96 protein-coding genes, 2 tRNA genes and 2 pseudogenes (2 of these 100 only partly in view) are annotated in these 115,343 nt (G+C 47.1%); 57 read left to right on the top strand and 43 right to left on the bottom strand.

Annotated elements, in window-relative coordinates; genetic code table 11:
- From FRY98_RS03615 to FRY98_RS03505, 23 genes are all read right to left on the bottom strand, one after another.
- On the bottom strand, nucleotides 1-1,057 hold the 5' portion of the coding sequence (locus FRY98_RS03615; protein WP_148450370.1) for a DUF8193 domain-containing protein. 674 nt of this gene lie to the left of the window's left edge; only the first 1,057 of its 1,731 coding nucleotides appear in the window; the start codon lies at nucleotides 1,055-1,057; its stop codon lies beyond the left edge, outside the window.
- A gap of 66 nt (nucleotides 1,058-1,123) precedes the next feature.
- On the bottom strand, nucleotides 1,124-1,708 hold the full coding sequence (locus FRY98_RS03610) for a DUF6550 family protein (protein WP_148450369.1): 585 nt from the start codon (nucleotides 1,706-1,708) through the stop codon (nucleotides 1,124-1,126).
- 123 nt (nucleotides 1,709-1,831) lie between these two features.
- Complete coding sequence (locus tag FRY98_RS03605) at nucleotides 1,832-2,368, bottom strand: hypothetical protein (RefSeq protein ID WP_148450368.1); 537 nt, start codon at nucleotides 2,366-2,368, stop codon at nucleotides 1,832-1,834.
- Nucleotides 2,365-2,763: a DUF4320 family protein gene (locus FRY98_RS03600; protein WP_148450367.1), complete on the bottom strand. Its 399-nt coding sequence runs from the start codon at nucleotides 2,761-2,763 to the stop codon at nucleotides 2,365-2,367. The genes FRY98_RS03605 and FRY98_RS03600 overlap by 4 nt, the downstream gene beginning before the upstream one ends.
- Before the next feature lie 23 nt (nucleotides 2,764-2,786).
- The gene (locus FRY98_RS03595; RefSeq protein WP_148450366.1) at nucleotides 2,787-3,659 is read right to left on the bottom strand and encodes a secretion protein F; all 873 of its coding nucleotides are present in this window, start codon (nucleotides 3,657-3,659) and stop codon (nucleotides 2,787-2,789) included.
- Between the two features lie 17 nt (nucleotides 3,660-3,676).
- The gene (locus FRY98_RS03590) at nucleotides 3,677-4,420 is read right to left on the bottom strand and encodes a JAB domain-containing protein (protein ID WP_148450365.1); all 744 of its coding nucleotides are present in this window, start codon (nucleotides 4,418-4,420) and stop codon (nucleotides 3,677-3,679) included.
- Nucleotides 4,413-4,634, bottom strand: coding sequence for a hypothetical protein (locus FRY98_RS03585; RefSeq protein ID WP_148450364.1), 222 nt, complete (start codon nucleotides 4,632-4,634; stop codon nucleotides 4,413-4,415). Before FRY98_RS03585 ends, FRY98_RS03590 begins: the two co-directional genes overlap by 8 nt.
- 10 nt (nucleotides 4,635-4,644) lie before the next feature.
- Complete coding sequence (locus FRY98_RS03580) at nucleotides 4,645-5,583, bottom strand: hypothetical protein (protein ID WP_148450363.1); 939 nt, start codon at nucleotides 5,581-5,583, stop codon at nucleotides 4,645-4,647.
- Nucleotides 5,580-6,923, bottom strand: a complete 1,344-nt coding sequence (locus FRY98_RS03575; RefSeq protein WP_148450362.1) for a CpaF/VirB11 family protein — start codon at nucleotides 6,921-6,923, stop codon at nucleotides 5,580-5,582. Before FRY98_RS03575 ends, FRY98_RS03580 begins: the two co-directional genes overlap by 4 nt.
- Nucleotides 6,920-7,765 (bottom strand): CpaE/TadZ family protein, encoded by an 846-nt coding sequence (locus FRY98_RS03570; RefSeq protein WP_170287019.1) that lies wholly within the window; start codon nucleotides 7,763-7,765, stop codon nucleotides 6,920-6,922. The genes FRY98_RS03575 and FRY98_RS03570 overlap by 4 nt, the downstream gene beginning before the upstream one ends.
- Nucleotides 7,755-8,504 (bottom strand): Flp pilus assembly protein CpaB, encoded by a 750-nt coding sequence (gene cpaB, locus FRY98_RS03565; RefSeq protein WP_148450360.1) that lies wholly within the window; start codon nucleotides 8,502-8,504, stop codon nucleotides 7,755-7,757. The genes FRY98_RS03570 and cpaB overlap by 11 nt, the downstream gene beginning before the upstream one ends.
- An 18-nt stretch (nucleotides 8,505-8,522) precedes the next feature.
- Entirely contained in the window at nucleotides 8,523-8,960 is a 438-nt protein-coding gene (locus tag FRY98_RS03560; protein ID WP_211373253.1) for a prepilin peptidase, read from the bottom strand.
- Nucleotides 8,957-9,289 carry a hypothetical protein gene (locus tag FRY98_RS03555; protein ID WP_148450359.1) on the bottom strand — a complete coding sequence of 111 codons (333 nt, stop codon included), beginning with the start codon at nucleotides 9,287-9,289 and terminating at the stop codon, nucleotides 8,957-8,959. The genes FRY98_RS03560 and FRY98_RS03555 overlap by 4 nt, the downstream gene beginning before the upstream one ends.
- Nucleotides 9,290-9,308: 19 nt before the next feature.
- Complete coding sequence (locus FRY98_RS03550; RefSeq protein WP_148450358.1) at nucleotides 9,309-9,518, bottom strand: mercury transporter; 210 nt, start codon at nucleotides 9,516-9,518, stop codon at nucleotides 9,309-9,311.
- 4 nt (nucleotides 9,519-9,522) lie between these two features.
- On the bottom strand, nucleotides 9,523-10,359 hold the full coding sequence (locus FRY98_RS03545) for a conjugal transfer protein TrbL family protein (RefSeq protein WP_148450357.1): 837 nt from the start codon (nucleotides 10,357-10,359) through the stop codon (nucleotides 9,523-9,525).
- 38 nt (nucleotides 10,360-10,397) lie between these two features.
- A complete protein-coding gene (locus tag FRY98_RS03540) occupies nucleotides 10,398-10,628 on the bottom strand; it encodes a DUF6133 family protein (protein ID WP_148450356.1) in 231 nt (76 codons plus the stop codon).
- A gap of 63 nt (nucleotides 10,629-10,691) precedes the next feature.
- Nucleotides 10,692-10,997 (bottom strand): Mbov_0395 family pilin-like conjugal transfer protein, encoded by a 306-nt coding sequence (locus FRY98_RS03535; protein WP_211373252.1) that lies wholly within the window; start codon nucleotides 10,995-10,997, stop codon nucleotides 10,692-10,694.
- A 32-nt stretch (nucleotides 10,998-11,029) separates the two neighbouring features.
- The gene (locus tag FRY98_RS03530; protein ID WP_211373251.1) at nucleotides 11,030-12,601 is read right to left on the bottom strand and encodes a VirD4-like conjugal transfer protein, CD1115 family; all 1,572 of its coding nucleotides are present in this window, start codon (nucleotides 12,599-12,601) and stop codon (nucleotides 11,030-11,032) included.
- Nucleotides 12,567-13,067 carry a TRAG family protein gene (locus tag FRY98_RS03525; protein WP_148450354.1) on the bottom strand — a complete coding sequence of 167 codons (501 nt, stop codon included), beginning with the start codon at nucleotides 13,065-13,067 and terminating at the stop codon, nucleotides 12,567-12,569. Before FRY98_RS03525 ends, FRY98_RS03530 begins: the two co-directional genes overlap by 35 nt.
- The gene (locus FRY98_RS03520) at nucleotides 13,064-13,915 is read right to left on the bottom strand and encodes a hypothetical protein (protein WP_148450353.1); all 852 of its coding nucleotides are present in this window, start codon (nucleotides 13,913-13,915) and stop codon (nucleotides 13,064-13,066) included. The genes FRY98_RS03525 and FRY98_RS03520 overlap by 4 nt, the downstream gene beginning before the upstream one ends.
- Before the next feature lie 12 nt (nucleotides 13,916-13,927).
- Complete coding sequence (locus tag FRY98_RS03515) at nucleotides 13,928-14,632, bottom strand: hypothetical protein (RefSeq protein ID WP_148450352.1); 705 nt, start codon at nucleotides 14,630-14,632, stop codon at nucleotides 13,928-13,930.
- A gap of 307 nt (nucleotides 14,633-14,939) precedes the next feature.
- Nucleotides 14,940-16,175 (bottom strand): MobP3 family relaxase, encoded by a 1,236-nt coding sequence (mobP3, locus tag FRY98_RS03510; protein WP_148450351.1) that lies wholly within the window; start codon nucleotides 16,173-16,175, stop codon nucleotides 14,940-14,942.
- Nucleotides 16,156-16,638, bottom strand: a complete 483-nt coding sequence (locus tag FRY98_RS03505) for a hypothetical protein (RefSeq protein ID WP_148450350.1) — start codon at nucleotides 16,636-16,638, stop codon at nucleotides 16,156-16,158. Before FRY98_RS03505 ends, mobP3 begins: the two co-directional genes overlap by 20 nt.
- Before the next feature lie 414 nt (nucleotides 16,639-17,052).
- Between FRY98_RS03505 and FRY98_RS03500 the strand changes: the two genes are divergently transcribed.
- Together FRY98_RS03500 and FRY98_RS03495 are read left to right on the top strand one after the other, a co-directional pair.
- Nucleotides 17,053-18,966, top strand: a complete 1,914-nt coding sequence (locus FRY98_RS03500) for an ATP-dependent nuclease (RefSeq protein ID WP_170287018.1) — start codon at nucleotides 17,053-17,055, stop codon at nucleotides 18,964-18,966.
- Nucleotides 18,966-19,943 (top strand): UvrD-helicase domain-containing protein, encoded by a 978-nt coding sequence (locus tag FRY98_RS03495; RefSeq protein ID WP_148450348.1) that lies wholly within the window; start codon nucleotides 18,966-18,968, stop codon nucleotides 19,941-19,943. Before FRY98_RS03500 ends, FRY98_RS03495 begins: the two co-directional genes overlap by 1 nt.
- Before the next feature lie 48 nt (nucleotides 19,944-19,991).
- Here FRY98_RS03495 and FRY98_RS03490 read toward each other — a convergent pair whose 3' ends face one another.
- The gene (locus tag FRY98_RS03490) at nucleotides 19,992-21,344 is read right to left on the bottom strand and encodes a transposase (protein WP_148450347.1); all 1,353 of its coding nucleotides are present in this window, start codon (nucleotides 21,342-21,344) and stop codon (nucleotides 19,992-19,994) included.
- Nucleotides 21,345-21,456: 112 nt separating this feature from the next.
- Between FRY98_RS03490 and FRY98_RS03485 the strand changes: the two genes are divergently transcribed.
- Entirely contained in the window at nucleotides 21,457-22,392 is a 936-nt protein-coding gene (locus FRY98_RS03485; RefSeq protein WP_148450346.1) for a hypothetical protein, read from the top strand.
- A gap of 202 nt (nucleotides 22,393-22,594) precedes the next feature.
- Here the strand turns inward: FRY98_RS03485 and FRY98_RS03480 are convergent, their stop codons facing one another.
- Nucleotides 22,595-23,581 (bottom strand): DUF3991 and TOPRIM domain-containing protein, encoded by a 987-nt coding sequence (locus FRY98_RS03480; RefSeq protein WP_170287017.1) that lies wholly within the window; start codon nucleotides 23,579-23,581, stop codon nucleotides 22,595-22,597.
- 185 nt (nucleotides 23,582-23,766) lie between these two features.
- On the opposite strand from FRY98_RS03480, the gene FRY98_RS03475 reads away from it, so the two are divergent.
- The 3 genes from FRY98_RS03475 to FRY98_RS03465 are packed head-to-tail and all read left to right on the top strand — an operon-like array spanning nucleotide 23,767 to nucleotide 28,177.
- Nucleotides 23,767-24,423, top strand: coding sequence for a hypothetical protein (locus FRY98_RS03475; RefSeq protein ID WP_148450344.1), 657 nt, complete (start codon nucleotides 23,767-23,769; stop codon nucleotides 24,421-24,423).
- Nucleotides 24,420-26,498 carry a coiled-coil domain-containing protein gene (locus FRY98_RS03470; RefSeq protein ID WP_148450343.1) on the top strand — a complete coding sequence of 693 codons (2,079 nt, stop codon included), beginning with the start codon at nucleotides 24,420-24,422 and terminating at the stop codon, nucleotides 26,496-26,498. The genes FRY98_RS03475 and FRY98_RS03470 overlap by 4 nt, the downstream gene beginning before the upstream one ends.
- On the top strand, nucleotides 26,498-28,177 hold the full coding sequence (locus tag FRY98_RS03465; protein ID WP_148450342.1) for a hypothetical protein: 1,680 nt from the start codon (nucleotides 26,498-26,500) through the stop codon (nucleotides 28,175-28,177). Before FRY98_RS03470 ends, FRY98_RS03465 begins: the two co-directional genes overlap by 1 nt.
- Nucleotides 28,178-28,218: 41 nt before the next feature.
- Here FRY98_RS03465 and FRY98_RS03460 read toward each other — a convergent pair whose 3' ends face one another.
- Both FRY98_RS03460 and FRY98_RS03455 read right to left on the bottom strand, forming a co-directional pair.
- On the bottom strand, nucleotides 28,219-29,598 hold the full coding sequence (locus tag FRY98_RS03460; RefSeq protein WP_148450341.1) for a hypothetical protein: 1,380 nt from the start codon (nucleotides 29,596-29,598) through the stop codon (nucleotides 28,219-28,221).
- A 60-nt stretch (nucleotides 29,599-29,658) separates the two neighbouring features.
- Nucleotides 29,659-30,972 carry a hypothetical protein gene (locus FRY98_RS03455; protein WP_148450340.1) on the bottom strand — a complete coding sequence of 438 codons (1,314 nt, stop codon included), beginning with the start codon at nucleotides 30,970-30,972 and terminating at the stop codon, nucleotides 29,659-29,661.
- Between the two features lie 117 nt (nucleotides 30,973-31,089).
- Here FRY98_RS03455 and FRY98_RS03450 point away from each other — a divergent pair, with 117 nt between their 5' ends.
- The gene (locus tag FRY98_RS03450) at nucleotides 31,090-32,043 is read left to right on the top strand and encodes a restriction endonuclease (protein ID WP_211373250.1); all 954 of its coding nucleotides are present in this window, start codon (nucleotides 31,090-31,092) and stop codon (nucleotides 32,041-32,043) included.
- A 160-nt stretch (nucleotides 32,044-32,203) separates the two neighbouring features.
- On the opposite strand, the gene FRY98_RS29585 is transcribed toward FRY98_RS03450, so the two are convergent.
- The 4 genes from FRY98_RS29585 to FRY98_RS03425 are packed head-to-tail and all read right to left on the bottom strand — an operon-like array spanning nucleotide 32,204 to nucleotide 41,083.
- A complete protein-coding gene (locus FRY98_RS29585) occupies nucleotides 32,204-38,764 on the bottom strand; it encodes an SNF2-related protein (protein WP_476703882.1) in 6,561 nt (2,186 codons plus the stop codon).
- A gap of 46 nt (nucleotides 38,765-38,810) precedes the next feature.
- Nucleotides 38,811-39,257, bottom strand: coding sequence for a DUF6075 family protein (locus FRY98_RS03435; RefSeq protein WP_148450338.1), 447 nt, complete (start codon nucleotides 39,255-39,257; stop codon nucleotides 38,811-38,813).
- Nucleotides 39,241-40,293, bottom strand: a complete 1,053-nt coding sequence (locus FRY98_RS03430; RefSeq protein ID WP_148450337.1) for a ParB N-terminal domain-containing protein — start codon at nucleotides 40,291-40,293, stop codon at nucleotides 39,241-39,243. Before FRY98_RS03430 ends, FRY98_RS03435 begins: the two co-directional genes overlap by 17 nt.
- A complete protein-coding gene (locus tag FRY98_RS03425) occupies nucleotides 40,280-41,083 on the bottom strand; it encodes a ParA family protein (protein WP_148450336.1) in 804 nt (267 codons plus the stop codon). Before FRY98_RS03425 ends, FRY98_RS03430 begins: the two co-directional genes overlap by 14 nt.
- 650 nt (nucleotides 41,084-41,733) lie before the next feature.
- On the opposite strand from FRY98_RS03425, the gene FRY98_RS03420 reads away from it, so the two are divergent.
- The 11 genes from FRY98_RS03420 to FRY98_RS03370 all read left to right on the top strand — a co-directional run bounded on the left by FRY98_RS03420 (nucleotide 41,734) and on the right by FRY98_RS03370 (nucleotide 56,661).
- Nucleotides 41,734-42,924, top strand: coding sequence for an IS4 family transposase (locus FRY98_RS03420; RefSeq protein WP_170287016.1), 1,191 nt, complete (start codon nucleotides 41,734-41,736; stop codon nucleotides 42,922-42,924).
- 457 nt (nucleotides 42,925-43,381) lie between these two features.
- Nucleotides 43,382-43,699, top strand: coding sequence for a transposase (locus tag FRY98_RS03415; RefSeq protein ID WP_148450334.1), 318 nt, complete (start codon nucleotides 43,382-43,384; stop codon nucleotides 43,697-43,699).
- A complete protein-coding gene (locus FRY98_RS03410) occupies nucleotides 43,627-44,574 on the top strand; it encodes an IS3 family transposase (protein ID WP_148450333.1) in 948 nt (315 codons plus the stop codon). Before FRY98_RS03415 ends, FRY98_RS03410 begins: the two co-directional genes overlap by 73 nt.
- Before the next feature lie 329 nt (nucleotides 44,575-44,903).
- On the top strand, nucleotides 44,904-46,910 hold the full coding sequence (locus FRY98_RS03405) for a beta-galactosidase (RefSeq protein ID WP_148450332.1): 2,007 nt from the start codon (nucleotides 44,904-44,906) through the stop codon (nucleotides 46,908-46,910).
- 86 nt (nucleotides 46,911-46,996) lie between these two features.
- Entirely contained in the window at nucleotides 46,997-48,763 is a 1,767-nt protein-coding gene (locus tag FRY98_RS03400; protein WP_148450331.1) for a sensor histidine kinase, read from the top strand.
- Nucleotides 48,764-48,766: 3 nt separating this feature from the next.
- The gene (locus tag FRY98_RS03395) at nucleotides 48,767-49,846 is read left to right on the top strand and encodes a response regulator transcription factor (RefSeq protein ID WP_148450330.1); all 1,080 of its coding nucleotides are present in this window, start codon (nucleotides 48,767-48,769) and stop codon (nucleotides 49,844-49,846) included.
- A gap of 81 nt (nucleotides 49,847-49,927) precedes the next feature.
- The gene (locus FRY98_RS03390; RefSeq protein ID WP_148450329.1) at nucleotides 49,928-51,223 is read left to right on the top strand and encodes an ABC transporter substrate-binding protein; all 1,296 of its coding nucleotides are present in this window, start codon (nucleotides 49,928-49,930) and stop codon (nucleotides 51,221-51,223) included.
- A 75-nt stretch (nucleotides 51,224-51,298) separates the two neighbouring features.
- A complete protein-coding gene (locus FRY98_RS03385) occupies nucleotides 51,299-52,186 on the top strand; it encodes a carbohydrate ABC transporter permease (RefSeq protein ID WP_148450328.1) in 888 nt (295 codons plus the stop codon).
- Entirely contained in the window at nucleotides 52,183-53,010 is an 828-nt protein-coding gene (locus tag FRY98_RS03380; protein WP_148450327.1) for a carbohydrate ABC transporter permease, read from the top strand. Before FRY98_RS03385 ends, FRY98_RS03380 begins: the two co-directional genes overlap by 4 nt.
- Nucleotides 53,011-53,046: 36 nt before the next feature.
- Nucleotides 53,047-54,402 carry a glycoside hydrolase family 30 protein gene (locus FRY98_RS03375; RefSeq protein WP_148450326.1) on the top strand — a complete coding sequence of 452 codons (1,356 nt, stop codon included), beginning with the start codon at nucleotides 53,047-53,049 and terminating at the stop codon, nucleotides 54,400-54,402.
- 435 nt (nucleotides 54,403-54,837) lie between these two features.
- Nucleotides 54,838-56,661 carry a right-handed parallel beta-helix repeat-containing protein gene (locus tag FRY98_RS03370; protein ID WP_170287015.1) on the top strand — a complete coding sequence of 608 codons (1,824 nt, stop codon included), beginning with the start codon at nucleotides 54,838-54,840 and terminating at the stop codon, nucleotides 56,659-56,661.
- 97 nt (nucleotides 56,662-56,758) lie between these two features.
- Here FRY98_RS03370 and FRY98_RS03365 read toward each other — a convergent pair whose 3' ends face one another.
- Nucleotides 56,759-57,670 (bottom strand): AraC family transcriptional regulator, encoded by a 912-nt coding sequence (locus FRY98_RS03365; RefSeq protein WP_148450324.1) that lies wholly within the window; start codon nucleotides 57,668-57,670, stop codon nucleotides 56,759-56,761.
- Nucleotides 57,671-57,837: 167 nt separating this feature from the next.
- Here FRY98_RS03365 and FRY98_RS03360 point away from each other — a divergent pair, with 167 nt between their 5' ends.
- The gene (locus tag FRY98_RS03360) at nucleotides 57,838-58,695 is read left to right on the top strand and encodes a sugar phosphate isomerase/epimerase family protein (protein ID WP_148450323.1); all 858 of its coding nucleotides are present in this window, start codon (nucleotides 57,838-57,840) and stop codon (nucleotides 58,693-58,695) included.
- Nucleotides 58,689-59,705, top strand: coding sequence for a Gfo/Idh/MocA family protein (locus FRY98_RS03355; protein ID WP_148450322.1), 1,017 nt, complete (start codon nucleotides 58,689-58,691; stop codon nucleotides 59,703-59,705). The genes FRY98_RS03360 and FRY98_RS03355 overlap by 7 nt, the downstream gene beginning before the upstream one ends.
- A gap of 101 nt (nucleotides 59,706-59,806) precedes the next feature.
- On the opposite strand, the gene FRY98_RS03350 is transcribed toward FRY98_RS03355, so the two are convergent.
- A complete protein-coding gene (locus FRY98_RS03350; RefSeq protein WP_170287014.1) occupies nucleotides 59,807-60,673 on the bottom strand; it encodes a helix-turn-helix transcriptional regulator in 867 nt (288 codons plus the stop codon).
- A 176-nt stretch (nucleotides 60,674-60,849) separates the two neighbouring features.
- Between FRY98_RS03350 and FRY98_RS03345 the strand changes: the two genes are divergently transcribed.
- The 7 genes from FRY98_RS03345 to FRY98_RS03315 all read left to right on the top strand — a co-directional run bounded on the left by FRY98_RS03345 (nucleotide 60,850) and on the right by FRY98_RS03315 (nucleotide 71,285).
- Nucleotides 60,850-61,977, top strand: a complete 1,128-nt coding sequence (locus FRY98_RS03345; RefSeq protein WP_148450320.1) for a glycoside hydrolase family 88 protein — start codon at nucleotides 60,850-60,852, stop codon at nucleotides 61,975-61,977.
- 176 nt (nucleotides 61,978-62,153) lie between these two features.
- Entirely contained in the window at nucleotides 62,154-64,460 is a 2,307-nt protein-coding gene (locus tag FRY98_RS03340) for an AraC family transcriptional regulator (RefSeq protein ID WP_148450319.1), read from the top strand.
- A gap of 271 nt (nucleotides 64,461-64,731) precedes the next feature.
- Nucleotides 64,732-66,342, top strand: coding sequence for an extracellular solute-binding protein (locus tag FRY98_RS03335; RefSeq protein WP_148450318.1), 1,611 nt, complete (start codon nucleotides 64,732-64,734; stop codon nucleotides 66,340-66,342).
- A 59-nt stretch (nucleotides 66,343-66,401) separates the two neighbouring features.
- Nucleotides 66,402-67,304, top strand: a complete 903-nt coding sequence (locus FRY98_RS03330) for an ABC transporter permease (protein WP_148450317.1) — start codon at nucleotides 66,402-66,404, stop codon at nucleotides 67,302-67,304.
- Between the two features lie 15 nt (nucleotides 67,305-67,319).
- On the top strand, nucleotides 67,320-68,192 hold the full coding sequence (locus FRY98_RS03325) for a carbohydrate ABC transporter permease (protein WP_148450316.1): 873 nt from the start codon (nucleotides 67,320-67,322) through the stop codon (nucleotides 68,190-68,192).
- A gap of 13 nt (nucleotides 68,193-68,205) precedes the next feature.
- Entirely contained in the window at nucleotides 68,206-69,954 is a 1,749-nt protein-coding gene (locus FRY98_RS03320; RefSeq protein ID WP_148450315.1) for a DUF4091 domain-containing protein, read from the top strand.
- A gap of 2 nt (nucleotides 69,955-69,956) precedes the next feature.
- Nucleotides 69,957-71,285, top strand: coding sequence for a Gfo/Idh/MocA family protein (locus tag FRY98_RS03315; RefSeq protein WP_170287013.1), 1,329 nt, complete (start codon nucleotides 69,957-69,959; stop codon nucleotides 71,283-71,285).
- Nucleotides 71,286-71,414: 129 nt separating this feature from the next.
- Here FRY98_RS03315 and FRY98_RS03310 read toward each other — a convergent pair whose 3' ends face one another.
- The gene (locus tag FRY98_RS03310) at nucleotides 71,415-76,157 is read right to left on the bottom strand and encodes an Ig-like domain-containing protein (protein WP_148450314.1); all 4,743 of its coding nucleotides are present in this window, start codon (nucleotides 76,155-76,157) and stop codon (nucleotides 71,415-71,417) included.
- Between the two features lie 736 nt (nucleotides 76,158-76,893).
- Here FRY98_RS03310 and FRY98_RS03305 point away from each other — a divergent pair.
- The 7 genes from FRY98_RS03305 (at nucleotide 76,894) to FRY98_RS03275 (ending at nucleotide 82,654) form a co-directional block, all read left to right on the top strand.
- Nucleotides 76,894-77,451, top strand: coding sequence for a dihydrofolate reductase family protein (locus FRY98_RS03305; protein ID WP_148450313.1), 558 nt, complete (start codon nucleotides 76,894-76,896; stop codon nucleotides 77,449-77,451).
- A gap of 480 nt (nucleotides 77,452-77,931) precedes the next feature.
- Entirely contained in the window at nucleotides 77,932-78,999 is a 1,068-nt protein-coding gene (locus tag FRY98_RS03300) for a methionine ABC transporter ATP-binding protein (protein ID WP_148450312.1), read from the top strand.
- Nucleotides 78,996-79,676 (top strand): methionine ABC transporter permease, encoded by a 681-nt coding sequence (locus FRY98_RS03295; protein WP_148450311.1) that lies wholly within the window; start codon nucleotides 78,996-78,998, stop codon nucleotides 79,674-79,676. Before FRY98_RS03300 ends, FRY98_RS03295 begins: the two co-directional genes overlap by 4 nt.
- A gap of 99 nt (nucleotides 79,677-79,775) precedes the next feature.
- Nucleotides 79,776-80,237 carry an S-ribosylhomocysteine lyase gene (locus FRY98_RS03290; protein ID WP_148450310.1) on the top strand — a complete coding sequence of 154 codons (462 nt, stop codon included), beginning with the start codon at nucleotides 79,776-79,778 and terminating at the stop codon, nucleotides 80,235-80,237.
- A gap of 5 nt (nucleotides 80,238-80,242) precedes the next feature.
- On the top strand, nucleotides 80,243-81,013 hold the full coding sequence (locus FRY98_RS03285) for an SDR family NAD(P)-dependent oxidoreductase (protein ID WP_148450309.1): 771 nt from the start codon (nucleotides 80,243-80,245) through the stop codon (nucleotides 81,011-81,013).
- A gap of 39 nt (nucleotides 81,014-81,052) precedes the next feature.
- Nucleotides 81,053-81,904, top strand: coding sequence for a MetQ/NlpA family ABC transporter substrate-binding protein (locus FRY98_RS03280; RefSeq protein WP_148450308.1), 852 nt, complete (start codon nucleotides 81,053-81,055; stop codon nucleotides 81,902-81,904).
- 9 nt (nucleotides 81,905-81,913) lie between these two features.
- Nucleotides 81,914-82,654, top strand: coding sequence for a 5'-methylthioadenosine/adenosylhomocysteine nucleosidase (locus FRY98_RS03275; RefSeq protein ID WP_148450307.1), 741 nt, complete (start codon nucleotides 81,914-81,916; stop codon nucleotides 82,652-82,654).
- A gap of 60 nt (nucleotides 82,655-82,714) precedes the next feature.
- Here the strand turns inward: FRY98_RS03275 and FRY98_RS03270 are convergent, their stop codons facing one another.
- Entirely contained in the window at nucleotides 82,715-83,482 is a 768-nt protein-coding gene (locus FRY98_RS03270; protein ID WP_148450306.1) for a hypothetical protein, read from the bottom strand.
- 369 nt (nucleotides 83,483-83,851) lie between these two features.
- Between FRY98_RS03270 and FRY98_RS03265 the strand changes: the two genes are divergently transcribed.
- Nucleotides 83,852-85,054 (top strand): macrolide family glycosyltransferase, encoded by a 1,203-nt coding sequence (locus FRY98_RS03265; protein WP_148450305.1) that lies wholly within the window; start codon nucleotides 83,852-83,854, stop codon nucleotides 85,052-85,054.
- Between the two features lie 95 nt (nucleotides 85,055-85,149).
- Here FRY98_RS03265 and FRY98_RS03260 read toward each other — a convergent pair whose 3' ends face one another.
- Nucleotides 85,150-86,370, bottom strand: coding sequence for a cytochrome P450 (locus tag FRY98_RS03260; protein ID WP_148450304.1), 1,221 nt, complete (start codon nucleotides 86,368-86,370; stop codon nucleotides 85,150-85,152).
- A gap of 220 nt (nucleotides 86,371-86,590) precedes the next feature.
- Between FRY98_RS03260 and FRY98_RS03255 the strand changes: the two genes are divergently transcribed.
- Both FRY98_RS03255 and FRY98_RS03250 read left to right on the top strand, forming a co-directional pair.
- Nucleotides 86,591-87,142 (top strand): PadR family transcriptional regulator, encoded by a 552-nt coding sequence (locus FRY98_RS03255; RefSeq protein WP_148450303.1) that lies wholly within the window; start codon nucleotides 86,591-86,593, stop codon nucleotides 87,140-87,142.
- 205 nt (nucleotides 87,143-87,347) lie between these two features.
- Nucleotides 87,348-89,180, top strand: coding sequence for a polysaccharide deacetylase family protein (locus FRY98_RS03250; RefSeq protein WP_148450302.1), 1,833 nt, complete (start codon nucleotides 87,348-87,350; stop codon nucleotides 89,178-89,180).
- A 77-nt stretch (nucleotides 89,181-89,257) separates the two neighbouring features.
- On the opposite strand, the gene FRY98_RS03245 is transcribed toward FRY98_RS03250, so the two are convergent.
- Complete coding sequence (locus FRY98_RS03245; RefSeq protein WP_249043359.1) at nucleotides 89,258-90,283, bottom strand: YeiH family protein; 1,026 nt, start codon at nucleotides 90,281-90,283, stop codon at nucleotides 89,258-89,260.
- Nucleotides 90,284-90,470: 187 nt separating this feature from the next.
- On the opposite strand from FRY98_RS03245, the gene FRY98_RS03240 reads away from it, so the two are divergent.
- The 4 genes from FRY98_RS03240 to FRY98_RS03225 all read left to right on the top strand — a co-directional run bounded on the left by FRY98_RS03240 (nucleotide 90,471) and on the right by FRY98_RS03225 (nucleotide 96,237).
- Nucleotides 90,471-91,382, top strand: a complete 912-nt coding sequence (locus FRY98_RS03240) for a LysR family transcriptional regulator (RefSeq protein WP_148450301.1) — start codon at nucleotides 90,471-90,473, stop codon at nucleotides 91,380-91,382.
- A 319-nt stretch (nucleotides 91,383-91,701) separates the two neighbouring features.
- A complete protein-coding gene (locus FRY98_RS03235) occupies nucleotides 91,702-92,523 on the top strand; it encodes a TlyA family rRNA (cytidine-2'-O)-methyltransferase (protein WP_170287011.1) in 822 nt (273 codons plus the stop codon).
- A gap of 110 nt (nucleotides 92,524-92,633) precedes the next feature.
- A complete protein-coding gene (locus FRY98_RS03230) occupies nucleotides 92,634-94,457 on the top strand; it encodes an ABC transporter ATP-binding protein (protein WP_148450299.1) in 1,824 nt (607 codons plus the stop codon).
- A gap of 4 nt (nucleotides 94,458-94,461) precedes the next feature.
- Nucleotides 94,462-96,237: an ABC transporter ATP-binding protein gene (locus tag FRY98_RS03225; RefSeq protein ID WP_170287010.1), complete on the top strand. Its 1,776-nt coding sequence runs from the start codon at nucleotides 94,462-94,464 to the stop codon at nucleotides 96,235-96,237.
- A gap of 119 nt (nucleotides 96,238-96,356) precedes the next feature.
- Here FRY98_RS03225 and hcp read toward each other — a convergent pair whose 3' ends face one another.
- Nucleotides 96,357-98,042, bottom strand: coding sequence for a hydroxylamine reductase (hcp, locus tag FRY98_RS03220; protein ID WP_249043321.1), 1,686 nt, complete (start codon nucleotides 98,040-98,042; stop codon nucleotides 96,357-96,359).
- A 229-nt stretch (nucleotides 98,043-98,271) separates the two neighbouring features.
- Between hcp and FRY98_RS03215 the strand changes: the two genes are divergently transcribed.
- From FRY98_RS03215 to FRY98_RS03160, 13 genes and pseudogenes are all read left to right on the top strand, one after another.
- Nucleotides 98,272-98,829 (top strand): sigma-70 family RNA polymerase sigma factor, encoded by a 558-nt coding sequence (locus tag FRY98_RS03215; RefSeq protein WP_225038208.1) that lies wholly within the window; start codon nucleotides 98,272-98,274, stop codon nucleotides 98,827-98,829.
- Entirely contained in the window at nucleotides 98,816-100,015 is a 1,200-nt protein-coding gene (locus FRY98_RS03210; RefSeq protein ID WP_148450296.1) for a DUF4179 domain-containing protein, read from the top strand. The genes FRY98_RS03215 and FRY98_RS03210 overlap by 14 nt, the downstream gene beginning before the upstream one ends.
- A gap of 21 nt (nucleotides 100,016-100,036) precedes the next feature.
- Nucleotides 100,037-101,014: a DUF5643 domain-containing protein gene (locus FRY98_RS03205; protein ID WP_148450295.1), complete on the top strand. Its 978-nt coding sequence runs from the start codon at nucleotides 100,037-100,039 to the stop codon at nucleotides 101,012-101,014.
- Nucleotides 101,015-101,049: 35 nt separating this feature from the next.
- A complete protein-coding gene (locus tag FRY98_RS03200; RefSeq protein ID WP_148450294.1) occupies nucleotides 101,050-102,030 on the top strand; it encodes a DUF5643 domain-containing protein in 981 nt (326 codons plus the stop codon).
- A gap of 180 nt (nucleotides 102,031-102,210) precedes the next feature.
- Complete coding sequence (locus FRY98_RS03195; RefSeq protein ID WP_148451161.1) at nucleotides 102,211-103,020, top strand: hypothetical protein; 810 nt, start codon at nucleotides 102,211-102,213, stop codon at nucleotides 103,018-103,020.
- Between the two features lie 62 nt (nucleotides 103,021-103,082).
- Nucleotides 103,083-103,167 (top strand) — tRNA-Leu (locus tag FRY98_RS03190).
- Nucleotides 103,168-103,242: 75 nt separating this feature from the next.
- Nucleotides 103,243-104,169, top strand: coding sequence for a GNAT family N-acetyltransferase (locus tag FRY98_RS03185; RefSeq protein WP_170287009.1), 927 nt, complete (start codon nucleotides 103,243-103,245; stop codon nucleotides 104,167-104,169).
- A 72-nt stretch (nucleotides 104,170-104,241) separates the two neighbouring features.
- A tRNA-Leu gene (locus FRY98_RS03180) sits at nucleotides 104,242-104,327 on the top strand.
- Nucleotides 104,328-105,072: 745 nt separating this feature from the next.
- Complete coding sequence (locus tag FRY98_RS29175; protein ID WP_148450292.1) at nucleotides 105,073-105,414, top strand: IS5 family transposase; 342 nt, start codon at nucleotides 105,073-105,075, stop codon at nucleotides 105,412-105,414.
- A gap of 16 nt (nucleotides 105,415-105,430) precedes the next feature.
- A pseudogene (locus tag FRY98_RS29170) lies at nucleotides 105,431-105,835 on the top strand (IS5 family transposase); the annotation flags it as partial.
- 119 nt (nucleotides 105,836-105,954) lie between these two features.
- A complete protein-coding gene (locus tag FRY98_RS03165; protein ID WP_148450290.1) occupies nucleotides 105,955-107,145 on the top strand; it encodes a M48 family metalloprotease in 1,191 nt (396 codons plus the stop codon).
- A 201-nt stretch (nucleotides 107,146-107,346) separates the two neighbouring features.
- Entirely contained in the window at nucleotides 107,347-107,565 is a 219-nt protein-coding gene (locus tag FRY98_RS29410; RefSeq protein WP_420819691.1) for a transposase, read from the top strand.
- Nucleotides 107,562-108,134 (top strand): annotated as a pseudogene (locus FRY98_RS03160) (IS256 family transposase). Before FRY98_RS29410 ends, FRY98_RS03160 begins: the two are co-directional and overlap by 4 nt.
- 34 nt (nucleotides 108,135-108,168) lie before the next feature.
- Here FRY98_RS03160 and FRY98_RS03155 read toward each other — a convergent pair.
- The 5 genes from FRY98_RS03155 to FRY98_RS03135 form a co-directional block, all read right to left on the bottom strand.
- Nucleotides 108,169-108,696: a GNAT family N-acetyltransferase gene (locus FRY98_RS03155; protein ID WP_148450289.1), complete on the bottom strand. Its 528-nt coding sequence runs from the start codon at nucleotides 108,694-108,696 to the stop codon at nucleotides 108,169-108,171.
- A 9-nt stretch (nucleotides 108,697-108,705) separates the two neighbouring features.
- Nucleotides 108,706-109,632 carry a hypothetical protein gene (locus FRY98_RS03150; protein ID WP_148450288.1) on the bottom strand — a complete coding sequence of 309 codons (927 nt, stop codon included), beginning with the start codon at nucleotides 109,630-109,632 and terminating at the stop codon, nucleotides 108,706-108,708.
- A gap of 242 nt (nucleotides 109,633-109,874) precedes the next feature.
- Complete coding sequence (locus FRY98_RS03145) at nucleotides 109,875-110,246, bottom strand: ASCH domain-containing protein (RefSeq protein WP_148450287.1); 372 nt, start codon at nucleotides 110,244-110,246, stop codon at nucleotides 109,875-109,877.
- The gene (locus tag FRY98_RS03140; protein WP_148450286.1) at nucleotides 110,224-111,723 is read right to left on the bottom strand and encodes a PIN domain-containing protein; all 1,500 of its coding nucleotides are present in this window, start codon (nucleotides 111,721-111,723) and stop codon (nucleotides 110,224-110,226) included. Before FRY98_RS03140 ends, FRY98_RS03145 begins: the two co-directional genes overlap by 23 nt.
- Before the next feature lie 3 nt (nucleotides 111,724-111,726).
- The gene (locus FRY98_RS03135) at nucleotides 111,727-112,263 is read right to left on the bottom strand and encodes an ATP-binding protein (RefSeq protein WP_170287008.1); all 537 of its coding nucleotides are present in this window, start codon (nucleotides 112,261-112,263) and stop codon (nucleotides 111,727-111,729) included.
- 363 nt (nucleotides 112,264-112,626) lie between these two features.
- On the opposite strand from FRY98_RS03135, the gene FRY98_RS03130 reads away from it, so the two are divergent.
- From FRY98_RS03130 to FRY98_RS03120, 3 genes are all read left to right on the top strand, one after another.
- A complete protein-coding gene (locus tag FRY98_RS03130) occupies nucleotides 112,627-113,001 on the top strand; it encodes a cellulose binding domain-containing protein (RefSeq protein ID WP_148450284.1) in 375 nt (124 codons plus the stop codon).
- A 307-nt stretch (nucleotides 113,002-113,308) separates the two neighbouring features.
- Nucleotides 113,309-114,784, top strand: coding sequence for an ABC transporter substrate-binding protein (locus FRY98_RS03125; RefSeq protein WP_148450283.1), 1,476 nt, complete (start codon nucleotides 113,309-113,311; stop codon nucleotides 114,782-114,784).
- Between the two features lie 32 nt (nucleotides 114,785-114,816).
- A protein-coding gene (locus FRY98_RS03120; protein WP_148450282.1) for an ABC transporter substrate-binding protein crosses the window boundary here: on the top strand, nucleotides 114,817-115,343 show its 5' portion. 874 nt of this gene lie beyond the right edge of the window; the window shows 527 of its 1,401 coding nt (coding positions 1-527); its start codon is at nucleotides 114,817-114,819; its stop codon lies off the right edge, out of view.

The raw sequence follows: 115,343 nt of genomic DNA, 5'->3' as shown, positions 1-115,343 counted from the left end.
TATTCTGATCGAGATCAACAATGGAGGCGGTAATCGACGATTCACTCAAATATCCTGCGGTTGCGCTCACTTGAATGGTAACGGTTTGAGGCTTGCTAGGGGTTCGCCATTTCACCCAGACGAGCTGGCTGTCTCCATCAGGAATGACGATGTTGGATACCGTATAACTGCTGCCCATGATGCGAAACGTGACGCTGGCTGGAGCTTTGGGATTAATTTGAGATGATGTGGAGAGGCGGACAGAAGTAATTACTTCCGTGCTGGTACGATATTGCACACTCGTCTGATTTGTTGGCGGTGGCGTCGTTGGCGCATCTTTAAAACGGACAATGCCGAGTCCAAGTGAAGTCAGAATTTGATCGTTGCTTACCCTGCCGTTTCGGGAACCGCTCCATGCAGGAAAACCAAGATCCGCATTTTCCAGAAACATAGCAAGTGGCAGGTTTTGATGGGTAAGGCTGACCATTTTCGAGCGAAGACCGCCGCTTAATTGCAGATCGTACAAGGCGGCTTCATGAGCCGTCATCGCCATAAATGCGCCTTGAAAAGTAAAATAGGCGATGGGTTCCAGAAGCAGCTTGTAATTGCCATTGGTTAAGGTTTCGTAGTCGATTCCAGTATCGTGGGCAATCATTTTGACCGCGCCTTCGGAGCAAAAATAGGCTTTGATCACTTCGATGTCGGTAACGGCATCGCCGGAGCTAATAATGCGCGGCATTGGAGGTAATGGGGTTTTATACGCATAGCCTCCTACGCGTGCTGTTAGAGCTGTCCCTTTACGATAATGAAGCTTGCTAACCTTTCCAAAATGAACGAGTCCAGTCGGTGGCTGCTTGTTCGAGTAATCAATTGGAGTTGAAATGGGCATATCATCTGTTGCTCGAACAATCGTGACTCTTACTCCATCATAACCAGGCGTCCATTTATTTTCGGACGTTCCCGAACCCATGCCCCCTCCGCCGTTGTCAATGTTTCCGTCTCCATCCGCATATACAGAAGAATTTAAGAGGGATACCATGATGAATATCAAAAAGAGCAAGTAGAGGAATCGCTTCAATTGAATCTCCTCCCAAAAACAAAAAGATACAGGCGTTTGCCTGTACCGTTTGTTTAAATGTTGTTGTTAATCCATCGTACCCACTTGTTTATTCCAATCACCATCCGAACTACTCTTGCTACCTTTATTTGGACCAGAGTCTTCCACCCATCCGAAACCAGGAACAAAAACCTTCCCATTCTCATTTTTGTCTCCGGCCTTCGGTTCATTGCTAGGCTTGGGCTTATTTGGTTGGGTTTCCTTCTCATCATAAGTCGGAGGAGTTTTGGGAGATTGAGGCTTGTCAGTTGCTTTAGGTTTGGGCTTGGGAGGTTCGGTCGGTTTCGGTGTCGGTTTCGGTTTGGTAATCGGTACTTCGACTTGTTTGGTTTCTTTCTCCGGTTGGAGCACCGGTGGTTCTGAAATAACCGTTTTCGATTCTGGCTTTACATCTGGAACTGTGATAGGCGGCGGACTCGAAATCTGTGTCTCGGGAGAAGGAGCAGGGGTAACATCGGATATTGTAACTGGAGCGGAAGGACTAGGGGATGGGGAAACAGTCGATACGGGTTCAACATCGCCGGAATTGCCGTTCCCGATATTAATCGCCCAAATACCGATGGCTCCTGCAAGAAGGATGCTGCCTGTCCATATCAAAGCTTTACGCTTCATGTTGTGTCATCTCCTTTTCTTATAATAATCAGAAAGGATGTTACTCCTATTATACTGTATAATTCTGTAAATTCCAATCGAAACGGCGATCTTGCTTAGTGAAAAGAGGCTGATCAGCTTGATTCAAAATCGGGGTCTATAGACGGCCTGAACCTGTAAATCTGCTTCCATCGGGGGCAAATGTCCCCAGCCAAAGGATAAAGGCACAGTAAGATGAATCAGCGCTTCGGCGGTGAACTGACGAATCGAATCTGGCGATGCGGGAGCAAACGGGGTATTGATTACACGTACACCAAGGTTTGAAATGCTGTATTCCATATGTTCAGACGACTTTCGTACATAGCGAGTTCCCTCTTGGATGAGTCCTAAATCTCGGCTGATTCGGCTGTATAGATCGCCGGTTGTCCATGATTCTTGCCAATGGCTGCCGGAACGGGTAAAGCCGCCTGAATAGCTTTGCCGCAAGCCATTATAGACCAGACTGTAGTTTTCCGTCGCCACGGCAATAATGGCGCTTTGCGTGGCGTTCCGCACCTGCGCCGCGATAATGGCAAGCCGAAAGTATTCAAATATGACGCAGGACAGAAGCAAAATTGCAAGCACAATTGTAATCGCAAGCGGGTATCCACTGCCGGTACGATTTCTCCAATGCCGCATCATTTCCAATACACCTCGGACTTTCCAGTGGCCGTTGCGGTAAGCTCAATGGGGAAGGAGCCAAAATTTCCGAACAAGCCGATATTCACGGTCATGTGCAGTGTAACCATGACTTCCTGATCAATTTGTATCGAGCCGGTCTTGCTCCATGCGATGGAGGGATGCAGTCCGGTTTGTTCTTGTAACGCTATAGCCCTCTGAGAAGTTTCCGGGCCGACTCTTCCCGAAATTTCCGCTTCACGGGCTAATTCACTTGCAATGGTGTTTAGTTTTTGCTGTGCCATAAAAACCGGAAAGACTTTAATCGCAAGTCCAATGCAAAGCATTGTCACCAGCACGATAACAACGACATCGACATAGCCTTCGCCGCGTCGGGAACGAATCGCTTGGGGTAGCATGGTAAGCCTCCTTTCTGAACGAATCAAAACAGCTTGCCAATGGCTTTCATGATCTCCATGCCGATAATGACCATGTAAGTCAGCATGTAACAGGCAAGCATCAGAAATGAATATTTGCGAATTTTCCCGGGCCGTTTCAGGGCGATGCGTTTAAGCTGCTGAATTTCCTCCAGCTTGAAATCATGCGCCAGCATTTCAAAATAGACAACGCCCTGATCGCCGCGCAATACGGCCAGTAAACCGCGTACCAAGTCCGATAACATTGTGCTGCCTATGCGGGTTTCCAGCCGCAGCAAAGCGGTTTCCAGGCTTCCGCTTTTCATATCTGCAATGGTAATCAGAAGTTCGTGGCGCAAGCTCTCCCCGGCATGCTGGGCATATACCTCCAATATTCGCAGGACATCGCGGGATGCCTTTAACTCCTGGGCTATTGTAGCGACAAAGCGTGGCAGTTCGGCTTCGATCTGTTCACGTTTTTTTCGTACCGTCTCATCAGCTGAGCGAAAGTCCTTAAAGAAAAGCGCAATGGCCAAAAAGATAAGCAAGGGAGAGAGTAGCGGGAGCAAAGGAAGCAACGCGATCCCGGCGGAAAACAACAGGCCAGCTTTAACCATCGCTTTTGCAAGAAAAGCTTCCGGGGTTAGAGAGATACCAGCGGATCGGAGTGTGGCGGCCGTCTTCCGCTTATAGTAATCGCTAAGCGGTAATCGTTTGGCCAGTAAAGCAGAGAGACGAAAAATCATCACTTGAAAGAATGTTGTTTTTGCCTTCCCAATTTTTGCTGTTTGCAAAATCGCTTTTGTGTTAGCACGAGTTGAGACATGCAGCAAGTCAGCAAGCAAAAAATAGGCTCCGACAGCAAAGGATAGGCAGAAACCGAAAAGGATTCCCGACAAAACAAATGACACCTCCTTTATCGTTCCCATTCATCATTCAGGTTGTCGTTCACAAAGGCCAACTCATCCTCCTGAATAGGCCAATCACTGCGTTCCATGGCGCGGAGGGGGATGGACTCATAGCTAGAGGGCTTTTCCGCGACGTTCGGCAAATTACCCGATTCGGCCAATGAGATGTATCCGTTGCCCGCGATAATGATGTGATCGAGAACCTTGATATTCAATGGATCAAAAATATCTACCAAACGTCTTGTTAACTGCACATCTTCCGGCGATGGGGATAGGGTACCGCCTGGATGGTTATGCGCAAAAATGAGGGAAGCGCAATCGCAATGAAGAGCGGCTTTCAAAATGGCGCGAGGATGGACAAGCGCATGGTCGATCCCTCCTTCTGCAAAAGTTCGAGTCTCGATGATCCGGTTTCCGTTGTCAAGGAACGCAACGAGAAACTTTTCCCGGTCCTGCACGCCTTCGAGCAGTGTAGCAAAGTAATCGCCGGCTTGCTTCGGCGAACGGATATGCCGCTTGGCGTTTTCTTCCTCCCATTTCACCACGCGATATGCTCTGAGAAATGCATTGAGCTGCTCAATTTTTTGGAGCTGCGAAGCGGTCGGTTCCAAGACGAGTGGATGTTCGAGGACGTTCATCAAATTGTTGACGGTACCATACGCCTCCAATTTGTGTAACGGGATGCGGGTCAGCTTGTGGATGGCTTGGACAAAATCGGTCATATATCTCTCAATGGTATGAAGCTCATCCATCCGATTTCTTCCTTTCCGGCCATGTCTTGCTGACGATCCCCTGAACGGCGCGAAGCTTTTCCAAGGTTTCGGCGGAAAATGACGAATCCTTGCCCAGATTCCTCAAAAAACCGTCCAGGCCATGTTGCCGAATTCGTTGCTCCAGGCAGGTGCGTTCTCCTTCATCGGCCTCAATCAGTTCCCCAAGCAGTAAAGCTAAATCTCTGTCGTTCATAACATTCCACCTACCTTTGATAATCAAGCGGACGAGTCAGCCGGATCACGGCCGCCAAAGAGATTAGGATAGCCAAAGCACATAGGGCCAGCACGATGTGACCGGGTGTGGTGTGCATGAGGGCGCGATACCAGTCCCGATTGAGAAAATAAAGAAGCGGAATATTCCCAATCAGCAAAAGGGCCATCGTCAAAAACTCCTTGAGCGGCTCATATAGCGCCGCATCCAATTCGGCGGAAACGACGCGCATGTCCGACAGTTTGGCTACAATCGGCATGAGCGTCGTTTTCAGTGTCCGATCTTCCTGACAAGCCATGATCGCGTCGCACCATTCTTGAAAAACATGATTGTGAATGCGGCTGCGAAGCTCCGTGAGCGCCAAATGCAGATTCGTATGAATCAGTTTGGACTCCGCGAGAAAGGCTTGAAACACATCGGATACAGGCGGATTCAGATAGGGCAAATTTTCCTCTACAGCGGACAAAATATTTTCGCTACGCAGATAAGAAGTGGTAATGACGGAAAGCGCCGTCTCCAGTTCGGCATGCAGCCTCTTTTTGTAAAAGGTTGCTGTAAACAGCACCGTCCAAAAGGGTATCATCGCTAAGCCGCAAGCAAGAACCGGCAGTAGCCAAAGATTGTGTGTCAGCAAAGCCAGGATCGTGCCCGCAACGGCCAGCAACAGGGAAAGGGCAATAAGTAAGCCAGTCCGCTGCTGATTTCCAGTTTGCTTCAAAATGGCGGTTGCCTCGGCTATGGTGGCCCGCCAGCCTTTGAGTTTTTTGGGATGCTTCACATGACGAATTTGTTTGGCTAATGGTGCTTGGCGTGTTTGCTGACGTTGCATGTGTGCGGCAAACGCCTGAATCAGAAGCCGCGGGGATAACCGAAGGAGGAGCAGACTTCCGGCAGACAGACCAATGAAAGATAGGAGCAATAAAACGGTCATGCGTCGATACCTCCCGTTTTCAAATGTTGCAATTCAGTGAGTGGCAGACCGTTTTCTAATAGACGTTTCTGCAATCCGGGGGAAATATCGCTTACTTTTTCATAATCCCCTTCGATGCGAATGAGTTCCCCGACTTCCCGAGTCGAGTGAACGGCATAACGATATAAAGGGACAACTTCACGTGTACCGTCAGGAAGGATGCGGCATTCCGTGATTTCCATGATCCGACGGACGTTATCCTCCAGCTTCTTAACGAACAGAACAATTGGGAACGCTTCCGTAACCAAGTTGTATAGCGTTTTGTCGTTCATCTCGTATTTTTGCGTACAAAGGGTAACCATCCGGTAATAGGTGGCGAGGCATGAATTGGCATGGGTCGTCGTGATAACCGTGTGACCGGTACGGGCTGCTTCCTGGGCAGCAAACGCTTCAGCGGATTTCATTTCACCGACACAGATGATATCAGGATTCGCTGTCAACGCATATTCGAGCAGTTTTTCCTGGTCAATGTTTTGCCGGGGATCTTCACTATACCGGGTGACGGTGTGTACCACGTTGTTCAGAACGTTCCTGTCATCGTCCATGACAACCAAGTCAAACTCGCGGGCACCGTTTTCGATGGTGAAAATACGCTTATCAAAAGGAATGGTGGAGAGCAGCCAGCTCATTAGCGTCGTTTTTCCGCTTCCGGTTGCGCCCGTAACGCAAATGGAGAGACCGTATCTTAGGCACAGGCTAAGAAAGTCGAGCATCTCGCCGGTAGCCGTTCCACTGCGAATAAAATCATCCTTGGCAAGTTTTTTCGGATTGACGATCCGAATGGACGCAGCGATGCCTTTCTCTTTGTCGGTCACAGGAGGCCCAAAGACCGTGATGCGGATATTGTTCGCAAGATGGCCGCGCACAACAGGTTGCGAATAATCCAGAATCATGCCGGACTGATGCAGCAAGCGCCTGATCACATTGACGGCGTGCTCGGGAGTCGCAAACTGTTCCTCGGCAGACAGGATTGCGCCGTTCGTATAACTGATTTTGACATCGTTATACCCATTGATATTGATCTCTTCAACGTCTTTTGAGAACAAATAGCGGGTCAGAAATGAGTATTCGACCATTTCGGCATACAGCCGATCAATCAATTCGTCCAACGTCAGACCCGGTACATGCAAACGGTGGTCGGTCAAGTATTGGTTGATGTAAGCAATAATCTGCTGTTTCTGCTCTGCAGGATGGCTGCTAAGCAGGGTCGCGTATTTACCGGAGAGGTACGCTTGGACTTCTTTTAATACGTCTTGAAACGATTTGGATTGGCTGGAAAAATAAATGTCAGCTTGATTCATTTCTTCGCACCTCGCCAGTTCCAAAGTTCTTTTAGCCGCTGAGCGATAGACGCTACGTTTATGACTGGTTCTTTTGGTTTTTTACGTGGCTTTTTTACATCCTCGGGAATGATAAGCCCAGTCATTTTATCGATGCTCTGCCCATACGCTGCGGCTTGTTTGCCGGATAACGGTTCCAGCAGCTTGCCTTCCATCATTTGTTGTTCCAATGCGGGAACATGGGGTAGAAGGAAACGGACACCGCCGACAACTTGGCTGTAGGATGGACCATCCTGTTCGGGTTTCACATTGGACAAAATGGGAATGGTCTTGCCCTGTTTGAAGCGGGTATCGGAAAGTAGTGGCAAATAAGAGGCGTAGAATAGCATGCTTTTTAAATCGCATGTGTGAAATTGAAACACGGTATCAGCCATTTCCAAAGCAACGGTTGAAAGCAAGTAAGCAGACACATAACTGGCGCAGTCCACGAGAACGACATCGGCCGTATGTCTCGCGAGTGTCAGCAAGTCAATGGCTCGCTCCCGGCTATAATTGGCATAAGAAAAGAGATGATCTCCTTTCTTGTAGCCAAGGAGCGCAACATATGGCGTATCTTTGAGAGAGAGTGAATAACGAAGTAAATCTTCTTGCGTGAGTGAAGGCAAACTGAGTAACTCTCCCAGGGACTGCTGTTTGCTGGCCTCTTGAGGAACGATGGTAGCGATGGATGGGCAGAGGGCGTCGCTAAAGATGACAAGCACATTTTTTCGATGAGCTGCAAGCGCTTGAGCCAACTTGACGGTAGCCGTTGTCTTGCCACTGGATGGATTGCCCCAAATGACAATCAGAGGTTTATTGCTCATGGCTGGCGCCCTCCTGTTTGGACGAGGAGAAGTAGGTATCCTGTTTTTCAATGAACTGTTTTGCCGTCTCTGTATCTCCTCGATAGACCAGGGCAGCATGCAGTTTTCCCTTATTTTCGACGTCGGCCAACAGCATTGCTTGCTGTGGCAAAACAAGTAAGGTCAACGTGGAAGGCAGTTCCTTTTCATCTTCGTCTTTCGGGTTGGTTGTGCCAGATTGCGCGTCTGAGCCCTTGTTTGTTGTGACTGATAGCACCTCTACATATTGCAGCTCTGGCGGAATAGCTGTTGTTCGAAGATCGCCATAGTCAGCGGCAATCAGACTGACAATATCGCCGGGTTGTAGCTTGCCCGACAAACCTGCTGCGAGACTTTTAATGGTCACGGATAGCGCCTGCTTCTGTCCATCCAGACGGGTTAAATAAGCGTCGATAGGAGCTGCTGATAACTTGGATGGAAGCAAGTAGTCGCCAGTTTTTAGGTCTGAAGTGGCATACTGCCCGATCACTTGATCGTCTGTTTTGAGCACGCCCGAAGGCAGGTTGTACGCTCCGACAACGACCGTTTCGACTTGATCGGCGGTAATGGTTTCTCCTTTACCCACATCTTTGACCATGCGGACAATGGCGATTTTTTCACTGGCGCCGCGATTGAGCAGCGGAGCAATACCGAGGCATAGAATAAGCGAGAGGACAATGCAGCTTGCCCCTAAAACGGTTCGATTCTTAAACCATTTCATAAACCAATGGCCTCCTTTTTACATTTGAAAAGCAAACGCAAACAGACCGCCGACCGCTAAAAAGGGAACAAGCGGGAGGGCAGTCTGTTTGGCAGATTTGAATCCTTGGCGAAAAGAAATGCTGGCAGCGAACAACAAAACGAGTGATAATCCTGCAATACTTTGCAGTAGTCCGCCAATTGGCCCTAACACAAAGCCGCAGGCGGCCATCAGCTTGATGTCGCCGCCGCCAATCTTGCCTCGGGTGAAAACAGCGGCAAGCAGATAAGGCAAGCTTGTGGTAAGTAGGCCGACGAAGGATGAGACGAGGAAGCTGTGAAGAAAACCAATTCCGGTGATGGCAAGCGGAACCCAATCCGGGATCTCACGCATTCGAATGTCGTGATAGCTGGCGATGAGAAGGAGTGAAGCGAATAGAATGCCTTGGATGAGGAGAAACGGCTCTGCAAGAATCACGGCCTGGTCTCCATCTGCCAATCGCTCAAGCCTCGATACGGGTAAAATTTCTGTGCTTTGGCAAAGCGAATCATAAACGTAATTTGATCCAATACCGATAAATTGTGTCTGTCTTTGGTCGTCATCATCACAGAAGCGGAAACGCCAATCAAGAAAGTGACGACGGTAAGCGGAACATTGCCGCCCGTCAACCAAATGAATAGGGCAATGGCGAGGGCGGCTAACGTCCCGATAGCGGTCTGCCCAAGTTGATGCTGGCCGAAGCCGGGAAACCATTCGGCTTCGGGCTTGACGCCAAGGGGAATGTACAGGGATTGATCTTGTTCCATTTTAGATGAGCAATCTCCTTCACTTGTAGTAGTAGAAAATTAAATCCTTTACTTGCCAGATGCTTTCTGCAAGGACAAAAAACAGGACGACATTGCGGGCACGCTTCTTGTACTTGGTAGCTTCTTCGTCGGCTCCAGAAAGGCGAACCATGCAATAAATGAAGCGGCAGACGCAGCCCAGGCGAATGAGTATAATAATCGCCTGGGCCAGTTCTTCCAGCGTTGACATGGGATCACCCGGCTTTCATGAGCTTGCGGGCCATGCCAACGAGTTTGACGCTGTGGTAGACATTATTGACCACGCCGCCCCCGCCGCCGGTTGTAATCAGGAAGTCGGACAGGAAACGCGGCGTTCGGATCGCCAGTACCATGCAGGCCATGCCCCAAAACACATGGTTTTGCAGCATAAGGCCAACGCCCAGCTTTGCGAGCCCGATTTGGATGACAACCGCGAGCATAGACTGCATAAACTTCTGCGCGTAGGCGCGGAAAATTCCCCGGTCATTATCCAGCAACCCCGCGCAAGCCAAAGGAATGCCGACACGTAGAATAAACATTTCTAGCCCGCGCATCAAAAACTGAAAATAGAGGATGAAGAAACAAACGACAAAAATAAGGCCAAAAATGGCCGTTACCAAACCCATTGAGCTGATGCTGTCAATCCAGACTTGCCAGTTGTAGTTGGTGGTTTGGCCAATGACATTCAGTAGCCGATCCGTTAGGTCTTCAACCATTTGCCCGAGCCAGGTGTAGACAGTGGGGAAGCAGATGGCGACGGCCAATGCCCGAAAAAAGTTGGTAAGCAGGAATAGCGGTTCTTCATCGGGATCGCCATCCGTCCAAAGAATATAAATTTCAAAACCCTTTTTGAGAAACTTAAGAATCATAAGGGCCACGCCAAAACTGAACAGAATTTCGTACAGACTTTCGGCAAGATCAACGCCGGTCGAAAGCGTCATGTACCGTTCGGCATACAAGGAAATCGGAATGATGTCCTTAAGCAACGTATCCATATAGACGAGCGCGCCGTTCAGGATGGCGACAATAAGCAACAATAGAATCTTATCCACGGCTCCTCCTTACTTAAGAAACGGCGCGAACGCCGCTTCTATTTCAGATCCCCTCTGTAGTTGAACATATCTTGAATACGTTGCTTCAGCGTCGGAAGAATGGTCTCGCCAAACAGCATGTACAGCCCGGCCAATACCAAAGCTCCAATGACGACGGCCATCAGGATTTTAACCGCCGTATCGACAAACCCTTCGCCGCGGCGGTTATGGATGGCTTGCTTGGTTCTGATTACAGCACCGATCATTTTCTCTTTCAGCCATTGTTTCATAGTCAAAGCCTCCTGTTTTGGATAGTGGAATGGGAAAAGCCTGCCGAAGTTCAGCAGGCTTGTTTACTTGTAGTAACCGATAATGATGTTGAGCGTAGCCGAGCCAAGTACGGCTCCGATGCAGGAGACGACCGCAACAATGATGCGGTTGTTCCACTTTTTCACGTCCATTTCATCTGCCGCCGAACGGCGGATGGAAAAGTAAATAATGAGCAACCCGGAAACGATCGGAGCCAAAATCATCAGCCAAGTCGTCACGTCTCCGATCAGTTTTTCCGTACCAGTGGCCAGCTTGCTGTCCTTCACGCCGTCCGCATAAGCCAGATGAGTAGATGCCAATCCAACCATGCCAAAGGTGACGGATGCCACAGCAAGACGCCATGCCGCATGACTCCAAGCTTTCATTCGTCGGAGGAAAAAGGCGGAAATCCGTTTTGTGCCGCTGTCGCCGCGCGTTGTTGTTCGGCCAGTTGCCTTGCGATATCCTTCTGGTAGTACACCCATATGTTCCACAGCTTCACCTCCTCTCTTGTGTCCGTGAGAATGGGCCTGCGGTTCTCCCGTTCTTCTCGCACACGGCGGTTATGCTCTTTGTCACCAAGACCCATCATCCGATTGAAGGCCCACACGCTGAGATCGGGAGCGAACATCATAGCTGGGTGACTTCGGGAGAGGACAAGTTGATGGGGGCGTGAAATGCGCCGCACCTCGTCAACGGTCAGCAATTTACGTTCTAGCAGATTGAGACTGTGGGAGGTACTTGGCGTCGAGTATTTTCCGTGCGAGGCAGATAGCGAGTAGCCAGAGGTTGTATAAGTTCCGAGCTTCTCGCTGACTTCCCGCAACGTCTCCAGGTCGTCGGCCTGCAAATAAATCCACGTCTGGCAATTTGACTTGATCGTACTTGCCACATGATCGTCGTATTTCTCTTTGAGCTGTTCGAAGCTTTGCACAAACAGGTTAAAGCGCATCCCGCGCCCGCCGCCGACCGTCAGTTTGTTGGTGAAGTCGGCAATCGGTGTGAAGTTGCCAAATTCATCAAGCAGAAAATTGACACGCCGTTTCAGCCGTCCGCCACGTTTATCCGCTTCCGTAGTTAACAATTCATAAAGCTGAGAAATCATCAGGGAAGCGACGGGATAAAAAGTCGTCTTCTCGTCCGGTAGAATAATAAAAAGCGCCTGTTTCTTGGAGCCAAGTTCGGCTAAAGAAAAGTCGCTTTTATGGGTAATGGCGTAAATGGATTTGGATGTAAACAGTCGAAGCGTCGTTAGCGCGGAAGTATAGAAACTGCCTTTGGTGCGCGAGGGGGCGATGTCGGAAATACTGAGCAGCGCCCGGGCCGGATGCTGCTGTGGCAAGCGCTTGATGTATTCTTGCATGGGTGTTTTATTGCCGATTTGCTTGTTCATTTCGGCTAAGAACCAGTACACATTGGTCATGTTCTGGTATTCTGGCCGCTTCAGGTTGTCCCAAACGACGCTCAGAATGGAGGCGGCAATGACGGACATCTCGCCGTTGATCCAAATTTTCTCGCCTTGGGCTTTGCCGACAAGCACATTGGTCATATCCCAGGCCAGCATTTCTGCCTGCTCTTGATCGCCTGTAAGCGTTGCTTCAACTACGGGCTGAAGCAGGTTGTAATGGTGGCTTTTTTCAGGATGTCGAAAATCCAGCGTCAAAACCTCGTAACCGAGCTTTTCCAGCAAGGGGCCGCTGTAATGAAACAGTTCCGCTTTCGGGTCGGAAATCACCAGCGATTCCCCGGCCAGTGCGAGCAGGCCAATTGATTGCAGTACGACCGAACGGGATTTGCCGCTCCTCGTTGCACCAATGCAAAGCGTATGAACATCGTCGCCTACATAATATAGTTGTTCCCGTCCACGTTCTTGTTGCAAACCCAACACAATGCCGCCGCTGCTCACGTTAAGCATGGAATCAGCTTTGGGGATCGTCTTCGGATGAAATGGCATCGGATCGTTCCTCCCGTTCGGATGATTTTAAAAATTGTAAGTCGTCGTAGCCGGTATTGAGCAAATGCCGGATCGAGGGGTGACGAAGCTCAAGCGTACAATGGTCAAACGCACGGGGCCATTCGTCTTCCTGCAGCCAGCGGGCCGAGCCGTGCTGGTGCTGCCCGGTTGGAACCGGCGTTTCAATGCCCGGAGCTACTTTCCGCAACTTGCTTTGATAGGGCTGGCTGTTCGCAAGAAAGTAGAGAACAGCCAGCAACAGTACGAAGCCTTGCATGCAACCGAAGAGCAGAAAATCTGGACGAGTGGTAAGCAAACTATCGAGGCAATCGGCAATAGGCGGGACAACCAAGCGGGTCGATGTTCCAGATAGTAAGCGATGAATAGCTGTACTAATAAATAGATTAAGCACGCCGCCCACGGTAAAAAGCAATACAGCAATCCATATCTTCTGCTTTGTTTTCACGGTTCCCATTCACCGTTTGGTTCAAAGAAATCGTCATGTTCCGGTTCTCTCGCCTGTAGGAAAGTGGGCTGCCTGTTCTGTGTATAGGCAACCGAATTTGGTTGATTTGCTTCTTCTTGGGCGGCGGCGCGATCCAATTGGATTTGCAGAAAAAGTGATTTGGGAGCTGGGCAGTCATGGATATGTCCCCACTCTTCCGTATGCAAGTTGTGCATGGCCACATATGCCGGCTCATCCTCGCATAACGTATGGGCCAAACTTTCATCACTTACAATTTGTTTTGCAACGGAAGGGTGAGAGGCGGATAGTTCGTAAATGGGAATGGCGCAATCGTCCAGGGAATACAGCAGGTATTCACCTTGGCCGATGGCCCGATGCAATGCCATATCCGAAAGCAACTGTTCTCCGATTACTTGATGAACGGCCAGCATCGGTTGACTGTCTCGTTCTACGAAATAGATCCCGTTATCCAGCGGCTGGTGATTGGCAAATACATTCCACGGCGTGTTTTGTGGCGGTTCAAACGCTCCGAAATACTCCGGCGCGAAATATTTCCCTTCCTTTGCGAGCCTCTCCGGGTTTTCCGTGATCTCGCTTAGCTCCGGGTGGGTGAGCACTCCTTGTTTAGCGAGTTCATAAGCAGGCACGACACTTTTTACATCGTCAAAATAGATGTGCTCGCCTTCCTTGTTGCCAAGTTGCAGCGCCTCCTCGCTCAAGACATCCCGGGCATAATCCGCCTCCAGGACAAGGCCGCTGTTCCGCTCGGCTTGCATGGCATAAATATGGAGGCCAACCTCCACGCAGGTCAAAATGTTGCCCCAAATGGAGCTTTCCGGTCTTGGCACAGGGATACCTCCTTAGCGCTCTTCGGCAACTTCCAACGCTTCCGGGTTGCCGTCGTAATCATGGGCAAATTCCTGCTCATAATCCAGATGGATTTCCCGATCTTTTAAGGCAGGCAACAGATCTTCCAGCCTGTCGATCAGGATCTGCACCTGTTCAAACTGCTCGATGGTTTTGTCATTGGGTGTGATCAGGAATTTGACCATTTCATCATGGATGAACATCAGTTCGTCTTCCGTGAATAGCTTTCTTTCATCTACAAGTCCGCTTCGACTTGCAAAGTTCTCCATGGCCGCTTCTTTGTTGTAAAAATATTGCCGTTGCACAGGCGTACCATTTTCTGGAGCAAGTCGGTAAGTGGAAAAAACGTACTCGAAGAGCGGATGATGCTTGCAGGCCAGGACGACATCGCCGTATTCGCAAAGCTTGTAAACACCGTTGGCAATCTTAGCATCCTTGTCTGTGTAGGGCTTTTCGGTGCAAATGCCAAGCTGCAACGCCGTTTTGCGGGCCAAGTCCTGGATGCTGCTCATGAGCCGGTCGGGAACGGTGACAAAGGGGTTACGTTCGATGCTGTCCATGCGAGTGTAAAAGGCGACGAGCTGGTCTTTCAGATAAAGGTCAGCCAAATAGTCGGCAGAAGTGGAGCGTCGTACCTCAATTCCTTGCCCGGCAAGCGCGGCGAAGAAGGTTTTGTAAAACTCGCTTTTGCTTTTCAACAGAGTCCCTCCCTGAAGGCTTATTGCAGCCCATCATCGCGTTCGATAATTGGTAACGCTGCATTTCCAGTAATCGATCAGTGATTTTCATTAGGCTTTTCCTTTTTTGGTTTCATGGAGGAACGAGTTTCCGAGGAGGACGGAGACGTTTTCTTTTGTTGCTCGTTACCAGACGACGAGCGACGCGGCGACTGGCGCATGAGCTGTTCAAAAGGTCGAAGTTTTCCATCTGTAAAATACATCGAATGGCTCCTTTCGTATATAATCAAAAAAACACGCTACCAAGAGCGTGCAAACAAAACTTCCGTTATCTTTCCATACCTTGGTCTATGTGGCGTAGCAGCCACTCTTTCTTGGCTTGTTTGGACAGTTCGCCTCCCATCGCGCTGATCTTGTCGTCCACATCCATCCGGGTACGAATAGAAAGGCTTTCCATCACGGTCAGCAGTTCCAAAAGCAACTGCTCTGCCAGCGCCTGCTCGCGATCCGCTTGCCGAATGGCAACGGTCGACTCCTTCTCTAACTTGATGATAGTGCGAAGCGTGGACAGGATGCGGTTGGCTATTCGCTTCTCGGCTTCTTTCTGATAGTTGTCGCGCTGTTTCCCCAATCGTTCGGGGTCGGAGGTATATAGAGTGGCAAGCTCCAGTTTGGCCTGTACATAATCCTCGACCAGTTGGGCCAAATAAGGGTTGTCGCGCAGCAATTCCTGCACCAACTCATCCAGATACGACTTTGTTTCTATAGGAAGTAACTGATAGGCCAACCTTCCAGTTGGAGGTAGGTGGAGGCGTAGTTCAAACAATCGGTTCGCCAGTTGCTTAACGGAAGAAGGTTGAATGAGATGGTGTTTGGGGAAACGCAGAAGGGAGTCCTCGTCTTCATGTTCAAAACGATGCTGAAATGCGCGGAACGCTTTGGGATTCAACCGTTTCAGGTAGGCTTCAAATTCGTCCACGATACGGTCCGTTACTTGCGAAATATCGGATTTTGCTTCATCGCGAAGCGCACAAAATTGTTTGATTTTATAAGTGAAGGTGTCTTTGATAAGTTGTTTGCGTATCCGGTTTGGAATTTCAGGATGCGTGAAGTTCTTCATGATCGTTTGCGATCGATCCCAAAACACGACATGTAAGTGGGGATGATTTTTTTCGTTATGAAAGGCAGCGGCCCAACATACATTTTCAATCTTGATCTGATTTTGCGCGGCAATGGTGGCGATATGTTGTTCCATATACTGTTGCCAATCGGTGAAGTTCGTTAAACCAAGTTCAAGCGCGGTTTCGGTTTGAAAGGAGATCACACTGCGAAACATATTTTTGCCTTCTCGGGAGATTTGCCGGGCAATCCGAGCCACTTCCTGCCAGGATTCAAAAGCTTGCAGTGGGCCTGGCCGGAGCTTTCCAAACAGACCATGGCTGTTGTTCTCATGCCGGACTGCACCGGGACGGGTAGCAATGTAACCTATGTGCGTGTAGTTGCTGACTGCCGTCTTTGGATGATTGGGATGAAAGAAGCGCTGCTTATAGATCAGCGCCGACATCGGCATCGCCTCCGCGCAATCGTTCCAGATTGTGTTCGAAATCATCCCCGGAAAGAAATAGCTTCTCCGCATCGGTCAGCTTCATCTTGGTGTATTCAACCGCCAGCCGCCGCGCTTTCTTTTCAATCTCGCGGAAGGTGGTGTAGCGGTTCGTATCAATGAGGTCGGTCAGGATGGCAATTGTTGAATAATACGCCGCGGCGGACATGATGAGGTCTTTGCTGGCAAGTCCGGCAAGTCGATTGCTAAGACCGTTTATAGCGATACCGATTTCCTGACGGATGATGCCGGTGATGAAGTCGATCTCTGAGGTATAGGCTTCGACGGACATGCCTTTTTGAATAAAGGCACGTACCACATCTGCCATACTGAGATGCTTGGATGCGGCATATTTCTTGAGGGAGTCATATTGAGATTTAGGTAGCTTGACTGTGATCTGTTCCGTTTTTTCTTTCCTGGCCAAAGGCATCTCCTTCCTCTTAGGGATTTTAGCGACATTCGTTTATCGGGGGAAAACTTTAAAAAATGTCGGTGGGAGCTCTGCTCCCACGCTGTTTTTTCGCAAAATGACATTTTGCTATTCCTGCCTTTACACTACTCTCCAAGAGGCGGGCCTCTTGGAGAGTAGGAAGGCAGTTCTCTAATCCGATGGAAAAAAGAGGAGGGGGTCATTGTCAGATCACTCCTTCAGTAATGGTCGATCAATGAATTAAATAGTTTGATTGAAAAAGAGGTTATTCACTTGACATCAAGTGTTAAACGGTATCAGTTGGAGATTTTTAGGAGGAAATTAGATAGTTCTGTCGAACTATGTTGTAGGTATGAACACTTTTTCTAAATGAATGAAAATAATAGGACATTAAGGAGCCTAATTAAAATGTTTTTGTCGGAACTACGTATTTGGAATTTCAGAAAGTATGGTTCAGGTGAACTTGAAGCAGAAACAGGGAAATCTAAACCGGGTCTATTTGTGAAGTTTAATCCTGGATTAAACATAATTGTTGGTGAGAATGATTCGGGAAAAACCGCCATAATTGACGCATTAAAGCTGGTTTTAACAACACAGAGCAATGACTATTTAAGACTGGAATATGAAGATTTTCATATGCCAAATGTTGCAACACTTGAAGAGGAGCGGACAGATTCATTAGAAATTCAATGCATTTTTAGGGATCTTAAGCCACATGAAGCGAAAAATTTCCTTGAGTGGCTGAGCTTCGAAACCGTTGGAACAGAAAAAACTTTTTACTTGAAAGTTATTTTAAAGGGGAGACGTAAAGGAAGACGCGTTTATTATGATGTCAAGGCGGGGACCGATGAAGAAGGCAGCTTGATGAACAGCGAAGCAAGAGCCCTACTAAGAGCAACATATTTAAAACCTTTACGTGATGCTGAACATGAATTAGCACCAAGGAAAAATTCGCGGCTGTCTCAAATATTAGATAATCATCAAGCTTTTGAGGACAAAGAGAACCATCATCTGAAAAGGGTAATGGAGCAAGCCAATAAATTAATTCTTCATTATTTTCAAGGGCATGATGGCACACAAACTTTTGAAGATCAGAGTGGTAAGCTTCTATTAGAAAAAATTAATACATATTTAAAAGAGTTTTCTCCATCGACCTTACCATTGAATTCAATTTTCTCTATATCCGATTTGAAGTTAAGAACAATTTTAGAAAAATTAAGTTTAGAATTGTCAGTGAACAAGTCGGGATTAGGTTCTCATAATCTTCTGTTTATAGCAGTGGAACTTTTGCTTTTAAATCGAGAGCAGTATACAGGATTAAAAATTGCACTAGTTGAGGAGATTGAGGCCCACATCCATCCACAAGCGCAGTTGCGATTAATTGAATACTTACAAAAGGAATCTGTAGATTTGGGTGTTCAATTAATTTTAACTACACATAGCACTGTACTTGCTTCAAAAGTGTCATTAAAGAATCTAATCCTCTGCAATAATGGAAATTGTTTTTCGATGGATCCAGGAAGTACGAAATTAGAAGTAGGTGATTATTCATTTCTGGAACGATTCTTGGATTCAACAAAAGCGAATTTCTTTTTTGCCAAAGGAGTTATTTTGGTAGAAGGAGATGCAGAACACCTCCTTCTACCAACCATTGCTGAGATTATTGGCAGGCCATTATCTAAATATGGTACGACACTTGTAAACGTGGGTAGTACGGCATTTTTGAGGTATAGCAGGATCTTTCAACGTCAGGATGAGACGCTAGGAAAAATGAATATCCCCGTTGCTATAATAACCGATAATGATGTTAGACCAACTTTTTCCCAACACGGTGACAATATTACAGATCGAAAAGAAATAGAAACTTCGCGGCGAAAAAAGGTTGAGCTTTATGATGGTCAAACTGTAAAAACATTTGTGTCCCCGTTCTGGACGCTTGAATATGATTTAGCTACTGGCGGTAATCTAACAAATGAATTTTATCAGGCAGTACTCTACGCAAAGAAAATTCAAAATAGCGATAAATATGGGTTAACAGAGGAAAAAAAGGTTGCGTGTGATCAAGAAGTAGAAACAAATTTAGCTAAGTGGCAGCAAGAAGGCTTTTCCCAAGAGAAAATTGCGTTTGAAATTTATACAGGAATTATGTTGAAGGAAAACGATAAAGTATCGAAGGCTATTGTTGCACAATGTTTAGCAGGCATACTAAATGAAACGAAAGATAAAGCAAAGCTTAAAGAGAAAATTTTAAAAGATAAAAATCTTAACTATATTGTCCAGGCTATAAATTATGCTACGGCTGGCTTAGAAGGTGATACGTAATGTTTGTAATAGATGATGTGGATATTCAATTGGCAGAACGACTGCTTTTACCTGAGGGTGAGGTGTTTGATTCCGAAAGACGTGATATTATTCGATGTATGGAATCTAAGGATATACAGGCTTGTCCGGGAAGTGGTAAAACTACGACTTTGCTTGCAAAACTATCTATTATCGCACGTAGACTTCCTTTAAAAACTAATCAAGGGATTTGCGTATTGACTCATACCAATGTTGCAGTTGATGAGATTAGGGATAAGTTAGAGGGTAAAGCGGATATTTTATTTCAATATCCGAATCATTTTGGTACAATTCAATCATTTGTTAATAAATTTCTAGCTATACCTAGGTTTATTGATAAGTATGGAAAAAGGGTTGCGAGAATTGACGATGATATTTACTACGAATATATTCAAAGACGTTCAGGTAGAGTGGATTATGGTACAAGGTTTTGGCTTGAGAAAAATAAGGTATCATTAACCGATCTTCGCTTCAGCCTTTATGATTTTTGTATTACGAAGAAGATAGATGGGCCCATAATAATGAAGCCTGAAAGCAAAACTTATCCTAAACTAATGGCTTTTAAAGAAGAAATATTAAACGAAGGGATTTTATGCTATGATGATGCTTTTTCTTTAGCATATGAGTATCTGAGAAAGTATCCTCAAATAGCAAAAGTAATATCTGATCGTTTTGCTTATGTGTTTTTGGACGAAATGCAAGACACGAATAAAATACAAAATGATCTATTAGAACAAGTTTTTGATCGAGATCAAGTGATTGTACAACGGATTGGAGATACTAACCAATCAATTTTTGATTCTTCTCTAGAAGCAGGTTGGAAGGTATCAGATGAATATTTGCCTATCTCAGCGAGCAAACGGTTCTCCTGTGAAATTGCAGAAAGAGTAAAAACTATCTGTCTCTCCCCGCAAGAATTAAAAGGTAATCCTAAAATGAATCAATTTCATAATGCTTAGTTACTGAATCGTAGACTAACCGAATTTGAGCAATACCGTTTTCGAAAATTATGCTACTTGTTCTTGTAAGTGGCGATTTAGACGATCACATGCCAACTTCGTGCCATTGTAAACCAGCGTTACCAAGTTGAAATGTACTTTCGCTTTTTGTCCTGTCCGATGCCTCACATTGTTCAACTGAAAAAATTCCTTGAGGTAAGCATTTACTCTCTCGACTGCAGAGCGTTCTTTAGCGATCTCTTTCCAACGTTTTGAACCCCGGGCCGGAGCGGTATATTTTCGAAGATCACTGGTGATCTTCATCTTGTACACCTTCTGGCAAAGCGAGTCTTGCGCTAATGGGCAGCTCTCACATTCTTTCGGTCGAACGTATTTGAGCGTTTCATATTTCGTGTCGTAGCTGTCGTAACGGTACGAATGCTCTCTCACACAAGTGGGGGCAAAATGTTCGTCGAATCCGACAAGTTCGGGTTCTCGGCGATGGTTATACGCGATAACCGCATGCGCCTTCACTTCGCGAACTTGCTTATAGATGGGCTCATAGTCGTAACCTGCATCCATGGTTGCATAGTTGAAATGGAAATATGGATGTTGCAAAGCCACTCCTTTTAGAAGCGGTATCGCGGCTTTACCATCGTTCAAATTCCCAGAAGAGAGCAGAGCCCCAAGGATATATTGACTCTTGGTTCCTACGGCAAGATGACCTTTGTAGCCATACCAGAAGACGTTTTTTCCATCACTATTTTTCTTGATTCCCCACTGCGGCTCAAGCGGCATTTGATCTCTTAGAACCTGGAGGGGCACGCTAAGTTGTGCAGCAATTCCTTTCTTGAACAATGGCTTTTGGCTCTCTTCTTCTTGTTTTTGAGCGACCCAAGCTTCACGTTCAGCCTTTGATTTTCGTCCACGCTTTTTAGGTTCAGGTTTTTCCTTTTCTTGTTTTGCAGGTGCTTGATCTCGAGCTTCGATATGGGTTGCATCGATGGCAAGGGTATCGTCCGTAATGAATGATTCTGCCATCGCTTGCTGAAGCAGTTTTTCTTGCATCTCTTCCAGCGCCTGGCTGTGGCTCATCTTCTGCACCAATCTGGAATAGGAAGATGCCGAAGGAATGGCTTCTGAGAGCATAAATCCACAATCCAGGCGGAATAGAATGTCATGTTGGAGTCGCTTGATTAAATCTTTGATCGTAGGAATACGTTCAACGATTCTAACGATTAAGGAATAGATCATCGCTCTGTAATTCACTTCAACCGGGGCACCATAACGCGATGTTTTCCGGACTAAGCGCAAGATCGGCGTAATGTCGATCGCAGCGAAAATCTCACGGAACCGATCTTTTTGTTCCATTTGATAAAGCTCTTGCAGGGTAAACAAGCTCTCGTGTCGTATATATGACATAGGGAGTTCATCCTTTCATCTCTGTGTTTTGGTCGTACTTAACACTTCGAGATTTGGGGAGGTTCTCCTTTTTTATGCTTAAACAAGCCAGTCAGATCAAGGCTTTGAAGTTATGAAATTGATTCAAATACCAAATATTAAACCGAAAGTAATTGTGTTTGATGATTCCTCCGTTTCAAAAGTAATGCCCAAATTTGGAGACTTAATTCTAGAAAACAAATTGTATCAACTCAAAGGGGCTGTTTTTAAAGCTATTGGTTGGGTTGGTCAACCTAATAGTAAGCGATCAATATGTGATTATTACGAACAGTACAATAAATCTGGAGTAAATAAGAAACTTGATTTTGATTGTTTAAATGATTATTTGAAGATGGCTAGGGAACAAATACAAGGTGATTCTGTAGAAGCCAAACGATTTTTAATAATGGGTGCCTTATTGAAATGTTTACGAATATTAGGTGTAAAACGATCAAATGGTCTCCCGTACACGGAAGCTTCTTTCAATGATTATTTTAGCAAGCATCACGAAGAGTTTTATGATGAACTCAGATTCAAGCTCACCGAGTGGTGCTTAAAAATGTATAAAGAAGAAGACATATTACAAGAGGTTAAAATTTTTATAAATACTGTTTTTTGCTTGAAAATGGGTGTTAAGCCTAGTAGAGAATTGCTTTCCTTTTTAAACACTACAACAAGAAATGAAATATTACAGAATGATCAAAAGACTAATCAATATATATACGAAAAGAACGATGATCGTATTCTTATTGATGTTTCAACAGTTCATAGCGTAAAAGGGGAAACTCATACAGCCACTTTATACCTAGAAACCTATTTTAATAAAAAATATGATGTACAATCGATTATCGAATATATGAAGGGTAAGCATACTCCGCCAAGGCTAGAAATGACAAAAAAAAGTCTCAAGATGGCATACGTGGGGATGACAAGACCAACGCATTTATTGTGTATAGCCACTCATAAGGACAGTGAACCACATTTAAAAGAACTTGAAAGCGCAGGATGGGATATTTATAAAATTTATTAGAAATGAAATTGCATATGTTTCGAGCATTATCGCGTCATGATTCATAGAGATTCTCTCAGAGAGGTTATGTTGAGGTAAAACGATCCATTTGGAAGTCATTCGTTATAAGAAATGCTACTAAATTGCTGCCCTGTATAGACAGAGAATAGAGATACTAGCCCTCTATTTTCTTGGGCAGTTTTTTTGTTTTTAAAAAAAGATCTTAACACTCGTACCCCAAATCTTCTTCCTTTAAATTCATTTTGGTTTCATAATTTGCTTGGCGTATCGCTCTCAAATCTTCATTGAAGTCCTTGAGGAGTGGTGTCTCAATAGAGGTCTGGTAGCCCAATTCACTGTACTTGTGGGCAAATTTAAAAGCAGCCTCTTGTCCCCAATTGGGGGCGGGACTGCCGTTGTAGAAGGTGGCATCCATATCGTTGTCCAAACAAAAGATGATGGATTCAATGTCGTAATGATATAGAAATCGCTCCAGCGCTTGATCTGACAAACATCCAAGCGAAATTCGGTGGTCTGCCTTCCAGTCTCGACTGGCTAATTTCGCCAGGGTTGCATGGCTCATCGTATCAATCGGACTTTCGCAAACATAGACGTTGTGACTGGTTCCGATGATATGGAACGGATAGCTTTTATCCGAGTAGGGCCAATCCTGCTTAAAGGATCGTTCCGGTCTTGTACCACGCAAGGAGCAATATTTGGCCGTTCCATTCTGATCGTACCCGACAAAGACGCAATTTCCGGTCTTACCTTGTTGATACAGCTTTTTTTCGTACATGTGACAAGAGACGATTTCCGGATCGATACCCCGGACATGGATCAGGTACCAGGCTGCGCGTATATTGTTAGGCGCTTTATCAGGAAGTTGAAGCTCGCCGCCGGAAGGTTTGGGAAGGGAAGGTGCTGGTTGATACTTAGGAACGTCAGTCACCAGTAAATACGCAACGGCCTCTTTAAAATCCATTCGCAAAAATTGCATCACAAAGTCGATGGGACCGCCACGAGTGTTGGTTGAGAAGTGATAGTACTTATTACTGTCTCGGAAAAAGTAAAGACCGCCGCTTCGCTTCGCATGAAGCGCGCGGCGGCCACCATTTTCGAGTATGTAGCCGTGAGATTTGACGAATTCGATTAAGTTAATATTATTAGCTTGGGCTATTTCATCTTTGGTCAGGTATTTTGATATCTTCATTGGACTGTAACCACCTTTTGTAATAAAAATCAATGGGAGAGAACTTGAAGAAGGAGGAAGAAGAAGGAAAATGTCGAATGAAATCATAGATGCAAGTTTTTTTCTATAAGTCAATAGTCATACATTGAATAGGACATTTGTTACTTCGTAATTAATATAAAGGGAAATGGGGGATTCAGGATCTTATGGAAATAGACTATAGCAAAATCAGGTTGTATAAAGATCGTATTAGAATATTCTTTATCATCTATTTCTTTGGGGAGGATTATCATGATCCAAGGCGCCCCAATTGTAGTAAAGTATTGCATACTGAAGTAAAAATTCAGAAATTAGATTTTCTGTTAAGAAACCCGGATTATCTTGCTTATGAACTAATGGAACTACTAAAGACAGGAACAATTAAAAAAGCAGAAATTAAAGATGAAATAATAAAAATATTCGTCGAAAACGAACCCGAAGTTCGTAGGTTAGAAATGGAAAAGTTCTTTTTCGGTGCTTATGAAGACATAGATCAAGTTATTGCCTTTTTAATATCCTGTGGGTTCATTGAATACGCCAGTGAACGTGATACAAACTTAAGGGTAATCAAAAAGAGTTATTATGTTACAAAGGAAGCAGATCAGAAAATGACTGAAAATCTTAAGAATCTTGAAATGTTGAAATGGTATGTTAAGAGATGTGAATTAATTAAAAAGTACTTCGGAGATTTCTCTGGTTCAGATTTAAAAGCACTCCAATACCAGATTGATGAATATAGAAATACTTCATATAAAGAGTATATTACCGACATACAAGAACTCGTAAAAAATCAGTTTTTTAAGGAGTTTGGTGAGAATCTATGAATAAGGAATTAGAACGATTCATTAATAGATTAGTTGAAGGATTCAAGCATGTAGATTTTAATCAAGCTAGCGCTCTTATTGATTTCGATTCTGCATTCGAAGATATGCCCATTTCAACGGGAAAAAGATTGATTGTAAATTATCTGGGATTTAATGGTCAAAAGAAAAACGGTGACAGTATAAATTTTAAAAAGGAGTTTGAACAAGGTGTCAATTTAATTATCGCAGATAACTTGAGAGGGAAGTCTACAGTCTTTAAGGTTCTAAAGTCTGCCTTAGTTGGGGATGTAAATAGTATTAAAGCTGATGTAAAACCGTGGATAAAAAACATTATCGTAGGTTTTAAGATTAGTAATAAAGACTACTCTATAATGATATCTTTGGAAAAAAGATTCCATGGAATTCTATATAGTATTCCTTGGAAGGAGCTTATTAATGAAAATTCTGTTGATAGCAATATAATTTTTGAGGCGAATAGTAACACAAAATACAGTGAAGAAATTCAGAAGTTTTTCTTCAATCAATTTTCCTACTATTCATTAAAATGGACACAAAAGACTTCTGCAAAAGACAGTAATGACCTGGTGGAAGCTGGTGCAAGCTGGAAAACATATTATAAGTCAATTTATCTGGAATCAAAAGATAGTGTGTCTTTCTATGGGGGACAGGATCAGAAGGTTTTTCAAATGTTGCTAGGTTTTGAATATACTAAATGGGTAAATCATCTTGGTGTCAAGAAGGATATGTTGCTCTTTGACTTGAGCAAGCATAAGGAATTTGAGAACAGGAAGATCAATGCGGGAAAAACAGAAAAAAATGAAAATGAACTTAGATTGGAGCAAATTCAAAGGCAACTAGAGCAAATTAAAAACAGTTCACCGATGCAAGAACTTTCCCGACTCCAAAATGATTATAACCGAATGATAAGAAAATTAAATCATACTAATACAGAAACGTTGAAGACGAGTCAAGAATTACAAAGAGCAATTAAAAAGCAGGCGGAGCTATCAAGAAAACTGGAGGAGTATGAAAATGAGGAAAGAAGAATTCGTAAGGAAATAATAAAAAATGATCGACTTCTTAACGACTTGCTAGAATATATAGAGATTGGGCAATTTTTTTCCAATCTAGACATTAAGTGTTGTCCAAGCTGTAATCATGAGGTAAATAATCATTACTCTGAAATCGATGGAACGTGCCCTTTATGCCACGAGCAAGTAAAAATCGATGATGACAATAGGCAAGTTTATATTCTTAAGATTGACGAATTAAAAACACTTTTAAAGAAATTAGATGAAGAGATAAGATTAATTAAAGGGAAGATACAGGAAATAACAGATAGTTTAAAACAAGCGAATCGGGAAGTTGAGGGAATAAGAAATCAGCTTAAACTACAGGGGAAAAATGAAGAAGAAATGGAAACTGAGCTCTCAAATATTGTCAGTAATATTGATTTGGTTAGACAAAATAGTAGTGATATATCAGAAGAAGAAAAAAAATTAATAGCTGAACGTGCTGTGTTGCTATACAAGAGGGATAGTGCAAGTGATAGTAGTAACGAACAGATAACATTAGAAAAAATGGAAGAGGAACTAAAAGTACTAAATTCGGCGATTGAATTTCTAGATCAAAAAAGATATGAAAAGAGCAAAAGTATTTTAGACACTTTGGCAAGTCTGATGTTAACAGAGATCCATGAATTTGGACTCGAATCAATAACAGATATTAAGATCGATAATAAATTTACTATAACTTATATACAAAATGATGTTAGTATGAGATTTGATGACATTGCAGAAGGTGAACAGTTAAGAGTGAAACTTGCTTTTTACTTAGGACTTATACAGCTGGACATAGATAAAAGTTTTGGACGTCATACACGATTTCTTATTATTGACAGTCCTAATAAAGAAGAAGGTGATTCAAAATATTTGGAAGGATTGAAGGATGTACTCATAAATATTAATGATAGATACGGTGAGAATTTGCAAATAATTATTGGTACAGCAACTCGTGAATTGGAGAACGTTCTAAAGAATCAAACGATCTACTCTAAAGGAGATTACGTGTTCTGATGAAACTAGGTGAAGAATATTTTAGTTGGGAGCTGAAGGAAAAAATACGTTACTGGGATGAAGAAAATTTTCTCTCTGAAGCCGAAACATTAAATGAGAAAGAAATTTATCTTTTCGCTAAGAGTGTTTTAAAAGAATCTAGTGAAAAATTATATTGTAAGAGGAGGGCCTTACAGAATTTACTAACCTTGGTCTATAAGGGGAAAGTTAAACCACGACGAATCATTGGGTTATTGCTTGATGAGTGGGAAGATGCACAGGAGACCAGTTTGGAGTGTTTACGGCTTAAATATTTATCTTTATTTTATCAGAATGAATCGGATGATATAAAAGAAATTCTTAATGAAAAATTTGAAGATAAGAATTGTGAAATAGTGTCAGAAGCAAGTTATCAAATGGGTTTAATCCAAATTTTCGACGCCAACGATACATTATCGAAAAAAGATTACCAGCTAAAAATAGCCGCGGCAGAAAGCTTTTTTGAATCAGCAGTGAAAAATGATGATAACAGAATTGATGCCAGGATACTCAGACTTATCTGTCAATATTTAATAGATAGTTTATCCTCCAAGTCAAAGTCCGCAGATGAGTTATACGAACACATTATGGCTTTAATATGGGAAACAAGACTACTTTCGTTAGATGAATGCTCTAACGTAATATTTATTGGAATTAGTAGGTGTATTTCAAAGTTACAAAAAATTAAGTGCGAAAATCCTGATTATTGGATAGATTATAGAAAAGAGTTTAATTATTTATGTCTTCAATTTTATGAGTTGAAAAATGTTGACTATAAAGAAAATCCCTTCTTTGAAAAAGTAGTAAAAGATACAAGCGGAAAAATTATTGAGCATTTTATTGAACCAATATTTAAGTTTAATTATAAAGCTACTCTTTCAAAAATCGATGTATTACTAAATCAAGATAGTATAGCTAGTATTGAAAAAGAATTCTTAAATTACTTAAAACAAATTGTCATTAGTGATACTATTTCTGGACAAGATACAAGTCTTAGTTATATTAAAGAGATTTATCCTACGGTTAACGATAAAGATATAGATGAATTTATAAAAGGTTTGCATGAATCAAATAAAACTCTCGCAGTATGGAAGCTTCTTGAAAGTACAAAACGTTATTCATATGATGTGTTGTTAAATTCAGTAGTTAATGCATGTGTAAAATTACAAGGAAATCATCTATATCGAAATGCCTCTGAAGACGATAGGAATGGATTCATAAAGAATATACTAGAAACAACAGGATTTTATATAAAGGATCAAACAAGGTGGGGGATTTCAAATACTGGTAAATCCGCAGGTGAAGTAGATCTCCTTATTGAAGAAAAAAATTCTCCATACTCAATTATTGAAGCGCTGAATTTATCATCATTAGATGCAAATTATTTAAATCTCCACATTAACAAAATTTTCAAATATGACACGACTGGCCTTCCGTATAACTTTATTATTAGTTACGTGAAGATAAAGGATTTTGGATTGTTTTGGGCGAAATATAAAAAACATATCACTAAACACAAATATCCATATAAATTAGAAACTATTGATTATGGTATAGACAACGAGTTTTATTATTCAGGTATCAAAATGGTATTAACTAAGCATAATAGAAATGGCATGGCAACAGGATTATATCATATATGTGTTAGTATTTCTGAATAAAAATAGCGTGTAGATATTATCATCTATACGCTATTTTTCGTTTAGATTAATGATGAGAAAATTTGTTTTGGTATACCGGTGATTTGATGAATAAAATGAAGTAAAGTTTTTGCACTCATTGTAATGCTCTTTATATCATTAAAATATTGGCCCAACTCTTTCTCATTAATTCCTTTGCCCTTTAAATCATACTCATACAGAACAAAATCGAAATACCGTAGAATGTCATAGTAAGCATGAGGATTTTTTGTGATCCTCGAAATCATGTCTAAAAAAGCTTCATGATAACTAGGAGGGGTTAAATTAACTGTTTGCTTATTGGTAGGAATATTGAAATCCGGAATTTGTTGCTTAACTAAGCTAAACGCAATTTTAAAGGAAGCATCGAGAATTTCATTTCTTTTTTTTATGGGAATCTCGCTTGAAATAAGACCTTCAGTAATTGTTTCACGTCTCTCTTCTTCAGAAAAATAATACACTTCCTTGGAAATATCAAGAATAGCCAAAGTTAATAAACATACTAATTCATATATCGCCCACCGAATAGCAGAAAGTTGAGATTCTTCTAGCGGCAGGGTAACATAAGATGATAAATCCCTCAATGCAGTTATACTTTTTTTGGCTTTAGTGAAATTATCAAGATTCCAGTAATCACTTGAAATAAAAGATCCAATTTTTTTGAATGATTCATTGTTTGGAATACTTATTCTAGAAAAAGTTATCTTTTTATCTTTCAAAATATTATAATCCCAAGAGCCGCGCCAATCTGAATATTTTACCCCAAAATCGGACTCAAGCTTGTCAATTAACCGAATATCAAGTATTTGTACTCCTGTTTTTCGAGCGTATTGTTTGGTAGCAAATCTCACATCATTTTTAACGAATATTACATCGTCAGCCTTGAGTGAACTTTGTATTCCCTGGATCCAAGTTAATCTATCATGTGGTCGCGCTTGGCCGGATTTACAATCAACCCAAAGTGTCTTTTTTGAAAAGTCTCTATGAATATAGATTCCGAAAACATCTAAATCAGTAATCGGGTCTGCAGCATCATCATTACTGGTTTTTAGCAAAATTCCTGTTTTAGTGAAGTATCCCATATGATAAAGTAATCTCTTCATTCTAAATTCAAGTAAGTCTCCACTAGATATTGTTGGTCCATCTTTAGGTTTTTTTTTAGTTGAATTAGATCGACTATTAGGTTTTAATTGACGATCATACGAAGTCGTATTTTTTAATTGTATGGCTGTTAGTTTCTCTTTATTATCAATAGTTCCTGGGAAGTCAAATGTTGGTTGTTGAACTTGTTCTGGTACTACAGTTGGTTTATCTTTTGTTGGTATGTCCGATTGTTCAGTACCTTGCATTTGTTCATCAAGACCAAGGGAATCTTCTTTATTTGAATTGTTCTCGGGAGACATTAAAGCACCTTCCTTTCTTGAACTACCAGTATCTTTTCTTCAAATGTTAATCCTTCAATGTTACAAAATTTCATCTCTAAGGACCCTGTTCAAATATTCTTCAGCTTCCTTCACAGGTTCTGGAGATTCGCCGAGATGGATCCTGTTTTCTTCAGGGGTTACAAAGGAGCCTGTATCAGATAATGATGAATAATCAGTAACATCGCTCGAAGAAGAAATATGATAATCAGGGCTTTTGATTATATCCAGTGCGGCTTGTGCGACATCTTTTCGAATTAGCTCAAGAAAATAGCCACTTTCATTTCTACCTCTATAATAGTTGTAGCGTGAACCATATGAGACTTTAATAATACCTTTTTTTTCTAGAAGCGTATAGTCAGTTTCATTGGCTGGATGAGGTCCAATTCTCCCCTTATCAATAAGAAAACTAAGAAATCTTTCGGTCTGTTCAATTGTTGAATATTGGGTATAGTTTTCACCAAATCTGAGCGAAGCTAGAAGTAGCTTTACATCGTCTAGGATGTCATCTTCATATCCTGCAGAACTGATTAGTTCTGAACTAAATCCAAAATCCTTTTGAATTCCTCTACTTGAGATTATTGTAATAGGATTTATCATTCCAGTTTTCTTCGCAAGCATAAATAAATCATTATCTATATTAGGCAATTTCTCTAATGGGAAACCTTGCGTTCTTTGTATTAGTTCAATTATATCTTTAAGATTTTGTTTTTTGCCAAAGTCTAAGCCTGATATTGCCATGGCGATTTTTTTATGATTGGGACCCCAGACGTATTCATTACTGATAATAGCATCATGAGTTCTCGATTTATTTAACAGTTGAATTAACTTAAATTGACTTTGTAGAGTAAGTGCTAGTTGAATCTCTTGATCACTAAAGCCTTGCATATTAAAAAGCTGAGTGAGTTCGCCCTGAAGGTAAGGTATTTTTTTTGTTGCATCCATCGTTTCTACAGTGATTCTTTCTATAGGAGTTGGACCAGATACTTCAAATACTTTACCCGTAATATCTAACACATTATGATTAGTAAAGACGTATTCTGCAACTCCTGTAATATCTCCTGTACTATTTCTAATAATCTCAACTTGCTTATCAGACGCTTCTTCAAGCATCGGAAGAATAATTCTGTGTAGTTCTTTTGGGGATATATTAACCGAGTTAGCCATTTTTTCTAATTTTTTTATGTTATCTATTTCATTATTTCCTCGAATAACACCTAATAACCTTCCTGCTTTTCCTGCAGTATTTAAGGTATCAAATTCATCAATATTCGAGCTGTCAGTTCTATAGGCTTTAAGATGTTTTTGTGTTGCAATGGACCAATAACCAGACTTTACATTATCTTGTTCTGACATAAAATAGCCCCCGTGAAATTGTTGATAGTATTGGATAATATTTCTACGTCCATTATAATTGAAATTAGGCCATATTGCACTTGAAATTAGAATTGATATATTGAGGTGAAGATTGAAGTGAAGAATATTACTTATCATTATCCACCTGAGTTAATGGGTTTGCTAATAGATACTGTACCGCTTTTAAATCGTTCAAAAAGAGATGTTATTTTATTTTTTAAAGGAGCAGGAGTTAGTACTAGGCTTTTAAATGATCTTGAAAATACAGTAATGGTTGATAGGTCATCCATTAATAAGTATGAGATCGTTCGTTTGGTATTGACTAGATTGAACGATTTGGGAGAACAAGCTTTAAGAGAAAGAAGAGAAGTCCTGAAGCGAGTGGTGGAATTCGAAAGTTATGAAGCTTGTTGGGATACAGATAGATTAAAAGCAAAGGGGCTTGTACATGAAATACGCCAATTAGTAAATATCAAAGATTCATTTACAAGGATGAAAAACGCCAAAGATGAGGCGGAACAGCAAATAAGAAAAGAATATTTGAGAAAAGCTACTGAGGTGCAGAAATTAACACAGGCTAAAGAGAGATTTAAAGATGAATTAAGCACACTCTTTGTAATGAAGGATCCTCATAAGCGCGGTAAATTATTTGAAGATATTCTTAACAGACTGTTTAACTCATTCGGTATTCTTGTTAAGGAAGCATTTACTTTAACTGGTGATGATAATGAGGGCATTGTTGAGCAGATTGATGGTGTTATTGAGATGGATGGTGAATTTTATCTTGTAGAAATGAAGTGGTGGGGGAAAGCAATTGGGCCTGACGAAATGGCGAAACATTTAGTAAGAGTTTTTACTCGTGGACAAGCAAGAGGATTGTTTATCTCCGTGAATGGCTTTACTGATGCTACTGTTACGATGTGCAAACAATCCTTAGATAAAGTTGTTATTGTTTTATGCGATCTTTATGAAATTATTTTTTTGCTTGAGAACGACGGTGATTTAAGAGAATTTTTGAAAAGTAAAATACAGGCTGCAATTGTTGATAAAAACCCATATTATAAGGGCTAGTAAAAATTAGATTAATAATATTAAAAAAAGGAGTAAAATATAAGCGATTTTAGTCCTTACAAAAAATTATGCTCCGATATGCAACTGGCAGCTTACGTTTATTCATTCACAGACAGAAGAAATTGAAGATGCATGTGATATCGGAGCGCTTTTTTAACTCTCATGATTCCGCCTCAATCTCCACGTCATTAGTTAGGTTCTCATCTAGCTCATTACCTAATTGCATTATTACTGGATCCTGTAGTTCTTTAAATTCTAGCGTGAAATCGATTTCAGACTGCCGAGCAACTAGCTGTTGCAGTTTCTGCTCTTCTTCAAAAGGTTTACCGATCTCCTTTTGCGCTGCTGCAAGCTGCAGCAAGGTATCTTCTCGGCTTTGCTCGATGTCGCGGAGCATTGCTGGAATTTTGGCAATCAGGTTCTCCAGCCGTGATAGATTCCCCAGTGCTGATTCCCCGAGCTCGATGAAATAGGTTTCTGCTCCATGAATTTGCAGATGAACAGATTCAAAGATTGAACGAGATAGGGAGAGAGGAAAGCCGCAATATTGACCAATCTGCACCGTGGGTTGGCCTGCATCAGTCATGTTTGCCAATAAAAGCAGAATCTCTCCGGCTTCGGGCCGTTCCTCATAAGTCTTGCCATCAATTTGAATGGAAAAGGACGTCTGGCGGTTTTGGTCCGCCGTCTGAATATCCGTCAAAATCTTTTTCGCTTTTTCATCGCAGGCTGCTATCATTGCCGGGTAGCTTTTTTGAATTTTGTTTTCAAGTACCGTTTGCTCGTTTTGCCAGTTGGCTTTAAGCAGTTTCAGCCGGGCAACTTCATTATCTACGTGCATCTTTTCGGCTAGCAATGGGTTGCCGGTAGCTACGGCCTTGACTTCGGCAGCCGTTAATACGGTTTCGTCGGCATCCTCGCAGGAACGGGAAATGCTCTTGCCGGTCATGACTTGGGAGATGTAGCGCAACTTCTGCTCTTGAATTTGCCACAGATAGGCGTCAAAGGTTCCCTTGGTTACGTAACGAAAGATTTGAACCATCTCATTCCGGTTGCCTTGCCGCAAAATACGTCCGTCCCGTTGGGTAATATCAGCCGGACGCCAAGGACAGTCCAGATGGTGCGCGGCAATAAGTCGATCCTGCACATTCGTTCCTGTCCCCATTTTCACAGTAGAACCCAGCAGGATGCGAACTCCGCCGCGGCGCACGCTTTCAAATAATTCTTCTCTTTGTACGTCAGTTTTCGCATCGTGAATAAAGGCAATTTCCTCTTCCGGCACGCCTCGAGACGTTAATTGTACTTTTATTTCGTCATACACGTTGAACTGTCCGGGTTTTGGCGTACCGCTGTCGCAAAAGATCACTTGCGTTAGTCGATCCCCAAGCGTTTGCTGCCAAATGTCAAAGACGTTGCCAATGCAGCGATTCAGTTTGGAATGCGGATCGGATGGAGCATCCTCATCCAACAACCTCGGGTCAATGGACATGAGTTTGGCTTCATGGGTGAGTTTTAGCATATTGTCTTCGGATGCATCGACTTCATTTTTGCGGATTTTCTCGGCACGAACCACAAAATCGTCCATGATCTGTTGCTGAAATGGCGAGCATTCACTGATGACTACGGTTGCTTTCTCCTCCTTCAGCTTGGGAGTGGGGAGGTTCAGCATATCGGCGGTCTGGATGTCTGCGACCAGTCGAAACAGGCTCATCAGTTCCGGCAAATTATGAAACTTGGCGAAGCGGGATTTCATACGATAGCCACTGCCTTCCGGTGTCATTTCCAGAGAGGTCACAACTTCACCGAAAGTTGCTGCCCAGTTATCGAAGAAGTCCAGACCGAGTTTTTGTAGCAGAAGCGGTTGAAGGTAACGCTGCATCACATACATTTCGGACATGCTGTTACTGATTGGGGTGCCTGTCGCAAACACAACGCCTCTGCCGTTATTCACTTCTTGAAGGTATTGGCATTTGAGCATCATGTCCGTGGCCCGCTGGCTGCTGGACTTACCGATTCCAGCAACGTTTCGCATTTTTGTGTACGTAAAGCAGTTCTTGTAAGCGTGGGCTTCATCGACGAACAGCATATCGACGCCAAGTTGCTCGAAAGTGAGCAGGTCGTCCTTTTTCTTTTCGTTGGCCAGTCGTTCAAGACGGGATTTCAGATTATTCTCGAATACAACCATCTGCTTGATGCTCCAGTCATCTCCTTTTTCCTTTTTCATTTGGTCGATCATGCGGGCAACATTGCGGATTTCATCTTCTAAAAGCCGTTCCTGCCGTTCGCGGGAAATCGGGATTTTCTCGAACTGCGAGTGCCCAATGATAATGGCGTCATAATCACCCATTGCGATGCGAGATACAAAGCGCTGCCGATTGGCCGGGGTAAAGTCTTTTTTGGTCGTAACGAGAATATTGGCCCCGGGATAGAATCGCAAAAACTCATTGGCCCATTGCTCCGTAAGGTGGTTGGGAACGCAATACATCGGCTTTTGTGCTGCGCCAATCCGCTTCAAGGTCATGCCAGCCGCGATCATGGCGGCCGTTTTTCCGGCTCCGACTTCGTGGGCCATTAGTGCAGTTCCTTGATAGAGGATACGAGCCGCCACATCTTTCTGATGTTTTCGTAGCTCCATTTCTTCACTCATCCCAAAGAACACCAGATGCTCACCATCATAGTGGCGCGGGCGAATCGTATTAAATTTGTCGTTGTAGATCGCCAACAGTGTGTTCGCGCGTTCTTTATCCCGGAACAGCCAGGACGCGAAAGCTTCCCGCATTTGTTGCTGTTTGGCGCGGGCGATCATCGTTTCTTTGGCATTGATGACATACTTGATTTGTTCGTTGCCGTTTGCATCCAAATACGTAACCGGATCGCGCACGGTCACGCTTTGTAGATTCAGACTGTTTTCAAAAATTTCATATGCGTTGACGCGGGGCGTACCGTAGGTTTGATGGACTTTGATGGAGTCTCGTTCCAGCGATTTTCCGGTCACGCGCCAAGTATTCGTATATTCCAGATAATCGACATCGACTGTTTGACTGTTTTGCAGCACCTGGGATGTTCCGAAGGTTTCATACATAAAATCACGGTAATACCGAACAGGAATCCACGGACTGCCGATACGAAAATCAATGTCGCCGGGTAGTAGTGGAGCAGGCTGGACACGGGTCAGCGCATCTACATTTCGGGTAAACAAGTCAGGATGTTCCCGCGCCTTAAGTGCCGCATACGCTAATTTGTCTTTGACATGACCTGACAAATATTCTTCGTCGAGTTCCCAGCCCTCATCGATGTCGCCGTTATACTTTTGCGGATTCAAATAAATGCGTTCGCCAAGCTCCTCGCGAACGTCCGCCGTCGTTTTATTGCATAGGAAAGCAATATAGGGCAAGTCGATTCGCAGCCGTTGGTTGAGACAAACTTGCAGCGCCTCTAGCGCAGATTCCACACGCTCGGGAAAACGATTCGGCCGGATCGTCGGGCGGGAGAAAATAGCCGCCTTTACCCATGTTTTTTGTGGAGTGAAATCTTCAATGGAACGAAGGAGGGGGAGCTGGTCGTCATCGGAGAAAGCACTTTTATTGGCCCGTTCGTTGATCGCGCCGTAGGATCGGACAAAGCGGTCGTAAACCTGATTGAGCAGCCGTTGGGCCGTTGCAAGCTCTGCGTCTTCGTAACCTTCTTCCCGTGATTGAATGTCAATGACGTCCAGCAGTGCTGACCTGATTTCGCATAAACCCTTAATTCGCTCGGCTTTTTTTCCTTGAATATCTTGAGCCAGCATTTCGCCGTTTTCGCAGTAGTAGATCCGGTCATCTTCAACGACGTAGGAATTATTTTTAACACCTACAGGCGCTTCGCGTCGTTCCGGTTCGTCGTTATCCGTTACTTCCAGTGGATGAAGGTGCGGAGATTGGACGGGCAAAGAAGGAATATTTGCCTGCAATGAACCAAGCGCCTGCTTCAAGGCAGGGAAAAATTCCTGTCCCTCCAACGGAACGCAGGCGGTGGTTTGTTCCGGCCCATATATGCCGCGATCCCAAATCATACGTCCAAGTACCATCTCGGGGTGAGACAAGTAATAACGGTTGAGTGGCACACCGCCCGGTGTCTGTCCCACTTCTACCCACTCCGGCCATTCTTCATTGGAAAAGCGGACCGGCACAGTTCGTTTTTGCAGAAATACGATGTCGGTTGTAACGGTTGTACCGGAAAGCGATTGAAAGGTGGTGTTCGGCAGGCGTATGGCACCGATCCATTCAGCCTGCTGCGCCAATAACTTGCGGACGCTGGAATCTTGTTTATCCAGCGTGCCTTTACTGACGATGTAGGCTAAAATGCCGCCAGGCTTCAGCAAGTCGAGCGACTTGATAAAAAAGTAGTCATGAATGAGATAATTGCTTGTGTAATGCTTGTCAAACACGCGGATATTGTGAAAAGGAACGTTACTAAACATAGCATCGAAGCGAGTGTTCTTCCAATCCACCGTCTCGAAACCTTGGAGACGAATGTTGGCAGTCGGGTAAAGCTGGCGGGCGATCCGTCCGGTCAATGGATCAAGTTCTACCCCATGCAATTCAGCCTTTTCCCATTCCGGCGGCAGTACGGAGAAAAAGTTGCCTGAACCCATTGACGGTTCCAGCAGCTTGCGCCCTGTGCCGTCCGTTAGTCCAAAGCGCTTCAAAGTGTCATGGATAGGCTGGATAATCGCTTGTTCCGTGTAAAACGCTGTTATTGTGGAATTGCGGGCTGTGGCGTATTCATCCTCGTCCAGCAATTGTTTTAGCTCTTCATATTCATTTTCCCACCCTGAGGCGGTGGGATGAAACGCATTAGCCAAGCCGCCCCAGCCGACATAGCCAGCTAATACTTGTTGTTCATCAGGCGTAGCCTGCCGCTGCCCATCATCCAATCGCTTGAGCAGCCGAATCGCTTCTACATTACGTTTGTATTTGCTTTTCAGACCGGGTACGTAAGGAGAATGGGCCGGATCAAAGCGGTAGTTGATTGCCATGGAGACGGTGTTGGCTGGAGCGGTAGCGACGGCAACCGAACCGATAGAACTTTGCGATAAGTTGTCAACGTCGGGGGATAAAGCTTGTTGCGATCTGGTTCGTGTAGTAGAAGGTTGATCATTTTCAATGCGCCGCTTATCCTGTTTGTTTTCTACGATTTGTTCGGCAAAGCTGAACAGCGTCCATTCCGGCTCCTCAGGCGGGAATGGAGGAAGGTTTTCACTATATCGTCCTTCCCGTATGAGGGTGAGCAGGACGGAGGCCACTTTGTTCCAGGTCAGCGTCACTTCGTGTTGACCGTTGGCATCCGTCCACATTAATTCCATCCCTTTGCCGCTTGTCATGTAGCCATGAAGACCGAAACCCAAGTCACCACGGGTTCCGCCAATCCCATAGGCATTTTTTAGCACAGGCACAAGATCGGCCGGTTTGACCGGATGATGTTCGGTTACAAATTGATAAAGTCGCGGTTTAAGGGTTGGCTCGCCTTGATTACGCTGTAGCAGAAAGGCCAATATCTCCTCCGCAGAATGTCCTTCCGTATAGCCGTCCGTTTCAGGCGAAAAAAAAGAACCGCTGCTTAGCGGCCCCTGAGGCGGTTCGGATAAAGTTATCTCGGTTTCAACACGATGTCGTTCAGTATCAATTCTTCGGCGGTCTCCTTGATCTGATTCAGGTGGCGTGTCCTCTCCAGCGTATCGTCGGTCTGAGGCAGGGGACGGAGCCGGAGGAGCTGCTCTGTTAGTTGTTCCATTTTCGTTTGCGCTTCCTGTTCCACTTGGTGCATTTTTTTCATCAGGTCGCCTTGCATTTGAAGAATCAGAAAGCGCTGTGGATGATGGTTGCGCAGGTAATTCAGCGCCATCCGACCGTATCGGCCCAGCGGCTGCTCGTCCGCTTCCGGTTGGTTCGAGATTTGCAGGTTGGGGTAGAGGAGACCGTCTACCTCGCGATAGGTCAGATTTGCTTTCTTGTCCATGCGTGATGCTCCTTTCTTGGTTCATGATTTTGACGTGTCTGGCGATGTCTTGTAATAAACTGCGGGCAAGGTTATTCACTTGATTCCCTAAGCGGACGGCAAGCGGCAATGAATTGAAGTGGACGATGGTAGAGAAATCCACATCTTCGGGTTCCAGCAGCTTGCAGCGGCGATGAACAAGAAACCGAACGCTCTCCTGAACCAAGTCTTGCATATGTTGTTCCAAGCCGGTTAAAGGAATTGAACCCAAGAAATGCTCTTGAATGTCCAATTCAATGTCTTGAAACCATTCATCCATGGATGAGGCGGCGGCTTCCCGTGTCAACTGATTAATCGCTTCACTTAGAATCGCGGTGTCATAAGAAGACAGCCGCCCGGCCAGTTCGGTTGTGTCAATGGCATCCAGACTCCAGAGAGAGGGAAGCGGCCTGCCGTTGGTTTGCGTCACATCGAACAAGTGGTTCAGCTTCGGACGAGCCTCTCCGAAATGACAGACGGCAATACTTTTTTCCCCTGCGTTAACGCGGCGTCCGATTTGGTTCCAGATGGTCAGGGGAGCCAACATGGTGGCGTCCGGGTTTTGGCTGTAGATGAGCAAGGCATTGTCGAACGAGTATTTGTAGATGGGAGCGGCAAAACGCAAGTAGTTCATCCAGGCTTCGCTACTTTGGGTCAGTTCTGTAATGGTAGATTCATATAATCTCCGCAACCGTTCAACTCTCATGATGGTTCTCCTTTCCTTTTGGATGGTTCTATGTGTCTTTTGCGTTTTAATGTTCCAAGTCGTAGTCTATACGTCTGTCCCCAACACCCATCGGAATATGAATAAAATTTTGGTATTGGTTGTTTGCGTATTCGGCATATCGCAATTTGACGGCTTCCAAAAAGTACGGAAGCAGGCCGGTATCGAACATAAAGTATGGACTATAGTTGCGGGCGGCATCCTGTTCCTCATCGCCAATATACCTGTTGTATAGGTTAAAAGCCAAGCGCGTCAGTTTGGCGGAGGAGCTGGTTTGCCAAGCTTGATGCAATCCTTCCAGCCTGATACTATCCTCTTCAAAATCGTACAAATCTCGGATATGCAGGCGGCTCTGCTCGGTCAGGCCGAGCAGATAAAACAGAGCTTTCCGATAAGGGTCGTCGTGGCTTTGCGTCGTGCGCATCATGCCTTCGTAAAATTGATGGTGTTCCAGGTCTTTAAACTTCGTAAGCATGGTCATCCTCCTTCGATTCTGGTAATGGGGATTGCTGGCGCTGATAGGAGAAGTACATTTCCAGCGCCTTGTCGATAATCTCTTCAACCTCGGCTGCTTTGCTTTCCGGTTTGAAATACTTGGCATATACTTTATGCTTGAGCTTAAAGGGGGCGGGCGATTTGCTGCGCGGTTTACGGGTCGCTTCGCCGGATAATACACTTTCTGCTTTTTCGGCGGTGAGCTTGCCGGAGTACGATCGTAATAAATCAGCTCTCTTCATGTCCACTTTGTACTCGGTTTGCGCTAAAATTTCTTCCACGTAGCATTGCTCGGTTTCTGGTAGATACGAGAGGCTCACTGCCGGATAAATGCCGAATTCGCCGTCATCAACGCGCTTTTTTAGCTCAACGATTAAATGGTCAATTCGCAGTAAGCGTGCAACCGTATTTTTGGATAATCCGTATTCAGCGGCTACAATATCTCTGCTCTTTAACCTGTGCCCTAATGGGGCAGAAGTTGAATCTTCCCTGTCGTACTGCGGGTTTTCCAGCTTTTTGAGTTCGTCAATAATGTCATTACGCTTCCCTTGTGAGAACATATCGGAGTAACGAAGAGAGAGCACCTTAGCCTTTTCAGACGGAAGCATTTCGCTAAAGGAACGCTGCAACACATTCGTTTCAACAACATACATGAGCGCTTCTTCGTCGGTCAGATTTTCTTTTACGATGGCGGGGAGTTGCTCTAGACCGATTAGCCTTGCTGCATTCATCCGGTTATGCCCGGCGAGCATCTCGAAGTCGCAGCCGTTCTCATCGGTCTCGATTCTATGAATAATGACCGGCAAAAGCACGCCGTTGCTTTCGATACTGTTCGCCATATCCGTAAGGCGTTCGCCGTCATATAAATGAAAGGGGTGATTTTTAAAAAATCTAATTTTATCCATCGGAATAAATTGGATTCCTCCTGCTGCCGGATTTGGTGCTTCCGGTTCGGAGAGCCGAAGTAGCTCATCAATGCTTCCTAATTTGGGAACGATACGATTACTGTTGGCCATGCTGAATCATCTCCTTTGCAAAGTCCTGATAGGCCATTGAGACTTTGGATTTGGGATGATAACTGAGTAAACTCTGACTATAGAAGTTGGCTTCCCCGACAGTCACGGACATTGGAATTTGTGAATCGAAAATGCGGATGATCTCCCCATAATGGTCTTTGATAAGGCGGAAGGATTCTTTATATAGGTTCGTTCGGAAGTCGCACATCGTCATCAAGATACCTTCAATACGGATACTGGGATTAATCCGCTTTTTGACTTTAACAATAATATTGAGCAGTTGCGTTAAACCGGTAGCTGACCAAAGCTGCGGATTTACCGGAATGAGCACTCTGTCGCTTGCTGCAAGCGCATTGATGGTGAGCAGGCCCAGCGAAGGATTCGTGTCGATTAAAATGTAATCGTAGTTTTCTTTCATCGGTTCCAGTAATGAGGTCAATATTTTATCGCTGCCCATTTCATCCCGCAGGTTGATTTCCGACACGGATAGTTCGATGTTGCTTGGTATGAGGTCTATTTTGCCTTGAGAATGCAGAAATGTCTCCGCCGCGGGAATCGTTTTGTCGCTCATGATGGCATCCAAAATGTTGCACATGCTGACGGACAGTTTGTCCGGTTGCTTGATACCGAAGCATAAGGTCAGATTCCCTTGCGGATCGAAATCGACCAGTAATACTTTTTTTCCTTCATGAGATAAGGCATGAGCAAGATTGTAAGCGGTGGTGGTTTTGCCCGTACCGCCTTTCTGATTGGCAATGGTAATCGTCGTCGCTTGGGGTGTTGTCGTCATTAGAAACCCTCCCTGGAGTCCAAGGCTCCACTTTAATTTGTCAATGGTAGGGAGCGGGCTGGGTTCTTGTATCGTTCTCTCCAAGTTCTCGCAAACGTCCAAAATTGGCCGCTTTTTGATCACTTCCCCGGAAGCCTTGCGGCGCTTGGAAAAAACGAAAAAACCCGCGAAAAACCTTGATTCTACAAGGCTTTTCGCGGGTTTTATGTTCCTCATCCTTAACTTGTTTTCCGCTTGGTCCCCAATCGCGTGCGCGATTCAGGTCCGTGTGGGCTAACCCCCCGTGGAGGTTCGAGTCCTCTCGACCGCATCCTAATATTATTGAAAGTGCTCCTGAATTGTCCATATGGATGATTCAGGAGCTTTTTGCATGTCCGGGGGTAAATTAAAGGGAATTGTTCCTGTTAATTTGAAGCCTAAACGGCTGGGGAGGCACTAGCGTTGCATTTACCCGAAGGATCTAAGGGCCGTAATCGCCTCCCTTTGAGCCGGACGGGGAAATAAGGGCTATTTGAGGCGCTATTTTGTCGAAATCGTCCTTTCCGTCACTAGCGTTGCATTAAATTTCGCAGACAAAAAAGAAGACATCTCCTATTGTTGAGTTACCCTCGCGTTATCCATAAAAACGCCTCAACAATAAGGAGATGACTATGGATAACGTACCTAATCAAACTGTCATTTGTCAATGTCTAAAGTTATTAAATGTGGACCCTTCTCGTAATACATCTTTGGATTATCGTGCCCGGAAATTGTTTGTCGGTTCTGCGACTCTTCTGTTTATTGAGGCTCAGTTGCACCAGCGCGGTTCCTATAAAGTGATAGCAGAGCATTTAGCCGCCAATCGCGATTTTCAGAAATTCCTTCAACTCGAAAGTATCAGTGCTGCCCAGTTATCACGAAAAATGAAGCAACTGCCTATGGCAAATCTTCAAACGCTCTTTTTCTCGATCATGGAACGAATCAAGCAGCAAACGAAGAACTTGAAGGGAATTACTCCGGGTATTGGTAAACTAAATCTCTTAGATTCGACGGGAGTTACTCTGCCACCTATTCTCGCAAAATGGTGCTACTGTTCAGAAACCAATCACGGCGCGAAGATGCACACCTCCTTGGTCGTGGTGGACTCCAAAACCATGTATCCGGGTAAAATCATCGCCTCCACCAAGGATATCGCGGACCATGAAGTGGCTCTTGAATTCACGGTCGACAAAGACGCGACTTATGTGATGGATCGTGGTTACCAAGTGTACGAGCATTTTCAACAATGGCTAGAGGACAAGATCAAATTTGTATGTCGCGTCAAGGAAAATAGCCGGCTAACGATCATCCGGGAAAGGGAACTGCCCAAAAGACAGAAGGGTTTCATCCGTGATGCTGATGTGAAGCTTCCGGGCTTGCCTGGGGTTTTTCGCCTAATTGAGTTTTATGATGACCAGAAGCGTACTTATCGCCTTGTAACGAACCGTTTTGACTTGTCTGCACACCAAATCGCTGAGATTTACCGAAATCGTTGGCACATCGAGTTGTTTTTTAAGTGGGTCAAACAGCATATTCGATTAGTTAAACCACATGGATATACGCCAGAAGTCATCTGGAACCAAATGTATATCGCTTTAATCGCCTATGCTTTATGCTTGCTCGTCAAGTTGACCCTGGACTGTAAAAAATCGATGTGGGATCTTCTTCAACTGATTCGTATCTATGCGGAAAAGCCGTGGGAAGATCTGATGAAAGCCCTCTACCGCAAGCCAACACGAACCTCGAAGGGGCGAACCAAGCGAAATGGCAGGCCACCAAAAAAAGCAAAGAAGTCAATGGAGCCGAGACTGATCATACGCTAATGACAAATGAACAGGAATAGTAATTTTCAAAAAAAAGGATAATGCGTAGGGCCTTTTCCCCCTTAGCTTTTTTTGTTTAACCAAGAAAAACATAATGTAAAAATATTGATTCAAAGTAAATTTAGGGGAATTATTCATAATCAAATTACTTAATGCAACGCTAGTGCCTTTCCGTGTGAAATAGCGGTCATTTGGGGCCCTATTTTAGGGAAAAACGGGCCGAAACCTGATTTTTGGACCCGCATCAGTGAAATAAGGCCCTTTTTGGCCGCTATTTTTCCCGAAAACGCAAATCGGGTCGAAATAACGGCCCAAAACGCCGCTATTATGACAGGCGGCAAGAAAGATTGCGGATAGGCAGCAACATGTTAGTTATAATGCACTTTGCAACTAGAATTAAAAGTGGACACCCTATAAAAGAACCTTAATAATAGAGTTTAAATTAGGAGGTGTTCACATGGGTGAACAGCGGCAACGATTTAATGAGGAGTTTAAGAGAAAGACGGTGAAATACATTCAGGAACAGACGAAATCCATGCCGGAGATCGCTGAGGAATTGAATATCCCTGCAAAGACCTTGCATCAATGGAAAGCAAAGTACAGAACATTTGAAAACGAACCTTTGGCAAGTCAAGAGAAACTCCGTGAAATGGAGCGACTCCTGAAAGAGAAGGAGAAAGAACTGAAGCTCAAGGACCGAGAATTGGCGGATACGAAAGAGGAGTTAGCAATCGTAAAAAAGGCGGTTCACATCTTCAGCAAACCAAAGAACTGAGGTTCCAATTCATTGAAGCTCATAGCTCCGAGTTTTCGGTGGAGAAGATGTGTCGAGTCCTGGAAGTATCCCGGAGCGGTTATTACAAATGGAAATCAGCTAAACCAAGCCAGCAGGAGTTACGTAAGGCTCGAATCATGGAGCGGATTAGGTTTCACTTTTACGATAACAAGAAACGGTATGGAAGCCCCAAAATCACGAAATTACTCCATCAAGAGAACTGTGAGATTACGGAGCGTACAGTAAGCAACTACATGAACGAAATGGGATTGCGTTCTTGTGTAGCTAGGAAATTTAAAGTAAGAACAACGGACTCTAATCATGACTTTCCGATTGCACCGAATGTATTGGACCAAAAATTTAAAGTCAATGAACCTAATAAAGTTTGGGTAGCGGACATTACCTATATTCGATGCACCAAACGCCGGCTGTATTTGGCCAGTATTATGGATCTTTGTACGCGTGAAATTGTAGGATGGCGCTTAGGAGAGCGAATGACAACAGAATTAGTACTAGGAGCGCTGGATGATGCGTATGCAGCTAAAAAGCCTAAAAGAAAAGTGCTTCACCACTCAGATCGTGGATCTCAATATGCTTCGGATGAATACAGAAAGAGACTAAAAACCTTACGGATGAAAGCCAGCATGAGCCGCAAAGGCAACTGTTACGATAACGCTTGTATTGAATCATTCCATAGTATTCTCAAAAAAGAACTCATCTACTGCACCAAATTTAAGACGCAGCAGCAGGCATACGATGAAATATTTGAATACATTGAATTCTTTTATAACCGGAAACGAATCCATGGAGCATTGGGATATATGTCCCCAGTACGCTTTGCGGCTCAATTGCAAAAGAAGAAAAAGTCGGCTTAACATAAAAGCCAAAAAAATAGTGTCCACTTTCTTGACGGAGGTCCACTTTTCCAGTTAAATCCCACCATGAGGCCAAGAGCGGCGCATTAACGGTAGTTTTTCCCGTTAGTGTGCAGACTTCGACGGTAGCGTTTTTTATCTGCAATGGCTGTGGAAGAAACGAAGCGGAAAGAGGTCGTAGTTTAAAATACTCCACTGCAAGAGTTTAATTTTGTCCAGTGAAGCGGATGGAATTTTCTAATACTATGAAAGCGTAAACAATCGCGTTAGAATTAATTTTACACCTGATGGATTTGCCTAATATTATTATGAAACACGGGGAGGTCATGATGAAGAAGCTGTTATACGGTGTCGCTTATTATGACGAATATATGCCTTATGATCGACTGGATGAGGATATCCGCATGATGAAAGAGGCGGGGATTAACGTGGTGCGGATCGCCGAATCGACTTGGAGCACGCACGAACCGCAAAACGGAGTATTCGATTTCACCTCGGTAGATCGGGTTCTTGATGCGATGCATCGGGCCGGAATTCATGTCATTGTCGGAACGCCTACTTACGCCGTACCGACCTGGATGGTCAAGGAGCACCCGGACGTGCTGGCCACGACGGCAAACGGACCCGGTAAATACGGGGCACGGCAGATTATGGACATCACGAATCCGACCTATTTGTTTTATGCGGAGCGCATCATCCGCAAACTGATCTCCCGGGTTAGCGGACATCCGGCGGTGATCGGGTACCAAACCGATAATGAAACAAAGCACTATCATACCGCGGGCCCTAATGTCCAACTGCTGTTTGTTAAATACGTTAGGGACAAATTCAAAACGCTAGAGGAATTGAACAAGGCGTTCGGGCTGGACTATTGGAGCAACCGGATCAACAGCTGGGAGGACTTCCCGTCCATCATCGGGACGATCAATGGCAGCTTGGGCGCGGAGTTTGCCAAATTCCAACGGAAGCTGGTCGCCGATTTCCTGAGCTGGCAAGTATCCATCGTTAACGAGTACAAGCGGGCGGATCAGTTTGTCACGCAAAATTTCGATTTTGAGTGGCGGGGGTATTCCTACGGCATTCAGCCGGATGTGGACCATTTTGAGGCTTCCCGTCCTTTCGATATCATGGGAGTGGACATTTACCATCCGTCGCAGGACGATCTGACCGGGATTGAAATTTCCTTCGGCGGAGATGTGGCGCGATCCACCAAAGGAACGAATTATTTGGTGCTCGAGACGGAAGCGCAGGCCTTTCCCCATTGGACACCGTATCCGGGGCAGTTAAGATTGCAGGCGTTCAGCCATCTGGCTTCGGGAGCCAATATGGTTTCCTACTGGCACTGGCATTCCATCCACAATTCTTTCGAAACCTATTGGAAAGGCTTGCTCAGCCATGACTTCGAACCCAACCCGGTTTATGAGGAAGCCCGAACGATCGGCCGGGATTTTGCGCGTTTGTCTCCGCATTTGGTGAACCTTCAAAAAGAGAATAAAGTCGCCATTCTGGTCAGCAACGACTCGTTAACGGCGCTGGAGTGGTTCAAATTTAATTTTTCCAGCACGAAAAAATACAATGATGTCGTTCGGATGATGTATGATGAGCTGTACCGGATGAACATCGGCTGTGATTTCGTATCTCCCGCGACCACGAATTTTGAACGGTATGATCTGCTCATCGTTCCAGCGCTTTATACGGCTTCAGATGAACTTTTGGAGCGGTTAAACCGGTTTGTAGTTGACGGTGGGCATATCGTTTATACTTTTAAGAGCGGCTTTACGGATCAAAACGTCAAGGTCCGTTCCGAACGGCAACCGGGCATCATTGGCAAGGCTTGCGGCATTTCGTACAGCATGTTCGTCGAGCCGAAAAGGGTGACGTTAAAAGACGATCCGTTCCAGGTCGGTGAAGACCAAAACCAGGTGCACACGTGGATGGAACTGCTCACTCCGTCGACGGCGGAGGTGCTCGCCTATTATGATCATCCGCATTGGGGGAAATATGCCGCGGTCACGCAAAACGGGTACGGCCAAGGGCAGGCTGTATATATCGGCTGTATGACAAGCGAGGCCGTGATGGGCAAAATCCTGGAGCATGCCGTGAAGAAGGCCGGTTTATGGGGACTGGATCAAGAGATCCGCTTCCCGTTGATCACGAAATCCGGGGTTAACGGGCTGGGCAAAACGGTCCGATATTATTTTAACTATGCTGAAATGCCGGCTTCGTTAGACTATCGTCATCGTGAGGGAATTGAGCTGCTTTCGGGCCGACCGGTAAGCTCGGGACAAACCCTGAAGCTTGAGCCATGGGGCTTTACAATTATTGAAGAACAATAAGCTATAGAAGTTTTGTATTGAAATAGACGCCTCCCGCATCCGCGAGGCGTTTTCTACTATATGCGGCATCACAGGGGGGGAAGCGAATGTTTGGCAGGCTGCGGCGGAGGGTCGTCGACCCGTTCAAAACGAGTATCCGCAACAAATTGATTTTGACGATGATATTGATCGCGATCGTGCCCGTCGTCGTCGTCACCACGCTGGCGGCGGAGAACAGCAGCGCTTCGATGGAGAAGCAAGTGATCGGGACCAATCTCTCCAATATGAAATGGACGGGGATTCATTTGGGTGATCAGTTTGCCAGACTAAACAACCTGGTCTATTCGCTCCAGATCAGTCCGGGGTTGGCCAATTATCTGAATCGGCCCGAAGTGGAAACCCCGGCCAGCCAATTTGCCGCTCAGCAGAATGTTTTTAATTCGCTGAATAGCGTGTATTACAGCGGAGGGAATCACCTGGTCGGCGTCGTTATGTACCTGCATGAAACCGGGACGCTGTTTACGATCAATTCGATGCAAAACGAAGTGGAGGAGATCAGCGGCATACCGCGCGTTTACCGGGATTTGCTGCGGGAGAACAAAGATTTTATCGTGGAGACGGATTCGGCGGACCCCGGCAAATTTCGCTTGATTCGCAGCATCAACCGCTTCGAAAACCAGGAAAAGCTGGGCTACATCTCCCTGGAGGTGCTCTGGTCCTATTTCGATCAAACGATCCGTTTGCTTGGCGAAGGAAAGGAGCAGGCCGTGTTCGTTACGGATATGAACGGCCGCATTCTATACGGCGACGGCGAAATCTCTCCGGATGTGGCGGCGGAGCTGCAAGCTTCCAAGGATGCCGGGCTGGGCCAATTCAGAACGGACCGGGAATTCGTTTTTTACAATACGCTGGATCCCGTTAATCTTAGATTGGTGAAAATAATCCCGGTCTCCACGATCAACGAAAGCGCCCGGGCGACGATGAACTATGGTTTGATCGTCGGGATGATCTCCACGGTGATATCCGCTTTATTTGCTTTTTATTTTGCCTGGAAAACGACCAAACCCATCATCGGTTTGGCCCGGGCGATGCGGAAGCTCGATCTGACCAAGGAGCAGATGATCCCCCCGAGCAAGCGCAAAGATGAAATCGGGCTCCTGGAAGCCAATTTCGCCACCATGGCGCAGCGGATCAGAGACCACATTAATACCGAATACCGGATTCGCCTGGAAAAGAAAACGGCTGAACTAAAGGCGCTACAATCGCAAATCAACCCGCATTTTTTGCAAAATACGCTGCAGTTGATCGGGGGAATGATCTTTTCGCAAAAACCGGCCGAGAGCTACGGTATCATCCGTTCGCTTAGCGAAATGTTCCGTTATATTGTACGGGATCCGGATACGCTTGCGACGCTTCGAGCGGAGCTTGAACATCTGAATCATTATATGAATATCCAGCAGCAGCGCTTCGGCAAACGGCTCCATTACGAGCTAAACATAGACGGAGATGTGCTGGACTGCCGAATCCCGAAACTGACGCTGCAGCCGATCGTCGAAAATGCGTTTGTTCACGGGCTGGATCATAAGGCCGGAGAGTGGCGGCTTGAGGTGACGATCCGCCTCGAGCCCGAGGGCATACGGCTGATGGTCCGGGACAATGGGGCAGGGATGGAAAATGCCCAGCTCCAGCGGTTGCGAACGCAGCTGAACCGGGATCTGGAGCAGGTTTGGACCAAAGGAACGAGCATCGGGCTGATCAATGTGGCTTCCCGAATCCAAATGTATTTTGGCGCGGAATACAAAATGAGCCTTGACAGCGTATGGGGCAAAGGCACCAGCGTCACGCTGTATCTTCCCGATCAAAAGGAGGGCTAAAGCATGTTCAAAGTATTGATTGTGGATGACGAAGAGTGGAACCGGAACATTATCAAAAATTTGGGCCGTTGGGACGAACACAGTATGGAAGTCGTGGGGGAGGCGGAGGACGGTTTGGAAGCGATGCGGATGATCGAACGGCTTAACCCTGAGCTTATCATTACCGATATGCGCATGCCGGGTTCCGACGGAGTGGAACTGATGCGGAAGATGAGCGACCGTTTTCCCGACAAGCAGGTCATTGTGGTAAGCGGGTACGATGATTTCCACTACGCCAGGCAGGCGATTCGCTACAAAGCGGTCGACTACTTGCTGAAGCCGATCGATCCGCAGGAACTGAACGTGGTGTTGGCCAGATGCTGCGTGTCTCTACGGAAGCGCACGGAGCGGCAGGGAATCGATTTGGAGCTGTCTTCGCGATGGGCCGCTTACGAAAAGAGGTTAGGGTCTTATTTTAATGATCTGAATGGCGAGGGACTCCGGAAAGTATGCCGTGAACTGCAGTCCGATCCGGAGCTTGAAGCCGCCTTGAAGCCGGAAACGATCCGCTATCTGGTAAAAGATACTTTGCTGTACTTGAGAGAGCTCTGCGCGGCGAACGCGCTGGCCGGCGAATCGGACCGCCCGGCTGAACTTACGGATATGCCAAACTCCTTCCAGGAAGGGGTCCGCTTGATCTCCGAGTGCTATGTGAACGCCCTGGAAGAACTGATCAAACAGCGGAAATATAAAAATAAGCTGCATTTGGGGGAAGTCAAATCGTATCTCGATCATCATTACGAGGAACCGATCGGTTTGGAGCAGCTCGCCAAGCTGTTTTTCGTCAGTAAAGAGTATTTGAGCAAAGCGTTTAAGCAGGAATACGGCTTAACGGTTACGGACTATGTCGTGGATTTAAGAATGAAGAAGGCGATGGAATGGCTGAAATCGGACGAAGAAGTCGCCATCAAGAGGGTAGCCGAAATGATCGGGTATGAGGATGTATCCTATTTTCACAGGGTGTTTAAGAAGCACTACGGAATTTCCCCGGGAGAGGCGAGAAAAGGTTCACAAGGTTTAAAAATATCCAATCGAAAAGTCTAATCCCGTCCAATGAAGCGCTTTCATTCATGGATTAGAATGAAACCGTAAACAAAACATCAACATTCCAGGGGGGCATCTTATATGAAAATTTGGAAGGGTCTAGCAGGAACCGCGCTAATCGTCTCTTTGCTTGCCGGCTGCGGAGCGGGCGGCGGAAACCATGCGGCAAACAACGAATCGGCAGGGGGCGAAAGCTCCGGCGGGAAAAGCGTCAACTTGAAAATGTTTATCGCTCAGCCTCGTCTGAAAGAACATTACGATAAGTACATCGATGCCTTCGTGGCCAAAGAAAAGGCGGAGAAAAATATCGATGTGTCGGTTCAATTGGAAATGCCGCCGGCGGACACCGCCCCGCAAATTTTAAAAACGAGGCTGGCTTCCAACGACGCACCCGACGTATTCGCTATCCATGCGGTCAACGAAATCCCTCCATTTTATAAAGCCGGGTATCTGGAGGATTTGTCGGATCAACCGTTCGTCGGCAAGCTGCTGGACAGCGTGAAGCCTTCAGTCATGACCGAAGACGGAAAAATTGTTGCGGTTCCGCTCGAGACACTGTCTTGGGGTTATTTGTACAACAAGCAGATTTTTGAGGAGCAGGGACTGACGCCCCCTACGACGTTGACGGAGATGAAGACGGTCGTTGAAAAGCTGAAACAAAACAACATCACCCCGTTTATTTTGTCCGACAAAGAGGCCTGGATTCCGCAGTTGTTCCTGCCGCTTTCCATAGGTCAATTGGTCAATACGGAAAATCCGGATTTCATCGAGCGGATGAACCAGGATCAAGGTTCCTTCACCGAAATGAAAGGAATGTTCGATATCATCGATTTGGTTTACGCGAACGGTACCAAAAACGGTCTTGAGGTAGGCGGCGACGACGGTGCGGCGATGTTTGCGCAGGGGAAGGCGGCGATGTGGGTACAGGGCCCTTGGTACGCGGAGACGATTCTGAAATCCAATCCCGACCTCCGTTTTGGCGTAGCTGCTTTGCCGATCAACGATAATCCCGACGCTACGATGATCAACTTGAGTACGTCCACCTCCCTGGCCGTGTCCAAGACGAGCAAGAACAAGGAAGTGGCCCTTGATTTCGTAAACTACGTGCTGGACGACAAGGATTCCAGCGCATTCTTCCAGGCGCTGAAGTTTAATCCGGTCGCCACGGTACACGACTACAGCAGTTATCCTTGGGTGGACGATGCGATGGTCTATGTGAAAGAGGGCAAGTCCTATCAAGATCTACGGATTCCACAAGCGGTTAAAGATGAATCCGGCAAGGCGCTGCAATCCTATATCGCGGGGCAAATTTCGCAGGACGATGTGCTCACAGCGCTCGACAAAGCGTGGAAATCGTATAACAAGGTTAACAAGTAACGCGGCTGCCTGTGAGGAAGGAACGAGAAGTTCCTTCCTTCTCGATTCATAGACAAACGGAGGGGGAGGAAGAACATGCCGTCGTCCAGGATGTTCAAGAAGTATATCTCTTTGCTGGCTTTTACGGCCCCGGCACTCGTTATTTACACCATCTTTCTGCTCATACCGACATTCGGCGGAATGTATTACACGTTTACGGACTGGAACGGTCTGAACCAGAATTACAGCTTCATCGGTTTTGCCAATATCGTCGAAGCGCTCGCGGAGGACCCGGATTTCATTAATGCGTTATTATTTACGCTGAAATATGTCGCATTCATGGTTGTATTGCAAAATGTAATCGCTTTACTCCTTGCCGTACTCATCGAGACGCGAACCCGGAGCAAAGGATTTTTCCGCACGATCTTTTTTATGCCGAATATGATCAGCCTAATTATCAGTTCCTTTATGTGGACCTTTGTATTTTCGCAAGTGATCCCGCAGCTCGCCGAAAAAGCGGCGATCACCTTCCTTGACCAAGCCTGGCTGGGCAATCCGAAATTTTCTTTTTACTCCATCCTGATCGTGTCGCTGTGGAACGGGGTCGGGTATATGATGATTATTTATTTGGCGGCCCTGCAAGGCGTGCCTCAAAGCTTGAAGGAAGCGGCCGTTATCGATGGGGCCAATTCGTTCCAAACGTTAAGAAGTGTAACCCTGCCGATGATTACGCATGCCGTGACCATTTGCTTCTTCCTGACGCTGAACGGCGCTTTCAAAGTGTTTGATGTTGTTTACGGACTGACCGGCGGCGGGCCGGGACGAAGCACGCAGGTCATTACGATGAACATCTACGAAGAGGCGTTCTCCAATAACTTCCGCTACGGATACGCCAGCGCGAAATCGCTCATTCTGTTTGCCATTGTACTGATTGTCACCCTGATTCAGATGAACGTCATGAAGAAAAAAGAGGTGGAAGCATGAGCATGAAGAGAATCAATTCGCTCTTGATCGGGTTGATCTTGTCCGTGGGCGCTCTGTTCACCTGTTTTCCCATTTATATGGCGGTCGTCAACTCGTTTAAGACGCAAGCGGAAATGTTCGAATCGTTCGTCGCTCTGCCGACGAAGCTGCATTTTGAGAACTACTCGCAAGCGTTTGAAAAAATCAATCTCCTGAACAGCTCTTGGAACTCGGTGATTGTCTCCGTGATCGGCATCGGGGGAATCGTCTTCTGCTCCGCTTTGGCGGGTTATAAGTTGTCCCGGACCCGGGGCAAATTAAGCCATTTTATTTTTCTGCTGTTCGTAGCCTCGATGCTCGTGCCGTTTCATTCGATTATGATTCCGCTCACCCGGATGGCCAAAACCTTGCAGGTGCAGGGCAGCACTTACGGACTGGCGCTGATCTATATCGGACTTGGCGTCAATATGGCGATTTTTCTGTATCATGGTTTCGTCAAGTCGATCCCGCGGGAGCTGGAAGAGTCCGGGCAAATCGACGGCTGCAACGAATTCCAGACCTTTTTCCGGATCATTTTGCCGCTGCTGTTGCCCATCACCGTCACGATCGCGATCCTCGACTTTCTGTGGATCTGGAACGACTTCCTGCTGCCGCTGATGATGCTGACGGACGTAGACAATTATACGTTGATTCTGTCCACCAACATGTTGTTCGGGGAGTATAACAAGGAGTGGTCGCTGATTCTGGCTTCGCTGGTGCTCACGGCGATTCCGGTAGTGATGATTTACGCTTTTTTCCAAAAGTTCATTATGGAGGGAATTGCCGAAGGGGCTGTGAAGGGCTAGGTATAAGCATTAACCGAAAGAGAGAGGAGGATATTCATGTTACAACCGAAACGATGGATATCGAGCACAAGGGAGCGGTCATGGGAAGAGAAAGGACTGCCTCATTTATTAACAAACGGGGGAACGGCGGAGTTGACGCTGACGGATGCCGTTTATCAAAACGTGGAAGGGTTTGGGGGATGTTTTAATGAGCTCGGGTTTGTGGCGCTAAGCCAACTTCCCGAGGAGCAACGAACAAGGGTATTGTTCGACTTGTTTCATCCGGACGGGGAACAGAAATTCAGCATTTGCCGGCTTCCAATCGGAGCCAGCGACTACGCCCTGGAGTGGTACAGCCACAATGAAACGGATGGAGACTATGCGATGGAGCATTTCTCCATCGAACGGGACCGGAAATACTTGATTCCCTATATTAAGGAAGCCCTGGCGCTGAATCCCGAACTCAAGCTGTTCGCTTCGCCTTGGAGCCCGCCGACTTGGATGAAGCACCCGAAAGCCTATAACTACGGAACACTACGTTGGGAGCATGAAAATCTGGAAGCCTACGCCCTATATTTCGTAAAGTTCGTGCAGGCGTACAAGGAAGAGGGGATCACGGTTCACCAGATCCACGTCCAGAACGAAGTAGTGGCCGATCAGAAGTTTCCGTCCTGCGTTTGGACAGGCGAGCAACTTCGCGAATTTATCCGCGATTATTTGGGACCGGCCTTTGAACGGCATGGACTCGATACGGAAATCTGGCTGGGCACGATCAATGCGCCGGAACCGTGGGACGAATGGGTGAAGAAGAAAGTCACCGACCACGACGCTTACGCACATACGGTGTTAAGCGATCCTGAAGCTTATAAATACATTAAGGGCGTAGGCTATCAATGGGCCGGAAAATGGGCGATCCAGCGCACTGTGCTGAGTTACCCGGAACTGCGGTACATGCAAACCGAGAACGAATGCGGCGACGGCACGAACACTTGGGAATATGCCCAATACGTATTTAATTTGTTCCAGCACTATTTCACAAACCGGGTGAACGCGTACATTTATTGGAACATGGTACTTGGGCCGAAGGGACGAAGCACGTGGGGGTGGGAGCAGAACTCGATGATTACGGTCGATAAAGAGCAGCAAAGGGCGATTTTAAATCCCGAGTATTACGTGATGAAACACTTCTCGCATTTCGTGACGCCGGGCTCAAAGCGGATCGGTCAGCAAGGCCACTGGTTCGGCAACGCGGTCAGTTATGTAACGCCAAGCGGCGAGCGCGTCGTGGTGCTGGCCAATCCGTTCAAGGAGGCAAGAACCGTGCGGATTTCGGACGGAACGGAAATATACGGCTTCGAACTGGAGCCCGAGTCTTTTAACACAATGTTATTTGATAGGCAGATCAATGAATGAGGCAACCTGAGTCTAAAGGCGCAACGATGTGTTTATTAGCCTGGCGGAAATGGTTTGAGGCGAAGCTTTAAAAAGACCAGCAAAACATCTTATTGTGAAAAAATATTGGATATGGAAGCGTCGGAACGAGATTCCGGCGTTTTTTCTTTCCTCAAAATCTTTAAAAGTTCATGCAAACCAACCAAGATATGCCCAGTAATCCTTTCCTTCTCCTTACCCGCTACCTGTCCTTTTCATGGCCGTTAGCCGCACTCGGGTTTTGCTACATTAGTAGTGCGGGAACTATAGGAAACCGGCTCCTTTGAATCCCAATTGAAACATACCACCCGGGTACCTAATAGACTTTGCGCAAAGGAGATGGAATTTCCGGATTTCTTAAACGGCCATAATGCAAACAAGCCAAAATCAACAGGCAAGAAACAAGGAGGAACAATGATGAACAACGAATTTGAAAACAAAACCGCACAGGCAACGGCCATGACGACCACCTGCTATGTCATCGATCCGGCGCAGTGGGGCATCAAAACCAATGGCACCGATGCGGTAAAAACGACGGAAGGACTGAACAAGGCGATCGCCCATGCGAAAAGCGCCGGGTATAATGAAGCCTTTATTCCAAAAGGGACATATATGATTCAAGGCGTAGGGACCCTCTTTCCAAACACTCCGGAAAAAGGCGGCGGCATCGTGGTTCCGTCCCACATGAAGCTTACCCTGGATCATGAGGCGGAGCTGAAGGTAGAGCCTAACGCTGCGAGAGGTTACTCTTGTATTTATCTGCGTAAAGTGGAAAACGTCACGATTTCGGGCGGCATCATCACCGGCGATCTGGACCAGCATGATTTCAGCAAACTTCCGGATTCGACGCAGGAATATGGCTTCGGGATTTATGTCCACGGTGGCAAAAGAGTTACGATCGAAAATATGAAAATCCGCAAATGCACCGGCGATTGCGTCTTCCTTGGCTCGGTGGGCCTCATGGGCGTAGATCCCGACTATGACGAACCAAAATTAGTAACCGTCCGCAATTGCTCGCTGGACGGAGCGCGCCGGAACAACATTTCGATCACAGCCGGCGAAGGGGTCTTCGTCGAGAACAATGAAATTACGAACGCGGGGACCGTCAAGGGTACCAAACCTATGGCCGGTATCGATATCGAAGGATACGGCGAAGGCGACATCGATTACGAGAAGCCGCGCAAAGTCGTCATTCGCGGCAATCTGTTCCGCGGAAACCTAGAAGCGTCCGTGCTCAATTTCAGCGGCTACGAAGTCGTGATTGAGGGGAATCATTCGGACAGTACGCTTTCTTACAGCAACGGTACGGATACGATTATTTCCAACAACGTGCTGGTACGGACGGATAAAACGAAAGTAGCCATTTTGGGAGATAGAGTATCGAACGGATTTGACGGCAACAACGTGACGATTACCGGGAACACCATCAAAGGCTTCAGCAGCGGCATCGACGCCCGCGGCAAAGACGTGGTCGTGACGGGAAATGCCGTCTCCCATCTCGGCGAAGGAACGGGCATCGGCGTATATAGAGCGGAAAATGTGCTGATCGCGGACAATATCGTGCACCGCGGAGCGGGCGTGCCTTACAAGGTCGACGAGAGCAATGACGTACAATTCCTGAACAACAAGGCCCTCCATTCGGAACGCTTCGGCCTCGAACTGGACAAGTCCACCAATGTCGTGCTGCGGGGCAATTCGTTTGGCCAGTGCAAAGGCGGCATATCCATCAAAAACTGGGGGGGAAAAGAGACATCCGTTTTCGCGGAAGGCAACTATATCGACTGTTCCAGCTACACAGGAAAACAAGCCCATTATGCGATCAGCTTCGACAAAAACAGCCATGTTACGCTCAAAGGGAACTATATACTTGGCTCCCGATCCGTCGCCATTTACGGAGAGAGCAGCGCCGGCAAAACCGTTAAAATCACCGAAAACGAAATTTCCGACACCGCGAGCACTTCGGCGATTCAAATCAAGGGGGGGCAACGCGCCGAAATTATCGGCAACCGCATCACCTTCAAAAGAACGGATAATACCGGGTACGGCATTTCATTAACTGATGACGCCGAAGATGCGATCATCGCTCAGAATACGATTTATTCCAATACCGATAAATCGATTTCCAACGCGATCGTAACCGAAAAGGCGAAACGAACCAAGGTTCTAAACAACTTGCTGATCAAAGGCAGCATGTTCCTCAATAAAGACACGGACACCAATATCGGCAACACGATGGTATAAAGCTACTTTGGTAAAACAGCCAAAACCCTATCCTTCGAGTCAAGAGGGATAGGGTTTTCCGGTTATCCTCGGTCTCGCTTTGCGCCAAGTCCGTACGTTAGAGGATGCGGGAAAGCTTGCGATAAGCGCGCGGTGAGATTCCTTCGTTTGCGCTGAATAAACGGCTGAAATAATGAATATCGGAATATCCAACATGAGCTCCCACTTCTTCAATCGTCCAGTCCGTATCCCGCAGCATCCTGCATGCTTCGCGATGCCGGATGCTGCGCAGGAACTCGCCGGGAGGGACACCGATGATCCGCCGGAACAGCTTTGCGGCATGATCCACGCTCATCTGCAGTTCGGCCGCAATCCGCCTGCCCGACCAGTCCTCCGCGGGAGCGGCGTCCATTCGCTCAGCCAGGCGCTTAACGCGTTCCCCGTGCTCCGAGACCCCGGTGATCCGACGGGCCATTTGGGAACGCAGCAATTGCGCCAGAATCTCCAACATCAACCCCTTGCATACTAGCTCATATCCAAGAGAACGCCTGGCAAATTCATGGATCAGCTGTTCCATCGCTTGAACGCACTCCACGGACGGCGAATAGATAGGATCCGCGGAAAAGGCCAGCCCTCTATCCGTTCCCGTCACGGCCTCTGCGGCGAGTTTGTCCCACTCCATTTCTTCCTCGGGGACAATCAGATCTTCCTCCTTTTGAATCGTAACGTCGCTGAAGAAATCAAAGTGAATTCCCATCAGTTTGGCTTCAGGCGCGGAAACAATCTCGTTTTGATGATAGACCCCGCAAGGCAGGAAAATGAGCTGGCCGGCCGAAAGCAGATAGCGTTGCCCGTTCATGGTTGTGGCCATTTCGCCATGGCAGACGTACAGCAACTCGAAATCGTACAGCCTTCTTACGGGGAAACGGCATGGGGAAAGGGTTTGATATTGGGCGTAATGAATGCTGGGCGACCACGCCGCGAAGGGGGCGGTACGCGTTTTTACGGATAAAGGACGATTTTCATTCATAGGAAGAACCTCCTTACTGAAGATTCACGGAATAAGATAAAAATAAACTTTTTTCGCTAAATAAATCATGTCGTTAAGTCAATATAATGTGGATAGAAGAACAAAAATTAAAGTTTTATCATCATGGTATCATTTCAACGGAAAAATACAAATGGGGAGGAATGACAATGAGGAAGGGAATTAACATCTGGTCGTTCCCTGAAGGGACAACTATTGCGGAAAGCGCACGCCTGGCGAAGGCGGCCGATTTTGAAGGGATTGAACTGGCCTTGAACGAGGAAGGCGAACTTGGGCTGCAGACTACAGAAAAAGAGGCCGTTCAAATCCGTCGGCAAGTGGAGGACGCGGGTTTGGAAATATGCGGTTTGGCCACCGGCTTGTATTGGTCTTATTCCATGACCAGTGAACAGAAGGCCGTACGAAGCAAAGCGTCCGATATTTGCAAAAAGCAGTTGGAACTGGCGGCGACGCTTGGGGTTGACGCGATCCTGGTGATTCCGGGGGCGGTCGGCGTTGATTTCATTCCCGGCTCCGAGGTGGTGCCTTACGACAAAGTTTACGACCGCGCTCTAGAAGCGATCGGCAAGCTGGCGGGAGAAGCGGAGAAGGCGGACGTCTCCATCGGCATCGAAAATGTGTGGAACAAATTCCTGTTGTCGCCGCTGGAAATGCGCGGTTTTCTTGACGCCGTGGGCTCGCCTTATGTCGGTGCCTATTTGGATGTCGGCAACGTTGTGTATGCGGGTTATCCGGAGCACTGGGTTCGTATTCTGGGGCCGCGCATCAAGAAGGTACACTTCAAGGATTATCGTCGCGAAGCCGGCGGATTGCATGGTTTTGTGGACCTCTTGGCGGGCAATGTCGATTATCCCTCCGTCGTGACCGCGCTGCGCGAGGTCGGCTACACCAATTACGTCACGGCCGAAATGATTCCGCATTATGAGCATCATTCCGAACAGATTATCTTCAATACCTCGGCGGCGATGGATGCCATTTTGGGACGAGGAGGAGCAGTGCCATGCTGAAAATCGGATTGGTCGGCTTCGGCTTTATGGGCCGGATGCATTTTGACAACTATGTTCGTCTGATGGCCGAAGGGGAGCCGGTTGAACTCGCGGCCATTTGCGATCTTAGGATCGATGAGTTGAAGGACAGCAAAGCGAACGGCAATATGTCGACAGGGCAGGAGATCTATGATCTGTCTTCCTACCGGCTGTATGATCATCTGGAGAATATGCTTGCCGCAGAGCAGCTCGATATGATCGATCTTTCCGTTCCCACCTACCTGCATGCGGAGATGACCTGCTCGCTTTTGGAACGCGGGTACCATGTATTTTGCGAAAAGCCGATGGCCCGCTATTCCGCCGATGCCCGCCAAATGGCCGAGGCCGCCAAGAAGCACGGCCGAAAGCTGATGATTGGACAGTGCCTGCGCTTTTGGCCGGGTTATGAGTATCTGAAAAAAGCGATTGAGGAAAAGCGTTTTGGCCAGGCGACAGCCGGATATTTCTACCGCGGCTCGAAAGCGCCGAAAGATTGGTTTCTTACGGAGGAACTAAGCGGCGGGGCTCTGCTGGATATGCATATTCACGATGCCGATATGATTCAGTGGCTGTTTGGAGCCCCGGAGAAGGTGTCCACCATCGGGCGTAAAGTCATCCCGGGCAGCGGCTACGATATCGCGTCCACCCACTACGCTTACCCGGACGGTAAAGTGATCAACGCCCAGGTCGACTGGACACTGGAGGGGGATTTCGGTTTTTACATGGGGTACCGGGTTAACTTTGAACGGGGGAACATCGTATTCGATGGCAGCTCCGTAACCGTAAATCCCAACGACCAGCCGGGCTTTAAGCCCGAACTAACCTTGGATGACGGCTATTACCTGGAATTGAAGCATTTTATCGAAGCGATTGCCCATGATCAACCGATCGTCATTTGCACGCCTGAAAGCGCCGCCGATTCTGTGGCGCTGGTCGAGGCGGAAGAAAAATCGGCGAATGCCGGCGGGGCTTGGGTAAGTCTTAAGGCGTAGTGAGGACAACTTGCAAAAAAAGCTTCCGGACCACCGATGGAGTGGAGCTGGGAGCTTTTTTTAGATGAAGGGATGTTACCGGCAACGGATGGGGGCTGGAGCTACAACAAACGGGCGGTTTCCCGGTAAGCCTGTGGCGTGAGGCCCTTCCATTTTTTGAACAGCTGGCAGAAGTACGGTTCGCTGAGTCCGCCTACTTCCCGGCTGATCACCTTGACCGGTTTGGAAGTGAGCACGAGCAGCGCGCAAGCTTCTCTTATGCGTCTGGCTGCAATATAATCCGTGATGGTTCGGCCGGTATACTGTTTGAATAGATGCGACAGATGGTAGGGTGACAGATGGAGGTCCTCGGCAATCCGCCTCAATTGAAAGGGTTCGCGGAAATGTTCCTCAACCCAGTCCATGATCTTCTCGATGTGTTGGGTAGCTCTGATGGGTCCGGCATCGGCGGATAATCTGTCGGCGAACACGTGAAGTTCAAGATGTCTTAGCAGCGTCAGAAAGAACAGGGCGAGATCCTCTTCCGACGGGGCCTGAGCGGCTTTGCGCGAGTGCTCGAGATCGTCCAATAAATGGGCCAGTCTGTGATCTTCCCCAAGCTGGAATACTTGCTTGGGCAACACGCCCCGCCACATTTTCCGGAAGAAGAATTGAAGCCGCGGATAAGGCGTCAGCCACGGTCCTACAAGATGCGGGTTAAAGGTCAGGTTGGTGCGGATATAAGAAGTTTGATGATGAGCGGGCACTTCCACCCGATGGAGCTGATACGGCTGGAAAATAACCAGCGTTCCGTTTTGCAAGGGGTAATGTTGGCCTTCCAGCGCAATTTCACCGGCTCCCTGATGGATGTACAACATCTCGATCCCTTGATGGGCATGGAGCATTTTCCAATGCTTCTCTTTGGTTTCATCCCGGTATTTAAACATGTAACCTGCGGTTCCGAAGTCGATGGATTCACGAAATTTCACGCGGTCCCCTCCTTGGGACAAGGGTATGGTTAGTCCTATCATAGCATACCCGGTAACGATGCGATTAAGATAAATCGCAATTCAGCTACATAAAGGCACAACAAAGCGTAATGCCCCTTTACTTATAATTTGTAGTGGATGCTCTGAAAAATGCGGATAAAATGGAGGACAATGTGATGTGGGCAAGAGCGATTGAGCAAGCGGTGGAACAAACTAAACGCAACATCGAACGATTCGGCGATCAATTCCCTCATGTGAGTGCGGACGGCAAGCATTATGTGCTTAATCCCAATACGGACTGGACGGACGGTTTCTGGACGGGGATGTTGTGGCTGTGTTACGAATATACGGGAGAGAAGGCCTTCCGGGACGCGGCGGTCCGGACGGTGGACAGTTTCCGGCAGCGCCTGCAGGTTGGCACCAACCTGGATCACCACGACATTGGATTTCTGTACTCGCTATCTTCCAAAGCGGGCTGGATCGTGGAAAAAGATGTGGAAGCGAGACAGCTTACGCTGCAAGCGGCGGACGCTTTGATGAAGCGGTGGAGGGAGAAGCCCCGATTGATCCAGGCGTGGGGGCGGGAGAACGATCCGGAGAATGGGGGGCGGATCATTATCGATTGCATGATGAACTTGCCGCTCTTGTACTGGGCCGCGGAACAAACGGGTGATGAGAAATACCGGGAGGCCGCCGGGATTCATGCCGAGAAAAGCCGCCGTTTCCTCGTTCGCGGGGACGACTCCTCGTACCATACCTTCTATTTCGATCCGGCTACCGGCGAGGCCGTACGCGGCGGGACCCACCAGGGTTACCGGGACGGCTCGACCTGGACCCGGGGACAGGCATGGGGCATTTACGGCTTCGCTCTCGCGTACCGCGGACTCGGACGGCCGGAGTTTTTGGAAACTTCCAAGCGGATGGCGAAGTATTTTATCGACCGTCTTCCGGAAGATCACGTCGTCTACTGGGATTTCGACGTGCCGCAAGTCCCGGAATCGAAGCGCGACAGCTCGGCATCGGCCATCGCCGCCTGCGGTATGCTGGAACTGGCCGGCCATCTGGGACAGGATGATCCGCTCAAAGCGGATTTGATGGAGGCTGTCACCCAATCCATATCTTCCCTGGCGCAGAATTACACCCCTGACCTGGACTCCGACGAAGAGGGATTGATCCGGCGCGGTTCGTATTCCGTCCGTACCGGACTATCTCCGGATGATTATACGATTTGGGGAGACTATTACTATCTCGAAGCCCTGATGCGCCTGGAGAAAGGGATTCCCGGATACTGGTACAGCCGATAAGCCGCCGACCCCGAAGGATGAAGAGGCGGCCGGCGATCTTCGGGAATCGGCCCCCTCTGTTCTGCCTCCCTGGGGGAGGCAGAATTTCAGCTTCACAATCGTAACCGCTTTCATTATAGTTATAAGAAGCGATACCTCGTTGATCCTTGAGTTTGAAAAATGAGGGGGAATCCCGTGTGCGGCGAAAAGTGTTTCATCTATGGTTGTATTCCTATCTAATCATTTTATTCATTCCCATTCTGATTACGACGACGGTTCTGGTCTATTCGCAAAAGATGCTGGATTCCGAAGTTAATCGGACGAACGACGCTCTGCTTCACCAGGTTCGGCAGGCGGTCGACAATCAGATCAACGATATTCGCCGGATGGGAACGCAATTGGCCAACGATCCGAAAGTGCTGTCGTACTACAGCAGATACAATTACGATCGTCCCGATGTCAAATTGCTGGGGAACGAGCTGATTTCCAGCTTGCGGTCGTATACTGTCGCCAACGGCACCATCTCGGACATCTATTTGTTTGACAAGAGAAAACACTATGCTTTGACCACCAGCACCTACTTGTCCGGAGAAGAGCTGTACCGCCGGTTTCGGCAAACTTACCGTCCGGTGGACGATTTCACCTACGAGCAGTGGCTGACCTGGCTTGACGGGAGCGGCAAAGGGGCGTTCCGCAGCCTGAATACCGGTACGGACGGGGCGAAGGGACTGCTTGTTTATACGCAATCACTGCCCATTCAGCAGACGCAGGAGCCCCCGGCGGTGCTCGTCATTTTGCTGAAGCAGGAGCGGTTGATTTCGCAAATCGAAAGCATTTCGCAAGGCTTGATATACATCATGGATGACCGGAACCGATCCATCCTGGCCACGGGTTCTTCGGCCGATGTGACGGAGATCGATTTGAACGATTTTCCGGAAGACCACGGATTCCAAAACGTCTCGATCGGCGGCGAGAAGGCGGCCGCAACTTATATCAGCTCCTCCGATACCGGCTGGAAATACGTCTCCGTCGTCCCGCTCAGCATCTATGCCGAAAAAGTAACGATGCTGAAGCGGCTGATTGCCGTCAGCTTCCTGCTGTGCATCGGCCTCGGCGGCGGGTTCGTCTACTGGTTCACGCACCGCAACTACCGGCCGATTCGCCACATGATCGACATGGTGTCCACCAAAGTGAAATCAAATATCGAAAGAGGCGGCAATGAATTCTCCATGTTGCAGCGGTTTATTTCGGAAAGCGCGGCTTTCGAGGAGGAGGCGCGCCGCAAAATGCGGGAGCACGAGAAAACGGGGGTGAACCATATCCTCGGCCGCTTGTTGAAAGGCAAATTCGATATGAGCGTGTCGCCTTCCCAGGTGTTTGACATGCTCGATATCCGCTTTGAAAGCGACCGGTTCGTCGTACTTCTGGTGCAGATCGAAGATTACGAGAAGCTGTTCAGCCAACCGGCGGACCTCATTCCGGAGCAAAAGCTGCATTTCCTATATCTTATGGTGACGAATATTTTTGAGGAGATGCTTGGGGAACGGTACAAGGTTTATTTCTCGGAAGTCGACGGAATGATCGCTTGCGTGGTCAACATTCGGGATGAGTGCGAGGTCGCGTCGAAGGAAGATATCTTCCAAGCCGTCCGGGAAGCGCAAGCAACGCTTTCGAACGGTTTTCTCGTCCAAATGTCCATCGGGATCAGCGATATCCATTCCCGGCAGGCTTCGATTCCCAAATGCTACGGCGAAGCCTTGGAAGCGCTCGGTTACAAGTTTGTGCTCGGGCCGAATCAGGTCATCTCCCACGGGATGATTCAAAGCCCGCGGCACAATATCGATTACTCGCTTGAGCTGGAGCGGCAGTTGATCAATTTTATCGCTACAGGCAACTATGAAGAAGCCGGCTCCTTGCTGCACCGTATCTTGCTGCAGAATTTCACCGGAGGCACACTTTCCAATCAGTTCGGAAAGCTGTTGATGTTCGAGCTGGCCGGAACGATGCTGAAAGCCGTCGAGCAGGTGCAAATCGGCAACGAAGAAATGATTGCCCGGAAGAACAACTTTATTATGCAGGTCGCCGAATGCGGCACATTTGTGGAAATGGAGAAGATGAGCCTGTCGTTTTTGCGGAACGTTTGCGACTATATTCAAGACAAGAAGAAAAGTCATAATTCCCTCCTGAAAGACCGGATTCTGGACTATGTCCATGAACACGTGACGGATACCAAGTTGAGCCTGACGGACATTTCCCTGGCTTTTAATATGAACCCAACCTATCTATCCCGTTTTTTTAAAGAACAAACCGGAGAAAACCTGGTCGACTATGTTAACCAAAGCCGGATCCTGCTGGCCAAGCAACTGCTTCGATCGACGTCGGCTTCCTTGAACGAGATCAGCGAGCAAGTCGGGTTTGCCAGCAGCCAGTCGCTGATTCGCGTATTTAAAAAATATGAAGGGATTACCCCCGGACAATTCAGAACGCAGCATCATGCCGGGTAACGTCTGTTTCTTCGCCAACTGAGCAAAGAGGATCGCCAAGCCGGGTCCTCTTTTTTTTTGCGTGATCTCGTCTTCGCATGATAACGTCATCGAATCGGGAAATGCGAATGGCGAATGTAAGAAAAACGATACGAATCTTGAAATTCGTAAATTTACAGCCGCACGTCAACCCGGTACATTGGACCGTAAGGATTGGCGGCCGAACCACCTATTCGGCTCCCAATCACATCTAAAACCTTATAACACTTAATAGTAAAAGGGGAGTGACCGCATGAACAGCAAACAAAGCAGGGGGTCCATCGTTTGGGCGGCGGTATTGGCTTTCGGGATATTGTTATCGGCCTGCGGTGGAGCAAGCCAGCCCTCTGCATCTTCCGGCGTTAAGGAAGGCTCGGAAACGCCCGTCCTGACCTTTTGGGCGGCGTTGAATGGAAACGCTTCATCCGTCGTCAAGAGTCTGGATGATATCCCGATGGTGAAGGAATGGCAGCGAAGAACCAACGTTGATTTTCAATTCATCCACCCCGTGTCCACAAGCAACAGTGACGTGATGCAGCAGTTTAACGTCATGCTGGCCTCGAACGAGCTGCCTGACGTGATGCAATTGCAGTGGACCGGCATTCAGGGCGGGGCCGCCAAAATGTACAATGACGGTACGATCATGAAGCTTAACGATTTGATTGAGGCGCATGCGCCGAACCTAAAAAAAATCATCGACGAATATCCGTCGATCGCCAAGCAATTGATGGCGGACAATGGGGATATTTACGTCTTTCCCGACTTGAAAGTAGGCGAATACGGGAAATACAAAACTTTCGCCGGGTTGATGATTCGGCAGGATTGGCTGGACGAACTCGGCTTGCCGCAGCCCGAGACCGTTGACGAGTGGGAAACCGTGCTGCGGACGATCAAGGAGAAGAAGGGAATCATTCCTTTTACCGCCAACAAAAACCGCTTGTTCGGCACGAAGGATTCCTCCGATTTTCTGGGGGCTTACGGCCTGGGCCAATCCTTCTACGTGGATAACGGCAAGGTCAAGTACGGTCCGATGGAGCCCCGCTTCAAGGATTACCTTGTCCGGATGCAAAGCTGGTACAAAGAGGGCTTAATCGATCCCGACTATGCGACGAACGACAGCAAGCTGATGGATTCCAGAGTCAGCTCGGGCCAAGCGGCGGCGTTCTTCGGGTATATCGGCAGTTCCATGGGCACCTATGTTCCGGCATTGCAGCAGGCCGACCCGGCGGCCCGGCTGGCCGCGGTGCAATTTCCGGTGCTGAATAAGGGGGAAAAGCCGCTGTTCGTCCCCGCCCAATGGGAGTTTACGGGGATTGGCGCCGTTCTGTCGGCAACGAACAAGCATCCCGAGGAGACGATCAAAGCGCTCGACTATCTGTTTAGCCCGGAAGGCTCCATGCTGAAAAATTTCGGCATCGAAGGCGAGACGTATACGCTGGAGAACGGCCAGCCGATTTATACGGATCTGATTTTGAACAATCCGGATAACCTGTCGGTCAGCCAGGCCATGGCCAAATATTTTATCGCGAACTATTCCTTTATCGGACCTGCCGATGACCGGTACAACGATCAATATTATACGATCCCGGAGCAAAAAGAGGCGATTAAACGTTATGCGGAATACGCGGACAATGCCTACCGGGTGATGATGCCGCCCGTGAGTTTGACGACGGAAGAAGCGGACGAGTTCGGCAGCATCATGAACGATATCGAAACGTACCGGAGCGAGTTTGTCACGAAGATCATTATGGGTTCCGAGCCCGTCGCCAGCTTCGATACGATGGTGGCTCAATTCGAGAAAATGAAAATCGGCCGTGCCATTGAAATTCAACAGGCGGCGCTGGATCGCTATAACAGCCGGTGAGTTTTGCGGGAGGGGCTCCCTTCCCGCTTACTTTATTACGCTATAGGATGTGAACCGTTATGAGACTGCTTCGAGACATTGCCAAACACAAGGCGATTTATTTCATGATCTTGCCGATGGTGCTTTATTATATCATTTTCAAATACGTGCCGATGTACGGCTCCATCATTGCGTTCCAGGACTTCAGGGTCGCGAAAGGCATTGGCGGCAGCGACTGGGCCGGATTGAAGCATTTCATCGCCTTCTTCGACAGCGTCTATTTCTTCCGCGTCTTGAAGAACACGCTGCTGATCAGCCTGTACAATCTGGTGTTCGGATTTCCCGTACCTATTCTGTTTGCGATCCTGCTGAACGAGATTCGCAATCGGCTATTCAAAAGCGTCGTACAGACGGTCTCCTATCTGCCGCATTTTATTTCGCTTGTCGTCATTTGCGGATTAATTATCAGTTTTACGAGCCGGGATGGCGTAATCAACAGCCTGATCGCTTTTTTCGGGGGAGAGCGCTCCGCGCTGCTGGGCGATCCGGCCAACTTCCGCACGATTTATGTCATTTCGCAAATTTGGCAGGAGATGGGTTGGTCTTCCATCATCTATTTGGCCGCGTTAAGCGGCATCAATCCGGAAATTTACGAAGCGGCGAAGGTGGACGGGGCCGGAAGGTTCCGACAGATCTGGAGCATCACGCTGCCGAGTCTGGTGCCGGTCATCACGATTCTCCTGATTTTGCGGATCGGTGGGATGATGGAAGTCGGCTTCGAGAAAATCATTCTGCTGTATAATCCGAACACGTATGAGACGGCGGACGTCATTTCTTCCTTCGTTTACCGCAAGGGGTTGGCGGAAGGCGCCGAATACAGCTTTACAACGGCTGTCGGTTTATTCCAGGCCGTCATTAACTTTATCCTGCTGATCGGCGCCAACACGTTCTCTCGCCGCTTGTCCGACAACCGATTATGGTAAGAAAGGAGAACAACAATGGCACCATTTTCAGACAAAGCTTTTAACCTCGTGAACGGCGTTGTCATGCTGGCTGTCATCGTCGTGACGCTGTACCCGTTCTATTACGTGCTGCTGGCCTCCTTAAGCGATTCCAACGCGCTGTTGGCGCATCCCGGATTGCTGCTGGCGCCGCTGAATTTCAACTTCGACGCCTATATCAGAGTGCTCGACAACCCCAATATTTGGAGTGGCTATCTGAACACCCTGATCATTTTGATCTTCGGCACCGGCCTCAATTTGTTGCTGACCACGCTGGGAGCCTACGGATTGTCCCGGAAAATCATGCTGAGGAAGCCGATTATGCTGGGCATTGTCTTTACGATGTATTTTACCGGCGGAATCATCCCGAATTACTTATTGATCAATAACTGGCTGCATTTGGGCGACAGTTTGCTGGCCTTGATCTTGCCGACGGCCATCAACACCTGGAATTTGATTATTATGCGGACATCGTTTGAGGCCGTTCCGGAAAGCCTGATCGAATCAGGCCGCATCGACGGCGCGGGCGAATTCGGCATCTTATTCCGGATTGTCGTTCCCTTGTCCATGCCGGTCATCGCCGTCATGATTCTGTACTACGGGGTGGGGCATTGGAACTCCTGGTTTAATGCGATGCTGTTCATCCGGGAACGTGAGTTGTTCCCGCTGCAGTTGATTTTGCGCGAAATCCTGGTCCAGAACAGCACGGACAGTATGCAGCTCGGCTCATCGGCCGCCGACCAGCAGGCGATCGGGGAAAGCATCAAATATGCGACCATCATGGTGGCGACGCTGCCCATTTTGGCGGTGTATCCGTTCCTGCAGAAATATTTTGTCAAAGGCGTCATGATCGGCGCAATTAAGGAATAGAGGAGATAGGCTCATGTTATTCGGTCTGCAATCGATGTATTACAAATATATCCGGGGGGTTAACCCGTGGGATCAGACGGCGCGGGAGACGAGTGTGAAGCGGATGGAACTGGTCTGCTGCCGCGGAGACTCCGCTTCGCTGCAAGTCGTCGCCGGAGCGGAAGAGGATTTCCTGCTCACGGTCGGTACGGAAACACTGTTCTGGAAGGGAGGTCCGCTGCCGGTTGTCCGGATTCAAGTGGAGCTGGACGAGGCGGCGAAGGCGCTGCAGCCGGAGGTCAGGCTTATTGGACTAGTCAGGGATGACGACGGCGGGAGGAAGTCGGATGTGCTGCTCGATCAATCTTCCATCCATGTAGCTGCGCGGAACCTGCAGCAGGTTTTTGTCGAAATCCACGTCGGCGCGCAGGCGCAGCCGGGACGATACTCCGGCGTCATCCGGTTGTTCCGGCACACGATGTTCGAGGATGAAGTGCCGGTCGGCGAACTGTCGTTTGGGCTGACGGTTCTGCAGCGCCGGCTGCCCGCCCCGGAGCAGTACCGGTTCTATCTCGATTTATGGCAGCACAACGCCAACATCGCCAGAAAATACGACGTTCGGCTGTGGTCCGACGCGCATTTCGCCATCATCGAACGCTATCTGGAAAGCCTGGGGAACCTGGGACAGAAGGCGGCTTCGCTCGTCGTCTCGGAAATTCCCTGGTCCGGCCAGGGATCGCATATGGACGACGATCCGTCCGATCTGTTCGAATACAATATCGTGAGCGTCATCCGGCGGGCGGACGGGACTTTTTCCTACGATTACCGCGCCATGGACCGCTATATCGAACTCGCGGAACGATACGGCATCAAGGAAGAAATCGAATTATTCGGGTTGTTGAACGTGTGGGAGACGCAGGATGGCGTTTACGGTTCTCCCGTTTCGGATTATCCCGACGGTATCCGTCTCCGTTATTTCGATGAACGGACGGGCACGTTCCGGTTTATGCGCAAACGCGGCGAGCTGGAACATTATATTCGAGCGCTGGAGGAGCATCTCAGGTCTTTGAGGGTGTGCGAACGGGTACGCGTCATGGCCGACGAACCGGCGGATTTGGCGTTGTTCAACGAGCGGCTGCAGGCGTTGCGACAAGCTGCCCCGTCCTTCAAGCTCAAGGTGGCGATCAACCATTCCGAGTTCATTTCCGCGAAGCTGGACGGGATCCGCGATTACGTTCCCAAGCTCACCTGCGCGTTTGAGGAGTTCAACGAGCTTCGCCGGCGGAAGCCGGACATTGGCGGCAAACTGCTCTATTACGTATGCAATAATCCCCGCCGGCCGAACACCTTGATCGGTTCCCCCGCCCTCGAAAGCCGGATTATTCCCTGGCTGGCGGCGAGGCTGGAGCTGGACGGATTCCTGCGCTGGAACTATACAGTATGGCCGGATCGTCCGCTGGAGAGCATTCAGTACCGTCCGCAGTTCTGGCCTGCGGGAGATACCAATTTCGTTTACCCCGGAAAGGATGGCGGGCCGATGCTTTCCCTGCGCTATAAATGGCTGCAGCGGGGCATCCGCGATTACGAATTGATGCGCCAAATGCGGGCGGAAGGCCTGGGGGAAGCGGTGGATCGGCTGCTGGACGGCGTTTTCCGCTTTACGGACGAGGAACTGGGAACGCGCTCGTTAAACGAACCGGCGGAGGCCTTGTACAGTCTCGATCCGACGGAGTATGACCGGCTGTTCGCCTTGCTTCAGGCGGCCGAAGAAGGAGGGGAATAATCGTGAACAAACGAATTTCGGATTACAAAGGAGAACCGGTGACGGCGGTGATTGTCGGAGCTGGACAGCGGAGCCTGATTTATGCGGGTTATGCCGAGCGCTATCCCCGGGAATTGCGGATCGTCGGCGTCGTCGAGCCGAATCCGGAGCGCAGAAGATTAACGATGGAGCGGTTTGGCATTCCCGGGGAAAACGCGATGGCGTCCGTCACGGAGTTGTGCGAGCGGCCCAAGCTGGCGGACGCGGCCATCAACGGAACTATGGATGAGCTCCATCTCGAGACCACGCTGCCTTTATTGCAGCATGGCTACGATGTGCTGCTGGAGAAGCCGATCGGCGTCAACGAGGAAGAGACGCTGCGGCTGCAAGACGCCGCACGCCGGAGCGGCCGCATCGTCATGATCTGCCATGTGCTGCGGTACTCCCCGTTTTATCAGGCGGTGAAAGAACGAATTGCGGCCGGAAGCATCGGAGAAATCGTGAACATCCAAGCCGCCGAGCATGTCAGCTATCACCATATGGCCGTCTCTTTTATCCGCGGAAAATGGAATTCGGAAGAGAAGTGCAAGTCGTCCATGCTGATGCAAAAATGCTGCCACGATCTCGACCTGATTGCCTGGCTGGCCGGCGGCGTGCGTCCCGTCAAGGTCGGCAGCTTCGGAAGCCTGATGCAGTTCAGGCCCGAACGGGCGCCGGAAGGAGCCGGTACGCGTTGCCTGGCCGATTGTCCGATCGAGCGGGACTGCCCGTATTCCGCCAGTAAACACTATATCGACCAGGATCGCTGGGGGATGTATGTCTGGGAAAACAACCATCTTGGCGCGACGATGAGCCGGGAGGAAAAGCTGGCTTCATTGCGGGCAGATAATCCGTACGGCCGCTGCGTGTGGCGCTGCGATAACGACGTGGTCGATCATCAGTCGGTCATCATCGAATTCGACAATCAAGCCACGGCCTCCCTCAACATGGTAGGAGCGACCTCCAGACCTTGCCGCACCCTGCATGTGACCGGGACAAAGGGCGAAATCCAGGGGGTTCTGGAAGACGGTTACTTTGTCCTGCGGCATCCGGACCCGTGGGCCGGCCGCGAATATGCGGAAGAGAAAATCACGGTGGATGTCGCGAACGACAGCCATGGCGGCGGCGATCTGCGGCTGGTTCAGGATTTCGTACGAACGCTCCGCGGCGAACGCCCGTCCATCTCTTCCACCTCGTTGGACCAATCGATCTACGGCTATGTGATCGGTTATGCCGCCGAGCAGTCGAGGAAGAGCGGCAAGACGGTTGATTTGGACGTTCAGAAGCCGGAACGTTTCTATTCCGCGCAGTAGTCTGCGTGCGGCATTATCTCCAAAAAAACGGTGGTGCTGGGAGCTCCCCAACACCGCCGTTTTTTCGCTTTTCACCTGGATTTCGATCCTACCTTGCTGTTCCTCGGATTGTTCGCCGGATGAGTCAACCTACTTTTTCGGGATAGCCCCCGAAATATGATTTGGCGTCTTGACCTCCAAGGTGTACTTGCGGGTAAAACCGTATTCCCGGTCCGTTACCGTCAGTTGGACAGTCCCCGGCTTTTTGCCTTGAATACGCCCGTCGGCCTTGATTTCTAAGACCGTAGAATCGCTGCTGGCGAAAATAACATCCGCCGCGGCCACTTTCCGCCCGTCGGCAAAGTTGCGCCACGCCTTCGCCGGATGCTGCTCTCCCGGCTTCCAAACCACAGGAAGATCAGTGCTTAAGGAGACAGGGACCGGACGGAACAGGCCAACTTCCGTGTAGTTGTTCCATCGGCTCGCCGAATTTCCGAATCCGTTGATCCGCACATACCGGGCCGGCGTGCCCGTAAAATGGAACACCTCGGGTTCTGCCGTATACCCCGAACTAACACCATCGGGAAACACCACCTTCCAGTTTTCTCCGTCCAATGAAGTAGCGATGTCAAAAAACGCCTGCCGGGTATCTCCGCTGAAAAAAGCGATCGATACGGCCCCAACCTCACGCGGCTCACCGAGATCGTATTGAATCCACTGATGGCCTTCGGATGTCCAACGGGTGTCCGGGTCTCCGTCCAACGTTTTGTCCGGCGTGTAGCCCATGTCCGCTTGCGGTGATGCGCTGGCCGTAACGCTTGCGGCCGCCAAACGGTTGATTTCCGGCGGATTGCCGACGATCGGACCGCGAACAAAGGATACGGTGTACCGGTTTTTGCTCTTCGGATTCGCGGGGTCGGTGACATAAATCAGTTTTTTTCCCGGAAGAGTAGGCGTATCGCTGATCGTCATTTCGAACTCGGATGTCGCCTCTACTTGCGGCACCGCCGTTTCGTTAAACGGGATAACATATTCGTAATATGTTTTGGACGGGGTAAAACCCGGGAGCGAAACACCGTTCACGTTAATGGAACTCAGCGTCGGCAATTCCGGCTTATCCGGCAGTTCGCCGTCCGGAATCGACCAATCGCTGAGCGGTGTAAACGCCGGCGCCGATTGGGGAAGAGGATCTTCCTCCCGCAAAGGCACCATCCAGATGGACAAATGGCTTTGCTCCGCGTTTTTCATATGCACGGCCAGTTTGCGAATGCCGTGATTGATCGTTTGTCCCGGCGGATTGGGCGTTCCGGGAAGGGGCTCGGCGTTCATCGCCAGGAACATCGCCTCGGCGGGAGCCTTCAGCAGCTTCACGTACAGCTTCTTGTCATGTTGGGTCAATATCGCGGATTGCCCGTCATCGCCGATCGTAATTGAAGCGTTCGTATGCATGAACCAGTACAACTCGGACGGCGATTTCAACTCCAGCTCGTCCTGCAGGATAAGCTGGTCTCGCTGCGGTCCGGTCAGCATCATGCCGCGCTTGTAAGACACGGCGTCGAGCGGATAACGTTCCGTCAGATCGAGGATGCCGTACGCGCCGCGCGGTTTCGATTGACTGTCCGCAAGCAGTGCCGGGGCATCGTAATCTTGCATCAGGACCGGATTGCTGGAAGGATTGATCACCATGACGTTCTGTCCTTGAGCGCCTTTGCGGTAATAGGTCCAGCGTTGCCCTTCTCTGTAATCCCAGTACCCCGGAAGGTTGTAGTTTTCGAGCCCCAGATCGATCGCCCATCTTTCGCCAAGCGCGTCGAACACGAACGTGCCGGAATCCAGATCGATGTGACTGTGCAGTGTTTCGTTGAAACCGTGCATTGCCGCATACGCACCGTTCGGATCGTCCCAGCCGCTCCGCGCGGTTATGGCCTCGATTTGGGTAAACGTCCGGTCAAGCTCCGACGGTTGCGTGTCCAGCATGCCTGGCCGATAATACAACAGGTAATACGGCGAATAAGCGCCGTAGCGGCGGTACATATCGCCGACAAACCAGGCGAATCCGGGATTGCCGTAACGAGCGGCTATCCACAGTGATTGCGGATAAGCTAGCGGGTTTCCCGCATCGTGAAAGTTGAACATGCCGCCGGGTCCGTATAAATAAAGCGGATAATTGCCCGTTTGCGCGATCCCCTCCAGCTCGGATAACCCGTAATCGGTGCCGAGCGATTTCTCCATCGCCGCCATCATATGAAAGAGCGGCTCTGTGCCGAATTGCCAGTACGGGACTCCTTCGGGCCACGACCCGTCTTCGGTGAAGAACCGGAGCGACTGTTGGAGTTTGCGGTACGCTCCTTGCAGCACCTCGGTCGCCTGGGCGCTGATTTCTTCTCCTTCGTTCAGGAAGGCGAGCGCCGCCGTTCCGAAGCTGCCGTTGTCGACGAGGTTGATATTGTTATACTCCCCGTTATGGGTGAACTCGCCGCGGTACCAGGCCAGCGCGTGGCTGAACGCATGCGTCGTCATCGCATCCTCGACCGTTTTGCGTTGCTCCGGCGTCATCGCCTCGTACAGCCAGTCGTAGGCGATCGCCGATGCTAGCGTTACGTACGTGAGCGACAGCATGTTGTTGTGGCGTCCGCCCCAATCCGGGAACTGCGCTGCGGACTCGAGCTCCTCAATCGCCCTATGGGCATATTTTTCCTCTCCGGTCAAGCGGTACATGAGTGACGCTCGAAGCAGCAAATCCCGGATATTCCCGTTATTCCCGCCATTTTCAAGATACATATACGGCTCCTGTTCGAGGAGCGGATCGGTTTCCCGTTTCAGTTTGTCGAACCATTCGGAAACATACCGGTCCTGTCCGATCAGGCTGCGGGTATATTCAAAGTCTTCCGCCGTGGCGAGCAGACGCGGATGCTGAGCGGAAAATCCGTTGTCCGCCATTTGCTTGATGAAGTCGGCTCGTTCCGGCACGACGAACACTTTTGCCTTGCCCGTCGATGTTAGCCCGCCGGAAGCCGTTGCCGTCACTTCCAGGGTATCGAAGCCGACAAAACCCGGTGCGGGAGTATATGTGAAACTGCCGTCCGGCTGAACGGTCAAATCACCGCGGGTTTCCGCTCCGGATTCGGACCATGTCACGGCTTCCCCGGCGGGAGCGGCGACATTTCCGAGCATACCGGAGAGCGGCTCGTCTTTATCCGTCCAATACCACAGCATATCAAGAAGGGGCGGTTTCTTAAGTGGCTCAACGCGAATGGAGGCCACGGCGAACGCAGGCCCTTCCTCAGCCGTCCGGGCCCTGAAGACGAATTCGTCCGTTCCGGAGAAATTGCGGTCCGGGTAGTACTTGAACGTGCCTTCCGGTTCAACCGTTGCCTTGCCATACTTCGGCTCCGTCGCTTTTGCGAATGCAATCGGCGCGTTCGCGGCATCGCTTGCCGGCAGCGTACCCGTCAATACGCCGTTTTCGGTCACCGTTCCGGAGTAAGGCTGTACGGACAACGAAACCGGGGGATCCATACCGACGGAAACAACCGCGCTTCGGATCTGTTTCGTCTCCGGCGACATGGCGGAGATCACCGAATAACCGGGAGCATGTCCGTAAACCCGGCCATCCCGATAGACGGAAGCCACGACAGTATTGGAGGAGCTCCAAACGAGCTCCCGGTTTGTCGCGTTTTCCGGGCTGAACGCCGCCTCCGCCTGCGTCTCTTCTCCGATACCGATCTCCAGAATCGAAGGATTTAACGAAAAGTCCGTCAAGGGGACGTGCTCCGCGATGGAAAAATCGTCAAACCAAACCGTTCCCGTCGAATTCTCCAGGAAAGCCTCCATTTTTACGACCGGAGCGGCAGGCTGATCCGTGTTAGCCGGAAGCGTGACTGGCTTGCTGAAGTACGTCCACTCGTTTGTACCGCTCACGCCATTCACGATCGGAATGTTTACGCTTACCGAACCATTTCCGGCATTGCGTTTGTATTGTAAGCGAATGAGGAACGTATTGGAGACATCCTTCGTCTTGTACCAACCGCTGATCAAGTAAGGCGTGCCGATTTTCATCGTATCGATTTGCTGTACGACGGCGCCCCGGCTCACGTTGGGCGGAGTCCCTTCAATCCGCACCGCCGCTGACCCGTTGTGTACAACCTCGCGATCGATAGCAAACACCGGCGTTCCGTTCGCTTTCCAAATCGTTGTGTCCGCCGGACCGACGCCGTTCACCCAATCGTTCGAGACCGTATGCTTCTCGAAACCGCCGTTCTTCAGCAGATTGCCGCTCGGAGCGGTGCCGGGAAACGCTTCATAGAGCTGAAGATCGTCAAACCAGACAGTGCCTGTCGTCGTATCCAAAAAGGCTTCGAAATTAATCGCTGCGGTTCCGTCGGGGATGTTGAATGCTTTCTCCATGAACGTCCAGTCCGTCGCTCCGTACGTCATGTCCGAATAGTTGACGGCGCCGATCTTTTGTCCTTCAGAGTTCAGGAACTGATATCGTACGTATGCCTTTCCGTTGTCAAGGAGGTTATCGCTTTTTACCCAAAATTGCAGCTTAAACGTTTTGCCGGCAGTTTCATTTTCCATTTGGACAATTTGCCTGATTGAGGCTCTGTCCGTCACGTTCATGCCGGTCAGTTGATAGGCGTGCGATCCATCTTTATAGACCGAATCGGAGACGCTGACCCTAACGCTGCCGCTATAGCGTATCGTTGTCCAATTCTCGGCATTCCCGCTTTCGTCCTTATCTTCGAAACTGCCGTTTGCAAATAAATTCCCTCCTTTTTTTTCGACTGTCCGGGCGGCCTCCGATCTGTCTCCCGGAAATACGATGATTGAAAAAAACATTGAGATTGCCAGCAATAAGGCGGTCTTTCTCCTCAGCTTTCGATAGCTCATTCCATCCTCCTCCTTCTATTATTAATGGAATCCTTTGAATACACGCACATTATAAAGGAAGGGGGGGCACCGGAATATTATCAATTTTTGACCCTGGTTAACGATTTTCAATATTGAGCTCACGGACGGACTTCACAACCTGATTAAAGCCGTCTCGATCTTCTGGCTAACGCGGAACTTCTTTACTCGTCGATAGACATTAAACTCGAAACGTTTAGAATGGTTATGGTCATCGAAGGCTTAACGATTCTCGCATTGCTTCGACCGGTACTCTATTCACCGGAGACGGTTGAGCAGATCGTAATCCCCCATCTCCAGGAGCTTTGTGCAAAGCAAGCCATGCGTCGGCCCGACTCGGGGAAGCCATTACTTCCCAGTCTGTGAAAACACTCCAATTGAAGGCGTCTTTCGCAGCTTGACATGCAAGTAAATCATTATTCAGTGTGGTGTCCCAAGTGACGGGTTCGGACTTAACCCTGGACTTCGCCAACCAATGCGAAAACGAATTTTTGATAAACCGATGATTTTTGATCTGCCGATTCGTCTATATCTCGGAATCATTAAAAATAGTATTCAAGGAGAGTGAGTATGAGGACTACGTATCTGACGGTTGGCCATAGCGCACACATGCTATGCTACCGTGTAGATCAACCGCATGAAGACCATTCAGAAGCAAATGGGTGACAGAGGGTAGGTTTGCTTCATAATAATTCACAAATCGGGAGTTGAATACAGGATGGGGAACGTTATTCTTACCATGCAGTTATCCCTGGACGGGATCATATCCGATGAGTTCCGTTGGATGATGTTGAACGAAGAAATTTTCGAAGATTATTTGGCGTACTACAATACGGTAGATACGATCATCGTGGGAAGAAATTCATACGCTTCCCTTGCTGAGCATTGGAAGCAGGCGGAGAATTCATCGAATTCGTTGGAACGGGCCATTGCGAAGCATATGAATGAGATCCCAAAGGTGGTGATTTCCCATTCAGAAGTGGATTTAATTTGGCAAAATTCGCGAGCCATTGTGGTCAAGGACGAAGAGACGCTCACTCGGGAACTGGCTGCTCTGAAAAGCCAGGTAAATCACATTTCGGTAGAAAGCGGAGTACGGACATGGCAATCCTTTATTCAGCAAGATCTATATGACAGGTTGTGGCTGTTTGTCCATCCCGTGATCGCTTCTGAAGGCGAGCGTTTGTTTGCTTCTGCTGATAAGCAGCAGGCTCTTCGGTTAAGCCGCTCCAAAACGTATAAGAATGGTGTGGTCAGTCTGCATTACCACAAATAATAGAATCACAATTTTGCGGATCGGGCTGCAATTGCGATTTGCCATCCAATGGAGAGACGATTTATCATGCGGCTGAACTTACCGGAACGACCGCATTGATTGCTTTATGCCCCCTAAGCGCCCTCCGTTACGACGCCATCATCTTGATGACCGAAAAGTTGTTTTGTTCGTCGCGACGATGATCGTCTGTGACAGGTATCTGGATTGGGCGGTGTTCTCATAGGTTGCCGATCGATAGCGACGCGCGGTATGTCTAAATGTGGCCGCCGACCAGCACTCGATAGGGTTTTACGAGCCCTGGAATTTCCTTCCATGGAAGTTCAAGGGCTTTTTGCATCTGGAAATATGCGTGGCATAGCGGTTTGGTAGAGTTTTCCTAAAAAATTGTTGTAGTAATTCCGAGTAAACTGATGTAAAATGACAGAAATATATTTTCCGGAGCTGGCTTAGTTCACAGAAGTCTAGAAAGGGTTGGACATCATGATTACTTTATCCAATATTCAAGTTACCTTTGAAAATGGGTCACAATCGGTTACAGCCGTCCAGGATGTCAGTCTGCAGGTTGACGCGGGAGACGTATACGGCATTGTCGGCTACAGTGGGGCGGGGAAGAGCACGCTAGTCCGTGTGATTAATCTGCTGCAGCGGCCTTCGGCGGGGAGTGTAGTAGTCAATGGGCAGGATTTGCTGGCCTTGCAGCCCAAGGAGCTGCGCTTGGCCAGAAAGCGGATCGGAATGATCTTTCAGCATTTTCACTTGATGAACTCGAGAACAATCTATGACAATGTGGATTTTCCCTTGAAGAGTTCCAAGCTCTCCAAGCGCGAAAGGGACCTGAAGGTTAAACAATTGCTGGAGCTGGTAAGCTTGTCGGATAAACTGGATGCTTATCCTTCGCAATTGTCGGGCGGTCAGAAGCAAAGGGTAGCTATAGCCAGAGCGCTGGCGAATGATCCGGAAATATTGCTGTGCGATGAAGCGACCAGTGCCCTGGACCCGAAGACGACGCTATCCATACTGGAATTGCTGAAGAAATTGAATCGGACGCTGGGGCTGACGATTGTCATTATTACGCATGAAATGCAGGTTGTGAAAGAGATCTGTAATAAGGTTGCCGTTATGGAAGCCGGGCGGATTGTCGAGCAGGGCGATATCGTCTCGATCTTTAGCCGTCCGCAAAATACGTTGACCCGTGATTTCATCAATACGGCTACGCATATCGAGCAGACGCTGGACAAGCTTACGTCGCATCCTTCACTCCTTCATCTGAAGGATAACGATATGCTGTGCAAGATCTCCTATATCGGCGACAGTACCAGTGAACCGGTTATTTCCGAGCTGACTGCCCGTTACCGAGTGAAGACGAATATTTTATTCGCGAATGTGGAGATTTTACAGCAGACCCCGATCGGCAATCTGATCGTAGTGATGTCCGGCACTCCCGGTGATCTGGAGGGAGCTTTGCGATACTTGCAGTCGGCTCGGGTAGACGTTGAAGTTATCAATTCCCGACTTTTTCAGAATCAAAAGGTGGGTGATCCGGCATGAGTGAGTTTTTTACGAAATATTTCCCTAACATCTGGGATTTAAGGGAGGACATCCTGCTAAGCACCTACGAGACGATCTATATGGTGGTCGTTACCTCGTTATTTTCCGTGTTATTCGGGATCTTGTTTGGCGTCACCCTCGTTGTGGTGGATAAGGGAGGCATTCTGGAGAACAGGCTGGTCTATAGTGTGTTGGAGAAATTCATTAACCTGTTCCGATCCATTCCATTCATCATTCTTATCGCTGTTGTCGTGCCGCTTACCCGACTTATCACAGGCACATCGATCGGTATGAATGCGGCGATCGTGCCCCTTGTCATCGGCATCGTTCCTTTCTATGCCCGGCAGATTCAAAATGCGCTGGTGGAAGTCGATTCCGGGATCATTGAAGCGGCTCAGTCTATGGGGTCGGGACCGATTGAGATTATTTTCCGCGTATATCTGAAAGAAGGCTTGTCTGCGATTATCCGGGCTTCCTCGGTGACGATCATTAACCTGATCGGACTGACCACCATGGCTGGGGCCATCGGCTCGGGGGGCCTGGGCAGCCTGGCTATCAATAAGGGGTACAACCGGTTCCAGACGGATATCACGCTTGTGGCTACGATTCTGATCTTGATTCTGGTGTTCGTGTGCCAATTCATCGGCGATTATTTCACCAAGAAGACGACGCATTGACATCGGGGTATGACCACGGTTTGTGCAGTATACCGTCTCCAGCCTCTGGGCGGCGGGTACTGGTTAAACATACAACACTACAAAAAGGACTGAAGAACAATGGCAAAAGTAGAAAGTTTTCAATTGGACCACACGATCGTAAAGGCTCCTTACGTCAGAGCGGCAGGGCTTGAGCATGATGAAAAGGGCAGCACTGTGCAAAAATATGATCTTCGCTTCCTGCAGCCGAATAAAGACGCGATTCCGACGGCGGCACTTCATACTCTTGAGCATCTGCTCGCTACCTATATGAGAGACGAGATTCAAGGCATCATCGATATTTCTCCGATGGGATGCAGAACCGGATATTATCTGATTCTCTGGAATGAGCACGATCCCGAAGAGATCGCGTCCGCACTGGAAAGAACGCTGAAGCGGGTGCTGGAAACAACCGAGGTTCCGGCTGTCTCCGCGCTGGAATGCGGCAATTACAAGGATCATTCCCTGTTCTCTGCTCAGGAATACGCGAGGATTGTCTTGCAAGCCGGAATTAGCAGAGATCCATTTGAAAGAGTATTGTAATAGCTATGATTACTTTGGATTTATCGCATCAAACGGCGGTTGTAACCGGGGGTAATTCAGGCATCGGACAAGGCATCGTGCAAATTCTACTGCAGAGTGGGGCCAGGGTCGTCTCTGCCGATCTCGCTCATGAAGGGGATTTTAAAGAAATTAACGGGCGGTTGTTCGAATCCAGACTGGATTTGTCCCGATCGGAGGATATCTATCGCTGGTCAAATATAGTGTTGGAACAGGCAGGAATTCCGGACATCGTCGTGAATTGCGCCGGCATTTCCACGATGGATTACGTGATTGACAGCAAGCTGGAGGATTGGGAGAAGGTATTCTCCATTAATTCTACGGGGTTATACCTGGTATCTAAAATATTTGCGAAAGCGATGGTCGATGCCGGAAAGCCGGGCAGAATCATCCAAATGGCTTCACAGGCCGGCAAGAACGGCTATCGGGCGATGGGCGGCTATTGCGCATCGAAGCATGCGGTGCTTGGACTGACCAAGGTGATGGCGATTGAACTGGCACGGCATAACATACTCGTCAATGCGATATGTCCGGGCATTGTGGAGACGCCGATGAAGCATCGGGAGCGCGTCGAAGGCGGATTAATCCGCGGCATGACGGCCGAGGAGATCTATGCGGAGGACTGCTCCCAAATTCCGCTGGGCAGAACGGCCGAGGTCAGGGATGTGGCCAACGTCGCTCTGTTTTTGGCCAGTCCGTTATCTTCGTATATGACAGGCCAAGCCATCAATGTAACCGGCGGTATGACCATGCATTAAGAGAAAAACGGCATCCAGATCAAAAGGGGAGAGGATCATATGAGTAATAAAGGTAAACTATGGGGCGGAATAGCACTCGGATTGGTATTGATACTGGCGACCGCGGGCTGCGGCGGCAAGTCTTCGGGCGACGGCCAGAAGATTGTCATCGGTTCGCAGGGCTCCGATGCTCAGATTTGGAAGCATATCGCGCAATCACAGGCGGCCAAGGATGCCAAGCTTAATATTGAAGTCAAGGAGATCAATGGCGGCGTGGAGTTGAATAACGCTACCAAGGAAGGCGAAGTCGATGTGAATGCTTTCCAATCCTGGGCTTATCTCGTCAACTATAATAAAGAAAGCAATGCCAATCTGGTAGCAACGGCGACCACCTATCTGGAGCCGATGGGCATCTATTCGCAGAAGATCAAGGATATTAAGGAGGTTCCGGACGGCGCCCTCGTCGCCCTGGCGGACAACCCGGCCAATACGGCCAGAGGCTTAAGCCTGTTGCAGACTGCCGGTCTGATCAAACTGAAGGATGATTTTAATTTGGGGACGGGTACGGTTAACGATATTGTCGATAATCCTAAAAATCTGAAGTTCAAGCTGATCGACGATACGACCGGCCCGCGGGTGATTCAGGACGTCGATCTGGTACTGATCGGCAACACGATCGCTATGGAGGGCGGATTAAATGTCCTGAAGGACTCTTTGTTCCATGAGGAAGTCTCCGTAGATACGAAGAATAGCATCAATGTGCTGGCGACCACTTCCGAGAAGCAGAATGATCCAGGCATTTTAAAATTAGGTGAGTTGTATCACAACGAGGATACGCAAAAATATATCGAGCAGGAGTTCGGCGGCACCAAGGTGCCCGTAGATAAGCCGATCTCTTATCTGCAAGAATAGAGAGGCTCCATGCGAATTGCTATAATTACGGCGATGGAGGAGGAGATGGCTCCTTTTCGCAATCAGGCGCAAATTACGGCCAGGACCCAAGTAGGCAAGGTTATCATTGAGGAGGCTGTGTACCGGGGCCAACCCGTCATCCTTGTAGAAAGCGGCATCGGCAAGGTCAACGCAGCCGTCGCAACCACGCTGTTGATCGAACGGCATCAGCCGGATCTGATCCTGAATTCCGGATCGGCCGGCGCATTTGGCGCGGGATTGAGCGTAGGTAATGTCGTTGTGGCAACGCAGTACATTTATGGGGATGTCGATGCTACTTGCTTCGGGTATGAACCCGGACAGGTTCCGCAAATGCCGGCCAGATACGATTTGGATGCAGCTTTGCTGGATCAGGCGAGGAGAGTAGCGGCAGCGGCAGAACTCCCCTATTCTCTTGATTTCGGATTAGTATTGACCCTGGACTCATTCATGAGTGAACCGGAGCGGGTAGAAAGGGTCAAATCAACCTTCCCCGCCGTCAAGGTATCGGATATGGAAGGGCTGGGCATCGTGCAGGCCGCTGCGCAATATGGAATACCGGTATTGGCCGTAAAAGCGGTATCGGATATCGCCGGACATGGCGGTGTAACGGCTGACAGCTTCGACGATAATTTGGACGCCGTTGCCGTTCATGCCGCACACTTTACGGACCTGCTGGTTAGCAGCTTCATTGGTGAAAAAGCAACGCCCTCTTACACCGGCTTTTCCTGAACCTTCATTACCTGGTTTTGAGCGAACCCCGTCCTCACAAGAAGACGGGGTTCGCTAGGTTTAAACTTTAAATGTGCCATCAAGGATAAGTGCGAAATATTCTATATTCCTTGTTAAGAAATTTTTGTTCTCAAAGGAGGTATTGTGGAACTTGCTGTTCATATCTTCCAAGAACGCGGCCATGCTTGAGGTGTCCGGGCCTGCAAATCGATTGTCGATTTTCGTGTTGTTCAATACCGCATTCACATTGTCGCTTTCAGCGCGGTAGCTGCTCGACCATTGCGGGTTTTTCGCCAGCTTTTGGTTAAATTCCAGCAGAATTTTCGCAAAGTCCTCGCCGCTATCGCCATTCGCCGCGTCTTTGAAAATCTCGGCGATTTTATTGGCGGATTCCGGATCATATTTTTTCATCAAAGAGTCGATATTGACATAATCATCGGGTGCGCCTTCAGGTTTGCGGGGGATATCGATATAGCTCGCTTCACCGGTATCGGGATCGACCTTTCTCGTTTTGGCATACGCCGCGATCTTATCCATGGTGGCTAGAAATTCAGCCGCTTCGCTCTCTGTCATATAGTTGTCGGCAATAAATTTCGCCTGGGCCAGCCCGCTCTCAAGCAGCGCCGCCCGTTCGCTTTCATCCGAAACCGAGCCGTCCGGAACAAAGTTTGAGCTGATTAAGTAATTTACGGCTTCTTCCACTTCAGGCGATTTTCCGCTGAGCAATCGCTCTATGGAAGAATCCATTTCGGCGGTAAAAAACGGTCTTATCGAATGGTGCTTTACCGCGCCGACAGGCAACTCACGATCCGTAATCCCTTCGGCCAACCGTCTGGCCGCCTCGCTGATTTCCACGCTGTCGTGTCCCGGAAGGGCCGGACCCGACTCCATTTTCACTTGATTGTTACCCCGATTTTGAATGTCGATTCTTGGCAGCGATGAGATAACATTACTTTCGATTTTCATGTTATACCTCCTCGTACAACTCCATAAAAAAATACGTGACCATATAAATGTTATCGGCATATTCTTCCATATTTTTAACTTAAATGCCTCAATATGAACTTTTCTTAGGTTCATGCGTCTATAAAAGTATCATAGACGTTTGGAGTGGTCTTTTGTGAATTTTAAAATATGCGTCACATTGAAGCTGCCCGGCGGGAAAGACGAATAGAAGAACTATGAAAGGGGATGGCTATGGCTCGCGTTCTATTTATTAACGGAGGTTCCGAGGGTCACATCAATCCGACTCTTGGAGTGGTGCAAGAACTTGTCCGCCGCGGTGAAGAGGTGGTATACTTCGTTGCCGAACCCTATCGCGATCGTGTGGAACGGGCGGGCGCACAAGTGATAACGTTCGATGTCGGGAAGTTTCTGGAAGCGTTCCTTGCGGGAGGAAGAACGCCTTGGGCGCGAGTGGGCGGGCTGTTACGCACCGCCGATATCGTCATTCCCAACGTCCTGGAGCAAACCGAAGGTGGGCGGTTCGATTACCTCATCCATGACTCGATGTTCGGCTGCGGGCGTTTGCTTGCGCAAATTCTCGGCTTGCCGGCGATCAACTCATGCACGAGTTTTGTCATGGGACAAAGCGGCTTTGACCGTTTGCAGGAGAGCCTGTCGCGCCATTTTCCGGCAGTTGTGAATGAACAAGCCGAGCGGGAATACCGGCAACTGGTCAGTGAGGTGCAAGCAAAATACCGTGTGCAAGTAAACGCCGCCTATGAAGTTTTTTGCAATCCTGCGCCAATGACCATCGTCTACACGACGAGGCGCTTCCAACCCGAGGGGGAAAACTTCGACGAGACGTATAAGTTTGTGGGGCCGTCTGTCGTGCCGCGTTCCAACGATTCATTTGCGTTCCCGTATGTGGACACGGAACACCTGATTTATATATCGCTCGGCACGGTTTTCAACCAGGCGGCGGATTTTTACAAACTTTGTTTTGCGGCGTTCGCCGATACAAAGTACACCGTTATTTTATCCGTCGGCAGCCGAACCCGGATTGAGGAATTGGGGGACATTCCGGCGAATTTTACCGTGGCGGGCTACGTACCGCAGCTTGAGGTGCTGCAGCGCGCTAAATTGTTCATCACTCATGGCGGCATGAACAGCACCAGCGAAGGCCTGTACTATGGCGTGCCGCTGATCGTGTTGCCCCAAAGCGCCGACCAGCCTGTCATAGCCCGGCGTGTGGCCGAACTCGGCGCAGGTATCCAGTTAAAACAAGAGGGCCTAACCGCGGGGGAACTCCGAGAGGCCGCGGAACGGGTGCTGGGCGATCCGTCCATCCGTATGGCATGCGGGGAAATCGGCGATTCCTTCCGGGACGCGGGCGGCTATCGGCAAGCTGTCGAAGAGATCTTTGCGTATAAACGAAGCCTTGGCATAACTGAATGATCAAGGGGAGATAGGTACGGCAAGACGATTTCACGGGAAGGACGCTGCCCAAGCGAAAAGGGGAGCGTCCTTTTTCTAATATCAATAGCGTTTACTTAAAGGCTCAGTCCCACGGGAAGACTCTTCAAGGACTGGCCCGTGGCCGAAGCGGTCAAATGATCGTTAAGATTTAAACCGTCTACCTTACGGATATCGGCGAACCGTTTCACAAACGAGGCCAAGGCCATATTCGCTTCCAATCGGGCAAGCGGGGCGCCCAAGCAGAAATGGGGGCCGGCTCCGAAGGTCAAATGCTGTTGATTGCCGGGACGATGGATATCGAATGCGTCCGCACGGGCGAAATGCGACTCGTCCCGATTGGCGGCGCCGATCCAGGCTACAACGACTTGCCCCGCTTTCATTTCGGGACCGAAAACGTCGGTATCCCGGGCCACCTTCCGATCGATCGTCGCCCCAAAGCGAAAGCGAAGTACTTCCTCAACCAGCTTGGGGACTAAAGTCAAATCGGCCCTCAGCTCTTGATAAACGCCCGGTTGATCGAACAGCATGCAATAGAACATGTTGGAGATTAGCGTGGTCGTCGTTTCGTTGCCCGCTCCGAGCAGCCCGATGGCCGACATAACCACCTCTTCATCCGTCAGCTGTTCACCCTCCAGTTCGGCCTTAGTCAGATCGGAGATGATGTCGTCCGCCGGGTGCTTCCGTTTCTCCAGGACGATAGGATATAAATACTCGGCGAACTCCTTCATCGCCAGGCCTTTTTGCTCTTCGATGTCGTCATAAGCTTCCAAATTATAAGGGAGGAAAAGAATGTCCGACCACGCTTTGATCCGGTTGCGATCCCGGGAAGGGACCCCGAGCAGATCCGCAATGACGGTAACCGGCAATGGAATCGCCAGCTTTTGCACAATATCGACGACTGGAGCTCTCTCCATGTCCGTGATCAGTTCATCGACGATTTCCTGGATGCGGGGCTCCCAATCTTTGAGGCTGCGAGGAGTAAATGCTTGGGCGAGAAGAGCGCGCCGTTTGCGATGCTCCGGCGGATCGACAAGGTTGACATTGCTCCGGCTATCCATTTGGCGGGGAACCGGAATCAGACTTCGTTCTTTTTTGTTGGAGAACAGTTCGTGGTCGAACAGCACGCGTTTAACATGGTCGTACGAAAACACATTCCAAACATCCTGCTCGGCATCGTAATAAACGGGGGTATTTTCTCTCATTTCCTTGTACCAGGAAAATGGTTCCCATTGCTCTTGTTTTGTCGCGAGTTTGGAAATTTCGTCCAGTATGATCACTTGGCGGCTAGCATTCATCAGATTCCCTCCCATATTTAATTGAATTTGAATTTCTAAAAGGAACGTCTCGGACCGAACCCCCCCTTTGCTAAACAGTGTGGCGACGATTGTGCATGTTCATTTCATATGTTAAAATAACCTATGTTAATTTAACATATGAAAATATTATAACATAAAATACAAATACTAGAAAATTTATATCGTTTTTTCACTAGACTATAGCACGAAGGTGATTTAGATGTATGCGGATATCTTGATATTGGGGCAGCTTTTGACAGGGCCCAAGCACGGCTATGAAATCAAAAAGAACGTGCAAGAGGCGCTCGGGGAATCGTTCGAGATCAATAACAATTTGCTGTACCCCGCATTGCGGCGTTTTCAGGAAATGGGAGCGATGACGAAAGAGGTCGAGAAAGCGGACGGTAAGCCTGACCGGCACGTCTATCTGCTAACGGAGACGGGAGAAGAGATATTCGACGAACTCGTCCGGGATTTTCCGAGGAAAGCGGCGGCCAACCAGATGGAGTTTCTGGTTCGCGTCGCCTTGTTCGACCGCCTGGAGCCCGAGTTGCGGCTCGATATTTTACGCAAACGGCTGAGCGTGTTGGAAGAGGAGATGGAGCGAAACCGCCGATTCGATCTGCTCCATTCTCAAAATGGATTCACGGCGGAGGTCATTCGTTTCAAAAAAGCGCAAACCGAACACGAATTGGCCTGGGTGAAGCAATGGATTCTTGAATTCCAGGCGCCGGCCCCGCTTTCAAATTCCGATACCGATCGCTTCGTATAGACTTTCTTGCAGCTTTTTCGCAAAGGATATTTCTTCATGATCATACCATTCCCCCTCCTTTGATCCCTATTCTCAAAAGTTACAAGTTGGATACAAGTTCTCTATCATTTTGGAAAAAAATATTCTATACTTTTTCAGTACATGGGCATTTTGCGGTTATGCAGAATGCTCACTAGATTAATATACTGAAAGTAGGTTTATTTTCATGAAGCCAAGGTATCATCTATGCAGACTTATTGTTACTACCGTAATGATCTTTTTACTAGTCAGTTCAGCCGGAACGGGTTATTCGGCAGCCGCGGGATCTAAGCCGGACTCCTCATCGGGAAACAAAGCTAATAAAATGGTGGCCTTAACCTTCGATGACGGGCCGGATAAAACATATACAGGGAAAGTGTTGGATATTTTGCGAGATAAAAAGGTAAAGGGTACATTTTTCGTAGTAGGAAATCGGGTGAAACAGTATCCCGACGTGATGAAACGCATTGTAAAAGAAGGGCATGCTCTAGGAAATCATTCGTGGAGCCATACGGAACTAACCAAGCTTGGCAAAGAGAAGGTTCGCCAGGAGATTGTAAAGACGGATAAAGCGATTCGGGAAACTACCGGCTCCGCTCCGACCATGATGCGTCCTCCTTATGGGGCGACATCGGGACGGGTGAAGGGAGAAATTCAGGCATTGGGACATGCCGAGGCTCTATGGACGGTCGATACCCGGGACTGGGCGGCGGGCAGCTCTGTTGCCAGCATTCTCAAAACGGTGAAGTCCAGCTCCGGCAACAAGATCACCGTGCTGATGCATTCCGGGGGAGGAAAACGGGATAAGACGGTCAAGGCACTTCCTCAAATTATTGATTACTACCGGTCTCAAGGCTACACTTTTGTTACGATGGCGGAATTGAACGGTTTGGCTGACAATCTGGACGGATCGACACCCGCAGCCGCCCCCGATACGGCAAAGCAGACCGCTCCTTCAAAAGACGTTCCTTCAAAGGCCGCAAATTCACCGGCTGCGCAGAATAAGGACAAGGAGACGGCGGCTAACGCCGATGGCTCCAACAATAGAAACAGCGGTACCGAAGAGCGTAATATCCATTTGATATACGATGGAACGGAAGTCGAATTTTCGGATGCGAAACCACATGTCGATGAAAATAGCCGGATTCTGGTGCCCGTAAGATTCATGGCGGAATCCTTGGGCTTTGGCGTCAAATGGGAGGGGAGCGGGGACCAGAAACATTTGATTCTGTGGAAGGACAATACACATGTCGATTTGAAGATTGGCGACAAAGTGGCTGTAGTCAATGATGAAGCGCAGATACAGATGGATACCAGCGTAATTATCATAAAGGAAAAAACGTATGTCCCTTTAAGATTTGTGAGTGAACTTGCCGGAATGGATATGACGTGGAACTCCGCAGACAGTACCGTTACCCTTTCTTCCAAGAAACCGGCAGAAGAAATCATTGACGAGAAGCCGGCAGACGAAAATAACGAGAAGCCTGAAAACGATAACGGCGATGAAAGGACCGTTGGCGATACATACATCTTGTCCGCTCCAAGAGCTACGGTCCAGCAGGCTAAAGCATGGGCAAGTGCTAAAGGGGCAACGGAAGTGTTTATTAACCTGGCGGACATTGTATGGGAGGAAGCTTTGAAAGCGGGAGTCGATCCGACGGTCGTGTACTGTCAGGCCGCAAAGGAGACGGGCTTTGGAAAATTCGGAGGCATCTTGGATGAAACGTTTAATAATCCGGCCGGTTTAAAAAACCAGACAGGCGGCTCCGACACGGATCATACGGCGCATCAGCGCTTTTTCAGCTGGGAGGAAGGGGTTCAGGCGCAGGTTGATCATCTGGCATTGTATGCGGGGGCGCCGGGTTATCCGAAATTGGATACACCTGACCCAAGGCATTTTCCCGCTTTGCAGGGAAAGGCGGTTACGGTGGAGGCTTTGGGCGGATCGTGGGCGAGCGTTCCCACTTATGGCGTCGAAATTGTAAAAATGATGCTGGAGTTGGCCCAGACAAACGGTTAGGTCGCGTTTCATCACCATAAACAAGCAACAAGCTCTTGAAACTGTCCATGCGACAGTTCAGGAGCTTGTTTCGTTTCTTAAGCAACAAACAACGTAACGACCGATAACACGATAGAGGTGATTAGCATGGCGATGAGCGGCCTAAGAGCCTTTGCCCGAAGGTCGCGCAGACTTACATTCAATCCAAGCCCGACCATGGCGGATGTGAGGATAAAGGTCGTCAGATTGGAGACTCCGTCCATGACCCCTTGGGACACAGAAATGGAATGGCCTAAACAGTAACTGCCAAATAGACTCATCAGAATAAATCCGAGAAGGAACCAAGGAAATTCAATTCGCGTACCGCTACTGTTTCCGGAGTTTTTCCGGTTCATCCAAAAGATCAATATGAAGCATAAGGGAATCAGCAGCAGAACTCGGCCTAATTTGGCCAGAAGAGCAATCGCCAGGGCATCCTGTCCCGCAGGGGCCCCCGCCAGGGCGACATGCGCAATTTCATGAAGGCTGATTCCGCTCCAAATCCCATAATGGATGGCTGAAATCGGCAAAAACGGCCGAAGAAGGGTATAAGCGACTGAAAAAACGGTTCCTACCAGCGCTATAATGCCAACTCCAATGGCGGTGTCCTCATCATTCGCTTTCAATATCGGGGATACGGAGGCGATAGCCGCAGCGCCGCAGACACCGGTTCCTACCCCGAGAAGCAAAGTTAATGATGGCTCCGCTTTAAGAACTTTCCCCAGCCAAACGGTTGTCAAAATCGCAAATCCGATGACTCCCATATCACGAACAAGCAGGGGAAGACCCTGGTGTAGAACAGTATCTATGTTTAATTTCAAACCGTATAAGATAATCGCAAAACGCAACAAACGCTTGGCTGAAAATTGAATCCCTGACCGTAATGCCTCCGGGTAACCGAAAAATTGCCGGTAAATCACCGCGATAACGATCGCACAGGCTAGCGGGCCAACATGATCGAACCCGGGAACCCGTGAGAAAGCGAACCCCATTGCGGCAATCACAACGGTGAAGGCAATACCTGAACAGAACAAGCCCGCGGAAGCTTTCTTTTTCGGCGAGGGGAGTTTCTCCTCCTTTAACATACTTGCACTTGCACGTTGGACTTCCATATCATCACCCCAAATTATTTTCACAACCCCAGTGTACCTCCGTCATATTCATAAGAAAAATAACGATATATAATAGGGATGATAAGTGAATTTATATGAATTAGCATCGTACGGATGGATTGCATCTCATTAAAAACCAAAATGGGCGGAAGGGTTTAAAATGGATCAATATTTAGAAGTGTTTATCAAGGTCGTGGAAAAACAAAATTTTACGAAAGCCGCAGAGGAACTGCATATGACGCAGCCCGCTGTCAGCCAACACATTAGAACATTGGAACGGTTGGTAGGGACCAGGTTATTAGAGCGGAACAATAAACACGTGCGAATGAATAAAGCCGGGGAGATTGTGTATCACCATGCCAAAGAGATCCTGGCACTCTATACAAGAATGCAGGACTTAGTGGATGATTTGGCGGGCAGTGCCAGCGGTCCGATTGCGATTGGCGCAAGCTATACATTCGGTGAATATATTTTGCCGCATATTATCGCCAAGCTGAAAAAAGAGTACCCCTTGATCAAGCCATCCATCATTATTCACAACACGAAAGAAATCATCGACTTGGTGAACTCCTATCAATTGGATATCGGGATTGTCGAGGGCTATTTCAACGATCCTCAATTACATTCGGAAGTCGTTTCGGAGGATCAGATGGTCATTGTTGCTTCACCGTCGCACCCTTTATTAAAAAAGAACGGCGATTTGCCCCTTTCCGCCTTGGCGGACGAAACCTGGATTCTTCGGGAAGAAGGCTCCGGAACCAGACAGGCGGCAGATCATTTCTTTGAAATGCACCCATTTACACCGAAAGCGATCATGGAATTCGGAAGTACCCAGGTGATCAAGGAATCGGTGGAGGCCGGATTGGGGATCAGTCTGCTGTCAAAGTGGACTATTGTAAAAGAGCTGACGAACGGTTACATCGGAATGATCAGAGTCGAGGGGCTTCCGTTCAAGCGGGAGTTTACCATCGTGACGAGGTCGGTCTACCAGACCAAAGCGCTGAATACGTTTATTGAAACGCTTAAGGAGTATTTGAATCCTGGACTTATCAAGGAGTCTGGTGAGGAGTAAGTTGCAAATGTAATCATTAAATCTCGCAATCATTTTACAAAATAGATTCATTTTAAGCGCAGTCTTGTAAAAATACATCTATATTAATGGAAAATGTTGTGATATCATGTGATTTATTACTGGTGGTTTCTCTTGTTGCGGTGCATTTGAACCTTTTTTCGCCGTGCAAATGTATAGTTGACTTAGTGAAAATATGTATTCGGAGTTGATTCTACATGTACCATCTATTAGTTGAAATATAACGTTACGACCGGCCTATACGAGCTCCGCCTTCTTCAAAGTTCACATCGACGACTTTAAAGAAGAGGAGAGGAATGGGTTGAACAAACGAAAATTGCCTTTATGGCGTTTGCTGCTGGAACGGGGCTTTTTTGAGGAGCGGAAGGAAGCGGCCAGTTGGGTCATGTCAAATAAGGTGTTGATTAACGGCACTCCTGCGGTCTATGAAGGAGAGCAAGTTAGAGAAGATGTTGAGATAGCCATTAAAGGGTATGAACAGAAATATGTCGGAAAAGGCGGCCTTAAGCTTGAAGGCGCATTGGAGTATTTTCAAATCAATGTTTCCGGCAAAATCGCGTTGGATACGGGAGCCTCAACGGGTGGATTTACCGATTGTTTATTGCAGCACGGCGTGGCGAAAGTGTATGCGATCGACGCTGGGTATGGTCAATTGGCGGGGAAGTTAAGGCTTGACTCCCGAGTCGTTAACATGGAGAAGACAAATATTGGTTCCGTTGCGAAGCTGCATTTAAAGCCCGAGCCAGAATTCGCCACACTGGATCTTTCTTATTTGTCTTTGAAACAGGCGATTCCGCTTGTTGTTCGACTGCTGCAGCCGTCCGGGGAAATACTATGTTTGGTAAAACCTTTGTTTGAGGTTGCGGACCCGCAAATCCGCAGATCGGGAAGAATAGATGATCCGGGTATATATCAACAAATTCTCATGGATCTCGTTAGTTTTACAGAAAATATCGGGCTCCGCGTTTTGGGTATTACGAACAGCCTGGTTACCGGGAATAAAGGGACAAAAGAGTTTTTTCTATGGCTCGGTCAGAGTGGGGGTTCTGTAAAAAGAGATATCCGAAAAGATATCGATGCTGCCGTCATTGAGGCCGCCAAACTAAAGGCTTATAGTAAATAAGGGCATCTGCGTATGGAACGGTAATATCACAGATCATTCAACTAAAAGTACGCTAAGTCTCTATATATTGGAGACTTAGCGTATTTTCTTAGTTAAACATTGGAGGCAAAATGCTTAAATCCAAAGATTATACGACATTGGATTTTCTGACGGTACCTTTAAGAATCATCCCGTTGCAAACGATCTATTCTATTCTAATAACGATTTTAAATTCGCTGATACCCGCCTATCAAACTCTGGTAGTAGCTAATTTCATCAATACGGCGACGGATATTTTTAAGGGGAGGGTTGATTATTCGTCCATTTATTTACCTATCATTTTAATAATGAGCTACATCATATTTACAAATCTAATTCCTTCTATCACACAAATTATAGAAACTTCGGCTCAAAACAAACTAAATGCGACTTTAAAAAAAGAGATCGCACTAAAGCAAGTTCGGTTGGAGTATAAGCATATTGAAAACAAGGATACACAGGAATTAATAAACAGGGTGTGCTCAGATCCGATAAAGAATTTTATGGCGGGATTAAATAACTGGTTTAGGGGAGCAACGCTTTTAATTAGCTCATTTTCACTGCTTATCATTGTTATGTCATCTACTTTTATTAGCGGCATCGTCATCATTATTATAAGTGTGCCTTTGTTTTATATTGCGATGAGAACGGGCAAAAAAAATTATGAAATGGGTATGGAAGCCAAAAAGATTCAAAGGAAATATAATTATTTATCAAGCATTTTAATTAATCGCGACTTTGCCGAGGAACGCAAGTTATTTGCCTACAGTACGCCTCTTCGTGACAAGTTCGATCAGCTTTACGACGAATCAAGTAAGATCGAAAATAAAATCGAAATTAAAAGCTATATACATATGAAAAGCGGCTCTATGGTCACATTGTTCATCGTAATTGTTATTGTGACCTTGCTTTTGCCTTCGCTTCATCGCGGGGAAATTTCTCTAGGCATCTTTATAGCTCTCGTCAACGCCATTTACGGTTTGGTTCAGAATATGTCGTGGCAGTTGTCCAGCACGATGTATGATTACGCACGGTTAAAAGAATATTTAAAAGAATTTTCAAGCTTTACTAGGCTTAGCGAAAAAAAAGATGCTTGTGTGTTACCGGCCGATATGGACTCTTTTGCGTTTGAATCCTTGGAATTCAGAAACGTCAGCTTTAAATACCCGGGGACGGAACACTATATATTAAAAGACTGCTCGTTTATATTGAGTCACCATAAAAATTATTGTTTTGTGGGAGTAAATGGGGCGGGAAAGACGACCATCACTAAATTGCTAACAGGGATGTATGACGAATTTGAAGGGGAAATTTTGATAAACGGGAAAAGCATACGGGACTTTTCCTTCGCAGAGATCAAAGGATTGATCTCCGTTGTATACCAGGACTATGCCAAATATCCATTGACCGTAAAGGACAATATTCTTCTTGGAAATCTTACGAAGACGGATGAGAAGAGACTAGAAACCATCGTTTCGGAAATGGGACTGAAAGATGTTGTAAACGGCTTGGAATTCGGGATCGACACCTACCTTGGCAAGATAAAAGAAAACAGCAAGGATTTATCGGGTGGGCAGTGGCAGCGACTGGCTATATCCAGGCTGCTGTATTCAAACTCTAAAATAAATATTTTGGATGAACCCACAGCCTCGCTTGATCCGTTAGCCGAAAGCCAGGTTTACGAGCTGTTTAGTCATGTAAATAAAGACAGATTTACAATATTCATAACCCACAGATTGGGCGCCGCCAAAATGGCGGATGAAATATTGGTTGTCGACGAGGGGCACATTGCGGAGCGGGGTTCTCATGATCAATTGATGTCCTTGAAAAACGGTAAATACAGTAAGATGTTTGCGAGCCAGAAATCTTGGTATGAACCGAAAACGAAGTCAGTGTTTTTGGAAGGTGAAGGTTAAAAGTATGGGAAAAATGAAGAGTAAAGGCTTTTTAATCAACAGCCTTAAGGGCATAAAAATCATGTTTGAAGCGAATCCTTCCATGTTTTTGTTGCATGTTTTCTTTACAACCGTTCACGGTGCGTCATGGGCTCTGCAAGTAGTATTCATGCAAAAGTTTTTTGACGCGGCTCAAAATTTCGTTGCGGATAAAATCGATTTGGGCACCGCTATTTTGTATTTAATGGGTATGGGATTGTCGTATGCATTATGTCAACTCATGAACGGGGTGGATAATTGCCATGCACTCATTCTCAATAAAAGCGTTGGCAAACGAACGAACGGACTCATTCATCAAAGTATAGATAGATTAAATGTGGTTGAATTTGAGGACACTCATCGTCTGGACTTTATTAATAAAGCTATAGCAGGAAGCCAAAACTTGGTTTGGGTATGTTTAACTCTTTTGGACTTGGTATTTTTCTATACGATTTATTTTAGTTTTATGGGGTGGTATCTGTTCACTCTAAAACCTATTCTAGGTCTAAGTATTGTGATCGTCTTCATCCCCTGTATTCTTTCTAAGTTTGCGCAAATCCTCTCGTTTAAAAAATTGGAGGAACAATCGGCTCCGATCCGAAGAGAATATGAGAACTATGAAAGATGCATGACAGACAAGGAGTTCTTTAAAGAGACGAGGCTGCTTGGGGCAACGGATTTCTTTACCAATTTGTACACCTCTTCTCTCAAAAAGTTAAATCGGCTTGTTTTTATAGCTCAGCTTAAAAAAAATCTGCTAAATCTGATTTTGGATATTGTAACTGTCATAGGTTACGGCATGATCATCTATATGCTTTTTATATTTGTCATGAATCAAGAAATTTCCGTTGGGGCGTTTGCGGCCGTACTGGCCTCGATTTACAGACTTTATAGTTTTATGAGCGAACTAGTTTCCGAAAGGATCGGTTGGGCATCCGAAAATGTGGGAACTGTTGAAAACTTCTTGGACTTCGTCAATGAGAGGAATGAACCTGAAAAAAGGATGCCAAGGCCTCAAAAAGTTGATATTAAATTGAGCAATGTAAGTTTCAGCTATCCAATGACTGACAAGATGGCCTTGGAAAATATCAGTTTAACGATACCCAGCGGCCAGACTTTGGCGATCGTCGGTGAAAACGGCAGCGGCAAGACAACATTATGCAGAGTAATTATGGGATTATATGAGGCGTCTCAAGGAGAAGTCACTTATGGAGATGTGCCTGTTAAAAATTTGAGTTATGATCATACGTCCGCTGTCTTTCAAAAATATTGCAAATATAATATGACGGTGCGGGAAAATTTGATCATCAGTCAAATGGACAAGCCTACAGACGAAGCGATGCTCATGGATATTTGCGATAAATCGGGGGTGATTTTGAAAGACGAAAGCTATAGGGGCGGTTTAAACCCGATGCTTGGGCGCGATTTTGACGGGACAGAGATATCCGGCGGTCAATGGCAACGGATTGCCATTGCACGCGGATTATTTAGGGATAGTGATTTGATGATTTTGGATGAACCCACGTCAGCTATTGACCCTTTGGAGGAAACACGGCTTTATAACGACTTTGCGAAAATCTGCCAAGACAAAACCGCAATCATCGTGACTCACAGGTTGGGTTCGGTTCGGATCGCCGATAGAATTATCGTATTAAAGGACGGCAGGATTGTACAGGACGGCAAGCACAGTGAACTTATTAGTAGGGATGGCGAATATAAAAAAATGTTTGAATCCCAGAGAAAGTGGTATGTGGTTGAGTAATTGCAAAGCTAGACTTGTTGAGCGGCAAAGAAAACGGGCGTTTCAAACCGAAAGGCTACGATGATTCCATTCATCGTAGCCTTTTCTTTGTGCCTACCGCATAATAGAATGATTGGCTGTTACGCGCCCAGGAACATTTTCATATCGTCCTCGACGTTCGTAATCCCGCCGATGCCGAATTTCTCAACCAGGATGTTGGCCACGTTCGGCGAAAGGAACGCGGGGAGCGTCGGACCCAGGTGGATGTTTTTGACGCCGAGGTAGAGCAGGGCGAGCAGGACGATCACCGCTTTTTGCTCGTACCAGGCGATATTGTACGAAATCGGCAGCTCGTTGATATCCTCAAGGCCCAAAATCTCCTTCAGTTTCAGAGCGATGACGGCCAGGGAATAGGAGTCGTTGCATTGTCCGGCGTCCAGAACGCGGGGAATCCCGCCGATTTCACCCAAATCGAGCTTGTTGTATTTATACTTCGCGCACCCGGCGGTCAAAATGACCGTATCTCCGGGAAGTTCCCGGGCGAATTCCGTGTAATAGTTGCGCGACTTCATCCGTCCGTCGCAGCCGGCCATGACGAAAAAGCGCCGGATTGCGCCGGTCTTCACGGCATCCACGACCTGATCGGCGATCCCGGTTACGGTATGATGGGCAAAGCCGCCGACGATTTCGCCGCTCTCAAGCTCGGTGGGCGGGCTGCACCGCTTGGCGTGGGCGATGATTCCCGAGAAGTCCTTCGGCTGCCCTTCCGGACCTTCCGGAATATGCCGTACGCCGGGATATCCGGTGTTACCGGTCGTATAGATCCGGTCGATGTAGCTGGATTTTGGCGGGACGATACAGTTGGTGGTCATCAGAATCGGCCCGTTGAACGCGGCGAATTCCGTCGTTTGCTGCCACCAGGCGTTCCCGTAATTGCCGACGAAATGCTCGTATTTCTTGAAGGCCGGATAGTAATGGGCCGGAAGCATTTCACTATGCGTGTACACATCGACCCCGGTACCCTCGGTTTGCCGCAGCAATTCCTCCAAGTCTTTCAAGTCATGCCCGCTGATGAGGATGCCCGGCCGGTTGCGAACGCCGATATTCACCCGGGTTACTTCCGGATGCCCATAGGTTCCGGTATTGGCCCGATCGAGCAAGGACATGGCTTCCACGCCGAATTTGCCCGTCTCCATGACCAAAGCGACGAGATCGTCCGCGCTTAAGGAATCGTCCAGAGTGGCGGCGAGGGCCTGGCGCATAAACAAATCGATGTTCGCATCGGCATGGTTCAGGTGAAGTGCATGATACGTATAAGCGGCCATACCTTTAAGGCCGTATGTCAGCAGTTCGCGCAAAGAGCGGATGTCCGGATCGGTTGTGGCGAGGACGCCGACTTGCTTGGCCTTGGCGTCAAACGAGGCTTCGTCGTCAGCCAGCCAAACCGCGGCATCGGGAAGCGCCGCGCCGTCGCCGGAGTGCCGTTCGTCCCAGTGGCTTCGGACGTCGGCCCGCAGCGCGAGCGCTTCCCGGATTTTGGCGATGAACACGTCGCGGTCAAAATTGGCGTTCGTAATCGTAGCAAATAACGAGTCCATGATAAAGACGGACACCTGCCGCTCCAACGCATCGGGGAGATGTGGCCCGATCGAAAGAAACGATATGCCTTTCAATACATAGATCAGCAAATCCTGCAGGTTGGCGACATCATGCGGTTTCCCGCAGACGCCTTTAATCGTGCAGCCGGTTCCTCCGGCCGACTCCTGACACTGAAAACAAAACATGGATGGCTGCTGGGTGCCAACAGGGGATGCGGATGTGGTCATCTTAAAACAACCTCCTATGGAAAAATATAGTGGAAGCATATACCTGACATCCAGAAGCATAACGCCAGCGGCAAGACGGCCAGGTGATTTCAATCACTTTTTTTACGAGGGCGTAGCGGGGACAGAACAATTTTCTCCAAGATGACAAATTATTTTTTTCGCTAATATAACATTTTGATGTACTGGTCCATCTAATCTTACAGAGGGCCCTCAAAAGGAGATGAAATTCGTGCAGCAAGATATGGAACTGGAAGTCAAGCGAGCGCAGCGGGGAGATCGTGAGGCGTTTATCCGGCTGTTCCGGAGGCTGGAACCCGAACTGTACAGCTTGGCGAAGTCCATTGTGGGACGTGATGAAGACTGTGCGGATGCGTTTCAGGAAACGACGCTCAAGGCGTATAAATCAATGTCGACATTGCGAAAGCCAAAATATTTTAAAACCTGGGTTATCCGCATTTTAATCAACGAGTGTAACCAGTTGTTGCGGATGCGCAAAAGAACCGTCGTTATGGCGGAGTTGCCGGAGATTGCGGAAACGGATCGCTCGGCGCCTTATTACGAAGACAGCCGCAGGCTCGATCTTCGGGAAGCCGTGGAAAATCTGGATGAATCTCTGCGGATCGTTATCCATTTATTTTATTATCAGGATTTGCCGATCAAACAGATCGCCAGTGTGCTGGATATTTCCGACGGAGCCGTTAGGGCGCGCCTGCACAGAGCCCGGGGCATATTGGCCGATGAAGTAAAGCAAATTCGGAAGGGGGAGCTGGCTTATGAAAGTATGTGATGTTGAAAAAGAACTGCGGGAAATCGGCAAAGAACCGCTGCCCGAGGTTCCCGAAATCGTCCGCCGCCGGCAGGATGAAGTCTATGCCTCCTTGGCCGACCTTCCGATGCAGGACAGAAGCGGCCGAACCCCCGGGTTCCGCAAGACTCGCAGGATCGCCTTGGTTGCGGCCTCGGCCGCCGCGATCATTCTGGTCGCCGGCCTGGGCGGCGCCATGGTCTCGCCGGCGATGGCGGAATCGATGAAGAATATTCCGCTGATCGGCAGTATTTTCAAGCTGGCCGGCGATCTGGGGCTGCGGACGGCAGACGAAAGAGGACTTGCGGCTAAACTCGATGCCAGCGTGACCCATGAGGGAGTCACGCTCCGCATTCCGCAATTGGTCTATGACGGAACCCGGTTATCTTTGGCCGTAACGCGCGAAGGCGGAGGGTTCGCCGCCGGGATTCGTGACGCCAAATTTACCGGGAACGGGAAGCCGGAGATTTATCCCGAGGGTGCAATTAATTCGGTTGACGTATATATCGATGGGGAATCGATTTATGACTTTGGGGGCGGAAGAAAACTCCACTGGGGGGGGAAGAAGACTCCCGACCGGAATTCAGCCATCTACGAACTGACCGCTTTTCCGACATTGGACGAAATCCCCATTTTACCGGACGAGTTTCAGTTGAATATCGAATTCCGGCTGGAGGGCATTTCCGAGCCCTTCGCTTTTGAACTTCCCATTCGTAAAAATGCGGATACGCTGGCGCTATCTCCCCTGGATACAAGGGAGTGGAAAGGAAACAAGGTTACGATTGAACAAATCCAGTTCACCCCGATCACAACCAAAGTAAGGCTGAGCGTCCTATCCAGTGATAAAGCGGCCAGGCTTTTAAGACATCATCTGATCTTTGAGGTTTGGGACGATCAAGGCAGGGAACTCGATCATGTGAGCGGCGTGGGGGTATTCAAGGGCGAAAACGAAATGATCAGCGAATTTTTGTTCGACCGATTTACCGATGTGCCGGCATCGGTAACAATTAAAGCGTTCCTGCCTGAGATGGAGATCCCGGGGGCGGTTTCGGGAAGATTCAAACTCGATTCTGACGGCGAAATTATCAAAAATTATATAAAAGAACTGGAAATCACTATCCCGGTGGATCGGACCGGATTGGAAAAATTATATGATCTTCAAAATTAAAAAATCTGGAGGGCTTAAAAAATGAAAAAAGGATATAAAGTGATGACGACAGCCGCGTTGGCGGGAATGATTCTTGGCGGAGCGGGATGGGTGACGGCAGCAACGGACGTTCATGCTTCGGCGGCTCAGGCCAATACGGGCTACAGCGCCGCGGAGCAGAAGGCCGGAAAAACGCCCGAGATTACGCAAAACGGGATTACGCTTGGGGTAAGCGAGGCACAGTATGACGGGAATTACCTCAAAATTTCGGTGAAGCGCAGCGGTCAGGGACTAATCGGCGGTATCACCGACTCCAAATTTGATGAAAAGAGCCAGGAATATATCCGTGAGAAGGGGGCAATCAAAGCTATTCAGATCTTTATTGACGGCAAAGACATCTATACGATCGGTGGAGGATCTCTCGGCAAAAGACCGAGCCTGGGTTGGCGGCCAGGACCTACGCCAGACGCTGCTATCGTTGAATTAAGCGATCCTTCCTGGCTCGGCGGTCAACAATATGCCTTCCCGGACAAGTTCAAATTGACCGCCAAGATCACCCTGGAAGGCGTGGAGAAACCGTACACTTTTGAGCTGGCGATGCAAAAAAGCACGGGATCCCCGATAGTCCTGAAGCCGAATTTAACGAAAACATCGGGCAAGCTGACTTATAACCTTAGCAAATTGAATCTGACTTCGACCTCTACCCGTGTTCTGTTGATTCAGAAAGGCTATGAAAAGGGCAAGCCTTCCGACATCATGTTTGAATTTGTGGATGATCAAGGGCGTAAGCTGGAAACTCTTTCGGGAATGGGCACCGATGAGAACAACAAAGACGGCGATATGTACGAAGATTATGTGCTGAGTGCTCTGGAGAAAGACGCGAAGTCGATTACGATAAAGGCCTACAAACCTGAATTTATGGAACCGGGCGCAACAAGCGGACTCTTTAAACTGGACGAAAATGGCGAGATCGTGAAACAAGAGGTAAAAGAACTGGAAATGACGGTAAAGGTGAAGTAGTTGAATTGAAATTACGTGAATCGGAGGATTTTAAGATGAAGAAGGTTTATAAGGTGATGACCACTGCCGCACTAGCCGGGATGCTTCTTGGTGGAGCGGGATGGGTGACGGCAGCAACGGACGTCCATGCTTCGGCGGCCGGAAAGGCTTCCGCAGCTTACAGCGCCGCGGCGCAGAAGGCGGGAAAAGCGGCGGAGCTTACGCAGAACGGCATTACACTCGGTGTGAGCGAGGCGTTCTATGACGGAAATTACATTAAAATTTCCCTGAAACGCAGCGGCAAAAATTTGGTCGGCGGTATCACCGACTCCAAATTTGACGAAAAGACCCAGGATACGCTTTGGGAGAAGGGCGCAATCAAAGATATCCGGATCTTCATTGACGGAAAAGACATTTATGAACTGGGGGGCGGCACGATGAGCAAAAGACCGACCTTTAGGAAGATTAAGGGAAATACGCCGGATCAGGCTGTCCTTCAAATGTCCGACCCCTCCTGGCTTGGCGGACAACAGTATACCTTCCCGAACAAGTTCAAACTGACGGCGAAGATCACCCTGGAAGGTGTGGATAAGCCTTATACTTTTGACCTCTCGATGCAAAAAAGCACGGCTAAACCGATTGTCTTGAAGCCGAATGTAAGTAAAAAATTGGGCAGTCGTACCGTTGTTCTGAGCCAATTAAACGCAACCTCCACCTCAACCCGAATTCAGTTGATCGAGAAAGGCTTTGAAAAGGGCAAGCCTTCCGATTTCATGTATGAATTTGTGGATGATCAAGGCAACCGGTTGGATGATCTTTCGAGCTTTGGTACCGACGAGAACAACAAAGCCGGCGATATGTACTACAATTGCCTGCTCGGCCCGTTGGGAAAAAACGTGAAGTCGATTACGATGAAGGCCTTCAAACCCGAATACGCGGAGCCGGGCGCAACAAGCGGAGCGTTTAAACTGGACGAAAACGGCGAGATCGTGAAACAAGAGATAAAAGAACTGGAAATGACGGTAAAGGTGAGATAACCTCATCACTCATTCCCGAATTCCATTTAAGGGGCTGATATGTATTACTTGACATTCTTCATACGCTATGATATTTCTGTTATAAATTGAAGGCAATGTAACCCAAGGGTTCATCCTCGTAATTCATGCGAGGGTGGGCCCTTTCTATTTTGTCAATGAAAGGGAGGTTGCTTGGTGCCCATGAATAGACGGGAACTGCTGCTGAACCGGCTGGAGGAAATCGGAAACTCGCTGGAAGGGAAGGACGGTGCCTTGCTGCTGCTGGGCTTGGGGTCGGTCGGGTCGGAGTTGGGAAGGTTGGACGAATATTCGGACCTGGATTTTTTTGTAATCGTGGAGCCTGGCTGTAAAGCTCGATTTTTGAACAACCTGGATTGGCTGGAGGACGTTTATCCTTTGGCTTATTCGTTCATGAACACGGTGGACGGCCACAAGATCATGTTCCGGGACGGCATTTATGGGGAGTACGCGGTATTTGAGGCGAGGGAGCTGGATAACATTCCTTATCGGGGCGGAAGAATCGTCTGGAAACATCCGCGTAAGGCGGCATTTGAAGTTCCTCTCGCGAATGACAGGCTGATCCCCGACTCCAGACAGGAGGAGCTTGCTTACGCGATCAATGAAGCTTTAACCAATCTGTATGTCGGCCTCTGCCGGTTTGCCAGGGGCGAAAAATTGTCCGCGCTCCGGTTTGTGCAGGGAAGCGCGATCGGTTCGATCTTATCCGTATTACATCTGATTGAAAAAGAAAACGATCATTTCCCGGATCCTTTCGGGAACGAACGCAGACTTGAACAAAGGTTTCCGCGTTTTGCCACCCTTTTAGGCGGGATGCTGCTCGGTTATGAGCACGTCCCGGAATCGGCGCTGGCGATATTGAACTTTTTGGAGAGTGTTTACCCCGTAAACGAAAGGCTTAGCGAGGAGATACGGAAATTGGCGACGCCTGAGGAATGCAGGGATAATAAAATTAAAAATAATATGTATTGACTCTTTTTAAGAAGACATGATATTATAGATTTCGTTGCTGCGCTTCCTGCACAACGAAAAACGCGGTCGTGGCGGAATTGGCAGACGCGCACGGTTCAGGTCCGTGTGGGCTAACCCCCCGTGGAGGTTCGAGTCCTCTCGACCGCATCATACACCGCCTTGTAAACTCCAGAGATGATCTGGAGTTTTTTTAATAGCTTTGACCGGGAAGGACGGAGTCGGATGATGAAGGATATGAGCGTTGAAGCATTGGGTATGGAGAAGCTTGGGGAGTTTTTGGACTATTGCAGAAAGCACCGGAAGGACGTGGATGATTCGTTTTTATATGAAGAGGATTTGCGGGACTTTGCCATTCATGAAGACCATCCTACTTATATTGCGCTGAATTCGGCAGGGGACCTCGTTGGCGCGGCCTCGCTCATCAAGGATGCTTATCACCGCAAGGGTCGCCGGGGGCGGTTCCGGATATTTCATACCGAAGCGGAGGACCTAACGCTATACGAGCAACTATTGAAGTCGATTGTGCGGCACGGGGAAGGGCTCGACCAGCTGTTTATATTTGTGCCGACCCTGCAAGTGAGAGCGATGGAGCTGTTGGAGAGATTGGATTTCAAGCTGGAGCGGTATGCCTTTATTTTGGCTCATCACGATTTGGAAAAGCCGGCTTTCCGGGTGCCTGGCGGATACCGGCTGGAAGCTTTTCAAGCCGGGCGGGATGAGGAGGCATGGGCGAAGGTCCGCAATGCGGCTTTTGCCAAGCTAAAAGGGAATGAAACGCCGGTCACCCCGGAAATGGTGGGGCAAATGGCTGCGGAGGACGATTACCTGGAGGGCGGAATGCTGATGCTGTACCATGGGGATCGCGCCGTAGGCATCGTTCGCGGGGCGGATGACGAGTTTGAGGGGGCGCCGACCATGAACATCGGACCGTTTGGGCTTCTTCCCGAATACCAAGGGAAAGGGCTCGGAAGAATACTGCTGAGAGCGGCCATGGCGTTTGCGGTTGAGCGCGGTTATTCTCAAGCGGTGCTTTGCGTGAATGCCGAGAACGACCGGGCCAAAAATCTGTATTTGCAGGAAGGGTTCCGGCAGGTCGAAGCGGCGGCCAACTTCCGGTATGATATCGTCAAATCATTAATGACGGATTAATTTGCTTGTTGACTCTCTTGCGGATGCATGATATTATAAATTTCGTTGCTGCGAATTCAGCACAACGAAAACGCGGTCGTGGCGGAATTGGCAGACGCGCACGGTTCAGGTCCGTGTGGGCTAACCCCCCCGTGGAGGTTCGAGTCCTCTCGACCGCATCCGATAAGAATGAAAGAGCCCCTGAATTGTCCTTGCGGATAATTCAGGGGCTTTTTGCATATTGGGACTCTGTAAGTGCTGCTCATCACTTGAACTGAAGAAACTTTTTAGCAGTCGAGATGAGAATAATGTTGGCAGTCCCGTGTCGTATCAGGAAAAAAGTCTATTTGGTGCTGATGCCGCCGAGCATCTCGCATATTTGCGGAACATTGACGACATCGGGGTAATTTTGAAACATCAGTTTGAAAAGTACAGGCAGGCACATACTAGTATTTCCTCTCTCAATTAAATATTTTTTGTAGGAAGAAGGAGAAATGAGTGTAACAGAGAAATCATGTAGAAATGGAAAGGGGAATGCCTGTTTCAAGCCGCAGGTGGCAAGCCTGCATCATAACTTCGGTTTCCCAAAGCTCCCCCTCATCCGAGCGGGCTGCCCCCAATACCGTGACGTTGGCCAGGCAGAAGTATCATTATCCCTCATGCCGGGTTATCGTGATTCAACCCCACCACAGGTTGATTTTAGCCGGTAGTTTATCGCTCGTGTCAGAAACAGTTATGGCGCTACCGCTTCGTCGCTTCTGCAATGTCGCAGAAAAAGCAACCAATGTACGATGATATGAGTTGTCAGTATACTCGGCAGGGAGACGGCGCCAAGATTTTTCCAAGCAGTGATTTCAAAGATTAATGTGGTTACTAGGGCGTGCATGCAAACCGTAGTGTTCTTGTATTTGGGTAATAGACTGTATGATGAGAAGATACGAAATTCGTGACGACGAATGGGAAAAAATTAAGGACCTTCTGTCGCCGGAGAGAAAACCACAAGGAGGGAGACCCCCGAACGATCACCGCAAGATGCTAAATGCCATGCTGTGGGTAGCACGGACGGTTGCGCAATGGCGGGATTTACCAGAATACTACGACTCTTGGTCCACGGTTTACAGCCGCCTTCGTCGCTGGCAAAAGGCCGGCATATGGGAGCGGATTCTAGAACATGTTTTGATCGAAACTGACTGGGAAAGTGTGATGATTGACACCACAATTGTCCGTGTCCACCAGCATGGAGCGGGCGCAAAGGGTGACCCTTAAGTAAGCGTTTGGGCGTTCCAGAGGTGGACTAACGACTAAAATACATGCGATTGTAGATGCCCTTGGTAACCCGCTTCGCTTCCAATTGACGGCTGGACAACGTCATGATGCTGTGACCGGCTATGAGATGCTCAAACAAATGGATCTCTCGCAGAAACAAGTATTAGCTGACCGGGCTTATGACTCCAACCGAATTTTAAAGCTTCTTCAGGAACAGTCGGCCATTCCCGTTATTCCAAACAAAAAAAATCGCCACAAAGCCAAAAAATGGGACAAAGCCATTTACAAGGAACGGCATTTAATTGAGTGTTTTTTCAATAAAGTGAAGAACTACCGTCGCTTGACGACTCGCTTTGATAAACGGGCAGACACATTTGTGGCTTTTTTAACCTTAGCTTCGATTATGGTATGGCTCGCTTAGGGTTTGCATACACGCCCTAGAATAGTTAACTTGTTATAAGGTTGAAGTTCAGATTCCTTTCGAAGTACGAGCTTTAGGAAAAATAATATACAATTGGCACAAAATGTGAGGGAAAGAGAATGGGAGTCATTTATTCTATTAGTTTTATGTTTGGCAACATATTTGCTTATGCTCGATTACTTTCATTAACAAAACTAGTTATTCAAAAAAGGAACATCCAGCATTTTTATTCATTTTTACTTATTCTATTATCGCATCTGGTCCCGGCAATAATCGTTGTAATGTTTTTTCAATCGAACGTATCGATTTTTTATCATTTAATCATGATAGCTGCTTTAGTAATGACAGGAATTAGGTGGACAAAAATATGGTCTGAAGTTCTAGATAAGTTCGAAGAACAACTCGATCTCAATGAAAGCGCCCCGCCCTTCAAACACGCCAATATAAATCAAAGGCCAATTAAAGAGCAATTTATTTCGAGATTTAAGAAGCAGTTGATTTTATTCATTAACCGTATTTTAATCGCACTTTTTAAGCGCAAACTATTGATTGAAAAGTTGATGTCGGAAACTCTACTATTCCCTCCAAGCAAACGAATAGTAAAAATTTTTATGGATACCCAAGAACAGTTGGGGATGCACGGTATAGAGCTTTTTATAACAATTAGTAGTCGATCGCCAGGTTATGCATATTTAAAACCATGGTTCCGTAAAGGAAGGAACGCTGTTGTTTTAACGACTGAAGCTTGTGAAGAATTCTCAGATGAAGAGTTGAAAGCTTTAATTGCTCATGAATTGATACATATTAAGTATAAGGATTATGATTTTAAAAGTACTTTGTTTTCTACGAGTACAATTTTTTTGTTTATCGCTGGGATGCTCACTTATGTATATATCGTAGGCATTATTAGTGCGTACTTAGTCTATGTAGCACTTGTTTTGGTTTTAGCAATCCCTGTTATGATGATTGTTTTTTTGGGTATGTTAATTTACTTGCTGTACGCCAAACATGGATATTGGTATCAGATTCGAGAAATGCGTGCAGATAGAAAAGCATGTGAGTTAATTCCTGAAATCAGATTAGGGTTGATAAAGCTGCTTAAAAGAATGCAGAATGAAAATATGGAGACAAATATACCTTGGTATAGGAAGCTTCCGGAAAGATATAGCAGGTGGCATACACACCCTAGTTTAGACTACAGGATTCACTTACTTCAGAATTATAAGAAATGGTCATATAAAGAATATATAAGGCATTTCTTTCAGACATTAAAATGGGCAATTACTGGAAAAGGATGGAGTGGGGATTAATTGCTTATTGCAACGATGAGACTTGAAGTGTAAATGTCAACGCAAGAGTTGATTCCACAAAATACAATTAGTAGCCCTACGGTATTTGGGTGGGGGAAAACTGTGGATAGTCAGACTTCCCTCGATCCGAGTCTGTAAATCTTTTGTGTAAACTCCAAAACCGAATTACTAAAGAAGCAAATTAAAGGTTGGGGAGCACACATGGGTTTGTGGACGAAGGAGCAACTGTGGGCATTCATCAAGGAAAACAAGTTGGTAACGGCGCAGGACGCTCTGAATGCGCTGAAAAACTTCTTTGCGAAGACGTTTCAGGAGATGCTGGAGGCCGAGACGGACACTCATCTGGGCTACGAGAAGCATGAGGCGAAAGCCAAGGTCATGTTCAATAGCAGTAACGGCAAAGCAAGAAAACGGTTGTGAGGGGAGTAGTTGAGGAGGAGATTCAGGTGCCGCGTGACGGGCTCAGCGAGTTCGAGCCACTTGTGGTGAAGAAGTATCAATGGAACGTGACGGGCATTGAGGATAAGATAGTGGCTCTCTACGCCAATGGGGGAAGCACCCGGGAGATTCAGGATCACCTGCAGAATCTGTACGATATCGAGGTCTCGCCAACGCTCATTTCCAACGTCACAAACAAGCTCTTGCCGCTCATCAAGGAATGGCAGAACCGGCCGTTGCAAGGCGTTTACGCGGTCGTTTTTCTTGATGCCATCCACTTCAAGGTCAAGCAGGATGGCCATCGTGAACAAGGCGGCCTACATGGCCATCAGTATCGATCTAGACGGCAACAAGGATGTGCTTGGCATGTGGATCGGCGAGAACAAATCCGCGAAGTTCTGGCTTAGCGTCTTAACGAACTGCAAAATCGCGGGGTCCAAGACATCCTTATCACGTGCGTGGATAACCTCACAGGCTTTTCGCAGTCAATTTCCGCCTGCTACCCGAATACCGAGATTCAGAAATGCGTCATCCATCAGATCCACAACTAGACCCGCTATGTGTCGTACAAGGATTTAGAAGGAATTATAACAAATAACCATTATATACATATTCTGTAGATCCTTGCTTATAAAAGTTGTCCAAGCTTTGATAGATTCTGAAATCAAAATGATCAATATGATTTCTAAACATTTCTAACCTATCGCTTGATACTGTTATCAATGGCTTTCTTGTCTCCAAATATAGAAAACATTGCTCAAACAAAGCAGTTCCAATACCCATGTTTCTATAATTTTCATGTATTCTAAAGGTGCATATTTTTTTTTCATCTTTTGTTTTTTTTAAAATAGCTATTCCGGTTAAATAAGTTTTTTTTGTATCTAACATTTGTGTTAGAGCTATTATAATTTCACGTTTTCCATCTCTTAGCTCAACTTCTGGAATTACAACATTGTAAAACCAATGGTCAAATTTGGGATAGCAGTGCTCTAATTCCTTCAAATGATTATACAATTTGTCTTTGGATCGCTCCCCAATTTCATCAAACAAGAATTTCCGTAAAATTTCCGGCTGGATCGTTGAAAGTCCATGAAATATGTTTGTGTAATTCACCGCAGGGTCCTACTTTCTAAACAGACTTTGAACTATTTCACTTATCCAATCTCCAAAAATTCCTCCTGCTGCTCCGAAGATAATAATAAAAATTGTGTAGAGAAGAAGTATTAACCAGCTACTTTTTTGATACTGAAAACGTGTTAAGTCTGAAAAGCCTTCTAAGTATTCGTATTTAGGCATTCCGCTGTTATCACTATTAGTTTTATTGGCTTTTTTCTTTATATGATAAGCAATAATATTGTTTGTTGGCACGCTATCTATATAATCTTTCCATAAATCATTCTCTAGCATTCTACTATTTATACTCTCTCCATAATGGATTATCAGGTCATCTGCACTTCTTAATATTAAGTAATGAACAGCTAAAAGATTAAATTTGAGTCCTTTATTGAACTGTTCTCTTAGTTCCTCTCCACAGCTCCTAATATCATTTAATCGAAAGTCAATTATTTCTGTATTGGTGAACTGGTTACTAAAAATGCTAATGCCCTTTATTTGATCATTGATTAGGGCGATATCTTTTTTTTGTGCTTGAATTCGTATTCTGAAATAATATCTAGCTTTACTTCCTGGAGAGATATTTCCGATTCGTATTTTCAATATGGTACCTGGCTTGTCAGTGTTGCCACTTCTAATACAATTGCTAATCTCAATTTGGCTTTCTATCTCAAGGGAATAAATGGTGAAAGGGGGCTTGTCCTTTGTTCCGTTAACAGTTAGTCTTTTGGGTTCCCCATCTGTAGTGGTGAAATTTTCGTTAAAAATCGCATTCACTAGTTGGTTGTTAGAAATAATTGTCCCAAGATCTTTAATTTGCTCTTTCTTAATTGGAAAGGGGACATATAAGAAAATATCTTCAATTCCCTCAATACTTTCAATCAAGAATCCGAAATCAAAACAGTATTCCTTACTGCCATTTTTTTTTGTGACCATAGATTTATATGAACTGTTGCTTCTTTATTTTCCCTTATGTTGTTGTTTTTTGAAGAAGAGTACCAAACCGCAAAACTTCTCATGAAAATCAATGCTCCTTAGACAATATCTTTGACTTTGAAAAGTTGTTATATTCTACTCTGAATACGAAACTCAAAATGTCAATTCAAACTGAAGATACTACTGCTGCATGATTTCCATGATTAATTTTTAGCGAGTATCAAATAATGAATGTAAAATAATCAATCAATATAAGCAAAAGATTGAGGAGGAGTTGAATGATAAACATCGTTTAATTTTCTAGATTTCAAGTATTGCTTATACTTTTTAATTTTAATAGCGTACCCTTTTTCTTTCTCAGTAAAATAATCAAAGAAGAACTTTTCATCAATTCCGGCATCTGTTTTTGTCTCTTCCCAAAGGGTGTTAACATCCTCAAAAAGAATAGTATCAATTTCGAATTCTCCAACAACACGACTTACAGGGGCAGTAGCATAAATAATAACCCTGGAAATATCTTTACGTTTAAATATGGTTTTTCGATATTCGTATTTTTTTTCACCCGAAAATATCATTTCTACAAACTCTGGTTTAATTGACAATAATACGTTCATCAATTTGTGCCTCCTTTATGATGTCTTTAAAATTCTGATATGTTATTCTCATGAACCCTCGGGGGGCGGAATGAACACTTTTCAAAACGTTCAATTCTATTAATCTTTTCATATTAATTCGTTTAGGAAAGGAGTACGAATAGAGGAAATTAACTATAAATGGCCTAGTTTTTCCCCCGTTCCACCATTCCAAAAGTTCTTGGTCAGTAAAAACACTTCTTTTTTTACATAAGGCTATAAAGTGTTCAGAATCAGTTATATTTTTAACCACGCTTTCAACAATTCCTATCGTGGTTACTACGCTCTTGTGGTAACCACCAGTTCTATAGAATACTATAATATCCCCTGTCTTTAAGTTTCTTTCCATTGAACGAGATATAAATGCCTTACTTATGGCATTTCTAAAAGGCTCATTTTCAATAAAGTCAGCGGGCGATTCAGTACGTAGAATTGAGTCAGGAAAAAGATTGGTATGATATTCAGGATAGATCGGGCTCAAGAATACCTGCCTGTTTGAGTCAATATACGGAAACGTAAATTTAGGGTTGTAAATATCAAAGGCTTTCTGAAAATTTCGAGTAAAAACCAACTCGCTTTCATCTTTCAAGCCATGTTTTGAAAACCCATAATCACTGAGAAGGTTTATAAGTCTAATTTGCTCAATCCGCTTATCGAAAATAGTAACATAAATCTCATCAACCTTAAAAATAAGAGCATTGTCAATAATTATTTTTATAAACCGCTCTCCAAGTTTATAACCATTTAATGTTACCTTAAAAGTCCCGATTTTTAGTCGCCTTTTCTTTGGAAATGGTGGAGATATACTTGAGTAATCTTCATTTTCATCTTCAATTTTCAAGTATAAGAATGCAGCAATATTGTTGTCGATTTTACAAATATATGCAATTTCGTCCGCCTTTTTGTTAAACCATTTAGTGAACCCAGGATAATCTTCTTTCAAACTATCAAAAAAGTTATCATTAATATCAATATTACCTATATATTCTTTTTTTACAGATAAAACTTTATAACTAACTAGTTCAGGATGCTCATATGTAACTTTCTCTAAAAAAGAATCTATTGTAAATACTTTATCGGACAAATCTAATTTTGAAGCTTTAAAAGCAAGTTTACGGTCTTCTGTTATCAGAAGGTCTACTCGCTCAGTTGCTAGCTCATTTAGCAATTTTGTGTCATTAATATCATTATCATTTTTATCATACTGTTTTGAAACGATATTGATGGCTTCAGTCCAAGGCGCCTCTGTTTTTAGGCTATGGTAGCTAGTAAGTTTTACTATCATAGAATTAACAGTTTGGGGGTTTTTGTACTTTTTTATTTCCTCAACTGTTACTGGGTGGATACATTTTGTATATTTGAGTCTATCAAGCCATCTAAAAAGTATACCTATATCATTTTTTTGGACATTGCTAGTTTCTCGATGGATAACAATGTTGGTATCTAGAAGAACTCTCATTTACTATATCACTCCCAAATTAGTGATAAATTGAATTAGCGATGATGAGGATTCGTCACTACTATTAAAAATATATATAGGTATGCTAAACTTTTTGGCTATATGTCTTGCGTAAGCTGTTTCTTCATTCTGAAATTGTTTAAGAAATTTAAGATCATATTCTTCATCGTCACGATTTTTAAGTCTTGAAGCAATATTTTTAACTGAATCTGTTATCACAATTAAGGCTGCTGGTTTTATTACCTTAAAAACAGCTTCGGAGATTTTAGATATATTTTTTTTACCATCAAGTAAGCAGAAGTGTCCATCGAGTATCATCCAATGTTTCTCTGTTTCTAATTGATTGAGGCCTTCGATGAGGAAGGCTTGATTAATATTAATATTTGGGATTAGTTTGTTTGAGGGAAGGTTCTGTTTTTTCATATTTGATATAATTTTGCTCGCTGAATGACTCTCCAATTGAAGTTGATGTGATAGTTTGTTACATAATGTTGTCTTTCCAACTCCGTGAATGCCACCAATAAAAATTATATTGTCCACATTAGTCCCTTCCACAAAATACGACTTTTTACCTGATCATACCATGAAGGTGCATATTTGGGAATAGGATATTACTATGTCATAGGTCTTTAGATACAGAATTCTGGTCTCTATAAGTACTTTGTATTACTATACAGTATAATTCCTCTTCTCAATAACGGTCATATGGAGGGGAGTATTGCAAATGAATTGGGTGGATAATTCTATCCATTGCGCGCTAAGATTCGCCCTAAGCCGTACAATTCGAGGCTCGATATTACGTCGTAGACTTTACAATAATACTGCAATGTAATAAAGTAGGATCTCACTATGTTTCATGTGCGTCTTCTTCTATAGTTTCCTGACGCTGTTTTTCCATTAAATATCGCAATAACGGAAGCTCTGCCGCTTAAGGATGTCACATTGCGGTATTACTTTACGGTTGACGGGGAGCAACCGCAGAATTTCTTCTGCGACTGGAGCCAGGTCGGCAGCGCCAACGTGACCGGCCGCTTCGTACGCTTGCCTGCGGCGTTGGCCGGTGCCGATCATTACGCGGAGATCGGATTTACGGAAACGGCCGGAACGCTGTCACCGGGACAGAGCGTCGATTTGCAGATCCGCATTTCCAAAGCGGATTGGAGCAATTACAGCCAGAGCGACGACTATTCCTTTGACGCTGTGGCCACGGCTTACGCCAAAACGCTGAAAATCACCGGATACGTAGGCGGAGAACTGCAATGGGGCATCGAGCCTTAAGAGAGGTGCGTGTCACTGGAATGGAATGGGTATGGGGGACCTCCATACCCATTTCTTTTATAATCTCCCCTGGATTTATCGTTTGAAAAACAGAGAACGATTCGACAAGATTAAACAGGAATCGATCGCACTAACAACGAATAGGATAGAATGGAATATATGGATGAAATTACTTGATCGGTATTTAGGAACCTACTATTATAGTAAACGAATGGGAAGATATATAAATTGATGTGAAAACTATCACTTGATTCAAGTGATCTTCGCATATTTGCATATGATCATTTAAAAAAGGGGGGGAATCCGTTTGCGCAAGTTTAAGTTAACATCAATGCTGCTTATAGGTTTACTTATAGTTGGATCGGCAGGTTGTACAAGCTCGCCGGCGGCTAATACTACAAAGTTGAAGGTAATGACTTACGAGAAAGAAAACAGATACTTTAATAATCAATACGGTGACATGTTCCATGCCCAGAACGGTTCGATTAAGATTCAGCTTGTTAGACCCAAAAGGATAGAACTTGAGAAGACGGCTTCAAACTATGTGCAAGCTCTTGAGCAGTCTATCGAACAAGAACAACTGGATGTTCTTTACCTAAGTATTGATGATTATAAGCGGTTATCAGCTGCAGGGTTCCTGTTAGATCTTGAACCGCTAGTGGCGCGGGATCACTACAATATCGACACGATTTATCCTTCGATCATCAACTTTCTTAGGGAACAAGGCGGCGGGAAGTTGTATGGGTTTGCGCCCACATTCCAGCGACAAGTCATCTTTTACAATATGGACCTGTTTGATCAATATGGAATTGAGCCGCCACACGACGGAATGACTTGGCAAGAACTGATCGACTTAGCAGGACGATTTCCTACCGATGGAGATGAGCAATCCAGGATATACGGGGGATTCACGAGTTTCGGGTTAGACAAAGAAAGCCCTCTAAGAGAGTTAGGTACGCGGATAGGTTTATCTATGGGATTAAAGGCAGTTAACCTTGATACAATGAAAATCACAATGGATACAAAAGGCTGGAAGCAAGCGTACGAACAAGCTAAAAAAGCACTATCTACAAATGCCCTGCACAAGGGAGGATTTAACACGGATGAGAATTTCGACGGACAGCAACTTTTTGCTAAAGGGCGGCAAGCGATGTTGATCGCTGATGAACCTAGCTGGGCCTATAGTGTACTTGACTATGTAAAAAGTGGGGAATCAGGGGTTAAGCCATTTAGGGTGGGTATGGTGGTCGGTCCAGCTGATCCGTCTAATCGAGAAATAACCAGAGATCTGAATTTGGGGAATGACTATGTTTATGCAATTCGGGCCAATTCCGCCAATGTAGATGCCGCATGGGAATTGTTGAAGTTTATGCAGGGTGATGACGTTGCAAGCAAATTGGCGAGAAGACCGGATCATGGCATTCCTTCACGCATGGGTCAAACAAGCGATTATTATGGGATTAACCTGGATGGATTTTATCACTTAACCTCCGTGCCGCTAAGTAATTACTATGATGATCCTGATAGTAGTATGATTACGGATGAATTCAAGGAAAAATATGAAGAGATTACGTATCGGGAATGGACCCAAGTAGAGAGGTCTCAAAAATCCCTTGATGAAGCGCTACAGACGATTCAGCGAGATGCACAAGTTGACCTTGATGAAGCGAACCTTGCCAGGAAGGTTAATGAAAAAAATGGAGGGAAAGAGCCGGACAAAAGCATGGCAAAGGAAAAGATGACCGTCAATTGGGATGATTTTAAGACAGTACCTTTTAAATGACTATGCTATATGTTGAGCGGAGATAGGAGACGATGATGAACAGATCATGGTTGCAAGTAGTTACGATGTTTGTTGTTAGTTGCCTGTTAGTAGTAGGTTGTACAAGGGTGTCTATGGGTCCGCTTGAATCCAAGGAAAATCAAGAGACGACTACGCTTAAGGTCATCTATCCGGATTTGGAATTATTCTACAAGCAATATGGGGATGGGTTCACCACGCTTCATAATCATATCCAATTTGAAGTCATCAGCGATGCGAACATTTACACAGATATGGGTGATAAAACGAAGGAAGAGGTGTATGCGGAGTTTATCCGAAAAGAACAGCCGGATATTTTGATTCTGGATGCTCCTCAGTTTAAACGTCAAATTCACGATGGAAACCTGACTGAACTTGATTCGCTTAGTACTAGAGATAAGTATAATCTGGATGGGTTCGTTCCCGGTCTCGTTGATCAACTTAGAGAAATAGGCGGTGGTCAATTGTATGGGCTTACTCCGTCGTTTTCGAGCAAGGCGATATTTTACAATAAAGATCTGTTCAAGAAAAATGGCATAGC

Origin of the sequence: Paenibacillus faecis (assembly GCF_008084145.1) — a bacterium.
GTDB lineage: Bacteria > Bacillota > Bacilli > Paenibacillales > Paenibacillaceae > Fontibacillus > Fontibacillus faecis.
The sequence above is the reverse complement of the archived record's forward strand: the minus strand, read 5'-3'. Positions and strand labels throughout refer to the sequence as shown.

Bases quoted from the DNA above. Each gene is read 5' to 3' on its own strand.
- FRY98_RS03610 (WP_148450369.1), bottom strand. From the start codon at position 1,708: ATGAAGCGTAAAGCTTTGATATGGACAGGCAGCATCCTTCTTGCAGGA.
- FRY98_RS03605 (WP_148450368.1), bottom strand. From the start codon at position 2,368: ATGATGCGGCATTGGAGAAATCGTACCGGCAGTGGATACCCGCTTGCG.
- FRY98_RS03600 (WP_148450367.1), bottom strand. From the start codon at position 2,763: ATGCTACCCCAAGCGATTCGTTCCCGACGCGGCGAAGGCTATGTCGAT.
- FRY98_RS03590 (WP_148450365.1), bottom strand. From the start codon at position 4,420: ATGGATGAGCTTCATACCATTGAGAGATATATGACCGATTTTGTCCAA.
- FRY98_RS03585 (WP_148450364.1), bottom strand. From the start codon at position 4,634: ATGAACGACAGAGATTTAGCTTTACTGCTTGGGGAACTGATTGAGGCC.
- FRY98_RS03580 (WP_148450363.1), bottom strand. From the start codon at position 5,583: ATGACCGTTTTATTGCTCCTATCTTTCATTGGTCTGTCTGCCGGAAGT.
- FRY98_RS03575 (WP_148450362.1), bottom strand. From the start codon at position 6,923: ATGAATCAAGCTGACATTTATTTTTCCAGCCAATCCAAATCGTTTCAA.
- FRY98_RS03570 (WP_170287019.1), bottom strand. From the start codon at position 7,765: ATGAGCAATAAACCTCTGATTGTCATTTGGGGCAATCCATCCAGTGGC.
- cpaB (WP_148450360.1), bottom strand. From the start codon at position 8,504: ATGAAATGGTTTAAGAATCGAACCGTTTTAGGGGCAAGCTGCATTGTC.
- FRY98_RS03555 (WP_148450359.1), bottom strand. From the start codon at position 9,289: ATGGAACAAGATCAATCCCTGTACATTCCCCTTGGCGTCAAGCCCGAA.
- FRY98_RS03550 (WP_148450358.1), bottom strand. From the start codon at position 9,518: ATGTCAACGCTGGAAGAACTGGCCCAGGCGATTATTATACTCATTCGC.
- FRY98_RS03540 (WP_148450356.1), bottom strand. From the start codon at position 10,628: ATGAAACAATGGCTGAAAGAGAAAATGATCGGTGCTGTAATCAGAACC.
- FRY98_RS03530 (WP_211373251.1), bottom strand. From the start codon at position 12,601: ATGCCATTTCATCCGAAGACGATCCCCAAAGCTGATTCCATGCTTAAC.
- mobP3 (WP_148450351.1), bottom strand. From the start codon at position 16,175: ATGTCGGCGCTGATCTATAAGCAGCGCTTCTTTCATCCCAATCATCCA.
- FRY98_RS03500 (WP_170287018.1), top strand. From the start codon at position 17,053: ATGTTTTTGTCGGAACTACGTATTTGGAATTTCAGAAAGTATGGTTCA.
- FRY98_RS03495 (WP_148450348.1), top strand. From the start codon at position 18,966: ATGTTTGTAATAGATGATGTGGATATTCAATTGGCAGAACGACTGCTT.
- FRY98_RS03490 (WP_148450347.1), bottom strand. From the start codon at position 21,344: ATGTCATATATACGACACGAGAGCTTGTTTACCCTGCAAGAGCTTTAT.
- FRY98_RS03485 (WP_148450346.1), top strand. From the start codon at position 21,457: ATGAAATTGATTCAAATACCAAATATTAAACCGAAAGTAATTGTGTTT.
- FRY98_RS03480 (WP_170287017.1), bottom strand. From the start codon at position 23,581: ATGAAGATATCAAAATACCTGACCAAAGATGAAATAGCCCAAGCTAAT.
- FRY98_RS03475 (WP_148450344.1), top strand. From the start codon at position 23,767: ATGGAAATAGACTATAGCAAAATCAGGTTGTATAAAGATCGTATTAGA.
- FRY98_RS03470 (WP_148450343.1), top strand. From the start codon at position 24,420: ATGAATAAGGAATTAGAACGATTCATTAATAGATTAGTTGAAGGATTC.
- FRY98_RS03465 (WP_148450342.1), top strand. From the start codon at position 26,498: ATGAAACTAGGTGAAGAATATTTTAGTTGGGAGCTGAAGGAAAAAATA.
- FRY98_RS03460 (WP_148450341.1), bottom strand. From the start codon at position 29,598: ATGTCTCCCGAGAACAATTCAAATAAAGAAGATTCCCTTGGTCTTGAT.
- FRY98_RS03455 (WP_148450340.1), bottom strand. From the start codon at position 30,972: ATGTCAGAACAAGATAATGTAAAGTCTGGTTATTGGTCCATTGCAACA.
- FRY98_RS29585 (WP_476703882.1), bottom strand. From the start codon at position 38,764: ATGAGAGTTGAACGGTTGCGGAGATTATATGAATCTACCATTACAGAA.
- FRY98_RS03435 (WP_148450338.1), bottom strand. From the start codon at position 39,257: ATGCTTACGAAGTTTAAAGACCTGGAACACCATCAATTTTACGAAGGC.
- FRY98_RS03430 (WP_148450337.1), bottom strand. From the start codon at position 40,293: ATGGCCAACAGTAATCGTATCGTTCCCAAATTAGGAAGCATTGATGAG.
- FRY98_RS03425 (WP_148450336.1), bottom strand. From the start codon at position 41,083: ATGACGACAACACCCCAAGCGACGACGATTACCATTGCCAATCAGAAA.
- FRY98_RS03420 (WP_170287016.1), top strand. From the start codon at position 41,734: ATGGATAACGTACCTAATCAAACTGTCATTTGTCAATGTCTAAAGTTA.
- FRY98_RS03415 (WP_148450334.1), top strand. From the start codon at position 43,382: ATGGGTGAACAGCGGCAACGATTTAATGAGGAGTTTAAGAGAAAGACG.
- FRY98_RS03405 (WP_148450332.1), top strand. From the start codon at position 44,904: ATGAAGAAGCTGTTATACGGTGTCGCTTATTATGACGAATATATGCCT.
- FRY98_RS03400 (WP_148450331.1), top strand. From the start codon at position 46,997: ATGTTTGGCAGGCTGCGGCGGAGGGTCGTCGACCCGTTCAAAACGAGT.
- FRY98_RS03395 (WP_148450330.1), top strand. From the start codon at position 48,767: ATGTTCAAAGTATTGATTGTGGATGACGAAGAGTGGAACCGGAACATT.
- FRY98_RS03390 (WP_148450329.1), top strand. From the start codon at position 49,928: ATGAAAATTTGGAAGGGTCTAGCAGGAACCGCGCTAATCGTCTCTTTG.
- FRY98_RS03385 (WP_148450328.1), top strand. From the start codon at position 51,299: ATGCCGTCGTCCAGGATGTTCAAGAAGTATATCTCTTTGCTGGCTTTT.
- FRY98_RS03380 (WP_148450327.1), top strand. From the start codon at position 52,183: ATGAGCATGAAGAGAATCAATTCGCTCTTGATCGGGTTGATCTTGTCC.
- FRY98_RS03375 (WP_148450326.1), top strand. From the start codon at position 53,047: ATGTTACAACCGAAACGATGGATATCGAGCACAAGGGAGCGGTCATGG.
- FRY98_RS03370 (WP_170287015.1), top strand. From the start codon at position 54,838: ATGAACAACGAATTTGAAAACAAAACCGCACAGGCAACGGCCATGACG.
- FRY98_RS03365 (WP_148450324.1), bottom strand. From the start codon at position 57,670: ATGAATGAAAATCGTCCTTTATCCGTAAAAACGCGTACCGCCCCCTTC.
- FRY98_RS03360 (WP_148450323.1), top strand. From the start codon at position 57,838: ATGAGGAAGGGAATTAACATCTGGTCGTTCCCTGAAGGGACAACTATT.
- FRY98_RS03355 (WP_148450322.1), top strand. From the start codon at position 58,689: ATGCTGAAAATCGGATTGGTCGGCTTCGGCTTTATGGGCCGGATGCAT.
- FRY98_RS03345 (WP_148450320.1), top strand. From the start codon at position 60,850: ATGTGGGCAAGAGCGATTGAGCAAGCGGTGGAACAAACTAAACGCAAC.
- FRY98_RS03335 (WP_148450318.1), top strand. From the start codon at position 64,732: ATGAACAGCAAACAAAGCAGGGGGTCCATCGTTTGGGCGGCGGTATTG.
- FRY98_RS03330 (WP_148450317.1), top strand. From the start codon at position 66,402: ATGAGACTGCTTCGAGACATTGCCAAACACAAGGCGATTTATTTCATG.
- FRY98_RS03325 (WP_148450316.1), top strand. From the start codon at position 67,320: ATGGCACCATTTTCAGACAAAGCTTTTAACCTCGTGAACGGCGTTGTC.
- FRY98_RS03320 (WP_148450315.1), top strand. From the start codon at position 68,206: ATGTTATTCGGTCTGCAATCGATGTATTACAAATATATCCGGGGGGTT.
- FRY98_RS03310 (WP_148450314.1), bottom strand. From the start codon at position 76,157: ATGAGCTATCGAAAGCTGAGGAGAAAGACCGCCTTATTGCTGGCAATC.
- FRY98_RS03305 (WP_148450313.1), top strand. From the start codon at position 76,894: ATGGGGAACGTTATTCTTACCATGCAGTTATCCCTGGACGGGATCATA.
- FRY98_RS03300 (WP_148450312.1), top strand. From the start codon at position 77,932: ATGATTACTTTATCCAATATTCAAGTTACCTTTGAAAATGGGTCACAA.
- FRY98_RS03295 (WP_148450311.1), top strand. From the start codon at position 78,996: ATGAGTGAGTTTTTTACGAAATATTTCCCTAACATCTGGGATTTAAGG.
- FRY98_RS03290 (WP_148450310.1), top strand. From the start codon at position 79,776: ATGGCAAAAGTAGAAAGTTTTCAATTGGACCACACGATCGTAAAGGCT.
- FRY98_RS03285 (WP_148450309.1), top strand. From the start codon at position 80,243: ATGATTACTTTGGATTTATCGCATCAAACGGCGGTTGTAACCGGGGGT.
- FRY98_RS03280 (WP_148450308.1), top strand. From the start codon at position 81,053: ATGAGTAATAAAGGTAAACTATGGGGCGGAATAGCACTCGGATTGGTA.
- FRY98_RS03275 (WP_148450307.1), top strand. From the start codon at position 81,914: ATGCGAATTGCTATAATTACGGCGATGGAGGAGGAGATGGCTCCTTTT.
- FRY98_RS03265 (WP_148450305.1), top strand. From the start codon at position 83,852: ATGGCTCGCGTTCTATTTATTAACGGAGGTTCCGAGGGTCACATCAAT.
- FRY98_RS03260 (WP_148450304.1), bottom strand. From the start codon at position 86,370: ATGAATGCTAGCCGCCAAGTGATCATACTGGACGAAATTTCCAAACTC.
- FRY98_RS03255 (WP_148450303.1), top strand. From the start codon at position 86,591: ATGTATGCGGATATCTTGATATTGGGGCAGCTTTTGACAGGGCCCAAG.
- FRY98_RS03250 (WP_148450302.1), top strand. From the start codon at position 87,348: ATGAAGCCAAGGTATCATCTATGCAGACTTATTGTTACTACCGTAATG.
- FRY98_RS03245 (WP_249043359.1), bottom strand. From the start codon at position 90,283: ATGTTAAAGGAGGAGAAACTCCCCTCGCCGAAAAAGAAAGCTTCCGCG.
- FRY98_RS03240 (WP_148450301.1), top strand. From the start codon at position 90,471: ATGGATCAATATTTAGAAGTGTTTATCAAGGTCGTGGAAAAACAAAAT.
- FRY98_RS03230 (WP_148450299.1), top strand. From the start codon at position 92,634: ATGCTTAAATCCAAAGATTATACGACATTGGATTTTCTGACGGTACCT.
- FRY98_RS03225 (WP_170287010.1), top strand. From the start codon at position 94,462: ATGGGAAAAATGAAGAGTAAAGGCTTTTTAATCAACAGCCTTAAGGGC.
- hcp (WP_249043321.1), bottom strand. From the start codon at position 98,042: ATGACCACATCCGCATCCCCTGTTGGCACCCAGCAGCCATCCATGTTT.
- FRY98_RS03210 (WP_148450296.1), top strand. From the start codon at position 98,816: ATGAAAGTATGTGATGTTGAAAAAGAACTGCGGGAAATCGGCAAAGAA.
- FRY98_RS03205 (WP_148450295.1), top strand. From the start codon at position 100,037: ATGAAAAAAGGATATAAAGTGATGACGACAGCCGCGTTGGCGGGAATG.
- FRY98_RS03200 (WP_148450294.1), top strand. From the start codon at position 101,050: ATGAAGAAGGTTTATAAGGTGATGACCACTGCCGCACTAGCCGGGATG.
- FRY98_RS03195 (WP_148451161.1), top strand. From the start codon at position 102,211: ATGAATAGACGGGAACTGCTGCTGAACCGGCTGGAGGAAATCGGAAAC.
- FRY98_RS03185 (WP_170287009.1), top strand. From the start codon at position 103,243: ATGATGAAGGATATGAGCGTTGAAGCATTGGGTATGGAGAAGCTTGGG.
- FRY98_RS29175 (WP_148450292.1), top strand. From the start codon at position 105,073: ATGATGAGAAGATACGAAATTCGTGACGACGAATGGGAAAAAATTAAG.
- FRY98_RS03165 (WP_148450290.1), top strand. From the start codon at position 105,955: ATGGGAGTCATTTATTCTATTAGTTTTATGTTTGGCAACATATTTGCT.
- FRY98_RS29410 (WP_420819691.1), top strand. From the start codon at position 107,347: ATGGGTTTGTGGACGAAGGAGCAACTGTGGGCATTCATCAAGGAAAAC.
- FRY98_RS03150 (WP_148450288.1), bottom strand. From the start codon at position 109,632: ATGGTCACAAAAAAAAATGGCAGTAAGGAATACTGTTTTGATTTCGGA.
- FRY98_RS03145 (WP_148450287.1), bottom strand. From the start codon at position 110,246: ATGAACGTATTATTGTCAATTAAACCAGAGTTTGTAGAAATGATATTT.
- FRY98_RS03140 (WP_148450286.1), bottom strand. From the start codon at position 111,723: ATGAGAGTTCTTCTAGATACCAACATTGTTATCCATCGAGAAACTAGC.